At 70.4% G+C, this 109,693-nt stretch carries 112 protein-coding genes, 2 tRNA genes and 1 pseudogene (1 of these 115 cut by a window edge); 55 read left to right on the top strand and 60 right to left on the bottom strand.

What is annotated here, in order from left to right:
* Positions 1 to 279, bottom strand: the start of a protein-coding gene (locus G537_RS0120385) for a beta-keto acid cleavage family enzyme (RefSeq protein WP_026871693.1). It extends 546 nt beyond the left edge of the window; the window shows 279 of its 825 coding nt (coding positions 1-279); its start codon is at positions 277 to 279; the stop codon falls past the left edge of the window.
* Positions 280 to 364: 85 nt separating this feature from the next.
* Between G537_RS0120385 and G537_RS0120380 the strand changes: the two genes are divergently transcribed.
* The 4 genes from G537_RS0120380 to G537_RS0120365 all read left to right on the top strand — a co-directional run bounded on the left by G537_RS0120380 (position 365) and on the right by G537_RS0120365 (position 6,342).
* Entirely contained in the window at positions 365 to 1,252 is an 888-nt protein-coding gene (locus G537_RS0120380; RefSeq protein WP_026871692.1) for a MurR/RpiR family transcriptional regulator, read from the top strand.
* Positions 1,249 to 2,592: an aspartate aminotransferase family protein gene (locus tag G537_RS0120375; protein ID WP_026871691.1), complete on the top strand. Its 1,344-nt coding sequence runs from the start codon at positions 1,249 to 1,251 to the stop codon at positions 2,590 to 2,592. The genes G537_RS0120380 and G537_RS0120375 overlap by 4 nt, the downstream gene beginning before the upstream one ends.
* Positions 2,593 to 2,656: 64 nt before the next feature.
* Positions 2,657 to 3,634, top strand: coding sequence for a TAXI family TRAP transporter solute-binding subunit (locus G537_RS0120370; protein WP_034852383.1), 978 nt, complete (start codon positions 2,657 to 2,659; stop codon positions 3,632 to 3,634).
* A 74-nt stretch (positions 3,635 to 3,708) separates the two neighbouring features.
* A complete protein-coding gene (locus G537_RS0120365; RefSeq protein ID WP_026871689.1) occupies positions 3,709 to 6,342 on the top strand; it encodes a TRAP transporter permease in 2,634 nt (877 codons plus the stop codon).
* Here the strand turns inward: G537_RS0120365 and G537_RS0120360 are convergent.
* The 4 genes from G537_RS0120360 to G537_RS0120345 all read right to left on the bottom strand — a co-directional run bounded on the left by G537_RS0120360 (position 6,306) and on the right by G537_RS0120345 (position 9,619).
* On the bottom strand, positions 6,306 to 6,677 hold the full coding sequence (locus G537_RS0120360; protein ID WP_026871688.1) for a hypothetical protein: 372 nt from the start codon (positions 6,675 to 6,677) through the stop codon (positions 6,306 to 6,308). The two genes, G537_RS0120365 and G537_RS0120360, sit on opposite strands and share 37 nt — an antisense overlap.
* Positions 6,678 to 6,757: 80 nt before the next feature.
* A complete protein-coding gene (locus G537_RS38955) occupies positions 6,758 to 7,453 on the bottom strand; it encodes a polyamine aminopropyltransferase (RefSeq protein WP_051248717.1) in 696 nt (231 codons plus the stop codon).
* A 38-nt stretch (positions 7,454 to 7,491) separates the two neighbouring features.
* Entirely contained in the window at positions 7,492 to 8,736 is a 1,245-nt protein-coding gene (locus G537_RS38950; protein ID WP_034852381.1) for an MFS transporter, read from the bottom strand.
* Position 8,737: 1 nt separating this feature from the next.
* On the bottom strand, positions 8,738 to 9,619 hold the full coding sequence (locus G537_RS0120345) for a quinone oxidoreductase family protein (protein ID WP_245579060.1): 882 nt from the start codon (positions 9,617 to 9,619) through the stop codon (positions 8,738 to 8,740).
* A gap of 163 nt (positions 9,620 to 9,782) precedes the next feature.
* Here G537_RS0120345 and G537_RS0120340 point away from each other — a divergent pair, with 163 nt between their 5' ends.
* Both G537_RS0120340 and prmB read left to right on the top strand, forming a co-directional pair.
* Positions 9,783 to 10,259 carry a MarR family winged helix-turn-helix transcriptional regulator gene (locus G537_RS0120340; RefSeq protein WP_245579059.1) on the top strand — a complete coding sequence of 159 codons (477 nt, stop codon included), beginning with the start codon at positions 9,783 to 9,785 and terminating at the stop codon, positions 10,257 to 10,259.
* 58 nt (positions 10,260 to 10,317) lie between these two features.
* The gene (gene prmB, locus G537_RS0120335) at positions 10,318 to 11,307 is read left to right on the top strand and encodes a 50S ribosomal protein L3 N(5)-glutamine methyltransferase (protein ID WP_081688931.1); all 990 of its coding nucleotides are present in this window, start codon (positions 10,318 to 10,320) and stop codon (positions 11,305 to 11,307) included.
* Positions 11,308 to 11,320: 13 nt separating this feature from the next.
* On the opposite strand, the gene G537_RS0120330 is transcribed toward prmB, so the two are convergent.
* Both G537_RS0120330 and G537_RS0120325 read right to left on the bottom strand, forming a co-directional pair.
* Positions 11,321 to 11,827, bottom strand: a complete 507-nt coding sequence (locus G537_RS0120330; protein WP_026871684.1) for an arsenate reductase ArsC — start codon at positions 11,825 to 11,827, stop codon at positions 11,321 to 11,323.
* 32 nt (positions 11,828 to 11,859) lie between these two features.
* On the bottom strand, positions 11,860 to 12,165 hold the full coding sequence (locus tag G537_RS0120325) for a PadR family transcriptional regulator (protein WP_026871683.1): 306 nt from the start codon (positions 12,163 to 12,165) through the stop codon (positions 11,860 to 11,862).
* 211 nt (positions 12,166 to 12,376) lie between these two features.
* Between G537_RS0120325 and G537_RS0120320 the strand changes: the two genes are divergently transcribed.
* A complete protein-coding gene (locus tag G537_RS0120320) occupies positions 12,377 to 12,613 on the top strand; it encodes a hypothetical protein (RefSeq protein ID WP_026871682.1) in 237 nt (78 codons plus the stop codon).
* 272 nt (positions 12,614 to 12,885) lie between these two features.
* Here G537_RS0120320 and G537_RS0120310 read toward each other — a convergent pair.
* From G537_RS0120310 to G537_RS0120300, 3 genes are all read right to left on the bottom strand, one after another.
* Positions 12,886 to 12,970 (bottom strand) — tRNA-Leu (locus G537_RS0120310).
* A 231-nt stretch (positions 12,971 to 13,201) separates the two neighbouring features.
* Complete coding sequence (locus G537_RS0120305) at positions 13,202 to 13,966, bottom strand: competence/damage-inducible protein A (protein WP_026871681.1); 765 nt, start codon at positions 13,964 to 13,966, stop codon at positions 13,202 to 13,204.
* 71 nt (positions 13,967 to 14,037) lie between these two features.
* Positions 14,038 to 14,952 (bottom strand): SDR family oxidoreductase, encoded by a 915-nt coding sequence (locus G537_RS0120300; RefSeq protein ID WP_026871680.1) that lies wholly within the window; start codon positions 14,950 to 14,952, stop codon positions 14,038 to 14,040.
* A 195-nt stretch (positions 14,953 to 15,147) separates the two neighbouring features.
* Here G537_RS0120300 and map point away from each other — a divergent pair, with 195 nt between their 5' ends.
* Together map and radC are read left to right on the top strand one after the other, a co-directional pair.
* The gene (gene map, locus G537_RS0120295; RefSeq protein WP_026871679.1) at positions 15,148 to 15,960 is read left to right on the top strand and encodes a type I methionyl aminopeptidase; all 813 of its coding nucleotides are present in this window, start codon (positions 15,148 to 15,150) and stop codon (positions 15,958 to 15,960) included.
* A gap of 13 nt (positions 15,961 to 15,973) precedes the next feature.
* Positions 15,974 to 16,675, top strand: a complete 702-nt coding sequence (gene radC / locus G537_RS0120290; protein WP_026871678.1) for a RadC family protein — start codon at positions 15,974 to 15,976, stop codon at positions 16,673 to 16,675.
* Positions 16,676 to 16,805: 130 nt separating this feature from the next.
* On the opposite strand, the gene G537_RS0120285 is transcribed toward radC, so the two are convergent.
* From G537_RS0120285 to G537_RS38940, 7 genes are all read right to left on the bottom strand, one after another.
* Positions 16,806 to 17,396 (bottom strand): DUF1989 domain-containing protein, encoded by a 591-nt coding sequence (locus G537_RS0120285; RefSeq protein WP_026871677.1) that lies wholly within the window; start codon positions 17,394 to 17,396, stop codon positions 16,806 to 16,808.
* A 50-nt stretch (positions 17,397 to 17,446) separates the two neighbouring features.
* On the bottom strand, positions 17,447 to 18,472 hold the full coding sequence (locus G537_RS0120280; RefSeq protein WP_026871676.1) for an aldo/keto reductase: 1,026 nt from the start codon (positions 18,470 to 18,472) through the stop codon (positions 17,447 to 17,449).
* A 32-nt stretch (positions 18,473 to 18,504) separates the two neighbouring features.
* Entirely contained in the window at positions 18,505 to 19,335 is an 831-nt protein-coding gene (locus tag G537_RS0120275) for an amidohydrolase family protein (RefSeq protein ID WP_281171497.1), read from the bottom strand.
* An 84-nt stretch (positions 19,336 to 19,419) separates the two neighbouring features.
* On the bottom strand, positions 19,420 to 20,145 hold the full coding sequence (locus G537_RS0120270; protein WP_026871674.1) for an HAD family hydrolase: 726 nt from the start codon (positions 20,143 to 20,145) through the stop codon (positions 19,420 to 19,422).
* Complete coding sequence (locus tag G537_RS38945; RefSeq protein ID WP_034852378.1) at positions 20,145 to 21,680, bottom strand: alkaline phosphatase family protein; 1,536 nt, start codon at positions 21,678 to 21,680, stop codon at positions 20,145 to 20,147. The genes G537_RS0120270 and G537_RS38945 overlap by 1 nt, the downstream gene beginning before the upstream one ends.
* Before the next feature lie 117 nt (positions 21,681 to 21,797).
* Positions 21,798 to 22,229, bottom strand: coding sequence for a peptidoglycan-binding protein LysM (lysM, locus tag G537_RS0120260; protein WP_026871673.1), 432 nt, complete (start codon positions 22,227 to 22,229; stop codon positions 21,798 to 21,800).
* Between the two features lie 83 nt (positions 22,230 to 22,312).
* Entirely contained in the window at positions 22,313 to 24,565 is a 2,253-nt protein-coding gene (locus G537_RS38940) for a heavy metal translocating P-type ATPase (protein ID WP_064742178.1), read from the bottom strand.
* Between the two features lie 80 nt (positions 24,566 to 24,645).
* On the opposite strand from G537_RS38940, the gene G537_RS0120250 reads away from it, so the two are divergent.
* Positions 24,646 to 25,116, top strand: a complete 471-nt coding sequence (locus G537_RS0120250; RefSeq protein WP_026871672.1) for a MerR family transcriptional regulator — start codon at positions 24,646 to 24,648, stop codon at positions 25,114 to 25,116.
* Positions 25,117 to 25,299: 183 nt separating this feature from the next.
* Positions 25,300 to 25,932 carry a LysE family translocator gene (locus G537_RS0120245; RefSeq protein ID WP_026871671.1) on the top strand — a complete coding sequence of 211 codons (633 nt, stop codon included), beginning with the start codon at positions 25,300 to 25,302 and terminating at the stop codon, positions 25,930 to 25,932.
* A 14-nt stretch (positions 25,933 to 25,946) separates the two neighbouring features.
* Here the strand turns inward: G537_RS0120245 and G537_RS0120240 are convergent, their stop codons facing one another.
* A complete protein-coding gene (locus G537_RS0120240; RefSeq protein ID WP_026871670.1) occupies positions 25,947 to 26,987 on the bottom strand; it encodes a zinc-dependent alcohol dehydrogenase family protein in 1,041 nt (346 codons plus the stop codon).
* Between the two features lie 179 nt (positions 26,988 to 27,166).
* The gene (locus tag G537_RS38935) at positions 27,167 to 28,381 is read right to left on the bottom strand and encodes an adenylate/guanylate cyclase domain-containing protein (protein ID WP_155888691.1); all 1,215 of its coding nucleotides are present in this window, start codon (positions 28,379 to 28,381) and stop codon (positions 27,167 to 27,169) included.
* A gap of 215 nt (positions 28,382 to 28,596) precedes the next feature.
* Here G537_RS38935 and G537_RS0120230 point away from each other — a divergent pair, with 215 nt between their 5' ends.
* Positions 28,597 to 30,264 (top strand): acetolactate synthase large subunit, encoded by a 1,668-nt coding sequence (locus tag G537_RS0120230; protein ID WP_026871669.1) that lies wholly within the window; start codon positions 28,597 to 28,599, stop codon positions 30,262 to 30,264.
* 186 nt (positions 30,265 to 30,450) lie between these two features.
* Here the strand turns inward: G537_RS0120230 and G537_RS0120225 are convergent, their stop codons facing one another.
* Positions 30,451 to 31,752 carry a DUF445 domain-containing protein gene (locus G537_RS0120225; protein ID WP_026871668.1) on the bottom strand — a complete coding sequence of 434 codons (1,302 nt, stop codon included), beginning with the start codon at positions 31,750 to 31,752 and terminating at the stop codon, positions 30,451 to 30,453.
* Positions 31,753 to 32,058: 306 nt separating this feature from the next.
* On the opposite strand from G537_RS0120225, the gene G537_RS0120220 reads away from it, so the two are divergent.
* Genes G537_RS0120220 through G537_RS38925 form a run of 4 tightly spaced genes read left to right on the top strand, consistent with a single transcriptional unit; the run spans position 32,059 to position 36,390 of the window.
* Entirely contained in the window at positions 32,059 to 32,361 is a 303-nt protein-coding gene (locus G537_RS0120220) for a DUF5132 domain-containing protein (protein ID WP_026871667.1), read from the top strand.
* A gap of 35 nt (positions 32,362 to 32,396) precedes the next feature.
* The gene (locus G537_RS42215) at positions 32,397 to 32,762 is read left to right on the top strand and encodes a DUF5132 domain-containing protein (protein ID WP_051248711.1); all 366 of its coding nucleotides are present in this window, start codon (positions 32,397 to 32,399) and stop codon (positions 32,760 to 32,762) included.
* Entirely contained in the window at positions 32,755 to 33,282 is a 528-nt protein-coding gene (locus tag G537_RS0120210) for an HMA2 domain-containing protein (RefSeq protein WP_026871666.1), read from the top strand. The genes G537_RS42215 and G537_RS0120210 overlap by 8 nt, the downstream gene beginning before the upstream one ends.
* A gap of 3 nt (positions 33,283 to 33,285) precedes the next feature.
* Positions 33,286 to 36,390 (top strand): cation-translocating P-type ATPase, encoded by a 3,105-nt coding sequence (locus tag G537_RS38925; protein WP_051248709.1) that lies wholly within the window; start codon positions 33,286 to 33,288, stop codon positions 36,388 to 36,390.
* On the opposite strand, the gene G537_RS45615 is transcribed toward G537_RS38925, so the two are convergent.
* The gene (locus G537_RS45615) at positions 36,277 to 36,648 is read right to left on the bottom strand and encodes an HMA2 domain-containing protein (protein WP_425402300.1); all 372 of its coding nucleotides are present in this window, start codon (positions 36,646 to 36,648) and stop codon (positions 36,277 to 36,279) included. The two genes, G537_RS38925 and G537_RS45615, sit on opposite strands and share 114 nt — an antisense overlap.
* Before the next feature lie 168 nt (positions 36,649 to 36,816).
* Between G537_RS45615 and G537_RS0120195 the strand changes: the two genes are divergently transcribed.
* Positions 36,817 to 37,128, top strand: coding sequence for a hypothetical protein (locus G537_RS0120195; RefSeq protein WP_026871665.1), 312 nt, complete (start codon positions 36,817 to 36,819; stop codon positions 37,126 to 37,128).
* Between the two features lie 10 nt (positions 37,129 to 37,138).
* Here the strand turns inward: G537_RS0120195 and G537_RS0120190 are convergent, their stop codons facing one another.
* Both G537_RS0120190 and hisS read right to left on the bottom strand, forming a co-directional pair.
* On the bottom strand, positions 37,139 to 38,119 hold the full coding sequence (locus G537_RS0120190; RefSeq protein ID WP_026871664.1) for a small ribosomal subunit Rsm22 family protein: 981 nt from the start codon (positions 38,117 to 38,119) through the stop codon (positions 37,139 to 37,141).
* A 265-nt stretch (positions 38,120 to 38,384) separates the two neighbouring features.
* Positions 38,385 to 39,728, bottom strand: a complete 1,344-nt coding sequence (gene hisS, locus G537_RS0120185) for a histidine--tRNA ligase (RefSeq protein WP_034852375.1) — start codon at positions 39,726 to 39,728, stop codon at positions 38,385 to 38,387.
* 129 nt (positions 39,729 to 39,857) lie between these two features.
* Between hisS and G537_RS0120180 the strand changes: the two genes are divergently transcribed.
* Positions 39,858 to 40,961 (top strand): peptidoglycan-binding domain-containing protein, encoded by a 1,104-nt coding sequence (locus G537_RS0120180; protein WP_026871662.1) that lies wholly within the window; start codon positions 39,858 to 39,860, stop codon positions 40,959 to 40,961.
* Here the strand turns inward: G537_RS0120180 and G537_RS38920 are convergent, their stop codons facing one another.
* From G537_RS38920 to G537_RS0120165, 3 genes are all read right to left on the bottom strand, one after another.
* On the bottom strand, positions 40,962 to 41,576 hold the full coding sequence (locus G537_RS38920; protein WP_034852374.1) for a 2-hydroxychromene-2-carboxylate isomerase: 615 nt from the start codon (positions 41,574 to 41,576) through the stop codon (positions 40,962 to 40,964).
* A gap of 62 nt (positions 41,577 to 41,638) precedes the next feature.
* Positions 41,639 to 42,541: an NAD(P)/FAD-dependent oxidoreductase gene (locus tag G537_RS0120170; protein WP_026871661.1), complete on the bottom strand. Its 903-nt coding sequence runs from the start codon at positions 42,539 to 42,541 to the stop codon at positions 41,639 to 41,641.
* The gene (locus G537_RS0120165) at positions 42,531 to 42,995 is read right to left on the bottom strand and encodes an Rrf2 family transcriptional regulator (protein WP_026871660.1); all 465 of its coding nucleotides are present in this window, start codon (positions 42,993 to 42,995) and stop codon (positions 42,531 to 42,533) included. Before G537_RS0120165 ends, G537_RS0120170 begins: the two co-directional genes overlap by 11 nt.
* A gap of 108 nt (positions 42,996 to 43,103) precedes the next feature.
* On the opposite strand from G537_RS0120165, the gene G537_RS0120160 reads away from it, so the two are divergent.
* Positions 43,104 to 44,912 (top strand): ABCB family ABC transporter ATP-binding protein/permease, encoded by a 1,809-nt coding sequence (locus G537_RS0120160; RefSeq protein WP_211230440.1) that lies wholly within the window; start codon positions 43,104 to 43,106, stop codon positions 44,910 to 44,912.
* 117 nt (positions 44,913 to 45,029) lie between these two features.
* Here G537_RS0120160 and G537_RS0120155 read toward each other — a convergent pair whose 3' ends face one another.
* Positions 45,030 to 45,926, bottom strand: a complete 897-nt coding sequence (locus G537_RS0120155) for an NAD(P)-dependent oxidoreductase (protein WP_026871658.1) — start codon at positions 45,924 to 45,926, stop codon at positions 45,030 to 45,032.
* Positions 45,927 to 45,959: 33 nt separating this feature from the next.
* A complete protein-coding gene (locus tag G537_RS0120150) occupies positions 45,960 to 47,153 on the bottom strand; it encodes an acetyl-CoA C-acyltransferase (protein ID WP_026871657.1) in 1,194 nt (397 codons plus the stop codon).
* 116 nt (positions 47,154 to 47,269) lie between these two features.
* On the opposite strand from G537_RS0120150, the gene G537_RS0120145 reads away from it, so the two are divergent.
* Positions 47,270 to 48,403, top strand: coding sequence for a cupin domain-containing protein (locus G537_RS0120145; protein ID WP_034852372.1), 1,134 nt, complete (start codon positions 47,270 to 47,272; stop codon positions 48,401 to 48,403).
* A gap of 97 nt (positions 48,404 to 48,500) precedes the next feature.
* Entirely contained in the window at positions 48,501 to 48,896 is a 396-nt protein-coding gene (locus tag G537_RS0120140; RefSeq protein WP_026871655.1) for an OmpA family protein, read from the top strand.
* A gap of 66 nt (positions 48,897 to 48,962) precedes the next feature.
* Here G537_RS0120140 and mscL read toward each other — a convergent pair whose 3' ends face one another.
* Positions 48,963 to 49,373, bottom strand: coding sequence for a large conductance mechanosensitive channel protein MscL (gene mscL, locus G537_RS0120135; protein WP_026871654.1), 411 nt, complete (start codon positions 49,371 to 49,373; stop codon positions 48,963 to 48,965).
* A gap of 260 nt (positions 49,374 to 49,633) precedes the next feature.
* Between mscL and G537_RS42210 the strand changes: the two genes are divergently transcribed.
* On the top strand, positions 49,634 to 50,167 hold the full coding sequence (locus G537_RS42210) for a gamma-glutamylcyclotransferase family protein (protein WP_051248707.1): 534 nt from the start codon (positions 49,634 to 49,636) through the stop codon (positions 50,165 to 50,167).
* A gap of 68 nt (positions 50,168 to 50,235) precedes the next feature.
* Positions 50,236 to 51,105: a metallophosphoesterase family protein gene (locus tag G537_RS38910; RefSeq protein ID WP_051248705.1), complete on the top strand. Its 870-nt coding sequence runs from the start codon at positions 50,236 to 50,238 to the stop codon at positions 51,103 to 51,105.
* Here the strand turns inward: G537_RS38910 and G537_RS38905 are convergent.
* From G537_RS38905 to tsaD, 5 genes are all read right to left on the bottom strand, one after another.
* Positions 51,071 to 51,781 carry a 4'-phosphopantetheinyl transferase family protein gene (locus G537_RS38905; RefSeq protein WP_051248703.1) on the bottom strand — a complete coding sequence of 237 codons (711 nt, stop codon included), beginning with the start codon at positions 51,779 to 51,781 and terminating at the stop codon, positions 51,071 to 51,073. The genes G537_RS38910 and G537_RS38905 overlap by 35 nt on opposite strands.
* Positions 51,778 to 52,194, bottom strand: coding sequence for an EVE domain-containing protein (locus G537_RS0120115; protein ID WP_026871653.1), 417 nt, complete (start codon positions 52,192 to 52,194; stop codon positions 51,778 to 51,780). Before G537_RS0120115 ends, G537_RS38905 begins: the two co-directional genes overlap by 4 nt.
* Positions 52,195 to 52,197: 3 nt before the next feature.
* A complete protein-coding gene (locus G537_RS0120110; RefSeq protein WP_026871652.1) occupies positions 52,198 to 52,482 on the bottom strand; it encodes a YciI family protein in 285 nt (94 codons plus the stop codon).
* Positions 52,483 to 52,545: 63 nt separating this feature from the next.
* Complete coding sequence (locus G537_RS0120105) at positions 52,546 to 53,526, bottom strand: NAD(P)H-dependent glycerol-3-phosphate dehydrogenase (protein WP_026871651.1); 981 nt, start codon at positions 53,524 to 53,526, stop codon at positions 52,546 to 52,548.
* A gap of 7 nt (positions 53,527 to 53,533) precedes the next feature.
* Positions 53,534 to 54,589, bottom strand: coding sequence for a tRNA (adenosine(37)-N6)-threonylcarbamoyltransferase complex transferase subunit TsaD (gene tsaD, locus G537_RS0120100; protein ID WP_026871650.1), 1,056 nt, complete (start codon positions 54,587 to 54,589; stop codon positions 53,534 to 53,536).
* Positions 54,590 to 54,691: 102 nt separating this feature from the next.
* Here tsaD and hemC point away from each other — a divergent pair, with 102 nt between their 5' ends.
* The 7 genes from hemC to G537_RS0120065 all read left to right on the top strand — a co-directional run bounded on the left by hemC (position 54,692) and on the right by G537_RS0120065 (position 61,314).
* Complete coding sequence (gene hemC, locus G537_RS0120095) at positions 54,692 to 55,636, top strand: hydroxymethylbilane synthase (protein WP_026871649.1); 945 nt, start codon at positions 54,692 to 54,694, stop codon at positions 55,634 to 55,636.
* Positions 55,637 to 55,660: 24 nt separating this feature from the next.
* A complete protein-coding gene (locus tag G537_RS42205; protein ID WP_051248701.1) occupies positions 55,661 to 58,093 on the top strand; it encodes a uroporphyrinogen-III synthase in 2,433 nt (810 codons plus the stop codon).
* Positions 58,090 to 59,490 carry a heme biosynthesis protein HemY gene (locus G537_RS38895; protein WP_051248699.1) on the top strand — a complete coding sequence of 467 codons (1,401 nt, stop codon included), beginning with the start codon at positions 58,090 to 58,092 and terminating at the stop codon, positions 59,488 to 59,490. The genes G537_RS42205 and G537_RS38895 overlap by 4 nt, the downstream gene beginning before the upstream one ends.
* Before the next feature lie 41 nt (positions 59,491 to 59,531).
* Positions 59,532 to 59,606, top strand: a tRNA-Thr gene (locus G537_RS0120080).
* A gap of 143 nt (positions 59,607 to 59,749) precedes the next feature.
* A complete protein-coding gene (locus tag G537_RS0120075) occupies positions 59,750 to 60,619 on the top strand; it encodes an SDR family oxidoreductase (RefSeq protein ID WP_026871648.1) in 870 nt (289 codons plus the stop codon).
* A gap of 24 nt (positions 60,620 to 60,643) precedes the next feature.
* Entirely contained in the window at positions 60,644 to 60,940 is a 297-nt protein-coding gene (locus G537_RS0120070; RefSeq protein WP_026871647.1) for a hypothetical protein, read from the top strand.
* A 65-nt stretch (positions 60,941 to 61,005) separates the two neighbouring features.
* Positions 61,006 to 61,314, top strand: coding sequence for a hypothetical protein (locus tag G537_RS0120065; RefSeq protein ID WP_026871646.1), 309 nt, complete (start codon positions 61,006 to 61,008; stop codon positions 61,312 to 61,314).
* A 31-nt stretch (positions 61,315 to 61,345) separates the two neighbouring features.
* Here the strand turns inward: G537_RS0120065 and G537_RS0120060 are convergent, their stop codons facing one another.
* The gene (locus G537_RS0120060) at positions 61,346 to 62,311 is read right to left on the bottom strand and encodes an NADP-dependent oxidoreductase (protein WP_211230439.1); all 966 of its coding nucleotides are present in this window, start codon (positions 62,309 to 62,311) and stop codon (positions 61,346 to 61,348) included.
* Positions 62,312 to 62,435: 124 nt separating this feature from the next.
* Here G537_RS0120060 and G537_RS0120055 point away from each other — a divergent pair, with 124 nt between their 5' ends.
* On the top strand, positions 62,436 to 62,651 hold the full coding sequence (locus G537_RS0120055; RefSeq protein ID WP_026871644.1) for a hypothetical protein: 216 nt from the start codon (positions 62,436 to 62,438) through the stop codon (positions 62,649 to 62,651).
* Here the strand turns inward: G537_RS0120055 and G537_RS0120050 are convergent.
* A complete protein-coding gene (locus tag G537_RS0120050) occupies positions 62,648 to 64,405 on the bottom strand; it encodes a thiamine pyrophosphate-dependent enzyme (RefSeq protein ID WP_026871643.1) in 1,758 nt (585 codons plus the stop codon). The genes G537_RS0120055 and G537_RS0120050 overlap by 4 nt on opposite strands.
* 250 nt (positions 64,406 to 64,655) lie before the next feature.
* Between G537_RS0120050 and G537_RS0120045 the strand changes: the two genes are divergently transcribed.
* From G537_RS0120045 to G537_RS43785, 3 genes are all read left to right on the top strand, one after another.
* On the top strand, positions 64,656 to 67,031 hold the full coding sequence (locus tag G537_RS0120045) for a phosphoketolase family protein (protein ID WP_155888689.1): 2,376 nt from the start codon (positions 64,656 to 64,658) through the stop codon (positions 67,029 to 67,031).
* Positions 67,032 to 67,036: 5 nt separating this feature from the next.
* On the top strand, positions 67,037 to 68,206 hold the full coding sequence (locus G537_RS0120040) for an acetate/propionate family kinase (protein ID WP_026871641.1): 1,170 nt from the start codon (positions 67,037 to 67,039) through the stop codon (positions 68,204 to 68,206).
* A 108-nt stretch (positions 68,207 to 68,314) separates the two neighbouring features.
* On the top strand, positions 68,315 to 68,482 hold the full coding sequence (locus tag G537_RS43785; RefSeq protein ID WP_155888688.1) for a hypothetical protein: 168 nt from the start codon (positions 68,315 to 68,317) through the stop codon (positions 68,480 to 68,482).
* Positions 68,483 to 68,498: 16 nt separating this feature from the next.
* Here G537_RS43785 and G537_RS38890 read toward each other — a convergent pair whose 3' ends face one another.
* Positions 68,499 to 68,942, bottom strand: a complete 444-nt coding sequence (locus G537_RS38890) for a DUF6766 family protein (RefSeq protein ID WP_034852410.1) — start codon at positions 68,940 to 68,942, stop codon at positions 68,499 to 68,501.
* A 212-nt stretch (positions 68,943 to 69,154) separates the two neighbouring features.
* Here G537_RS38890 and G537_RS0120025 point away from each other — a divergent pair, with 212 nt between their 5' ends.
* On the top strand, positions 69,155 to 71,071 hold the full coding sequence (locus tag G537_RS0120025; protein WP_034852370.1) for an ABC transporter substrate-binding protein: 1,917 nt from the start codon (positions 69,155 to 69,157) through the stop codon (positions 71,069 to 71,071).
* A gap of 47 nt (positions 71,072 to 71,118) precedes the next feature.
* On the opposite strand, the gene G537_RS0120020 is transcribed toward G537_RS0120025, so the two are convergent.
* From G537_RS0120020 to G537_RS38875, 11 genes are all read right to left on the bottom strand, one after another.
* Positions 71,119 to 72,081: a dTDP-glucose 4,6-dehydratase gene (locus G537_RS0120020; protein ID WP_034852369.1), complete on the bottom strand. Its 963-nt coding sequence runs from the start codon at positions 72,079 to 72,081 to the stop codon at positions 71,119 to 71,121.
* A complete protein-coding gene (locus G537_RS0120015; protein ID WP_026871638.1) occupies positions 72,078 to 72,905 on the bottom strand; it encodes an NAD-dependent epimerase/dehydratase family protein in 828 nt (275 codons plus the stop codon). The genes G537_RS0120020 and G537_RS0120015 overlap by 4 nt, the downstream gene beginning before the upstream one ends.
* A gap of 50 nt (positions 72,906 to 72,955) precedes the next feature.
* The gene (gene rfbD, locus G537_RS0120010) at positions 72,956 to 73,810 is read right to left on the bottom strand and encodes a dTDP-4-dehydrorhamnose reductase (protein ID WP_026871637.1); all 855 of its coding nucleotides are present in this window, start codon (positions 73,808 to 73,810) and stop codon (positions 72,956 to 72,958) included.
* Entirely contained in the window at positions 73,807 to 74,841 is a 1,035-nt protein-coding gene (gene rfbB / locus G537_RS0120005; RefSeq protein ID WP_026871636.1) for a dTDP-glucose 4,6-dehydratase, read from the bottom strand. Before rfbB ends, rfbD begins: the two co-directional genes overlap by 4 nt.
* Positions 74,838 to 75,422: a dTDP-4-dehydrorhamnose 3,5-epimerase gene (gene rfbC / locus G537_RS0120000; protein WP_034852366.1), complete on the bottom strand. Its 585-nt coding sequence runs from the start codon at positions 75,420 to 75,422 to the stop codon at positions 74,838 to 74,840. Before rfbC ends, rfbB begins: the two co-directional genes overlap by 4 nt.
* A gap of 127 nt (positions 75,423 to 75,549) precedes the next feature.
* Positions 75,550 to 76,596, bottom strand: a complete 1,047-nt coding sequence (locus G537_RS0119995; protein WP_155888687.1) for a hypothetical protein — start codon at positions 76,594 to 76,596, stop codon at positions 75,550 to 75,552.
* A 191-nt stretch (positions 76,597 to 76,787) separates the two neighbouring features.
* Entirely contained in the window at positions 76,788 to 77,681 is an 894-nt protein-coding gene (locus G537_RS42200; protein ID WP_162146130.1) for a class I SAM-dependent methyltransferase, read from the bottom strand.
* Between the two features lie 237 nt (positions 77,682 to 77,918).
* Positions 77,919 to 79,217 carry an O-antigen ligase family protein gene (locus G537_RS0119985; RefSeq protein ID WP_026871633.1) on the bottom strand — a complete coding sequence of 433 codons (1,299 nt, stop codon included), beginning with the start codon at positions 79,215 to 79,217 and terminating at the stop codon, positions 77,919 to 77,921.
* Positions 79,214 to 80,143, bottom strand: coding sequence for a GumC domain-containing protein (locus G537_RS0119980; protein ID WP_081688927.1), 930 nt, complete (start codon positions 80,141 to 80,143; stop codon positions 79,214 to 79,216). Before G537_RS0119980 ends, G537_RS0119985 begins: the two co-directional genes overlap by 4 nt.
* Before the next feature lie 258 nt (positions 80,144 to 80,401).
* The gene (locus G537_RS42195; RefSeq protein ID WP_051248695.1) at positions 80,402 to 81,310 is read right to left on the bottom strand and encodes a glycosyltransferase family 2 protein; all 909 of its coding nucleotides are present in this window, start codon (positions 81,308 to 81,310) and stop codon (positions 80,402 to 80,404) included.
* A 66-nt stretch (positions 81,311 to 81,376) separates the two neighbouring features.
* Positions 81,377 to 82,414, bottom strand: a complete 1,038-nt coding sequence (locus tag G537_RS38875) for a glycosyltransferase family 2 protein (protein WP_081688926.1) — start codon at positions 82,412 to 82,414, stop codon at positions 81,377 to 81,379.
* A gap of 294 nt (positions 82,415 to 82,708) precedes the next feature.
* Between G537_RS38875 and galE the strand changes: the two genes are divergently transcribed.
* The 9 genes from galE to modC all read left to right on the top strand — a co-directional run bounded on the left by galE (position 82,709) and on the right by modC (position 92,220).
* Complete coding sequence (gene galE, locus G537_RS0119965) at positions 82,709 to 83,707, top strand: UDP-glucose 4-epimerase GalE (protein ID WP_034852364.1); 999 nt, start codon at positions 82,709 to 82,711, stop codon at positions 83,705 to 83,707.
* Positions 83,708 to 83,770: 63 nt separating this feature from the next.
* Entirely contained in the window at positions 83,771 to 85,225 is a 1,455-nt protein-coding gene (locus G537_RS0119960; RefSeq protein ID WP_081688925.1) for an oligosaccharide flippase family protein, read from the top strand.
* A gap of 136 nt (positions 85,226 to 85,361) precedes the next feature.
* Positions 85,362 to 86,312: a polysaccharide pyruvyl transferase family protein gene (locus tag G537_RS0119955; RefSeq protein WP_026871629.1), complete on the top strand. Its 951-nt coding sequence runs from the start codon at positions 85,362 to 85,364 to the stop codon at positions 86,310 to 86,312.
* Between the two features lie 8 nt (positions 86,313 to 86,320).
* Entirely contained in the window at positions 86,321 to 87,325 is a 1,005-nt protein-coding gene (locus tag G537_RS38870; RefSeq protein ID WP_051248691.1) for a glycosyltransferase family 2 protein, read from the top strand.
* A 351-nt stretch (positions 87,326 to 87,676) separates the two neighbouring features.
* Positions 87,677 to 88,645: a glycosyltransferase family 2 protein gene (locus G537_RS0119945; RefSeq protein WP_211230438.1), complete on the top strand. Its 969-nt coding sequence runs from the start codon at positions 87,677 to 87,679 to the stop codon at positions 88,643 to 88,645.
* An 88-nt stretch (positions 88,646 to 88,733) separates the two neighbouring features.
* Positions 88,734 to 89,504: an LOG family protein gene (locus G537_RS0119940; RefSeq protein WP_026871627.1), complete on the top strand. Its 771-nt coding sequence runs from the start codon at positions 88,734 to 88,736 to the stop codon at positions 89,502 to 89,504.
* A gap of 109 nt (positions 89,505 to 89,613) precedes the next feature.
* Positions 89,614 to 90,402 carry a molybdate ABC transporter substrate-binding protein gene (gene modA / locus G537_RS0119935; protein ID WP_026871626.1) on the top strand — a complete coding sequence of 263 codons (789 nt, stop codon included), beginning with the start codon at positions 89,614 to 89,616 and terminating at the stop codon, positions 90,400 to 90,402.
* Between the two features lie 4 nt (positions 90,403 to 90,406).
* On the top strand, positions 90,407 to 91,099 hold the full coding sequence (gene modB, locus G537_RS0119930; protein WP_026871625.1) for a molybdate ABC transporter permease subunit: 693 nt from the start codon (positions 90,407 to 90,409) through the stop codon (positions 91,097 to 91,099).
* Positions 91,096 to 92,220 carry a molybdenum ABC transporter ATP-binding protein gene (gene modC / locus G537_RS0119925; RefSeq protein ID WP_026871624.1) on the top strand — a complete coding sequence of 375 codons (1,125 nt, stop codon included), beginning with the start codon at positions 91,096 to 91,098 and terminating at the stop codon, positions 92,218 to 92,220. Before modB ends, modC begins: the two co-directional genes overlap by 4 nt.
* 9 nt (positions 92,221 to 92,229) lie before the next feature.
* Here the strand turns inward: modC and G537_RS0119920 are convergent, their stop codons facing one another.
* Positions 92,230 to 93,753 carry an amidohydrolase family protein gene (locus G537_RS0119920; protein WP_026871623.1) on the bottom strand — a complete coding sequence of 508 codons (1,524 nt, stop codon included), beginning with the start codon at positions 93,751 to 93,753 and terminating at the stop codon, positions 92,230 to 92,232.
* 325 nt (positions 93,754 to 94,078) lie between these two features.
* Between G537_RS0119920 and G537_RS38865 the strand changes: the two genes are divergently transcribed.
* The 7 genes from G537_RS38865 (at position 94,079) to G537_RS38860 (ending at position 99,414) form a co-directional block, all read left to right on the top strand.
* Complete coding sequence (locus G537_RS38865) at positions 94,079 to 94,828, top strand: GntR family transcriptional regulator (RefSeq protein WP_051248690.1); 750 nt, start codon at positions 94,079 to 94,081, stop codon at positions 94,826 to 94,828.
* A gap of 1 nt (position 94,829) precedes the next feature.
* On the top strand, positions 94,830 to 96,053 hold the full coding sequence (locus G537_RS0119910) for an NAD(P)/FAD-dependent oxidoreductase (protein ID WP_026871622.1): 1,224 nt from the start codon (positions 94,830 to 94,832) through the stop codon (positions 96,051 to 96,053).
* Between the two features lie 7 nt (positions 96,054 to 96,060).
* Positions 96,061 to 97,065: a 4-hydroxyproline epimerase gene (locus G537_RS0119905; RefSeq protein WP_026871621.1), complete on the top strand. Its 1,005-nt coding sequence runs from the start codon at positions 96,061 to 96,063 to the stop codon at positions 97,063 to 97,065.
* Positions 97,066 to 97,264: 199 nt separating this feature from the next.
* Complete coding sequence (locus tag G537_RS0119900) at positions 97,265 to 97,633, top strand: DUF423 domain-containing protein (RefSeq protein WP_034852359.1); 369 nt, start codon at positions 97,265 to 97,267, stop codon at positions 97,631 to 97,633.
* 47 nt (positions 97,634 to 97,680) lie between these two features.
* A complete protein-coding gene (locus tag G537_RS0119895) occupies positions 97,681 to 97,911 on the top strand; it encodes a sulfurtransferase TusA family protein (RefSeq protein WP_026871619.1) in 231 nt (76 codons plus the stop codon).
* Between the two features lie 3 nt (positions 97,912 to 97,914).
* Positions 97,915 to 98,844 (top strand): histone deacetylase family protein, encoded by a 930-nt coding sequence (locus G537_RS0119890; RefSeq protein WP_026871618.1) that lies wholly within the window; start codon positions 97,915 to 97,917, stop codon positions 98,842 to 98,844.
* A 129-nt stretch (positions 98,845 to 98,973) separates the two neighbouring features.
* Complete coding sequence (locus G537_RS38860; RefSeq protein ID WP_081688923.1) at positions 98,974 to 99,414, top strand: acyl-CoA thioesterase; 441 nt, start codon at positions 98,974 to 98,976, stop codon at positions 99,412 to 99,414.
* A 9-nt stretch (positions 99,415 to 99,423) separates the two neighbouring features.
* Here the strand turns inward: G537_RS38860 and G537_RS0119880 are convergent, their stop codons facing one another.
* Positions 99,424 to 100,044: a helix-turn-helix domain-containing protein gene (locus G537_RS0119880; protein WP_034852357.1), complete on the bottom strand. Its 621-nt coding sequence runs from the start codon at positions 100,042 to 100,044 to the stop codon at positions 99,424 to 99,426.
* Positions 100,045 to 100,183: 139 nt separating this feature from the next.
* Here G537_RS0119880 and G537_RS0119875 point away from each other — a divergent pair, with 139 nt between their 5' ends.
* Positions 100,184 to 101,158 (top strand): quinone oxidoreductase family protein, encoded by a 975-nt coding sequence (locus G537_RS0119875; protein ID WP_026871616.1) that lies wholly within the window; start codon positions 100,184 to 100,186, stop codon positions 101,156 to 101,158.
* Between the two features lie 6 nt (positions 101,159 to 101,164).
* Here G537_RS0119875 and G537_RS0119870 read toward each other — a convergent pair whose 3' ends face one another.
* From G537_RS0119870 to G537_RS43780, 3 genes are all read right to left on the bottom strand, one after another.
* A complete protein-coding gene (locus tag G537_RS0119870; RefSeq protein ID WP_026871615.1) occupies positions 101,165 to 101,449 on the bottom strand; it encodes a hypothetical protein in 285 nt (94 codons plus the stop codon).
* Positions 101,450 to 101,596: 147 nt separating this feature from the next.
* Positions 101,597 to 101,800, bottom strand: a complete 204-nt coding sequence (gene rpsU / locus G537_RS0119865; RefSeq protein WP_026871614.1) for a 30S ribosomal protein S21 — start codon at positions 101,798 to 101,800, stop codon at positions 101,597 to 101,599.
* Between the two features lie 44 nt (positions 101,801 to 101,844).
* Positions 101,845 to 101,991 carry a hypothetical protein gene (locus G537_RS43780; RefSeq protein ID WP_155888684.1) on the bottom strand — a complete coding sequence of 49 codons (147 nt, stop codon included), beginning with the start codon at positions 101,989 to 101,991 and terminating at the stop codon, positions 101,845 to 101,847.
* Between the two features lie 335 nt (positions 101,992 to 102,326).
* Between G537_RS43780 and G537_RS38855 the strand changes: the two genes are divergently transcribed.
* A complete protein-coding gene (locus G537_RS38855) occupies positions 102,327 to 103,142 on the top strand; it encodes a DUF1194 domain-containing protein (protein ID WP_034852354.1) in 816 nt (271 codons plus the stop codon).
* Positions 103,143 to 103,225: 83 nt separating this feature from the next.
* Here the strand turns inward: G537_RS38855 and G537_RS0119855 are convergent, their stop codons facing one another.
* The 7 genes from G537_RS0119855 to G537_RS38845 all read right to left on the bottom strand — a co-directional run bounded on the left by G537_RS0119855 (position 103,226) and on the right by G537_RS38845 (position 107,843).
* Positions 103,226 to 103,561, bottom strand: a complete 336-nt coding sequence (locus tag G537_RS0119855; protein ID WP_026871613.1) for a RebB family R body protein — start codon at positions 103,559 to 103,561, stop codon at positions 103,226 to 103,228.
* Positions 103,562 to 103,649: 88 nt separating this feature from the next.
* Complete coding sequence (locus G537_RS0119850; RefSeq protein ID WP_155888683.1) at positions 103,650 to 104,243, bottom strand: hypothetical protein; 594 nt, start codon at positions 104,241 to 104,243, stop codon at positions 103,650 to 103,652.
* Positions 104,203 to 104,550 (bottom strand): hypothetical protein, encoded by a 348-nt coding sequence (locus tag G537_RS0119845; RefSeq protein WP_026871611.1) that lies wholly within the window; start codon positions 104,548 to 104,550, stop codon positions 104,203 to 104,205. The genes G537_RS0119850 and G537_RS0119845 overlap by 41 nt, the downstream gene beginning before the upstream one ends.
* Before the next feature lie 47 nt (positions 104,551 to 104,597).
* The gene (locus tag G537_RS0119840) at positions 104,598 to 106,298 is read right to left on the bottom strand and encodes a hypothetical protein (protein WP_026871610.1); all 1,701 of its coding nucleotides are present in this window, start codon (positions 106,296 to 106,298) and stop codon (positions 104,598 to 104,600) included.
* A gap of 55 nt (positions 106,299 to 106,353) precedes the next feature.
* Positions 106,354 to 106,842, bottom strand: coding sequence for a hypothetical protein (locus G537_RS45435; RefSeq protein WP_051248688.1), 489 nt, complete (start codon positions 106,840 to 106,842; stop codon positions 106,354 to 106,356).
* A 16-nt stretch (positions 106,843 to 106,858) separates the two neighbouring features.
* Positions 106,859 to 107,089 (bottom strand): RebB family R body protein, encoded by a 231-nt coding sequence (locus tag G537_RS0119830; protein WP_026871609.1) that lies wholly within the window; start codon positions 107,087 to 107,089, stop codon positions 106,859 to 106,861.
* The gene (locus G537_RS38845) at positions 107,082 to 107,843 is read right to left on the bottom strand and encodes an RNA polymerase sigma factor (protein WP_211230437.1); all 762 of its coding nucleotides are present in this window, start codon (positions 107,841 to 107,843) and stop codon (positions 107,082 to 107,084) included. Before G537_RS38845 ends, G537_RS0119830 begins: the two co-directional genes overlap by 8 nt.
* Before the next feature lie 556 nt (positions 107,844 to 108,399).
* Between G537_RS38845 and G537_RS38840 the strand changes: the two are divergent.
* Together G537_RS38840 and G537_RS45610 are read left to right on the top strand one after the other, a co-directional pair.
* Positions 108,400 to 109,383 (top strand): annotated as a pseudogene (locus G537_RS38840) (MFS transporter); the annotation flags it as partial.
* A 127-nt stretch (positions 109,384 to 109,510) separates the two neighbouring features.
* The coding region (locus tag G537_RS45610; RefSeq protein ID WP_425402299.1) for a helix-turn-helix domain-containing protein at positions 109,511 to 109,693 on the top strand (183 nt) is incomplete at its 3' end.

Genomic DNA, 109,693 nt, shown 5'->3' with positions numbered 1-109,693 from the left:
ATAGCGGCCGAGCGATTCGCTGGTGATCTGCAGCACCAGCGCATCGCCGACCTCGGCGCGGATCGCCGCGATCGCCGCCCGGTAGGCGTCGGCGTCGAGCAGATGCGCCCCGTCCCGGTCGCGGACATGGATGTGGATCATCGCCGCGCCGGCGTCCCGGCACTCCGCCGCATTCCGCGCCAGCTCGGCCGGGGTGATCGGCAGAGCCGGGTGATCCGCCTTGGTCCGCCGGCCGCCATTCGGCGCCGCCGCGATCGCAACCGGCCTGCGTTCCATCATGATCACCCTTCGATCCAATCGGATCACATCCGACAATATTGAAACACTTGTTGCACACCCTGCAATGGCTGCTATCGTTCGATCCATGGATCAGGGCCCCCTCGCCGATCGGATCGTGGAGCGCTTCGACGCCATGCCGGCGCAGCTTCAGGCCGCGGCCCGCTATGTGCTGGACCGGCCGCGCGACGTCGCCCTGCTGTCGATGCGGGAGCAGGCGCGCCAGGCCGGCGTGCCGCCGGCGACGATGACCCGGCTGGCCAAGCGCCTGGGCCTGGACGGCTACGATTCGGTCCGCGCCCTCTATGCCGAGGCGGTGCGCACCGGGGATATCGGCTTCGCCGGCCGCGCCGACGCCCAGCTGGCCAGCCAGACGCTGAAGGGCGACCGGGCATTGGCGGCGGAGATCGCGACGACCGTCGCCGGCCACATCGCCCGCCTGGCCGAGCCGGCGGCGCTGGACCGGCTGACCGCCGCCGCGGCGCGGCTGGCCGCGGCCCGGCGCATCTACTGCCTGGGCCTGCGCGCTGGGCACGCCGTGGCCTGGCACCTGCACTACGTCCTGTCGCTGCTGGGCGAGCGGACCGTGCTGCTGGACGCCGCGGGCGCCACCGGCACCGACCCGATCCGCGCGGCGACGCCGGAGGACGTGCTGCTGGCCGCCAGCGTGTCGCCCTACACCCGGGCCACGGTGGAGACCGCGCGCTGGGCCGCTGCGCGCGGCGTCGCGGTGGTGGCGGTCACCGACAGCGAGGTCTCGCCGCTGGCCCAGGCGGCGGCGGAGACGATCCTGGTCGCCACCGACAGCCCGTCCTTCTTCCACAGCCTGGCGCCGGGCTTCGTCGCCGCCGAGATCCTGGCGGCGCTGGTCGCCGGCCGCGGCACCGACGCCCCCGCCGCGCTGCGCCGCACCGAGGCGCAGCTGGCCGCCTTCGACACCCACCTCCGCCCCCGGATCGCCAAGGCACAGCCATGACCCGCATCCTGCACCGCCAGATCCATGCCGAGTTCCCCACCGCCGTCGGCGGCAAGGGAATCGAGATCGTCGACGCCGAGGGGCGGCGCTACATCGACGCCTCGGGCGGCGCCGCCGTCTCCTGCCTCGGCCACGGCCATCCGGAGGTCATCGCCGCGCTGCACGCCCAGCTGGACCGGCTGGCCTTCGCCCATACCAGCTTCTTCACCAGCGAGGTGGCGGAGCGCCTGGCCGACCGGCTGGTCGAGGACGCCCCCGCCGGGCTGAGCCATGTCTACTTCACCAGCGGCGGGTCGGAGTCGATCGAGACCGCGCTGAAGATGGCGCGGCAGTATTTCGTCGAGACCGGCCAGCCGCAGCGCCGCCACGTCATCGCCCGGCGCCAGAGCTATCACGGCAACACGCTGGGGGCGCTGGCCACCGGCGGCAACGAATGGCGGCGGGCGCCGTTCCGGCCGCTGCTGATCGAGACCCACCACATCGATCCCTGCTTCGCCTACCGTCTGCAGGAGCCGGGCGAGAGCGACGAGGACTACGCCGCCCGCGCCGCCCAGGCGCTGGAGGACAAGATCCTGGAGCTGGGGCCGGAGACCGTGGCCGCCTTCGTCGCCGAGACGGTGGTCGGCGCCACCATGGGCGCGGTGCCGCCGGTCGCCGACTACTTCAAGCGCATCCGCGCGATCTGCGACCGCCACGGCGTGCTGCTGATCCTCGACGAGGTGATGTGCGGCATGGGCCGCACCGGCACGCTGCACGCCTGCACCCAGGAGGGCATCGCCCCCGACCTGATGGCCATCGCCAAGGGGCTGGGCGGCGGCTACCAGCCGATCGGCGCGGTGCTGCTGGCGCGCCGGATCTTCGACGCCTTCGCCCATGGCTCCGGCTTCTTCCAGCACGGCCACACCTATACCGGCCACCCGATGGCCTGCGCCGCCGGCCTGGCGGTGCAGGAGGTGATCCGCGGCGAGAGGCTGATGGACAATGTCGCGGCCATGGGCGCGCGCCTGGCGCGGCGCCTCGGCGAGCGCTTCGGCAACCATCCGCAGGTCGGCGACATCCGCGGGCGCGGGCTGTTCCTGGGCGTCGAGCTGGTCGCCGACCGCGCGACCAAGGCGCCCTTCGACCCGGCGCTGAAACTGCACGCCCGGGTCAAGCGCGAGGCGATGGCGCGGGGGCTGATGGTCTATCCGATGGGCGGCACCGTCGACGGGGTGCAGGGCGACCACGTGCTGCTGGCGCCGCCCTTCATCGTCGACGGCGCGGCGGTCGAGGCGATCGTCGAACGCCTCGGCGACGCCGTGGACGCCGCCATTGCGGGCCTGCCGGCCAAGGCAGCCTGACAGAGACCGGCCACCCCTCCGCCAGAGAGGGAGGCCACCACACGATCAGAAGGGGAGAGAGATCATGAGGCTTCAGGTCACCGCATCGCTGCTCGCGGCCGTCACCGCCGCGGCCCTGGCGCTCGGCGCCGGCCCGGCCGCGGCGCAGCAGCGCTTCGTCACCATCGGCACCGGCGGGGTCACCGGCGTCTACTACGCCGCGGGCGGCGCGATCTGCCGCCTGCTGAACAAGGACCGCAAGACGCACGGCATCCGCTGCTCGGTCGAATCGACCGGCGGCTCGGCCTTCAACGTCAACTCGATCCGGGCCGGCGAGCTCGATTTCGGCATGGCCCAGTCGGACGTGCAGTACAACGCGCTGAACGGCGCCGGTGCGTTCAAGGATTCGGGGGCGTTCCAGGAGCTGCGAGCCGTGTTCTCGGTCCATCCCGAGCCATTCACCGTGCTGGTGCGCAAGGAGGCCGGCGTCACCAGCTTCGCCGACCTCAAGGGCAAGCGCTTCAATGTCGGCAATCCCGGCTCCGGCACCCGCGCCTCGATGGAGGAGCTGCTGGCGGCGATGGGCTGGACCCTGGCCGATTTCTCGCTGGCCTCGGAGCTGAAGGCCGACGAGCACGGCCCGGCCCTGTGCGACGACAAGATCGACGGCTTCTTCTACGGCGTCGGCCATCCCTCGGCGAACATCCAGGACCCGACCACGACCTGCGGCGCCAAGCTGGTGTCGCTGACCGGCCCGGCGGTGGACAAGCTGCTGGCGGACAAGCCCTACTACGCCCGCGCCACCATCCCGGGCGGGCTCTACAACGCCAATCCGGACGCGACCGAGACCTATGGCGTGCTGGCGACGCTGGTGACCTCGGCCGGCACCGACGAGGAGGCGGTCTATCAGCTGGTCCGCGCGGTGTTCGAGAATTTCGACGAGTTCAAGAGCCTGCACCCGGCCTTCGCCCATCTCGACCCGAAGCAGATGATCAAGGCCGGCCTCTCCGCCCCGCTGCACCCGGGGGCGGAGCGCTACTACAAGGAGAAGGGCTGGATGTGATCCGCGGCGGGGCGGCTCCACGCCGCCCCTCGCGTGGAACAACCTGAGCCCATGACAAACAGGGAGAGGCGGTCATGACCGACACGCCGGGGCTGCAGCCCAGCGCGGAGCTGGAGCAGCTCGTCGCCGAAGCCGATACCGGCGGCCGCAAGCCGACCGGCGTCGCGGCCACGCTTCTGGCCGCCGTCGCCATCGCCTGGTCGCTGTTCCAGCTGTGGTACGCCTCGCCCCTGCCCTTCTCCTTCGGCTTCGGCGTGTTCAACGACACCGAGGCGCGGGCGATCCATCTGGGCTTCGCCCTGTTCCTGGCCTTCACCGCCTATCCGGCCTTCGTCCGGTCGCGCCGCGACCGGGTGCCGGCGACCGACTGGATCCTGGCCGTCGCCGGGGCCTTCGCCGGCGCCTATCTGTTCCTGTTCTACCGCGAGCTGGCGCAGCGCCCGGGCCAGCCGACGATGCTGGACCTGGTCACCGCCGGCGCCGGCATCCTGCTGCTGCTGGAGGCGACGCGGCGGGCGCTGGGCCTGCCGATGGTCGGCGTCGCCGCCCTGTTCATCCTGTTCACCTTCGCCGGGCCCTGGATGCCCGAGGTGGTGCAGCACAAGGGCGCGTCGCTGACCAAGTTCCTGCAGCACCAGTGGCTGACCACCGAGGGCATCTTCGGCATCGCGCTGGGTGTCTCGACCAGCTTCGTCTTCCTCTTCGTCCTGTTCGGCACGCTGCTGGACAAGGCGGGGGCGGGCAACTGGATGATGCAGATCTCGATCGCCCTGCTGGGCCATCTGCGCGGCGGCCCGGCCAAGGTCGCGGTCGTGTCCTCGGCGCTGAACGGCGTCGTCTCCGGCTCCTCCGTCTCCAACGTCGTGTCCGGCGGCATCTTCACCATCCCGCTGATGAAGCGGACCGGCCTGTCCGGCGTGAAGGCCGGGGCGATCGAGGCCGCGTCCTCGATCAACGGCCAGATCATGCCGCCGGTGATGGGCGCCGCCGCCTTCCTGATGGTCGAGTATGTCGGCATCCCCTACTCCGAGATCGTCAAGCACGCCCTGCTGCCGGCCGTCGCCTCCTATGTCGCCCTCCTCTACATCGTTCATCTCGAGGCGCTGAAGATCGGCGCCAGGCCGATCCCGCGCGAGCGCACCGCGCTGCGGACCCGGCTGCTGCGCACCGGGCTCGGCCTCAGCGGCAGCATCGTCGCCATCGCCCTGCTCTATTACGGCATCCTCGGCGCCCAGGCCGCCTTCGGCAGCGCCGCGCCCTGGATCCTGGCCCTGGCCGGCCTTGCCCTCTACGGCGCCAGCCTGGCCTATGCCGCGCGCTTCCCGGACCTCGCCATCGACGATCCGAACACGCCGCTGCTGCACCTGCCGCGGGCCTGGGACGTGACCCGCACCGGCCTCGACTTCCTGATCCCTCTGGTGGTGCTGCTGTGGTGCCTGATGGTGGAGCAGATGTCGCCCGGCCTGTCCGCCTTCTGGGCGACCGCCAGCATCATCGGCATTCTCGCCACACGCGGGCCGATCCTGGCCCTGTTCCGGCGGCAGGACGTGCCGCAGGCGCTGCGCCGGTCGATCGCCGAGCTGGTCGACGGGCTGGGCCTCGGCGCCCGCAACATGATCGGCATCGCCGTCGCCACCGCCACGGCGGGGATCGTGGTCGGCACCGTCACCCTGACCGGGCTCGGCCTGATGATGACCGAGCTGGTCGAGGCCGTGTCGGGCGGGAACGTCATGGTCATGCTGGCGCTGATCGCGGTGATCAGCCTGATCCTCGGCATGGGCATCCCGACCACCGCCAACTACATCCTGGTGGCGACGCTGATGGCGCCGGTGGTGGTCGAGCTCGGCGCCCAGGCCGGGGTCGCCATCCCGCTGATCGCGGTGCATCTCTTCGTGTTCTATTTCGGCATCATGGCCGACATCACCCCGCCGGTCGGCCTCGCCGCCTTCGCCGCCGCCGCGATCTCGCGCGAGGACCCGATCAAGACCGGGTTCCAGGGCGCTCTTTACTCGCTGCGCACCGCGGTGCTGCCCTTCGTCTTCGTGTTCAACCCCGGCATGCTGCTGATCGGGGTTCATGGCTGGGCCGACCTCGCGGCCATCGTCACCGTCACCTTCGCCGCGGTGCTGCTGTTCTCCGCCGCGACCATGGGCTATTTCGTGGCCCGGTCGCGGCTGTGGGAGAGCGCGCTGCTGCTGGTCGCCTGCTTCGCCCTGTTCCGGCCGGACTGGTGGCTGGACCGCTTCTACCCATCCACCGTCGAGCAGCCCCCCGCCGCCATCCTGGCCGAGGCCGCGGCGGCGCCGGCCGGCCATCGCCTGACCTTCGTGGTCGAGGGCATCTCGATCGAGGGCGAGGATGTGCGCAAGACCGTCAGCCTGCCGCTCGGCGACCCGCAGCCCGACCCGGCCCAGCGCCTGCGCGCGGCGGGGCTGACCGTCACCGCCATGGGCGACGGCGTCACCATCACCAATGTCGGCTTCGGCTCCTACGCCCGGCGCGTCGGCCTCGAGGCGGGCTACGACGTCACCGCGGTGCTGAAGCCGGCGGACCGGCCGCCGCATCTCTGGGTCTACATTCCCGCGCTGGCGCTGGCCGGCCTCGTCGCCCTGCTGCAATGGGGCCGCACGGGCGGGATGAGCCGGCGCCTGGCGTCAGCCGAACGGCCGCGTCACGAGGCCTTGGCGGCGAAGACCTCGGAGCAGTAGATCGTGTTGCCGCCGGCCAGGACGAAGAACACCACGTCCTGGCTGTTGGTCAGGGCCGTGACGGTGCAGGCGATCGGCAGGACCTGGTCCTCGATCGTCTTGGTGTCGTGCCGCTCCCACACCAGCTTGCGGCCGCCCTCGGGCGTGGACGTCTCGTGATCGGGCGGGCCGAGCTCGGCGATCATCTGCGCCGAGGGGTGGTCCTGGAAGGGCGCGATCCTCTGGCCGAAGCTCTCCCGCGCGGCCGCGGTCACGCTCTCGGCCGTCTGCGGCTCGGCGCAGGCGGCGAGCAGCAGCAGGGCGGCCGAGGCGGACAGGATTCTCGGGAATGGCAACGGGCTTCTCCGGCCAGCGGGTCGCGACAGGGCGTCCAGCCATGTACACGGCGAGGACGGAGTGGTCCAGAGAAGTCGGGCTAGAGCGGCTGCAGGCCGAAGCGGTCCAGCTCGTCCTGAGCGAGGGGCGATGCCGACAGGACGTAGATCACATGGAACGGCTCGGCCCCGCCCGGCCGCAGGACCGGCAGCCGGGCGGGCGAGAAGCCGGCGGAGCGCGCCCTGGCGACATAGTCCGGATCCTCGAAGCCGGACCAGACCAGCAGGATCCCGCCCGGCTTCAGCGCCCGGCGCAGCGCCTGCAGGCCCTCCGCCGCATAGATCGCCGCGTTGCCGGCCGCGGAGAGCGGCCGGGGGCCGTTGTCGACATCGAGGAGGATGGCGTCATAGGCCGCGCCCTCGGCCGCCACGGCGAGGACGTCGCCGTGGCGGATCCGGATGGTGTCCGGCAGCGCACCGAGCAGACGGGGCCCGATGATGCGCCCGAACCAGCGGATCACCGCCGCCGACATCTCCGCCACGGTGACGCGCCCCGCCCTGCCGAGATGCCGGAGCAGGCTGGCCAGGGTGTAGCCGAGGCCGAGGCCGCCAACGAGCACCTCCGGATCGGGCGTCCGGACCAGCCGGGCGGCCAATTCGCCGAGCCGGTCCTCCGACTCGTGGTACTCGCCGTTCATCAGCTCCCAGCCGTCGACCCGGATCATGTAGACGCCGTCGCGCCCGTAGAGGTCGAGCACGCTGTCCCCGAGCGGGGCGCTGTCCAGGTGAACCCACATCGGCCTACCCTCGCAGGCCGGGCCGCCGGCGGCAATCTTCAGCCTCCGGCGGCGATCGCCGCCGCATCGTCCCGGGGACGAAGCCGGCTGCGGGCGATCACGGCCCCGGCCATGGCGGTCGCGACGACGGCGCCGATCCACGCCGCGTAGAGCGCCTGTCCGACGATGACGCCGGCGACGACCGGCGAGACCGTGTCGGTGACGGCGACCAGCGACTGGGTCGCGCCCATGACGACGCCCTGGCGCTGTCGCGGCACATGGACGGAGAGCGCGGCGACGAAGGTCGGCCGCGCCAGCGCCACCCCGGTGCTGACGCAGAGGACGGCGAAGGCGAGCGTCCCGATATCGACCGCCAGCCCCGCCGCGACATAGCCGACCGACAGGATGGCGAAGACCAGGACGATCAGGGTTCTCTCGCCGAATCGGCGGCCGAGCCATTTCAGCAGGAACAGCTGGACCAGGATGTTGATGGCGCCGTCGGCGGTCAGGATCACGCCGAGCTCCCGCGGGCCGAAGGCATGGCCGTTCCAGGTGAAGGTGTCGCCCAGGAAGACGGGGAGTTGGGAGCTGAACATTCCGTAGGCGAAGTAGTGGCACAGCAGCACGGCGACGAGGATTCGGATCGCCGGCGAGGCCAGGAGCGACCGGAACGACGCCCGCTCCCGGACCACCTGCTCGGCATCGCCGCCGGGCCGGCCGGGCGCTTCCCGCAGCCCAAGGCCGGTCACCAGCATGCTGGCCGCCGACAGCACCAGCGCGGCCCAGATCGGCGCCGCCAGGGAGGTGCCGGCGAGCATGCCTGAGAGGCTGGGGCCGATCATGCCGCCGAGGCCGAGGCCCGCGCTGAGGATGCCGATGGCCTGACGCCGGTCGGCCGGGCCGCTGCCATCGGCGGCGCGAGCGGCCGCGGCCGCGAAATTCGCCGCGGTCAGGCCGAGCAGAACCCGCGCCAGCAGAACGAAGACCACGCTGTCGGCCATGGCGAGCAGGGTGAGGCTGACCAGCGCCCCGGCCTGGCTGGCCAGCAGGACCGTCTTCCGCCCGAACCGGTCGGAGAGCTGCCCCAGCCAGGGCGCGGCGAGGAACTGGCTGAGCGCCTCGGCGCCGAGCACGAGGCCGAGGATCAGCGGCGTGGCGCCGAGATCCCGGAGCAAGAAGGGCAGGATCGGCAGGATGGCGCTGCTGCTGGCCGCATCGAGGCAGACGACGGCGAACAGCGACGCCATCAGGCGGCGGTCGAGCCCGCGCGGCGCGGCGTCACCGGCGGTATCGGTCGGGCGCATCTCAGGCGGTCTGCCGGTCGAGGGTGAACACGGTGCGTCGGGTGCTGTCGGCGCGGGACCAGGCCCGCCCGACCTCCGACAGCGGGATGGGATCGGCGGCGACCGCAAAGCCGCCGGGCACGGCCGCCTGCAGTATCGCGCCGACGGCGGCGACGAGGCGGTCGAGCGGAATGCTGCCGATGCCGCTGCCCATCAGCTCGATCGCCGAGGAGCGCAGAACCGCGCCGGGCAGCGTGATGTCGGGCCCGCTGATCGAGCCGATCTGGACGAATCGGATGGGCACGGCCTCCGCCCCGGTCCTGGCGCCGGCGGTCAGCAGGCGCTCCGCGCTGCGCCCCCAGAGATAGTCGAGGACGACATCCACCCCTGCGGCGAACTGGGCTTCGAGGCGATCCTCCAGGGCCGCCTCGTCCCCGCCGAGCGGGATCGTCACGTCGGCGCCGAGGGCCGCGACCGCGCGCAGGGCGTCGGCGTTGCGGCCGGTCGCGATCACTTTCTCCGCCCCGAGATGCCTGGCGATCTGCACGGCGAGGCGCCCCGCCGTTCCGGTGGCGCCGTTGACCAGCACGGTCTCCCCGGGCCGGAGCCGGGCGCGCTCCGCAAGGGCGGCCCAGGACGACATGCCGGGGATGGCGATGGCCGCGGCGGTCACGTCGTCCAGCCCGTCGGGCACCGGCAGGCACTGGGCCGACGGCACCACTGTCCGTTCCGCCATACTGCCGTGCGGCGCCTCCGGCAGGACGAAATAGACTCGGCTGCCGTCGTCGAGTCGCCCCACGCCGTCGATGCCGACGACGAAGGGGAACCGGCCGGAGGCGCTGTAATGCGTGCCGGAGGCCCGGCTCCTGACGACGGGGCTGAGGGCGGCGGCCGTGACCGCCACGCGGCTCTCGCCCGGGAACGGTATCGGCTCCGCAAAATCCCCGTAGACGGGCGTCTGCCCGGGTCCCCGGACGATGGCGGCTTTCATGACCCTTCCCTTTCGACAGCCAACTATGTGCATAATGCACATATATAGGAGACCCGCGATGCCGCCAAGAAGGAATGTGCAAAATACACATATCAGCAAGCAGCTGCGCGCGCTGCACGGGGCGCTGCTCGACATCGTCGCGGTGATGAACCGGCCACAGCGCGACGAAGTGCTGATCCGCGAGGCCGGGATCCCGCTGGACCGGGCGCTGTTCCCGCTGCTGGTCGGGATTGAGCGGTTCGGGCCGATCGGCGTGGTCGAGCTGGCCGACCGGGCGGGGCGCGACCACACCACCGTGAGCCGCCAGGTCGCGAAGCTGGAGAGCCTGGGCCTGGTGGAGCGCCGGGGCAGCGCCGCCGACCGCCGCGTGCGCGAGGCCGTCGTCACCGCGAAAGGCAAGGCGATGACCGACCGGGTCGACGCCGCGCGCGAGCGGATCGGCCGCGCCGTCTTCGAATCATGGGACCCGCGGGAGTTCGACGAGCTGGTGCGGCTGATGCGGAAATTCGCGGACGCCGTGACGGATGAGCCGCCCGTCGATCGGACCGGATGAATAGGTCCTGAAAACATCGCTTGCACCGGAGGGCGATGGCGAGCAGAAGCATGCCGCCATGCCGGACCGCACACCTTCCCGTCCCGCCGAGCCGCCCGTCAGCGCCGACCCCCGGCGGGAGATCCAGGAGCTCGTCACCCTGCGCGACGTGCTGCGCTATGCCGTCAGCGCCTTCGAGGAGGCCGGGCTGCATTTCGGGCACGGCGCGTCCTCGGCGCTCGACGAGGCGGCGTTCCTGATCCTCGAAAGCCTCCGGCTGCCGGTGGACGACTTCAACCCCTTCGCCGACGCCAGGCTGACGGCGCGCGAGAGGACGCTGCTGGGCGAGCGCATCGCGCGGCGGATCGAGGAGCGCATCCCGGCCGCCTACCTGACCGGGCACGGCTATCTGACGGGGGTCCGGTTCCGCGCCGACAGCCGGGCGCTGGTGCCGCGCTCCTACATCGCCGAGCTGCTGGCCTCGCCGTTCTTCGACGGGTCGGATCCGGACACCGGCCTGATCGCCGACCCGGCGGCGGTGACCGCGGTGCTCGACCTCTGCACCGGCGGCGGGTCGCTGGCGATCCTGGCCGCCTATGCCTTCCCGAACGCGGCCGTCGACGCCGTCGACCTGTCCGCCGACGCGCTGGCGCTGGCGGCGGAGAACGTCGCCGATCACGGGCTGCAGGACCGCGTCCGGCTGCTCGAGGGCGACCTGTTCGCCCCGGTGGCCGGCCGCCGCTACGACCTGATCCTGACCAACCCGCCCTATGTCGGGCGCGAGGTCATGGACCGGCTGCCGGCGGAATACCGGCACGAGCCGCGCATGGCGCTGGCCAGCGGCGAGGACGGGTTCGACCTGGTCCACCGCATCCTGGCGGGCGCGGCGGAGCATCTGCATCCGGACGGCGGCCTGCTCTGCGAGATCGGCGAGGACCGCGAGACCCTCGAGGACGAGTATCCGCAGACGCCGTTCCTGTGGCTGCCGACCGAGCACAGCGACGGCGAGGTGTTCTGGTTGCCCGCGGGCAGCCTGCCCAAGCGCGGACGGGCGACGGCGGCGCGCTGACGGGCGAGCCGTGTCAGCCGGCGTCGGGCGGACGGCCGATCTCGTCGACGCGGTGCTGCAGGCTCATCCGGTCGAGCGTGTCGAAGGGCAGGCTCATGAAGATCCGCAGCCTGCGCTCGAGCTCCCGCAGCACCCGGGCGAAGGCCTGCACCCGCTCCCAGTCCTCGCCCGTCGCCAGGACCGGGTCCGGCATGCTCCAATGCGCCGTGATCGGCCGTCCGGGCCATTCCGGCTGCGTCTCGCCGGCGGCGGTGTCGCTGAGGGTGAACACGAAGTCGAGCGGCTGCGCGCCCGGCCCGGCGAATTCGCCGATATGCTTCGGCCGCAGGCCTTCGGCCGGGAGTCCGGCCATCCGCAGCAGCGCGATCGTCTGCGGGTCGAGCGCCGACGCCGGTTCGACGGCCGCGCTGTAGCCGCGGAACCGGCCCTTGCCCTCCTTGTTCAGGAGGGCCTCGGCCACGATGCTCCGCGCCGAATTCCGGCGCGACAGGAACAGCACGCTGAAGGCCTTCTCAGTCATCCCTGCCCCCTTCGACATTGGCGGCCGACCGGTCAGTCGTGCTCGATCAGCTCACCGATCAGCTCGCGAACCTTGCCCCTGGCGATCACCAGCGCGTCCCGGCCCAGCGGCGTCGCCGAGTAGACGCGCCGGATCGACCGGCCGACGCGCTGGTCGCGCGACACCAGATAGCCCTTCTTCTCCATGGCGCGGAGCATCGGATACAGCGTTCCGGGGCTGAGCTTGTAGCCGTGCCGCGCCAGCTCCTCGATCATCCACTGGCCGTACAGCTCGCCCTCGACCGCGTGGTGCAGGACGTGCAGCCGGATCAGGCCGCTCAGCAGGTCTTGGTGCTCCATGCTCTCTGTTCATGCGCGGGCTCGGAGTCACGGAATCGAATTCCGATATCGATATCCGAGCATAGGGCCGATAGGGCGAGAGTCAACGCGCTCCCGGTCGCTTTCATGGCCCTTTGCAGCGACCCTTCCCCAACCGACTCGACTCCCCAGCCGCCCGGAGATATAGAACATTTAGCGAACATTCGATCAACCCGAGAGCACCAGGAGGCCCATGAAGCACCGCAGAGGCCCCTTCGGCGAGGACCTCCGGGCGGCCTTCCGCCCCGACTCCGCCGACCCGCATCTCCTCATCAGCGCCATGAAGGCCCGCCGCGAGGAGGTGATATGGGGCGCACGGGACCAGGGCATGAGCGACGAGGAGATCGACGCCCTTCTGCGGGGCGGGATCGAGGCCGCGGAAAGGCGCATCTTCGGTGATACGGGAAAGGGCCGCCGGCGCCCCAGGTGAGGGACCGTGTTCAGAACAACTGGGATATCGGCCTCCGGCTTTCCGATATCTCGCCCCTTACCGGCATCGTGGCGAAGTGCGGGCGCTGCAATCGACGGCGGGAGCTGGACCGCCGGCGACTTATGCAGCGCTTCGGCAGCGACGCCAGGTTGTTGAAGATCGAGATGGCGTTGAGGTGCGCCGGGTGTGGGAGCGAGGTGGCCTGCAGGATCGAACTGAGGGCGCCGCGGAGGGACTAGAGCCGCGGTCCCATCTGCCAAGGGGAAGACATCTGGTGCGGACGGCGGGACTCGAACCCGCACTCCCGAAGGACGCAGATTTTAAGTCTGCTGTGTCTACCGGTTCCACCACGTCCGCGCGGGGCCTCTATGGCGCGCCCTCGCCCGCCGCGCAAGCCGAATGCGCCTTGCCGGCGGGCGGATCGCGCCCCATTGTCCGGGGCATGACCGACTTCCAGTGGATCCACCTGATCTGGCTGGTCGCCGCCCTGATCCTGGTGGCGCCCGCCGCGCTGCGCCGGGGCTGGGGCGGGCACGGCCTGCTCTATGCCGCCCTCTGGCTCGGCATCGCCCTCCTGATCGGCCTCGCCTACTCGGTCTTCTCCGGCTCCGCGCCGGCGGTGCCGCCGAGCGAGACCACGAGGGAGCGCACCGCCTCGGCGGCGGAGGACAGCCGCTCGGCGTCGGTGCCGCGCAGCACCAGGCTGGTGCCGAACTTCCCGGCCCGGAAATACGGATAGCTGCCGATCGTCAGCTCCGGATAGACCGCGGCGATGGCGCCGAGCCCGGCGGCGATCACCCCCTCGCCCAGATCGCAGGTCACGGTGCGGCTGAGCACCCGGTCGCCGCCGGCCAGGGTCGGGGCGATGCCGTCGAACATCGCCTGCATGATCCGCGGCACCCCGGCCATGACATGGACATTGCCGATGCGGAAGCCGGGGGCGGCGCTGACCGGGTTGTCGATCAGCTCGCCGCCCTCCGGCACGTTCGCCATGCGCAGCCGCGCCTCGTTCAGCTGGCCGGGCTCGTAATGCGCCTCCAGCCGCCGCACCGCCTCCGGATGGCGCAGCAGCGGCACGCCGAAGGCGCGGGCGACGCATTCGGCGGTGATGTCGTCATGGGTCGGACCGATGCCGCCGGTGGTGAAGAGATAGTCGTAGCGGGCCCGCAGCGCGTTGACCGCGGCGACGATCTCCTCCGGGTCGTCCGGCACCACCCGCGCCTCGCGCAGGCGGATGCCGAGATCGGTCAGCCGCTCGGCCAGGAAGGCCATGTTGGCGTCCTTGGTGCGGCCGGAAAGGATCTCGTCGCCGATCACCAGAACGGCGGCGGTCACGATGCGCGTGTCGGTCATGGTCCTGCCCTGGGCGTTGTCCCGGGCGATGCTATCGCCTGGACGGGCCGCGAGACAGGCGGAAAACGCCGCTAGCGATAGCCGGTGGCGTCGGCCGGCTTGCCCGGATCCTGCACCTCGACGACATAGCGCCAAGCGTCGGGCCGCGAACCGTCGAGGTCGGTGAAGCCGTAGACCTGCGCCAGCTGGCCGCTGGACAGCGACTGGCCGTTCCAGCGTGCCCGGTCCGGATCGGCCGCCAGCGCCGCCACGGCCCGGCCGGTGAAGCGCGGCGTCTCGGAGATGATGAAATGCGGCTGGATCTTCGTCGCGTCGCGCCAGGTCTCCTCGGTGACCCGGTAGGCCTCCAGCATCATCTCCGACCGCATCCAGCCCGGCGTCAGCGACACCGAGGTGGCGCCGTGCGGCGCCAGGTCCTTGGCATGGGCCCAGCCCAACCGGTTCACCGACACCTTGGCGAGGTCGTAGAAGGGCGACAGCCGGTAGTGGTCCGCATTGTACTCGGCGGTGCCATCGGTGACTTCCACCAGCAGGCCGCCCGGGCGCTGGATGAGGAGCGGCAGGGCGTAATGCGCAGTAATCAGATGGGTGTGGACGCCGAGGGTCAGCAGCCGCAGCCCCCGCTGCAGGTCGTGCTCCCACACCGGCTTGTTCCACTCGAACAGCGTCTCGCCGCCCCAGACGTCGTTGACCAGGATGTCGAGCCGGCCCTGCTCCGCCCGGATGCGGGCCACCAGCCGCTCCACCTGCTCCGGCACCAGATGGTCGGTCTGCACGGCGATGCCGGTGCCGCCTTCGGCCGAGACCAGCTCCGCCGTCTCCTCGATCGTCTCGGGCCGCTGGTACTCCGAGGGCTGACCGCGGATGCTGCGCCCGGTGACGTAGACCGTGGCGCCGGCCGCCCCCAGCTCCACCGCGATCCCCCGCCCGGCCCCGCGCGTCGCGCCCGCGACCAAGGCGATCTTTCCCGCCAATGGAAGCGCCATCACATCCTCCCGATCCGTCTGCCGAGTTTGTAAATGATCGTTCGGTTATAAACTGGAGTCAAGATGCCCGGCGGCGATGCGGGCCGGTCCTCGGAATCCCGGCCGGCCGACCCCATATCCCCGCGGGTGGCGACGGCCCGGCGCCGGTGCTATAGGCTAGAGGCGATGCGAGACAGGACAGAAAGCGTGACCGAGGTGGAACCCCAGACCCGCGAGGAAGGCCACATCCCCCTGCATGGCGAGGCCGAGTTCGCGGCGATGCGGCGTGCCGGCCGGCTGGCGGCCGAGGCCCTCGACTTCATCGCCCCGCATGTGCGCCCCGGCGTCACCACCGACGAGCTCGACCGCCTGCTGGACGGCTTCATGCGCGACCACGGCGCGGTGCCGGCCACGCTGGGCTATCGCGGTTACCCGAAATCGAGCTGCATCTCGCTGAACCATGTCGTCTGCCACGGCATCCCGGGCGACCGGAAGCTGGAGAACGGCGACATCCTGAACATCGACGTCACCCCGATCCTGGACGGCTGGTACGGCGACAGCAGCCGGATGTACGTCGCCGGCGACAAGGTCGCGGTCAAGGCCCGGCGGCTGATCGAGGTGACCTACGAGGCGATGATGCGCGGCATCGCCGCGGTCAAGCCCGGCGCCACGCTGGGCGACATCGGCCACGCCATCCAGAGCTATGCCGAAGGCCACCGCTTCTCGGTGGTGCGCGACTTCTGCGGCCACGGCGTGGGCCGCGTGTTCCACGCCCCGCCCAGCATCCTGCATTACGGCCGGCGCGGCGAAGGCCTGGCGCTGCGCGAGGGCATGATCTTCACCATCGAGCCGATGATCAATGCCGGCCACTGGGCGGTGAAGATCCTGTCCGACGGCTGGACCGCGGTGACCCGCGACCGCAGCCTGTCGGCCCAGTTCGAGCACACGGTCGGCGTCACCAGGGACGGGGTGGAGATCTTCACCCTCTCCCCCGCCGGCCACACCCAGCCGCCATACCCCGTCGCGTGATCGGGCCGGTGTCGTGACCGCGCCGCCGGACGCGACGGAACCGGTCCCCCAATATGCCGGCCATCGCGACCGGCTGCGGCAGCGTTTCCTGACCGCCGGCGCCTCTGCCCTGGCCGACTACGAGATCCTGGAGCTGCTGCTGTTCGCGGCGATCCCGCGGCGCGACACCAAGCCCCTGGCCAAGCAGCTGATCGCCACCTTCGGCAGCCTGGGCGCGGTGCTGGCCGCGACCCCGGCCCAGCTGGCGCAGCGCGGCGGCCTGAGCGATGCCACCATCGCCCTGCTGAAGGTGGTGCAGGCCGCGGCCGAGCGGATGCTGAAGGAGCAGGTCGTCGACCGGCCGGTGATCGGGTCGTGGCAGGCGCTGCTGGACTATCTCGGCGTCGCCATGAAGTTCGGCGGGGTCGAGCAGGTGCGGCTGCTGTATCTCGACCGCAAGAACGCGCTGCTGGCCGACGACGCCGCGGGCCAGGGCACGGTCGACCAGGCGCCGATCTATCCGCGCGAGGTGGCGCGCCGGGCGCTGGAGCTCGGCGCCAGCGCGTTGATCCTGGTCCACAACCACCCCTCCGGCGACCCGACCCCGTCGCGCGCCGACATCGAGATGACCAAGGCGGTGGCACGGGCGCTGGAGACGGTCGGCGTGACCCTGCACGACCACGTCATCGTCGGCCGCAAGGGCCATTCCAGCTTCCGGAGCCTGGGGCTGATCTGAGGCCGGGCACAACCAAAAATCGTCATCGCGAGCGTAGCGAAGCGATCCAGGCGGCACCACCCTCTGGATTGCTTCGTCGGCTTCGCCTCCTCGCAATGACGGTTTTCTAAAGCCTGCCCCCGGCCCACTGTCAGTCGCCGAGCACCTCGAAGGCGAGCGGGCGCGGCGGGGCGCCGGCGTTGCAGGTCCCGGCCGGGCAGGACGAGATGGCCACGGCGAGATCCATCTCGGCCCGCAGCACGATCGCGTCGCCGGCGCGGGACCGGGGCGGCACGATCAGCAGCGTCCCGTCGGCCGCGACCTCGACATTCATGAAGACGTTGAAGGCCGTCGGCAGGGCACCCGGATCGATCCCCAGGCTCTGCAGCGCGGCCCGCAGGTTGTCGTGGCAGTTCGGGTGATGGTCCTTCACCCCGTACTGGATGCGGTACATCTCGAGGCTGCAGGGCGCATAGAGGAAGTCGTGCCGGCCGACCTGGTCCTCGACGATGGTCAGCATCGGGTTGCTGCGGTCGGACCACAGCACATCCCCGGTCGAGAGGTAGATCCGGCCGCCATAGTCGAAGCTGCGGCCGTTCGACAGCCGCTCGCCGCCGTCGAGCGAATAGGCGAGGAGGTCCCCGGTCTGCCCGCCTTCGGTGTCGATGATCCGCAGCCGCTCTCCGCGCCTGAGGACCAGCCCGGCGCCGCCCGCCGCGGGAACGATCCGCCGCTCAGCCATCCGTGCCTCCCTTGCTCGGTGAAGATGGTGCCGCCGGCCGGCGGCCCAACTCAGCCCGGAACCGGCGCGTCCTCGCGCACCAGGCCTTCGCGCTTCAGCTCGGCCCAGAAATCGGCCGGGATCGGCGTCGCGATCAGGGCGTGGTTGCGCTCCACCTCCTCCGGCTTCACCGCGCCCGGGATCATCGAGGCCACCACCGGATGGGCCAGCGGGAACTGGATCGCCGCCGCCGGCAGGGCCACGCCGTGGCGCCGGCACACCGCCTCGATCCGGCCCACCCGCTCCAGGATTTCCGGCGGCGCCGGCTGATAGTTGTAGCGGGCGCCCGGCACGGCGCCGGTGGCGAGAATGCCGGAATTGTACGGCCCCCCCAGCATGATGCCGATGTTGCGGCGCTGGCACAGCGGCAGGAAGTCGTCGAGCGCGGTCTGCTCCAGGAGGGTGTAGCGCCCGGCCAGGAGGAAGCAGTCGAAATCGCCGCCCTCGGCGAAGCGCATGCAGGCCTCGACCTCGTTGACGCCGACGCCGATCGCCTTGACCACGCCTTCCTCGCGCAGCTTGAACAGCGCCTTGTAGGCGCCGGCCAGCGCCTCCTGCAGCCGCTGCTCATAGGCCTCGCGCGAGCCGTGGGTCCAGATGTCGACGTCGTGGATCAGGAGGATGTCGACCGAGGAGATGCCGAGGCGCAGCAGGCTCTGCTCGAAGGAGTGCATCGCGCCGTCGTAGCTGTAGTCGAACACCGGCTTGAACTCGAGCCCGCCGGCCCAGGTGCCGCGGTCGAACGCCTCGCCCCGCCGCGGCGGCACGAAATAGCGGCCGACCTTGGTCGACAGCACATAGCTGTCGCGCGGCCGCGGCCGCAGCGCCTGGCCGAAGCGGTGCTCGGACAGGCCGTAGCCGTAGAGCGGCGAGGTGTCGACCAGGGTGACGCCGAGGTCGAGCGCCCGCGCCATGGTCTGGATCGCCTGGGCGTCGGGCAGCTTCTGGTAGAGGTCGCCCAGCGGCGCCCCGCCGAAGCCGAGCTGGGTGACGGGAACGCCGCTCTTGCCCAGCGGGCGCGTGGCGATCGGGTCCATGGGCGGGTCCTCTCAGTCTCAGATCATTGGGCTCAGCCGAGCCGGTAGAAGGCGATGGCGGTGTCGCGATAGAGCTGCCGCAGCTCCGCCGCCGACGCGTCGGCAAGGACGGCGTCCAGCGTCCCGACCCAGCGGCGATAGCTGGAAGCCTGCTCGCAGACGGGCCAGTCGCTGCCGAACATGGTGCGGTCGAAACCGAAGCAGTCAATCGTATGACGTATGTAGGGCTCGATCTGCGCCCGGGTCCAGCCCTCGTGATCGGCTTCGGTGACCACGCCCGACAGCTTGCACCAGACATTCGGCAGCGCCGCCAGGGCCCGCATCTGGTCGCGCCAGGGGCGGTCGATCCCGTCCCGGATCCCGGGCTTGCCGATATGGTCCAGGACGAAGCGGATCTCCGGGCAGCGGCGCACCAGCTCGAGCGCGCTGTCGAACTGCGGATGATAGATGCAGAGGTCGAAGGACAGGTCGTATTCCGCCAGCAGCCGCACGCCTTCGACGAAGCCGGGCCGGATGCAGAAATCGACGGCCTCGCCCTGGATCAGCCGGCGGATGCCGCGCAGCTTCGGGGTGGCGGCGTGCAGCGCATCGAGCTCGGTCCGCACCGCCTGGCCGTCCTCGATCGCGGCGGAGGCGACGATGGCGCCGAGCCGGGGATCCTCGAGCGCGCCGACCCAGCGCGCCTCCTCCACCCGCTGTGCGGGGGCGATGTCGACCTCGACGAAGACGTAGCGGTCGACCGCCACCCCCTCGCGCTGCCGGTCGTAGTCCTCCGGCAGGTGGCGCGACTTGAGGCTAGGGACCTGATCCATCCACGGATACGACAACAGGGCCGGGTCATAAATATGGACGTGGCTGTCCACGATCGGAAAACCGGGCACGGGAAGCCTCCACCACGAACGGTCGTTTTTGTTGTCGGACTTTAATCTAAAAGGCAGCCGGTGCCATCAGGCCGTTTGGCAGTCGAACAGCGCCTCCAGCCCGCCGATGTCCGGCAGGCAGAGATCGGCGAGCCCGGCCAGCGTTTGCATGGTGCCGGTGCCGCTGAGCACCCCGACGCACAGCCCCGCCCCCGCGGCGCGCCCCATCACCATGTCGTGCCTGTTGTCGCCGACCATGAGGACGGCGCCGGGCGGCAGGCCGGTGGCGTCGCAGAAGCCATAGACCATCCCGGGATTCGGCTTGTGGCCGTGGCCGCTGTCGTAGCCGGCGACGAAATCGACCAGGTCGAGCAGGCCGAACATCGCGAGCGTGGCGCGGATCGCGACCTCGCCGTCGCTGGAGGCGACGCCCAGCTTCAGCCCGCGATCGCGCAGCCGGCGGAACAGCCCGGCCGGGTCGGCGACGGTCGGCCGGATCACCGCTGCCGTGGTGGCGCTCCGGAAGACGCGGTCGATCTCCGGCACCAGCAGGGCGAGGTCGTAGGGGCTGCCGGCGGCGATCCAGGCGGCCGCGATCTCCGGCGTCGCCCCGGAGGCGAACAGGCTGTCGGCGCGGACGATGCCGCTGTCGGGATCGGCGCCGGCGACCTCGAGCAGGCGCCGCGCCAGCTCCGGGTCCCCGGCCGCGGCGAACAGCGCCGCCTCGCGGTTCAGCGGGATCCAGGTCGAGTTGAAGTCGATCAGCGTCCCGTCCTTGTCGAACAGGATGCCGCGGATGCCGCCCGCTCCCATCACGCCTCCCCCTCGAAATAGCCGTCCTTCAGCGTGATGTGGCTGAGCGTGCGGTCCTCGTGCCGCATGCGCCAAGACAGCAGCTTCTGGGCGTAGGCCAGCATCTCCCCGGCGCAGGCCGGGTCGCGGCTGCGGTCCTCGAATTCGCCGGGGTCGCGCTCCAGGTCGAAGAACAGCGGCGGCAGGGCGGCGCAGTGCACGTATTTCCGGCGGGCATCGCGGATCACCTGGACGCCGCATTCGTCGGGGCGCAGCCGCACCGGCCCGTCGCCGACCGGGCCCCGCGCATCGCCGACATCGAAGAACCAGTGGGCCGCGTCGCGCCAGTCCGCCGGCCGCTCGCCATGGCAGAAGGGCAGCAGCGAGCGTCCGTCGCACTGCCGCGGCGCGGCGAGGCCGAGCCAGTCGAGGATGGTCGGCAGGATGTCGACCGATTCGGTGAAGTCGTCGACCTGCCGGCCGCGGCCACCCTCCGCCGCCGGGCGCGGGTCGCGGATGATCAGCGGGATATGGGCCGACTGGTCGAAATAGCCGATCTTGCCGAACAGGTAATGGTCACCCAGTTGCTCGCCATGATCGGAGGTGAAGACGATCAGCGTGTCGTCCCACTGGCCGCTGCCCTTCAGGAAGTCGAACACCCGGCCGAGATGGTGGTCGACCTCGGACGCCAGGCCGTAATAGGCGGCGCGGACCGCGGCCACGCCGGCGGCATCAAGGTCCGCGGCCGGCCCCTCGGCATGGTTCAGGAACGTGTCGAGCCGGACCGCCCTATGCAGCCCGGCCAGCAGCGGATGCTGCGCCCCTTCGGCGGCGGCGGAGGGGCCGCGCAGCGGTGGGGGCACGGCGGCGGCGTCGTAGGCCAGGTGCCAGGGCGCCGGGGCGGCGAAGGGCGGGTGCGGGCAGATATAGGTCAGGTGCACGAACCAGGGTCGGCCGCGCAGCACCGCCAGATGACGCAGCACCTGGTCGGTCAGGAAGGCAGTCTCGCTGTCCTCGGCCCGGATCCGGGTCGGCCCCAGCCCGCCGGGCGCCGTTTCGGCCGCGGGGTCGGAATCGTAGAGCGGGTCCCGACCCGCCTCCGGCGCCGGCACGTCGTAGCCCTTGGCCACGAGGTCGGCGATCCAGGCCCGGCTGGACTCGGACAGGGCGATCACTGGGGTGAAGCCCGGAGCCACGCTTTCATAGGTGTCGCGCGCCGGGTCGCCCGGCGGCCGGCCGCGCGGGTCCAGCGAGGTGTCGGTGTAGCCGAACAGCAGCGGCTCCCAGCCGCCGCGCCGCACCTCCAGCGCCAAATTGGTGTGGCGCGCATCGAGCGGCGTGCCGTTCCGGATGCTGCGATGGGTGTGGGGATAGAGGCCGGTCAGCAGCGAGGCCCGGGACGGGCCGCAGGGCGAGGCCACGGTGTAATGCCGGCGGAACAGCGTGCCCTCTTCCGCCAGTGCGTCCAGCGCCGGGGTACGGATGCAGGGGTGGCCGACCGCCGACAGCGTGTCGCCGCGCCACTGGTCGGCGGTGATGAACAGGACGTTGGCCAAGCCTCGAACTCTCCCGCGTGCCCCGCCCTGCTGATAGCGCAACGGGCGACGGCGCGACACGGGAAAGCGAAGGCCCTGCGCGCGGCACGCAGGGCCCTTCGATGTCGTCCGGGACGGTTACGGGATGCGCAGCACCTGGCCCGGATAGATCTTGTCCGGGTGCTTCAGCATCGGCTTGTTGGCCTCGAAGATCTTCGGATAGTCGTTGGCGTTGCCGTACATCGCCTTGGCGATCGCCGACAGGGTGTCGCCCTTCTTCACCGTGTACATCCGCGATTCCGGCGCCGGGGTGGCGGCGGCGAGGTTGTTCTCGACCTGGGCGATGCCGGGCGTGTTGCCGACCGCGAGCGCGATCTTCTCCGCCACCTCGGTCGAGGCGACGTTGCCGCCGACCGTCACCTTGTCGCCCTCGACCTTGATGTCGACGCCGGCGGGGTCGAGCCCCTGCGCCTGGATCTGCCTCTTGAGGTCGTCCGGCGTCGCGGCCTGGGCCTCGCCCCCGCCGAACAGCTTCTCACCGGCTTCCTTGATGAAATTGATCAGCCCCATGGCACTCCCCCTGACTGCGTGGTCCGCGGTTGTCGGTCATGAGCTCGACTATGGGGATATGGTCCCACACATCGGGTTCGCGGTCACGCCTCGATTGGCTTGGAGCCGGATCGGCAGGCGCCATGGGCGCAGCAATGGTCGTCTCCCGCCGCGGCGTGATCGTCGCCCTTGCCATGGGCGGCCGCCTGACCCCGCGCCGGCGCCGGCAGGCGCAGCAGCCTGAGCGCGTTGAGCGTCACCAGCACGGTCGCGCCGGTGTCGGCCAGGATCGCCATCCACAGCGAGGTGGCGCCGAACAGCGTGGTGGCGAGGAACAGCGCCTTGAGGCCGAGGGCGACGGCGATGTTCTGGCGGATGTTCGCCAGGGTGGCGCGCGACAGGCCGATCAGCTCGGCCACGCCGGTGACGCGGTTGTGCATCAGCGCGGCATCCGCCGTCTCCAGCGCCACGTCGGTGCCGCCGCCCATGGCGACGCCGACCGAGGCGGCGGCCAGCGCCGGCGCGTCGTTGATGCCGTCGCCGACCATCGCCACCGGCCCCTCGGCCTTCAGCCAGCCGATCGCCGCCAGCTTGTCGTCCGGCAGCAGCTCGGCCTCGACCGCGATGCCGAGCGTGCCGGCGACCGCCTCGGCGGTGCGGCGGTTGTCGCCGGTCAGCATCACCGGGCGCACCCCGGCCCGGCGCAGGGCCGCCACCGCGGCGGCCGCGTCATCACGCGGCTCGTCGCGCAGCCCGATCAGCCCGCGCGGCCCGGATTCGCCCAGCAGCACGACCACGGTCTTGCCCCGCCCCTCCAGCGCCGCGACCCGGTCGGCCAGCGCGGCCGGAAGCGTGCCGCGTTCGGCGGCGTAGCGCGGCGACCCGACCGCCAGCAGGGCGCCGCCGACCCGGCCCAGCACCGCCTTGCCGGGAAGGGCCGAAGCGTCGGCGACGGCCGGCACCGCGACCTCGCGGGCGGCCGCTTCCTCCAGGATGGCGCGGGCCAGCGGATGGCTGGAGCCGCTCTCGACCGCGGCGGCCTCGGCCAGCACCGCGGCCTCCGTGCCCTCCAGCGCCACGATGTCGGTCACCTGCGGCCGGCCCAGGGTCAGCGTGCCGGTCTTGTCGAAGGCCACGGCCTTGACCTTGCCCAACGCCTCCAGCGCCGCGCCGCCCTTCAGCAGCAGGCCGCGCCGGGTGCCGGCGGCGATGCCGGAGGCGATCGCCGCCGGGGTGGACAGCACCAGGGCGCAGGGGCAGGCGATCAGCAGCAGCGACAGGCCGCGATAGGCCCAGACCGACCAGTCGCCGCCGAACAGCAACGGCGGCCCCGCGATCACCAGCGCGGCGACGGCCATGGCGGCCGGGGTGTACCAGGCGCTGAACCGGTCGATGAAGCGCGCCGTCGGCGCCTTGCTGGCCTGCGCCGCCTCGACCATGTGGATGATCCGGGCGATGGTGTTGTCGGCCGCCGTCCGCGACACCTGGACGCGCAAGACGCCGCCGGCATTGATGCTGCCGGCATAGACCGCGTCGCCCGCCGCCTTGGCCACCGGCACGGATTCGCCGGTGATCGGCGCCTCGTCCAGCTCCGACGCGCCGTCGACGATCTCGCCGTCGGCCGGCACCCGGTCGCCGGGGCGGACCAGCACGATGTCGCCGACCGCGAGGTCGTCGACCGGGACGGTCGCCAGGACGCCGTTCGCCTCGCGCTGCGCCGTGCGCGGCACCAGCGCGACCAGCGCCTTGATGCCCTGGCGGGCGCGGCCGGCGGCGACGGTCTCCAGCAGCTCGCCGACGGCGAACAGGAACACCACCACCGCCGCCTCGGACGCCGCGCCGATGGCGATGGCGCCGACCGCGGCGACGGCCATCAGCGTCTCGATGCTGAAGGGCGAGCCCGAGCGGATCAGGGCCAGGGCCCGGCGGGCGACCGGCACCAGCCCGAGCAGCGCCGCGGCGACATAGGCCCATTCGGCCTCGGCCGGCACGATCTGCGCCGCGACGAAGGCGGCGGCCAGCAGGAGGCCGGTGAAGCCGACCAGCTGCGCCTTGCGCTCGCGCCACCACGGCGCGGCCTCGGCCGGGGCCGGCGCCTTGGCCGCCGTGTCGGCGATCGCGGTCGGGGTGAAGCCGAGGGCGCGGATCTTCTGCTCCACCGCGCTGCCGTCGGCCGCGGCGCCCGCCGCGCCGAAGGCCAGCGTGCCGGCGGCGAAATTGACCTCGACGCCGCTGACGCCCTCGATCCGGCCGAGAGCCGTCTCCAGCTTGCCGACGCAGCTCGGGCAGTCCATGCCGTCGACCCGGTACCGCAGGATCCGGCCGCCCTGCCCCTCAGTCGCTGCGATCATCGCCATCGCGACGCACTCCCTTGCCGAAAGAACCGTCGCAGGGGAAGATGGGAGCTACAGCGACTGTAGCTTCAAGAGGAAAAATCATGTCCGCGCGCGGCGACGCGATGCCGATCGGCGAGCTGGCCCGCCGCACCGGCTGCAAGGTCCAGACCATCCGCTACTACGAGCAGATCGGGCTGATGCCGGAGGCGGCGCGGACCCTGGGCAACCAGCGGATCTACGGCCGGGCGCACAGCGACCGTCTGGCCTTCATCCGCCACAGCCGCGAGCTGGGCTTCCCGCTGGACGCCATCCGCCAGCTGCTGACCCTGGCCGACGACCCGAGCCAGCCCTGCGCCACCGCCGACCGCATCGCGCAGGAGCAGTTGGTGGCCGTGCAGAATCGCATCGCCCGGCTGGAGGCGCTGAAGGCGGAGCTGGAGCGGATGGTGGAGCAGTGCCGGCACGGCACCATCGGCCACTGCCGGGTGATCGAGGTGCTGGCCGACCACAGCCACGGCCACTGCCTGCATTCCGACCACGGCACGGGCGAGGATATCGAGACGGCCGCCTGACCAACATCGTCATTGCGAGCGCAGCGAAGCAATCCAGGGCCGTGGAAGCTGCCCCTGGATTGCTTCGTCGGCTTCGCCTCCTCGCAATGACGCAGAGGGATGGGCGTTCTGAGAAAATCCCGCTTGCGGGCGTTGCCCGGACGGCCCGTCATGGCGGACCAACTCGGCCCCAGGGAGGACACCATGGATCTTGCCGTTCCGCTGCTCAGCATCCTCGGCGCCATCGTCGTCGGCGCGGCCAGCCCGGGGCCCAGCTTCGTCTTCGTCACCCGCACCGCCATCGCCCTGTCGCGCCGCGACGGGCTGGCGGCGGCGCTGGGCATGGGCATCGGCGGCGTCATCTATGGCGGGCTCGGCCTGTTCGGCCTGCAGGCGATCCTGGCCCAGGTGGAGTGGCTGTACCTGACGCTGAAGGTGCTGGGCGGCCTCTACCTGCTGTGGCTCGCCCTCGCCCTGTGGCGCACCGCCGACAAGCCGATCGTGGTGCCGAAGACGGCGGAGGGCCGGCCGCGCAGCGTCCGCCGCTCCTTCACCCTGGCGCTCGTCACCCAGCTCAGCAACCCCAAGGCCGCGATCGTCTACGGCAGCATCTTCGCCGCCTTCCTGCCGGCGCAGGTGCCGGCCTGGACATTCGCCGTGCTGCTGCCGGCGATCTTCGCGATCGAGGCCGGCTGGTACACCATCGTCGCCCTGGTCTTCTCCGCCGACCGGCCGCGCGCCGTCTATCTGCGCTGGAAGCGCTGGTTCGACCGCGCCGCCGGCTCGGTCATGGGCGCGCTGGGGCTGCGCCTGATCCTGGGCGCCGGGAGGGCGTAGGCCCCTCCTCCGACTCAGAACCGCGTGACGACGCTGATGCCGGTGCCGTCGAAACGGTCCATCTGGGTCAAGGCCACCGCCGCCTCGTCGAGGCCGATGCGGCTGCCGATCAGCTTCTGCGGGGCCAGCTTGCCCGCCTGGATCATGTCGAGCATCGCCTGGTAGCGGAACGCCTGCATGCCGTGGCTGCCCAGGATCTCCAGCTCATAGGCGATCACCCGGTCCATCGGGACCGGCGGGCGGGCGTGGTCGTCCAGCATCAGCCCGACCTGGATGTGCCGGCCGCGCCGGCGAAGGCAGCGGATCGAATTCATGCAGGTGGCGGGGTGGCCGAGCGCGTCGACCGAGACATGCGCGCCGCCCCCGGTCAGATCGCGGATCTCGTGCACGACATTGGCCGAGCCGGCGGCGTTGACGGCCGCCGTGGCGCCGAGCTGGCGGGCGAGGTCGAGCTTCTGCTCGGTCAGGTCGACCGCCACGACATTGGCCCCGAGGGCGCTGGCGATCATGATCGCCGACAGCCCGACGCCGCCGCAGCCATGCACCGCCACCCACTCCCCACCCCGCACCCGGCCCTGGTCGACAATGGCGCGGAAGGAGGTGGCGAAGCGGCAGCCCAGGCTGGCGGCCGTGGCCGAATCCAACTCATCCGACAGGCCGACGAGATTGGCGTCGGCGAAGTCGAGCGCGACGTATTCGGCGAAGGAGCCCCAGGCGGTGAAGCCGGGCTGGAACTGCCGTTCGCAGACCTGCTGGTTGCCGCTGGCGCATTCCGGGCAATGGCCGCAGCCGGCGACGAAGGGCACCGTGACCCGCTGGCCGGTGCGCCAGCGCCGGACCTGCGGCCCGACCGCGACGATGGTGCCGGCCAGCTCGTGCCCCGGCACATGCGGCAGCACGATGTCGGGGTCGTGGCCCATCCAGCCGTGCCAGTCGCTGCGGCACAGCCCCGTCGCTTCGACCTGGACCACGACGCCCTCCGGCGACGGCGCCGGATCGGGCACGGTCTGCACGGTCGGCGCCTGGCGGAACTGTTCGAAGACGACGGCTTTCATCGCAGGAGGCCTGTGGCTGTTGTCGGCGAGACCTTATCGGAACGATCGAAAGGTCCCAACACCGTCATGGCGAGCGAAGCGTGGCCATCCAGTCTTTCGGCCACCGCGCTCGATGGCGACAGGCTGGATGGCCACGCCCCTTCGGGGCTCGCCATGACGATGAGAGAGGCTGCCTCGAACTATCCGACACCAAAAATCCGGTGCGTGCCCTCGACGTCGCGCAGCACGTGCCGGCCGAGGTCGACCAGCGGGCGGCCGCAGGCGTCGCGGAACGGCTCGGACACCAGCACCCGGCGGCGCAGGGTCTTGGTCAGCTCCTCCAGCCGGCTGGCGCGGTTCACCGCTGGGCCGATCACGGTGAAATCGAGCCGCCGCGCCGCGCCGATATTGCCGTAGGCGATCTCGCCGACATGCAGGCCGATGCCGAAATCGACCGCATCCGGCCCCGTGAGGCCGCGCTCGGCATTGGTGGCGTCGACCTTGGCGCAGAAGGCCTCGGCCGCGGCCAGGGCAGCGGCGCAGGCGGCGCCGCGGTCGGTCTCGGCCGTCACCGGGAAGATCGCCAGCACAGCGTCGCCGATGAACTTCAGGATCTCGCCGCCCTCGGCCTCGATCGCCGCGCCCATGTCGCCGAACCAGCCGTTCAGCAGTTCGACCACCTCGCCGATGGCATTGGTCTCACTGCGCCGGGTGAAGGCGCGCAGATCGGCCAGCCAGATCGCCGCCTCGATCCAGTCGACCTGGCCGCGCTCGATCTGGCCCTCGACGATGCGTTGGCTGGTGCGGGCGCCGACATAGGTGTCGAGCAGGTCGAGCGCGATCCGCTTCCACACCTGGCGCTCGGCATAGGGGCTGAACAGCCGGGCAGCGGTGTCCAGCGCCTTCAGGTCGTCGTCGTCGAAGCCGCCCGGCTGCCGCGTGGCGAAGGACAGGAAGCGGGTGCGGCTGGTGTCGAGGAAGGGCAGCGGCGTGATGAAGTAATCGGTGGCGCCGAGCTCATGCAGCTCCTGCATCAGCGGCATCTCGGCGGCCGCGGGGGCCGGCCGCCGGCGATACGCCCGCTCGGTGTCGTCGACGATCTTGGTCGGGCTGTTGAGATAGCCCGGGCTCTGCAGGATTCCCTGCCGGGCGCGCTCCCCGAACTCGATGGTCTCGTCGCTCCAGACCAGCATGGTGCCGCTGATCTCGGGATGCAGCACCTCGAGCCCGAGATGGATCCGCCAGACCGGGACGATGGTCCGCGACACCTGCTCGCAGAAGCCGGGAAACAGGGCCTTGAGCGGCACCGGCCGGCACGTCGCCTCGGCCAGCCAGAGGCCGAGCGCCTGCAGCCCGGCGCGATGCCGGTCGGCGATGGCTCGGGTGTCCCAGTCGGGCGGCAATCCGTCTTGCATGGCGGGAGAAGACCCCTTCGGCGGGTCGCGGTCAATGCGGCGCGTGCCGCGGCGCCACGGACATCATCGCATCACCATGCCGGTCCCGGCCAGCCCGCCCGGCCATGCCGTGCGTGCGCATGCCGTCCGTCTGCCCTGCAGCGAGGTCATGTCGCCGGCGCGCTTCGAGGCCTATCCTGCCGGGGCATCGCACCGCCCAGCAAGAGAGGACCGACATGGCTGCGCAGCGGACAGGATCCGACCTTCTCGTCGAGGCCCTGGTCAATGAGGGCGTGGACCGCGTCTTCGGCGTGCCCGGCGAGGAGAACCTGGACATCGTCGAATCGCTCCGCCGCTCCGGCATCGAGCTGATCGTCACCCGGCACGAGCAGTCGGCCGCCTTCATGGCCGCGACCTATGGAAGGCTGACCGGCAAGGCCGGCGTCTGCCTGACCACGCTCGGCCCCGGCGCCACCAACCTCGCCACCGGCGCCGCCTATGCCCTCTTGGGCGCCATGCCGATGGTGATGATCACCGGCCAGAAGCCGATCCTGAAGAGCCGCCAGGCGCAGTTCCAGATCGTCGACATCGTCGCCACCATGCGGCCGCTGACCAAGTCGTCGCGCCAGATCGTCAGCACCGCCGCAATCCCGACCCTGGTGCGCAACGCCTTTCGCATCGCCCAGGAGGAGCGGCCAGGCCCGGTGCATCTGGAGCTGCCGGAGGACATCGCCGCCGTCCCGGCGCCCGAAGGGCTGGGTCCGGTGCCGCTGCATCCGCTGGAGCTGCCGGTGGGGAACGACGCGGCCATCGCCACCGCCGCCGAGATGCTGCGCGCGGCCGAACGCCCGCTGGTGATGATCGGCGCCGCCGGCAACCGCCGCCACCTGGTGCCGGCCCTGTCCGACTTCGTGCGCCGGATGAACATCCCCTTCTTCAACACCCAGATGGGCAAGGGCGCCGTCGACGGCAATTCCGGCCTCTATATCGGCACCGCCGCCCTGTCCGAGGGCGACTATCTGCACGACGCGGTGACGAAGGCCGACCTGATCCTGGCGATCGGCCACGACGTGGTGGAGAAGCCGCCCTTCATCATGGAGCAGGCGGGGCAGAAGGTGATCCATGTCGGCTACCAGCCGGCCGACATCGCCGAGGTCTACTTCCCGGACCATGAGGTGGTGGGCGACATCGGCGCCTCGCTGGCACGGATCGCCGGGGTCTTCGGCGGGCCGCACCCGACCGCGGTCGAGGCCTTCGCCGAGCTGCGCCGCAAGATCCTGGAGAAGGTGGCGGCGGACGGGACGAGCGGCAAATTCCCGCTGCTGCCGCAGCGCATCGTCTACGACGTGCGGGCGGTGATGCCGGAGGACGGCGTCGTCGCCCTCGACAACGGCATGTACAAGATCTGGTTCGCCCGCAGCTACCGCACCCATATCGCCAACACCATCCTCCTGGACAATGCTCTGGCGACCATGGGCGCCGGCCTGCCCTCGGCCATGGTGGCGGCGATGCTCTACCCGGACCGCCGGGTGATGGCGGTGTGCGGCGACGGCGGCTTCATGATGAACTCGCAGGAGCTGGAGACGGCGATCCGGCTGAAGCTGAACCTGGTCGTCGTGATCCTGGTCGACAACGCCTACGGCATGATCCGCTGGAAGCAGGAGGCGCAGGGCTTCGCCGACTGGGGCCTGACCTTCGGCAACCCGGATTTCGTGACCTATGCCCGGGCCTACGGCGCGACCGGCTGGAGCATCGAGTCCGCCGCCGATTTCGCGCCGACGCTGGAGAAGGCCTTCGCCCAGGGCGGGGTGCATCTGGTCAGCGTGCCGGTCGACTACGCCGAGAACAGCCGCGTCTTCATCGAGGAGCTGCGCAGCCACGCCTCGGCGGTGGAGGCGGACTGAGAGCCGGCGCGGCGGCCCGGCCGCCGCGTCTTACCGACGAGCCTATGACAGAATCGTCATTGCGAGCGCAGCGAAGCAATCCAGGGCCGCAAGAGCGGAGACATGGATTGCTTCGTCGGCTTCGCCTCCTCGCAATGACGGTTCTTTTGCAGAGGGTATGAAGAAGAGTCCGTTTACGGGCTGCCGTCAGCCGAACAGCTGCGAGACGAGGAAGATCAGGCAGCCGACGCAGGCGCCGACGATGGTGCCGTTCATGCGGATGTACTGCAGGTCGCTGCCGACCACGAGCTCCAGCCGGTCGGTCAAGGTGCGCGTGTCCCAGCTGCGCACCACCTCGGCGATGAAGCCGCCGAGCTTGCGCCGCCAGGAAATGAGCTGGATCGCCAGGCGCCGGACCAGGGCGTCGATCTGCGCCTGCATGGCGTCGTCGGTGGCGAGCGCGCGGCCGATCAGGGCGATGCCGTGCTCGAGCGCGGCGCGCGTCCGCGAGGCCGGGTCGGCCAGGTCCTCCAGCGCCGCCCGGGAGAGCCGGCCCCAGATCGAGCCGAGCCAGGCCTGCACCTCCGGGCTGTCGAGGATCCGGTTCTTCGAGGCGTTGATCTGGTCGCGCCGGGCCGGCGAGTGCAGCAGCTCCTCGATCAGGGCGGCGAGCGCCTCGCGGAACCGCAGCCGCGCCTCGCTGTCCGGCCGGCGCAGGTCGCTCAGCAGGTCGGCGATGGCCGAAACGATGGCGGCGGCGATGCGGCGGTCGATCGTCTTCGGAATCCACCAGCGGCTGCGGGCTTCCACCAGCCGGTCGATCTGGCCGCGGTTCTCCTCCAGCCAGCGGACGCCGATGCCGATCGCCCGCTCGAACAGGATGTCGGCCTCGCCGCTGGTCGCCACCAGCTGGACCACCCGGCCGAGGATCGGCGCGAGGTCGGCGCGCCGGAGCTGCTCGCCCAGCGTGCGGTTGGCGAAATCCTGCAGGTCGTGGTCCTCCAGCGACCGGATCAGCCCCGGCAGGGCGCCGGCGACCAGCCCGGCGATCTCCGGCGCGGTTCCCGGCGCCCCCAGCCAAGCGGCGAAGCGCTGCCCGACCCGGGCGTCGGCGAGCTTCCGCAGCAGGATCTCCTCGGTCAGGAAGTTCCGCTCGATGAAGCGGCCGAGGGTGCGCGCGATCCGGTCCTTGCTGCCGGGGATGATCGCGGTGTGGGGGATCGGCAGGCCCAGCGGATGGCGGAACAGCGCGGTCACCGCGAACCAGTCGGCGATGCCGCCGACGATCCCGGCCTCGGCGCCGGCGCGCAGGAGCTGGGTGGCGAAACCCGGCTGCTCGACCAGATGCGTACCGACGAAGGCCGCCCCCATGGTGGCGAGCAGCCCGGTCGCGAACCGGCGGTTGCGCCGCAGGCGGCGGCGCGCGACCTCCTCCGTCCGGCCGGACGCGAAGGGCGGGGCAACCGACACGACGGCGGAATCCGGCTGCGGCGGCGGGATTGAGGCCATGTCTCGATCCTCCCTCTCCCGGAACGGAACGGTCTTCCTTCTTCCGTCGACCGATCGAAACGAAACGATACGGCGCAGAAATTGAAAGAAAAATGTAACACCCCGGTAGAGTTCTTGCGCATCGGGTGTTAACGTATTTCGAGGGAGACGACCAAGCGACGCGCGGGTCCTCCGATACCTTGAGCCACGATCGGGCCGAGCTGGCGAACCGGTTTTCGCCAGTTCGAGGACTCTTCGCTCTTCCGCCTCCCTGAGCGCCGACCCACGCGCCGCGCGGTCCAGCAACCGTTCCGGGAGGAACGCAAAATGGCCCTGTTCGAAGACGTCCTGAAAGGCGGCACTGGCACCGGTCTGCTGGTCGGCCTCGGCGCCGTCCTGCTCGCCCCGACCGTGCTTCCGACCGTCGGCCGGGTCCTGCGGCCGGTGGCGAAGACGGTGATCAAGACCGGCATGGTCCTCTACAACGAAACGTTGAGCGGGGTCGGCGAAGTAACCGGGGACATCGTCGCCGAGGCGCGGGCCGAACTCGAACAGGAGCAGGCCGCGACCAATGGCGGCGGTAGGACGCAACCCGCCAGCCGCCGCACCAAGGCGGAGCAGACCGCCTGACGCGGGCGACGACCAGCGATCCCGAGGGGGACCCCATGGCCAAGCTACTCAACGGCAACGTGCTGACGGCGCTGGTGGCCGGAATCGTCGGCGCGGCCATCGCCCCGCATGTCCTGCCGCGCCTCTCGAATGCCGCCCGGCCGGCGGCGAAGGGCGCGATCAAGACGGGCCTGGCGCTCTATGAACGCGGCCGCGAGACGCTCGCGGAATGGGGCGAGACGGCGGAGGACCTGGTGGCCGAGGTCCAGGCCGAGCGCGAGGAAGACCTGCAGAAGCAGGGCCCGCGGCCGGTCCCGCCGGCCTCGGCGGAGAAGACGGCTGCCGCAGGGGCTGGCGACGAGCTCCAGGGCAGCGGCGAGACCGCAGGGCCGGCGGACGAGCGGACACGCGCCGATGGCTGACCGACCCGCAGGCCATATCTGCCACCTGACCCCCGGACGTATCCGCATCCGGATTCCGGAGAGGCGCCACGACGCCGCCTATTTCGCCGCGGTGCAGGACCGGCTGTCGCAATGGGCCGGGGTCGAGGCGGTGGCGGTCAACCCGCGGACGGCGAGCGTGCTGGTGCATTACTCGGATGCCGCCGGCCTGTTCCACGCCCACGCCACGGCGAACGACCTGTTCACCCTGGTCGATCCGCCGGTCGGCCGGCCGGCTTCCCCCGCGGCCTGGATCCGAAGCGCCGCGGGCCGGCCGCGAGGACGGCTGGGCCGCGGCTGGAGCGCGGCAAAGACCGAGCTGCGGTCGGCCATCGCCATCGGGCTGCTCGGCGCCGGGGTCTATCAGCTGCTTCGCGGCCGGATCGCCGCCCCGGCGGTCACCCTCCTGTGGTATGCGGGCGACGCCGCCGGGCTCTGGCGCAACGGGCTGGTGCCGCGCCCTCCGCCGTCCACGACCGACACGCAGGAAAAGCGGGCTTGAGCGGTGCAGCCGGACGCCGCCGCAGCCGCCGACCCGGTCGGCGGCCCCGCCCCCTCCGCGGCCGGGATCCGGCCTGTCCATGTCGCCGTGCCGGGCCGGGCCCGCTTCCGCGTCGACGGGCTGCGCCGCAGCGACCGGGTTAAGCAGGCGCTCGAGCGCTGGCTGAACGGCGGCGTCATCCATAGGGCCTCGGCCAGCACAACCACCGGCGCGCTTCTGGTCCTGTTCGACCCGGCGATACCGCTGACTTCGGTCGAGGCGAAGATCCGGACGGCGCTGCACCGCGCGCTGGCCGGGGACATGAAGGACCTGCCCAACGGGGAGGACGAGGACGGCGAGCGCTGGCACGCGCTTTCGGCCGACGACACCTTGGCCCGCCTCGAAGCGACACCCGATGGGCTGTCGCAGGCGGAGGCCAGCCGCCGCCTCGCCCGGCACGGACCCAACGCCATCCCCCGCGCCCATGGCCGCAGCCGACTGGAGATCCTGCTCGGCCAAGTGCAGAGCCTGCCGGTCGCCCTGCTGGCCGCCGGATCGGTCCTCTCGCTCCTCACCGGCGCCGTGCTGGATGCCGCCGTGATCCTGGCCGTGGTCGGCATGAATGCCGGCATCGGCTATCTCACCGAGACCCGGGCCGAACGGACCATCGATACGCTCGCCGACATCGGATCGCGCAGCACGCGCGCGGTCCGGGACGGGGCGGTGCGCAACGTCACGGTCGACGACATCGTCCCCGGCGACGTGCTGGACCTGCGGCCGGGCACGGTCGTCGCCGCGGATGCCCGCCTGATCGCCGCGGACCGGCTGACGGTGAACGAGGCGCCGCTGACCGGCGAAAGCCTGCCCGTGCTCAAGCGACCCGACCCAGTGCCGCCGGAAGCGGCTCTGGCGGATCGCGCCGGCATGGTCTACCGCGGCACCGTCGTCACCGGCGGCGCCGGGCGGGCGGTTGCCATCGCCACCGGACCGCACACGCAGATGGGACGGATCCAGGCGCTGGTCGACGCGGCAGCCGCGCCCGACTCGCCGATGCAGCGCCAGCTCGACCGGCTCGGCCGCCAGCTCGTCTGGGCCTCGCTGGCGCTGTGCGGCGCGGTCTTCGCCGTCGGGCTGCTGCGTGGCCACCGGCTGCTGCCGATGCTGAAATCGGCGGTGTCGCTCGCGGTCGCCGCCGTGCCGGAGGGCCTGCCGACCCTCGCCACGACCACGCTCGCGCTCGGGCTCGAGGATCTGCGCCGCCGCGGCATCCTGGTGCGGCAGCTGGCGACGGTGGAAGGCCTGTCGGCGGTCCAGATCGCCTGCTTCGACAAGACCGGAACCCTGACACAGAACCGGATGTCGGTCGCCCGCATCGCCTGCGGCCCGCGCCGGCGTTATCGGGTCGTCCGCGACCGCACCTTCCTGGCCGAGCACGGCAGGGAACCCCGCATGGTCGATCTCGATGCCGTGCCGGACTTGGCCCGGTTGCTGCAGCTCGGGGCGCTGTGCAGCGAGGCCGACCTGCTGGCCGGGCCGAGGGGGCCGGAGATCGCCGGCTCGGGCACCGAGGCCGCGCTGCTGCGGGCGGCGCTGGCGGCGAATCTCGACGTCGCGGCACTGCGGCGGCAATGGCCGCAGACGGACCTGTCGCAGCGGTCCGAGCACCGGCCCTACATGGTCACCACCCATGTCTCGGCCGGCCGGGTGCTGACCGCGGTGAAGGGCAGCCCCGACGAGGTGCTCGCGCTGTGCCGGCAGCAGTTGCGGAACGGCGTGCCCCGCCCCCTGACCGAACGCGGCCGCCGGCTGATCCGGCGCCGCAACGCCGAGATGGCGTCCGAAGCGCTGCGGGTTCTCGGCCTGGCCTACCGGCTGAACGGCAGCGCGGCGCAGACCGAGGCGGCGATGCGCCCTGACGACGGCCTGGTCTGGGTCGGGCTGGCCGGGCTGGCCGATCCCGTCCGCGACGGCGCCGCCGATGCTATCGCGGCGCTGCGGCAGGCCGGCGTCGCGGTGCTGATGATCACCGGCGACCAGGCCGCGACGGCGAATGCGATCGCCCGCACGCTGGCCCTGGCGCCCCCCGATCCCGCCGCCCCGCGCGACGCCGAAGCGGCGCTGCGGGAGATCCGGGCGACCTCCGCGGCGAGCATCCCCCGCATCTTCGCCCGGGTCACGCCGGGGCAGAAGCTGCGGATCGTCCGGGCGCTGCAGCAGGCGGGGCTGGTCGTCGCCATGACCGGCGACGGCGTCAACGACACGCCGCCGATGAAGGCCGCCGATATCGGCGTCGCCCTCGGCGGCGGCGCCGATGCCGCGCTGCAGACCGCCGATGTCGTGCTGCACGGCGACGAGCTGATCGGCCTGAGCATCGCGATCGAGCGCGGCCGCGCCACCTACGCGAACATCCGGCGGGCGATCCGCTACCTGCTGGCGACCAATCTGAGCGAGATCGCGCTGATGCTGGCGGTGACCGCGGCCGGCATCGGCGGGCCGCTGTCGCCGATGCAACTGCTCTGGCTGAACCTGGTGAGCGACGTGCTGCCGGCGCTGGGGCTGGCGCTGGAGCCGCCGGACCCGGAGCTGATGCACCGCCCGCCCCGGGATCCGGCCGAGCCGATCATCCCGCCCTTCGACATGAGAGGTCTGATGCGGGACGGGGCGCTGATCGCCGGCGGCGGGCTGGCGGCGCAGATCTATGCGACACTGCGCCACGGCGCCTCGCCGCGGGCGCAGGCGGTCACCTTCGCCGCCCTGGTCACCGGCCAGCTGCTCTACGCCCTGACCTGCCGTGCGCCGCGGCCGGAACCCGCGGCCAGGATCCAACCGCCGGGCAATCCCTATCTGCCGCTGGGCCTCGGGCTGTCCTTCGCGGCCCAGGCCGCGGCCCTGTTCCTGCCCGGGCTGCGCCGAGCGTTCGGCGGCCCGATCGACGCGCTGGACCTGGCGGTCGCTTTGGGCACGGGCACGCTGCCGCTGCTGGCGGGCCGGACCGGGGAACGCCGCCCGCCCGGCCTAGATCAATCCCCGAAAGAACGCGGTGGCGGATCGCTCGGCCAGGACCTGCAGGAAGGCACGCCCGAAGCAATCGACCAGGCGTTCCGGGATGGTCCCGAAGGACTCCGATGACGGGGGCCGCGCCGGGGGAGCGGACGACCTCTCGACATATCCGAGCCGGGCCAGCTCCTCCCACAGCGCGGCGGGGGACAGCGCCCGGTGGTCATAGGCGATGATGACGCTGCCGGTCACGGTGTTGGCGCTGACCGAGGTCACGCCTTCGATGGCGGCGACCGTCGTCTCCACGGCGGCGGCGATGCGGGGCTTGCGGCGAAACAGCGGCAGCTGGACCCGCAACCGCCCCGACGAAGAATGAACGTACTCGACCATGGCGACCCGAACTGAAGTTCGGCGTCTTCTAATTCATTCATGTTGCAAACCAATGACGCCTTCGTGTCGGCCGGCCGTGATCCGACGATGTCATGGCGGACCCAGGTCCGAATGCGAGTGTTGTCACTTTTAGAACCGACCGGAGTTGCCCTTCCGAGGAGGCTCGACATGTACATCGCCCGCTTCTCGTACGACGTTCAGCCCGTCAACCGCCAGAGCGCGATCGAATTCATTCATCGCGAGGTCGAGGCCGCCCGGCGCAACCAGCTCAGGGCCCGGCTGCTGGTGCCGCTGACCCGCGGCCAGGGCGGCGCCGCGCTGCAGTTCGAGGTGGAGCTGACCAGCCTGGATCAGTTCGACCGGTTCCGGGAGCACGGGATCGGCAACGACGAAGAGACGGGCCGGTGGATGCACGCCTTCAGCGAGATCCTGACCTCGCCGCCCACGGTCGAGTTGCTGCGCGTGGAGAACAGCCGGTAGGCGGACCGGCCTAGCTGCCGCTGTCTTCCGCCTCCAGCGCATCGCCCCATCGAAGCCGTCGTGCCGTCTTCAGCAGGGCGCCGTCCCGCTTGGTCACCGTGCGCTCGACCAACCCTTCCGGCGCGCACAGCCGCAGGTCGATGCGGGATCCGGCGCCGCGAGGCGGGGCGATGACGCGGCCGGCGATCGGCGCGGCCTGGCGGCGCGAGACCGCGACATAGGAGAACTTCTCGTCCTCCCACGGCACCTCGCCGCCCTTGGCCTGGCGGTGCAGGCGCGAGCGGGCGACGCGCTGCGCGAAATGACACCAGTCCGGCTCGACCAGCGGGCAGGCGCGGTCGTGCGGGCACGGGGCGACGACATGGCCGCCCGATGCGATCAGCCGGTCACGGGCATCGAGAATGCGGCGGTACCCGGCCGGGGTGCCGGGCTCGACGATCAGCAGCACGTCGCCGGTCGCCGCCCACAGCCCGTCGACCAGGGCGCCGCGCCGGTCCGGCGCCAGCTCGTCCAGCACATAGGACAGGATGACGAGGTCGTGCGCCGGCAGCTCCGGCAGGGGTCGGGCCAGATCGGCGGCGCGCCATTCGGCCGGCGGCAACGCCGCCCCTTCGGTCAGCCGAGCGCCCCGGTCGCGAAAGGCGGCGCTGCCCTCCAGCAGGGTGGCGGCGGCGAGGTCCGGCCACGTCCCGGCCGCGGCCCAGAGCGCGGTGCCCGGCCCGGCACCGGCGTCGAGCAGGCTTGCCGGAGCGAAGTCCGGCCGCCGCAGCGTGATTGCTTCCAAACAAGCGCGGATCGCGGCATAGGTGGCCGGCAGCCTTGTGGCCAGATAGGCCTGCACCGCCCGGTCGTCATCGACATGGAAGCGGCCGTCGCGCAGCTCTGCCCTATAGCGCTGCGACAGCCGCGACGCCGCGGCCGACAGCTCGGCCAGGCTGACGCCCTCCAGCGCCCGGTCGACCGCGGCGCGCAGCGCGGCCGGGAGTTCCATGGCTCAGGCCTCCGGCCGCGAACCCCACGAGTCCCCCCTCCCCTCGCGGGAGGGGGATAGGGGGAGGGGGTTCGCACCGCCAGAGCCGGCGCTTTGCGGGGAAACCGGGAATGGTCCGATCCCAGTAGAGCACCGTCCGGAGTCTGGCCTCGACAGCCCCCTCCCCCTTCCCCCCTCCCGCAAGGGGAGGGGGGACAAGATTGAGCATGGCCCTGATGAACGGGGACCGAGGAACGGAAGGGGAGACCTGGCCTCCATCAGCCTCCTACCCCGCCAAAACCCGCCGCACGGCTTCGACCAGATCGCCCTGCGGATGGGTCTGCTGCTCGCCCGAGACCAGGTCCTTCAGCACCGCCGTGCCGGCGGCGATCTCGGTCTCGCCGGCGATCACGGCCAAGCGGAAGCCCTTCTTGTCGGCGTATTTCAGCTGGTCGCCGACCTTCTTCCCTTCGGTGAACAGCTCGGTCGCGATGCCGCCGGCGCGCAGCATCGTCGCCACGCCGAGATAATAGGGCAGCTGCGCCCGGTCCATCACCGTCACCAGCACCGGGGCCGGGGTGGCGGCACCGGGCTTCAGGAGGCCGGCGTCGAACAGGCGCGACAGCAGGCGGGTGACGCCGATCGAGATGCCGACGCCCGGCAGCTTCTGCCGGGTGTAGTTGCTGGCCAGATCCTCGTAGCGGCCGCCGGAGCAGATGCTGCCGACCTCGGGGTTCGCCACCAGCTGGGTCTCGTAGACCGTGCCGGTGTAGTAGTCGAGGCCGCGGACGATGGCGAGGTCGATGCGCCAGCGATGCGCCGGCACCTGGAAGGCGGCGAGGCCGTCGGCCACTTGGCCGAGCTCGTCCAGCCCCTCGCGATAGAGCTCGCCGCCCTCGATCGCGCGCAGGTCGTCGATCGTCACCGGCCGGGTGACCAGGTCGACGATCCGCTCCGCCGCGGCCGCGTCGATGCCGGCCTGGGCGGACAGGTCGGCGATGGTGCGCTCGCGGCTGACCTTCTCGATCGCATCGATCACCTTGAGCGCTGCCCCCACGCCCTCGGCCGACAGCCCCTGGTCGGCCAGATAGCCCTGCAGCAGCTTGCGGTTGTTGATGCGGATGACGAATTCGCCGATGCCGATGCGCGAGAAGATGGCATTGATCACGCAGGGGATCTCGGCATCGGCCAGGAAGCCCAGCGTGCCGTTGCCGATGACGTCGATATCGGCCTGGTAGAATTCCCGGAACCGACCGGCCTGGGGCCGCTCGCCGCGCCACACCTTCTGGATCTGGTAGCGCCGGAACGGGAAGGTCAGCCGCGCCGCGTTCTGCGCCACGTAGCGCGCCGTCGGCACGGTCAGGTCGAAATGCAGCGCCATGTCGGTCGAGGGATCCTCCCCCTCCCCCGCCGCCAGGCGGGACAGGGCGTAGATCTCCTTCTCGACGATGCCCTTGGCGGTCAGGATCTCGCGCCGCTCCACCGCCGCCGTCTCGATCGGGGTGAAGCCGTAGCGCTCATACTCCTCGCGGATGATGCGCAGGATGCGGTCCTCGACCAGCTTCTCCTCCGGCAGCCATTCCGGGAAGCCGCTGATCGGCTGGGGCTTGACGATTCGAGTCTCGGACATCGCGGTCATCTTCCAAGGGGGTGTGGCGGTTTAGCCGATCGCGCCGCCGCCGTCATCCCGCGCGGAATCGGAACCCGACCTGCGCCGCAGGCGTTTCGCACGCGACCGAACGATACGGGAGAGCCTTAGATGCGTTCACCCCTTGCCCTGGCCTGCCTGGCGGCGACCGCCGGCTGGGCGGGCATTGCCGCCGCCGCCACCATCGAGCCCGGCACCTATGTCGCCAGCGGCGGCGCACCGATCCGCCTGCTGGTCGAGCCGGCGCGGGACGGCAACGTCGCCTTCCTGCTGCACCGCTCCAGCCGCGGCGGCGTGTGCCTGATGTCCGGCATGGCGAAGCCGGTGGGCGACACCATCACCTGGACCAGCAACAGTGGCGCCAACCTGGCGATCCACTTCGACGGCCGCGGCGCCACGGTCGAGACGAGCAACGCGCTGCCGCAGAACTGCGACGGCGCGCCCCGCATCGCCGGCGCCTATGTCTTCGACAACGCCGCGATCGAATACGACCGGGCCGAGATCGGCGCGGTGCAGGGCGCCCTGAACGGACAGGGCTACCGGCTGGGCCGCGTCGACGGCGTGGCCGGGCAGCGCACCCTGGCGGCGGTGCGGGATTACCAGCAGAAGAACAACATCCCGTCGCCGAACAACGGGCTGACTCTGGAGACGGTGGCCCATCTGGCCAGCGGCGGCCGGCCCGTCGCCGCCACGCCGAGCGCGCCGACCCCGGTCGCGCCGGCCACGGCGCCGGCCGCGACCGATGCCGGCGCCGCCGCGCCCCAGACCGACACCGCCGCCGCGACGCCGACCGCGCCCGCCCCGGCCAGCCCGCCGCCGCCCCTGCGCTGGCTGGACCCGATCCCCGACCGGCTGATCCCGCTGCTGGAGGCGCGCTACGCGCCGATGGTGTCGCCGGCGGTGATCAACTGGCGCGACGCGCCGTTCCAGGTGGCGGAGATGGAGCTGGACGAGAAGCCCGGGCAGCTGACCCCGGACGTGATCGTGTTCTGGAACGATGCCAAGCACTGCGACGACAACGGCTGCCCCTGGGAGATCCTGGCCGAGGGCTCGCAGTCGCTGACCCCGGTGGCCGACGGCAAGGCGCGCGACTTCGCCCTGGCGCCGAGCTACACCGGCGGCAAGCGCGACCTGCTGGTCGACGGTAACCGGCTGTTCCGCTGGAACGGCAAGGGCTGGGCGCCGGAGTATTACAAGCCGGAGAAGGTGAGGTAGTCAGCCGGCGGCGGCGCGAGGGCTGCCCCCAAGGCGCCATTCCAGCTGGTCCAGCCGGTCGGCGCCCCAGAAGCCCTCGCCGTCCAGCAGGAAGAAGGGCGAGCCGAACACGCCCTTCTGCAGCGCCGCCTCGGTCTCCGCCCGCAGCCGGTCCTTCACCTCCGGCCGTTGGATCGCCGCCGCGGTCTCCGCCTCGTCGAGGCCGAGCCCGGCGGCGATGCGGACCACCGCCTCCGGCGCGGCGATGTCCTCGCCGCGGCCCCAATGCGCGGCGTAGAGGGCGACGGCGAGGTCGTGCGCCAGCGCCGGCCGGGCATCGGCCAGCCACCACACCGCGCGGGACGGCGCCAGCGCCGCGATCGGCCATTGCGCCGGCAGGGTGAACGGCACGCCGAGGAAGGCGGCGAAGCGCGCCGCATCGCGCTCCAGATACGGCCCGCGCACCGGCAGAGTGCGGATCGGCTGGGTGCCGATCTGCTTCATGATCGGCCCCAGCAGCACCGGCTTCCACCGCACCTCGCGGCCGTGGCGCGCGGCCAGCGCGTCGATCTGCGTGGCGCCGAGATAGCCATAGGGGCTGGCGAAGTCGAAATAGAACTCGATCGGCGACGGCATCCTGCTCTCCTCCCGGCCGGGCACAGCCTCGCTTAGCCCGGCCGTGCTGTCGACCGGATATCCTACGCCGCCATCCCCATCAGTGACCGGTGGGCGCACACCCCCGCCATCACGCCCGAGGCCGAGGCCAGGGTGGCGTTGTGCATCGGGTTCGCCGCGTCGCCCGCGGCGAAGACCCCACGGACCGTCGTCTGCTTGAAGTCGTCGACGCGCAGGCAGGGCCCGGTCGGGCCGTCGTCGACGGCGCAGCCGAGCTGCTCCGCCAGCGGGCTGGCCATGCGCGTCTTCGCCGCGGTGAACAGGGCGGCAACCGCCACGATCCGGCCGTCGGCCAGCCGCACGGCCTCGAGTGCCGGCGCGGTGCCCAGCAGCTCCACGATCGGGCTGCGCTCGATCCGCACGCCGCGGGCGGCCAGATGCGCCGCCTGCTCGGCGTCCGGCTCGAACACGCCCTGGGTGAAGTGGGTGGTCGGGCCCCAGTCGGGCAGCATCGCGGCCTGATGGGCCGACAGCGGGTGGTTGGCCAGGACGCCGAGGGGCCGGCCGGCGACCTCGTAGCCATGGCAGTAGGGGCAGTGCAGCACCGTGGCGCCCCATCGCTCCTGCAGCCCCGGCACCGGCGGCAGCTCGTCGGCCACACCGATGGCCAGGATCAGGCAGGACGCCACCTCCTCGCGGCCACTGGCCAGGGCCACGGCGAAACCCCCTTCGGTCCGGCGGGCCGCCACGGCCTCACCCTCGACGAACGCCACCGTCGGATAGGCGCGAAGCTGCCGCGCGGCCTCCTGCTGGATCGCCAGCGGCGGCTTGCCGTCCTGGCCGAGGAAGCCGTGCGCCGCGGCGGCGAAGCGGTTGCGCGGCCGGCCGGCATCGATCACCAGCACCCGGCGGCGGGCGCGGGCCAGCTGCATCGCCGCGGACAGGCCGGCGTAGCTGCCGCCGACCACGATGACGTCATGAACCATGATGCGGATCTCCGTGAGGGTGGTCGCCGCCGGCGTTGAGCCGGCGGGCATCGGCCGCGAGGTCGGCCAGGGTCAGGGTCGCGAGGCGCCGGTCGAGAGCGCGTTCGGCCTCCTGCATCGCCTCGTCCAGCGCGGCGGTCACCGCCCGCAGGATCAGGCAGGTCGGCTGGGGGACCTCGAACGCCGCGAGCGAGACCACCCGCTCGCCGAGGGCGTGCTGGATCTCGGCCAGGGTGACCGCGTCCGGCGGCCGCGCCAGGCGCCAGCCGCCGCCGTGTCCCTTGACCGAGGTGACGATGCCGGCCTCGCGCAGCCCGGCGAAGCCGCGCCGGATCACCACGGGGTTGGTGCCGACGAAGGCCGCCATCTCGGCCGAGGTCATGGCCGCGTCGGGCCGCTCGGCCATGTGCACCAGCACGTGGAGGGCGGCGGAAAGGCGTTCGCTGCGCTTCATGTAACTTTGAAAGTTACATGATTCGATCGCCACGGCAAGCGCGATGGCGACGGGATGCCGGTGCCGGCCGTGTATTAGGATGGGACATTGACGACGCGAGTCCGGCCCATGTCGATGACACCGCCCCGGGGGGACCACAGCGCACGCGGCGACCTGGCCACGCTGGGGCGGGTCATGCCCTATCTGTGGCGCGGCGAAAGCTGGGGCGTGCGGCTGCGCATCCTGGCCTGCGTCGCCCTGGTGTTCCTGTCCTCCTTCGCCGTGGCGCTGGTGCCGCTGCTGTTCTCGCTGGCGATCGACGCCTATGCCGGGAAGGCGAACACCTGGGCGGTCGGGGCGCTGGGCATCATCTCGGCCTACGCCGTCGCGTCCTGGATCGGGCGCATCCTGGGCGAGCTGCAATACGCCGCCTACGGCCCGATCGAGCACCGGCTGGTGCGGCGGCTGAGCCGCACCTTCTTCAGCCATCTGCACGGGCTGTCGCTGCGCTTCCATCTGGGCCGCCGCACCGGCGCGGTCAGCGAGGACCTGGGCCGCGGCCTCTCCGGCATCCGCGAGCTGATCTACGACGTCGCCTTCCGCATCCTGCCGCTGCTGATCGAGATCGCCGCCACCTGCGCCATCCTGCTGGCGCATCTGCCGCCCTTCTACGCCCTGGTCACCGCCGCCACCCTGGCCGCCTTCGCCTGGGCGATGACGCTGGGCGCCGACAGCCTGCGGACCACGATCCGGACCATGAACCGGGAGAGCAGCAGCGCCCATGCGGTCGCCATCGACAGCCTGATCAACTACGAGACGGTGAAGTATTTCGGCGCGGAAGGGGCGATCGGCCGCCGCTACGACGAGCGGCTGGAGGAGGTGGAGCGGCTGGCGGCGCGCGGCCTGGCGCTGCGCAGCCTGAACGGCATCGCCCAGATGACGGTGCTGAGCCTCGGCCTCGCCATCCTGCTGATCCTCGGCGGCCAAGCGGTGCAGGCCGGCACGATGTCGGTCGGCGACCTGGTGCTGCTGAACACCTATTTCGTCCGCCTGGCCCGGCCGCTGGAGCAGCTGAGCCGCCTGTACCGGGTGATCCGCAACTCGCTGGGGTCGGTCGAGCAGATGTTCGCTCTGCTGGACGAGACGCCCGAGGTGACGGATGCGCCCGGCGCGGTGCCGCTGCCACCCGGCCGCGGCGCGCTGGTCTTTGAGCACGTCTCCTTCGCCTACGATCCGCGCCGGCCGATCCTGCGCGACGTCAGCTTCACCCTGCCGGCCGGGCGAACGGTGGCGGTGGTCGGCGCCTCGGGCGCCGGCAAGTCGACCATCGCCCGGCTGCTGTTCCGCTTCTACGATCCGGCCGCCGGCCGGATCCTGATCGACGGCCACGACCTGCGCGACGTCACCCAGGCCTCCCTGCGCGCTGCTATTGCCGTGGTGCCGCAGGACACGGTGCTGCTGAACGAGACGCTGTTCGACAACCTGGTCTTCGGCCGGCCCGACGCGACGCGGGAGGAGGTCGAGGCGGCGGCGCGGATCGCCCAGCTGGACCGCTTCGTCGCCGGGCTGCCGGACGGCTGGGACACGCGGGTCGGCGAGCGCGGGCTGAAGCTGTCGGGCGGCGAGAAGCAGCGCGTCGCCATCGCCCGCGCCGTGCTGAAGCGGCCGCGGCTGTTCATCTTCGATGAGGCGACATCATCGCTGGACAGTGCCACCGAACAGGCGATCCAGGGCCGCCTGGCCGAGGCGTCGCGCGGCACCTCGACCCTGATCATCGCCCACCGGCTGTCGACCGTGGTCGATGCCGACGAGATCCTGGTGCTGGACCACGGCCGCATCGCCGAGCGCGGCAGCCACACGGCGCTGCTGGCCCGGAACGGGCTCTATGCCGCGCTGTGGCGCCGCCAGCACCGGGTGGCCGAGCCGGTTACAGAGTAAGACAGAGCGTCATTGCGAGCGCAGCGAAGCAATCCAGGGGCCAGTGCGAGCCGCCCTGGATTGCTTCGTCGGCTTCGCCTCCTCGCAATGACGGCGAGGGAGGGATGCGTCTGCGCCTCAATCCACCTTCATCCCCGCCGCCTCCGCCGCGTCGAGGGCGATCGCGGTCCAGTCGAGGTCGCCGCGGCCGCGGGCGATCGAGCCGATGAAGCGCTCGCGCAGCACCGCGGCGAAGGGCAGCGGCACGCCCGCCTTCTCCCCGGCCGCCATCGCCAGCCCGACATCCTTGAGCCCGAGCGGCATGCGGAAGCCGGGCGGCGAGAACTGCTTGTCGACGATGAAGCCGCCGTAGTTCCTGTAGATCGGCGCGGCGAAGATCGAGCTGGAATACAGCTCATGCGCCTGGCGGGCGGAGACGCCGTGCTTCTCCAGCAGGGTGAAGGTCTCGGCCATCGCCTCGATCGCCGCCGCGATCATGAAGTTGCCGCCGATCTTGACGACGTTCGCCGCCTCCGGCGCCTCGCCGAAGTCGTGCACCGCCTGGCCCAGCGTCTCCAGCACCGGCCGCACGGCCTCCTTGGCCGCGGCGGGGCCGGAAACGGCGATCCAGAGCTGGCCCGATCCTGCCGCCGGCGGCCGGCCGAAGACCGGCGCCGCGACATAGGCCGACCCGGCCGTCGCATGCGCGGCCGCGAGATCGGCGGCGATCGCCGGGCTGACCGTGCTCATCGACAGATGCACGCCGCCCTGGCCGAGGCCCGAGAGGATGCCGCTGTCGCCGGTGGTCACGCTCTTCAGGGCCGCGTCCTCCGCGACCATCGAGAGGACGATGCCGTCGGCCGCGGCCTCGGCCGGCGTCGCCGCCCGCACCGCGCCCTTGGCCAGCAGCGGCTCTTCCGCCCCCGCGCTGCGGTTCCACACCGCGACCGGCCAGCCCTGGTCGAGCAGGCGCGTCGCCATCGCCGCCCCCATCGAGCCGAGCCCGACCACGCCGATCCGCTTTTTCTCTGTCATCGTCCTGTCCTCTCGTTCCGGCGGGCCCACCGGCTATGCCGCCACCCGCTCGATCGCCACCGCCGTCGCCTCGCCGCCGCCGATGCAGAGCGCCGCGACGCCGCGCTTGAGGCCGTGGGTCTCCAGCGCATTCAACAGGGTGACGATGATCCGCGCTCCCGACGCGCCGACCGGATGGCCGAGCGCGCAGGCGCCGCCATGGACATTGACCTTGTCATGCGGCAGGTCGAGGTCGCGCATCGCCGCCATGGTGACCACGGCGAAGGCCTCGTTGATCTCGAACAGGTCGACATCCTTCGTCGACCAGCCGGTCTTCGCGAACAGCGTCTCGATCGCCCCGATCGGCGCGGTGGTGAACCAGGCCGGCGCCCGCGCGTGGCTGGCGTGGCCGACGATCTGCGCCAGCACCGGCAGGCCGCGCTTCTCCGCCTCCGACCGGCGCAGCAGCACCAGCGCCGCGCCGCCGTCGGAGATCGAGCTGGAGTTGGCCGCCGTCACCGTGCCGTCCGGGCGGAAGGCGGGCTTCAGAGTCGGGATCTTGTCCGGCCGGGCGGTGCGCGGCTGCTCGTCGGTCGCGGCGGTGACGTCGCCGCCGCGGCCCTTCACCGTCACCGCCGCGATCTCGCGGGCGAAGGTGCCGTCCTCCGATGCCTTGCGCGCCCGCTCCAGGCTGGCCAGCGCGAAGCGGTCCTGCTGCTCGCGGGTGAACTGATAGTGCTGCGCCGTGTCCTCGGCATAGGTGCCCATCAGCCGGCCGGGCTCATAGGCGTCCTCGAGCCCGTCGAGGAACATGTGGTCCAGCACCCGGCCGTGGCCCATGCGATAGCCGCCGCGGGCGCGGTCCAGCAGATAGGGCGCGTTGGTCATGCTCTCCAGACCGCCCGCGACGCCGATGCCGATCGAGCCGGCGGCGATCGCGTCATGGATCTGCATCACCGCCTTCATGCCGGAGCCACACATCTTGTTGACCGTGGTGCAGGGCACCGCGTCGGGCAGGCCGGCGCCGCGGGCGGCCTGGCGCGCCGGGGCCTGGCCGAGCCCGGCCGGCAGCACGCAGCCCATCACCACCTCCTCGACCTGATCGGCGGCAAGGCCCGCGCGCTGCAGCGCCGCGCCGATGGCGACGGCGCCGAGCTGCGGCGCGCGCACGTCCTTCAGCTCGCCCTGGAAGCCGCCCATCGGGGTGCGGGCCGCACCCGCGATAACGACGGGATCATTCGCGCTCATGACATCCTCCGGTGTCTCGTTGCGGCGATGCTAGCACGCCGGAGGCGCCGCTGGGCGAGCGCGGATCGACCCGGTAGAGTGCGCGCCGTCGTTTCTCGAGCAACATCGCGGCATCCATGACCGATCCCCTGCTCGGCGGCCTGTCCGCCGCCGACTTCCTGGCCCGCCACTGGCAGAAGGCGCCGCTGCTGATCCGCCAGGCGATCCCGGGCTGGACCAGCCCGATCACCCCGGACGAGCTGGCGGGCCTCGCCTGCGAGGACGGAGTCGAGAGCCGCCTGATCACCCGGCGCCGCGGCAAGTGGTCGGTGCGGCACGGGCCGTTCGACGAGGCCGATTTCGGCAGGCTGCCGGCCAAGGACTGGACCCTCCTTGTCCAGGGCGTCGACCTCTGGGAGCCGGAGGTGGCGGCGCTGCGCGAGCGCTTCCGCTTCGTGCCCGACTGGCGCCTCGACGACGTCATGGTCAGCTACGCCCCGCCGGGCGGCGGCGTCGGCGCCCATGTCGACCAGTACGACGTGTTCCTGCTGCAGGGCCTCGGCCGCCGGCGCTGGCGGATCGGCGGCGCCGCCGAGATCCGGCCCGTCTGGGTGCCGGACCAGCCGTTGAAGCTGCTGGCCGAGTTCGAGCCGGCGGAGGAGTGGGTGCTGGAGCCGGGCGACATGCTGTACCTGCCGCCGGGCTGGGCCCATGACGGCGTCGCCGAGGACGACTGCCTGACCTTCTCGATCGGCTTCCGGGCGCCGAGCGTGGCCGAGCTGGCCGGCCGCTTCGCCGCCGCCGTGGCCGATGCCGAGGACGAGGAGCGGCGCTATTCCGATCCGGACCTGACCCCGCCGGTCCACCCCGCAGAGATCCCGGACGAGGCGATCGAGCGGGTGCGCGCGTATCTCGCCGAAAGGCTGGACGACCGCCGCTTCCTGGCCGGCTGGCTGGGTGGCCTGCTGACCGAGCCGAAGGAGGAGCGCGAGCCGCCGCCGCGCAAGCGCCGCCCGACCGGGGCGCTGCGCCGGGCGATCGGCAGCCGCCTGGCCTTCGTCCGCGACGGCGCCGGTGTCACCCTGTTCGCCGACGGCGAAGCGCATCCGGCCCCGGCCGGGGCAGCCGCCGAGGCGGCGCTGCGGCTGTGCGGCGACGGCCGGCTGTCGGCCGAGCAGGCCAAGGCGGCCTGGGCCGATCCGGCGGCGGCGGCGCTGCTGGATGCGCTGCTGGCCCGCGGCGCGATCGAGGCAGCCGGCAGGACGGGCTGAGACGGCTTTCACAACGAAGCGAAGCGGAACCGCTTCTATCGGGAGGTCAGGTCAGGTAAAGAATCCCGACCAACGACAAACGCGAACAGGTTCGATCATGCCGATTGCAAGCCGTCGTGCGCTCCTGGCCCTGCTTCCCGTCCTCGCCATCGCCGCCTGCGCCCCGAAGCAGGGCGGCGCCTACGCCATCTTCTTCCCCAAGGACAGCGCCGAGCTGACCCCGGACGCCCGGAAGCTGATCGCCTCGGCGGCGGCCGAAGCGAAGAACTGGAACGCGAAATCGATCGCCGTCGACGGCTTCGCCGGCGCCGCCGGGCCGAAGGACGCCAACCAGGAGCTGTCGGCCAAGCGGGCGGAGGCGGTGGTCGTCGCCCTGCAGCAGGACGGCGTCTCGCCGGCCCTGATCCGCCGGGTCGAGGCGCATGGCGAGGCCGGCGCCCTGCCGGCCGTCAGCGTCGGTGACCGGCGGGTCGAGATCCGGATCGCCTATTGACGGTCCCCACCCCTTGCCATTGCCGGGTCAAGCCCGGCAATGACAGGCAAGGGAAGGCTGTACGGGTCAGTTCCGCGCCTTGATGGCGTCGCGGATCTCCTCCAGCAGCACTTCGCTGCGCGGCGGGGCGGCCGGCGCCGCCTCGGGCTTCCGGTAGAAGCGGTTCACCTGCTTCACCAGGATGAACACGGCGAAGGCGACGATCAGGAAGTTGATCACGGCGTTGATGAAGACACCGTAGTTGATCGTCGCGGCGCCGGCCGCCTTCGCCGCGGCCAGGTTCGGATAGCTCGTGCCGGACAGGTTGATGTAGTATTCGGAGAAATCGACCCCCCCGAGCAGCACGCCGATCGGCGGCATGATGATGTCGTTCACCAGCGAGTTCACGATGGTGGTAAAGGCCGCGCCCATGATGATGCCAACGGCCAAGTCGATCACATTGCCCCGGGCAATGAAGGTCTTGAATTCCTGAAACATCCGTTGCCCCCAAAGTCGTTGCTGCGGCCGTGCCGGTCGCGACATAAATCTATATAACTGATTTGCACGAGATCACAGAAAAACTGTCAAACACCCTGATAAAGCAGACAAAACGCCTGATTGGCAGGCCCAGGAATTTCATCTGAATCACCTTGACTTTCGGCGCAGCGGGATCAAATTGCGCCTCCCTCGCGTCACCACAACGACGGGCAGTCGGCGGGAGCCGTCGAAGCCGCCCGGTCCGGGAAGGGAAACGACCGATGCGCCTGTTCTTTTTCGGCACCCTCCAGGATCCCGACCTGTTCGCGCTGGTGATCGGCCGGCCGATGACGGAATTCACGACCCAGCCGGCGTCCCTGCTGGGCCGGCAGCGCCGGAAGGTGAAGGGCGAGAGCTATCCGATCCTGGTGCCGCATCCGGACGGCCGGGTCGACGGCCTGCTGGTCGACGGCTTCACCGAGGCCGAGATGGACCGGATGCAGTTCTTCGAGAGCGACGACTACGCGCTGGAGGCGGTGACCGTGGCCCTGGCCGACGGCAGCCGGATCGAGGCGCGGATCTACGCCTCGACCGGCGCGCTCGAGGATGCCGGCGAGCCCTGGCATCTGGAGGCCTGGCAGGCGACCGAGAAGCCGCGCACGCTGCTGCACCACGAGGCCTATATGTCGCTCTACGGCAAGATGAGCAGCGCCGAGGCCGCGCTGCGCTGGCCCGAGGTCAAGGCCCAGGCCGACCGCCGCTATGCCGAGGCCCGCGCCGAGCGGCATTTCGCCGAGCGCCGCCGGCCCCGCTGACGGACCGTCACGCAGCACCCGGTGCAAGCCGGCTGGCCACGCGGCGCGCGAGCAGCCAAGCTGCCCCCATGCGCCTGCTTGCCATCAGCGACCTGCACCTCGCCTCCGACGCCAGCTTCGAGCGGCTGGAGGCCGTGCCCGGCCATCCCGAGGACTGGCTGATCCTGGCCGGCGACATCGCCGAGTCGGCGGACGGGCTGGCCCGCGCCTTCGCGGTGCTCGGCGGGAAGTTCGCGAAGCTGATCTGGGTGCCGGGGAATCACGAGCTGTGGACCCGCGCCCGCAGCCCCGCCGCCCCGCGCGGGGTCGAGCGCTACGAAGCGATGGTCGCGCTGGCCCGGCGCCACGGCGTGGCCACGCCCGAGGATCCCTATCCGATCTGGACCGGCCCGGGCGGCGAGCACGTCATCGTCCCGCTGTTCCTGCTGTACGACTACAGCTTCCGCCCGCCCGACCTGCCGATCGAGGAGGTGGTGGCCTGGGCGGCGGAGGAAAGCGCCGTCTGCGCCGACGAGCTGCTGCTGTACCCCGACCCCTATCCGACGCGGCAGGACTGGTGCCGGGCCCGGATCGAGGCGACCGCCCGACGTTTGTCGGCGCTGCCGGCCGGGCTGCCGACAGTGCTGGTCAACCACTATCCGCTGCGCCGCGACCTGGTGCGCATCCCGCGCATTCCGCGCTTCAGCCCCTGGTGCGGCACGGTGCTGACCGAGGACTGGCACCGGCGCTTCCGCGCCACCGTCGCCGTCAGCGGCCACCTGCATGTCCGCCACAGCGACTGGCGCGACGCGACCCGGTTCGAGGAGGTGTCGCTGGGCTACCCCTACCAGTGGGAGCAGCACTACGGCATCGCCGCCTATCTGCGCGAGATCCTGCCCGGCCCGCCCGAGCCCACGCCGGCCGTCAGGGCGTCAGGGCGACGTGCCGGACCGCGATGACCGGCTCCCCCTCGGGCCGGCGCAGCGCCAGCCCCAGCAGGTGCCGCGGCGATGGCCGCCACTGCCGGAAATGCCAGGCGGCGCCGTCCACGGCGGGGTCGAGGAAGCGGACCACCGGCCGCTCCGACAGCGCCTCCACGACGAAGCTGTCGAGCGCGATGGTCAGGCCGCCGCCCAGCGCCTTCACATAGGCCTCCTTCACCGTCCAGATGCTCAGGAAGGCCTCGCGGCGGCGGTTCGCCGGCACCGCCCGCACCGCCGCCGCCTCCGCCGCGGCGAAGCGGCGGTCGGCGATGCGCGGCTCGACCACCCGGTCGACCCATTCGAGATCGACGCCGATCAGGGTGCCGGGGGCCGCGGCGCAGGCGACCATGCCCTCGGCGTGCGAGATGTTGATGCCGATCGACCGCCCCGCCTCCGGCCGGCAGACCAGCGGCTTGCCGTGGTCGCCGATCGCGAAGTCCCACTCCCCGGCCGGGATCCCGGTCATGTCCTGCAGCAGCCGGCGCATCAGCGCCCGGGCGGCGGCGAAGCGGCGGCGGTCGCCCGGCATCACGAAGCGCGCGGCCCGCGCCCTCTCGGCCGCAGTCAGCAGCGGCCGGCAGGCCTCGAACACGGCGTCGTCCTCGGCGACCTCAGCCGTCCAGACGTGAGCGTGGGCGGCCGGGCCGCTCACTTCGGATCAACGCCGCCGAGCTTGCAGATGTGCTTCCACTCGGCATCACTGACCGGGCTGACCGACAGCCGCCCCTGGCGGATCAGGGCGAGGCCGGACAGGGCCGGGTCGGTCTTCATCTGCTTCAGCGTGACCGGGGTCTTCAGCGGCCGCGAGGCCTGCACGTCGACCATGCCGAAGCGGCCGCTCTCGTCGCTCGGGTCCGGATAGTATTCACGCACAACCTCGACGATGCCGACGATCTCCAACCCTTCGTTGGAGTGGTAGAAGAACGCCTGGTCGCCGATCTTCATCGCCTTCAGGTTGTTCGAGGCCTGGTAATTCCGCACCCCGTCCCAATGGGTGCGCTTGGCCTTGACCATATGGTCCCAGCTCCATTTGAAGGGCTCGGACTTGACCAGCCAGTGCTTCATGGCTCAGCCCTTCGGATAGACGCGGCGCCAAGGGGTGATGGTGACGCTGGCCGGCAGCCCTGCCTTGCTGAACGGGTCCTCGGCGACGAAGCGTTCCGCCTCCGCCCGGTCCGCCGCCTCGATCAGCAGCAGGCTGCCGATCATGGTCTGACCGTCGGCCGAAAGATGCGGGCCGGCCGCGATGATGCGCGCGGCATTGGCCTCGAGATAGGCGAGATGCGCCGGCCGGTTGGCGAGGCGGATCTCCAGCCCGTCCGGCCGGTCGACGGTGACGATCGAGAACTGCAAGGACGAACCCTCCGATACGCTGGATGCTGGCGACGCTAGCGGAAACGGCCGGGCAGTTCCAGGTCAGGCCTCGCGCCTGGCCGGGCGCAGCAGCAGGCCGGCGATGGCGGTGTCGATCGCGGCGCCGCGGTTCAGCACCGCGTCGACCGCGGCGATCACCGGCGCCTCGACGCCCGCCCGGGCCGCCAGCCGCGCCGCCGCCGCCGCGGTCCACACCCCTTCGGTGACCGAGCGGCGCTCGCCCAGGATCTCCGCCAGCGGCCTGCCCTGCCCCAGCGCGATGCCGAGCGAGGTGTTGCGGCTGGTGGCGCTGCAGGCGGTCAGCAGCAGGTCGCCGAGGCCCGACAGGCCCATCAGCGTCTCCGGCCGCGCACCGAGGCCGGCGCCGAGCCGCATCATCTCGGCGAGGCCGCGGGTGACCAGCGCCGCCCGGGCGTTCTCGCCCAGGCCCCGGCCGGTGACGATGCCGGCGGCGATCGCCAGCACGTTCTTCAGCGCGCCGCCGAGCGCGACGCCGCGCAGATCCTCGCTCCAATAGAGGCGCAGCACCTTGTGTCCGAGGCTGCGGGCCAGCGCCGCGCCGGTCTCGGCATCGGCGCAGGCCAGGGTCAGCGCGGTCGGCAGGCCGCGCGCCACCTCCGCGGCGAAGCTGGGGCCGGACAGCAGCGCCGGCGCCGCCTCCGGCCGAGCCTCGGCGGCGATCTGGTCCATGAACAAACCGGTCGCGGTCTCGATGCCCTTGGCGGTGATCACCAGCGGCCCCTGGCGCGGCTGCAACCGCTCCAGGATCGCGCGCAGATGCTGCGCCGGCACGGCCACGACGCGCAGCCCCTCCGCCGCGGCGAGGTCGGCGGTGACCGTGATCCCCGGATGCAGCGCGATGCCCGGCAGATAGGCCGCGTTCTCGCGGCTGTCCTGCATCGCCGCGGCGCGGTCCGGGTCGCGCGCCCACAGCGTGACGGGGTGCCCGGCCGCGGCGAAGCTCTGCGCCAGCGCCGTGCCCCAGGCGCCGGCGCCGATCACGGCGATGCGCCCTCGGCTCATCGGGGACTCACGCCTTCACCCCGGCGCCGATCGCGGCCGCGGCGGTCGGGTCGAGCGGCCAGCGCGGCCGCGGCGCGCAGTCGAGCCCGTCGACCAGACCGAGCCGCAGCCGCTCCAGCCCCGCCCAGGCGATCATGGCGCCGTTGTCGGTGCACAGGCGCAGCGGCGGCGCGACGAAGGGCAGCCCCGCCGCCTCCGACACCTCGGACAGGCGGGCGCGCAGCCGCTGGTTGGCGGCGACGCCCCCGGCCACCACGAAGGCGCCGCCGGCCGGATGCTCCGCCCGGAACCGGGCGATCGCACGCTTGGCCCGATCGGCCAGCGAGGCCGCGACCGAGTCCTGGAAGGCGGCACAGAGATCGGCGACGTCCTGTTCCGCCGGCGGCTGCGGCAGCTCGGCGACCGCACGGCGCACCGCGGTCTTGAGGCCGGAGAAGGAGAAGTCGCAGTCGGGCCGCCCGACCATCGGACGGGGCAGGGCGAAGCGCTTCGGGTCGCCGGTCTTCGCCGCGGCCTCGACCAGCGGCCCGCCGGGGTGGCCGAGGCCGAGCATCTTGGCGACCTTGTCGAAGGCCTCGCCGACCGCGTCGTCGATGGTGGTGCCCCAGCGCCGGTAGCGGCCGACGCCCTCGACGCAGAGCAGCTGGCAATGGCCGCCGGAGACCAGCAGCAGCAGGTAAGGGAACTCCAGCCCGTCGGTCAGCCGGGCCGTCAGGGCATGGCCTTCGAGATGATTGACGCCGAGGAAGGGCAGGCCGCGGGCGGCGGCGATGCCCTTCGCCGTCATCACTCCGACCGCGACGCCGCCGATCAGCCCCGGCCCCGCGGTGGCGGCGATGCCGTCGACCGCGTCGAGGCCGATCCCGGCCTCCGCCAGCGCCCGGCGGACCACGCCGTCGAGATGCGCCAGATGGGCGCGCGCCGCCACCTCGGGCACCACGCCGCCATAGGGGGCGTGCTCCTCGATCTGGCTGAGCACGACATTGGCGAGGATTCGCCGCCGGTCGTCGACCAGCGCCGCCGCCGTCTCGTCGCAGGAGGTCTCGATGCCGAGCACGATCATGATCGGCCCGATATAGGCGGTCCGGCCGTGTGGCGAAAGGACCGTGGCGAAACAGGCCCGCACGGCTTGCCCCCCGGGCCGGGGGCTTCTAGAAGTCGGCGCATGAGCACCGTTCTCCGCATCGGCACGCGCGGCAGCGCGCTCGCCCTCGCCCAGGCCGAGGAGACGCGCCGGCGTCTGATCGCGGCGCATCCGGATCTGGCGGCGCCCGGCGCGGTCGAGATCCAGGTCGTCCGCACCACCGGAGACCGGGTGCAGGACCGGCCGCTGTCGGAGATCGGCGGCAAGGGGCTGTTCACCAAGGAGATCGAGGACGGCCTGCTGGACGGCAGCCTGGACATCGCCGTCCATTCGATGAAGGACATGCCGACGAAGCTGCCGGACGGGCTGATCATCGGCGCCCTGCTGCCGCGCGAGGACCCGCGCGACGCGCTGTTCGCCCGCGACGACGCCCTGACCGGCCCGGCCAGCCTGGCGACGCTGAGGCCCGGCGCCGTCGTCGGCACCTCCGGCCTGCGGCGGCAGGCCCAGCTTCTGGCCCTGCGGCCCGACCTGCGCGTCGTGCCGTTCCGCGGCAATGTCGACACCCGCCTGGCCAAGCTGGACGCCGGCGTGGTCGACGCCACCCTCCTGGCCCTGGCCGGGCTGAAGCGCATCGGCCGGGCCGACCGGGTCTCGGCCGTGCTCGATCCGCAGGAGATGCTGCCGGCCGTGGCCCAGGGTGCCATCGGCATCGAGTGCCGCGAAGGGGACGGACGCGTTCGGGCCCTGCTCGCCCCCATCCACGACCGCGACACCGGCGACCGCGTGGCGGCCGAGCGCGCCCTGCTGGCGGCGCTGGACGGCAGCTGCCGCACCCCGATCGCGGCGCTGGCGGAGCTGGGACCGGGGGACACGCTGACCCTGGTCTCCCGCGTCGCCCTGCCGGACGGCACCGAGATGCGCGAGGACCGGCGCAGCGGCCGGCGCGACGAGGCGGAGCGGCTGGGCCGCGAGGCCGGCGAGGCCCTACGCCGCCGCATCGGCCCGCGCTTCCTGGCCGGATGACGGGGCGGTGATGGAGGCGGCCCGATGACGCGCTGGCTGGTCACCCGGCCGCTGGAGGAGGCCGAGCGCTTCGCCGAGGCGATGCGCGACCGCGGCCTCGACCCCGTGATCGCGCCGGTGCTGGAGATCGAGCCGGTCGCCCCCGGCCCGATCGCGCTCGACGACGTGCAGGCGGTGCTGGCCACCAGCCGCAACGGCATCGACGCCTTCGCCCGGCGGGTAGCGCGGCGCGACCTGCCGGTGCTGGCGGTCGGCGACGCCACTGCCGAGCTGGCGCGGATGCTGGGCTTCCAAGAGGTCGCCAGCGCCGCCGGCGACGGCGCCGACCTGGCCGAGCTGGCCCGCGCCCGGCTGGATCCCGCGGCCGGGGTGCTGCTGCACCCTTCGGGCGAGGACGTGGCGCGCGACCTGTCCGCCCTGCTCTCCCCCGCCGGCTTCACGGTGCGCCGGATCGTGCTGTACCGCGCCCGGCCGGCGGCCGAGCTGCCCCCCGCGGCGGTGGAGGCCCTGGCCGATCCGCGGCTGGCGGGGGTGGTGTTTTTCTCTCCCCGCACGGCGAAGGTCTTTGCTACCCTCGCCGCCCGGGTCGACCTGACCCATCGCCTCGCCGGGCTGACGGCGGTCTGCCTGAGCCCGGCCGTCGCCCAGGCGCTGGATCCGTCGCCGTGGCGGGCGGTGCGAATCGCGGACAGGCCGGATTCGCCGTCGCTACTGGCGCGGCTTTCCGAATTTCCCGCTGAGCAAGAGACGAGGACGGCGAACGGTATGGACCCGACCCCCGACAAGCCAGGCGAAGCAGCGCCCTCGGGCCCTGAGTCCCAGCAGCCGGACGACGCGTCGGCCACCCCCCAGGCTCAGCCGGGTTCCTCCGAGGAGAAGGCCGGCGAGCCCGCCGCCCCGCCGGCCGAGGATAGCCTCGGGCTTCCGGGCGAAGGCGGCGAGGCGCTGACCCCGACCGAGCGCGTGATCGAGGCCTTCGGCGGCATCCGCCCGATGGCGGCGAAGCTGACCGTGCCGGTGACCACGGTGCAGGGCTGGAAGCGGCGCAACGCCATCCCCGAGCAGCGCCACGCCGACATCCTGGCGGCGGCCAAGACCCACGGCATCACGCTGGACCCGGCCGAGCTGGCGCGGACCCGCCCGGCCACGCCCGAGGAGGGCGCCGTGGAATCGGCCGAGCTGTCCGAGCCCGAGACCCCGCCCGGCCCGCCGCGCGTCGGCCCCCCGCCCCTGCCGCCGCCGCCCCCGGCCGAGCCGCCGGGCAACGTCGCGCGCTCGGCCTGGACCGCCGCTGGCGTCGCCATCGTCTTCGCCGCCGTGTCCGCGACTGCGCCGATCTGGTCGCCGAAGCTGTTCGGCCCGACGGCGCCGCCACCCGCCCCGCAAGGCTCGCCGACGCTGAGCGACCGGGTCGCCTTCATCGAGAAGCGGCTGGCCGACTTCCCGTCCGGCATCTCCGAGGCGATCGACGGACTCGGCAAGCGCGTCGAGGCGCTGGAGAAGCCGCCGGGCGGCCCGCTCGACCCCGCGGCGATCGAGAAGGGCCGCGCCGACCTGGCCGCCCGGGTCGACGCGCTGCAGCAGAAGCTGGACCAGCTGGCCGGCACGGCGCCGCAGGGCCAGCCGGAGGCCCAGCCGCAACAATCCCAACAGCAGCCGGCCCCTGCCCCGGCCGCGCCCGCCCCGGAGGCCGTGGCGGCGCTGGAGGCCCGGGTCGCGGCGCTGGAATCGGCCCAGGCCGCGGTGAAGACGCTGAGCGACACCGTCGCCACCCTGTCCTCCGGCACCCAGGCCAGCGGCTCGACCCTGGCGGCGCTGCAGCAGCAGGTCGATGCGGTCAAGACGACGGTCGAACGGCTGCGCAGCAGCGACACCGGCGCCCAGGCGCTGAGCCTGGCCGCCGGCCAGCTGCGCAGCGCGCTGGACACCGGCGCGCCGCTGGACGAGACCCTGGCCCTGCTGCGCGGCCTGGCGCAGGCCGACCCGGCCCTGGCCGGCGCCGTGACGGCGCTGGAGCCGGCGGCGAAGGGGGTGCCGAGCCGCGCCGCCCTGGCCACCGGCTTCGCCCAGGCGGCGGAGGCGGCGCGCAAGGCCGATCAGCCGCAGAGCGGCGACTGGGTCGACCGCAGCCTGGCGGTGGTGCAGGACCTGGTCACGGTCCGCCCGGCCCCGGGCGAGGTCGAAGGCAACGACACCAACGCGGTGCTGGCCCGGGCCGAGGGCCGGCTGCAGCGCGGCGACCTGGCCGGCGCGGTCGACGCGGTCAAGGCGCTGGCCGGCCCCGCCGCCTCGGCCATGGCGGCATGGCGCGGCCAGGCCGAAGCCCGGCTCGCGGCGGAATCAGCGCTGCAGAGCCTGTCCGCGCTGGCGGTGCAGCGCCTGGCGGCGGCGAGCGACGCCGCGGCCGGCGACGTCGAAGCCAAGCCCGCCGACACCCAGCCCCCGAAGGCGCCATGAAGCGTCTGCTGCTCTACGCCCTCAAGCTCGCCATCCTGATCGCGGTCGCGGTCTGGCTGGCCGACCGGCCGGGCCATGTCGAGATCCAGTGGCAGGGCCGGGTGATCGAGACCTCGGTCGCCGTGCTGGTGGCGGCCGCGGCGGCGCTGATGCTGCTGGCGGCCTATCTGTACCGCTTCTGGCGCTCGCTGCGCCGGGCTCCGGGCCGCTTCGTCGAGAACCGCCGCTTCGCCCGGCGCGAGAAGGGTTATCGCGCCCTGACCCGCGGCATGGTCGCGGTCGCCGCCGGCGACGCCGAGGCGGCGCGGCGCTTCGCCCGCAAGGCCGACGTGCTGCTGGACGAGCCGCCGCTGACCTTGCTGCTGTCGGCCCAGGCGGCGCAGTTGGCCGGCGACGACACCGCCGCCACCCGCTATTTCGAGGCGATGCTGCAGCGGCCGGACATGGAGTTCCTGGGCCTGCGCGGCCTGTTGAACCAGTCGCTGCGCAACAAGGAGTCCATGCAGGCGCTGGAGATGGCGCAGCGCGCCCGGTCGCTGCGGCCGGACGCAGCCTGGACCCACCGCGCCTGCTTCGACCTGGAGGTGGCGCAGCAGCGCTGGGCCGACGCCCAGCTCAGCCTCGCCCATTCGGTGCGGGTCAAGGCGATCTCGGCCGAGGACGGGCGCCGCTACAAGACCCGGATCCTGGTCGAGCGCAGCCGCGAGGCCGAGGCCGCGGGCAACCTGTCCCAGGCGCTGGACTTCGCCCACAAGGCGGTGGGACTGGAGCCGGACTTCGTGCCGGCGGCGCTGCAGGAAAGCCGCCTGCTGCAGCTGACCGGCCGCGACAGCCAGGCCACGCGCCTGTTGGAGAAGAGCTGGGGCCGCGTGCCGCATCCGGAGATCGCCCGCGCCTATGCCGCCTTGGGCCCGGCCGACGAGGGCACGCTGCTCAAGGTCAAGCGGCTGGAGAAGCTGGTGCGGCTGCGGCCGGATTCGGCGACCGGCCTCCTGATGCTGGCCGAGGCCGAGCTGTCGGCCCAGCTCTGGGGCAGCGCCCGCACCCATCTGCTGAAGGCCGAGCAGGTGGCGCCGTCGCGCCGCGTCTACCGCCTCCTGGCCGATCTGGAGACGGCGGAGCGCAACGACCCGATCGCGGCGCGCAGCTGGCTGGCCAAGGCGCAGACGGCGGCCCCGGACGAGGTCTGGGAGTGCGATTCTTGCGGCGCCCAGGCCGAGCGCTGGACGGCGCTGTGCGACCATTGCCACGGCTTCGACACGCTGGCCTGGCGCATCCCCGGCCCGGCCCGCGGCCTGGCCCCGGTGCCGGTCGAGATCGACGCCCTGCTGCCCGCGCCGGTGCCACCGGCCGGGACGAGTGCCGGCGCGGTGGTTCCCGCCGCCACCGCCGGTTGACGCTGCGGCGCGCGCCCTGTATAGGGTGCGCGCCCTGCGGCGCCGAAGTAGCTCAGGGGTAGAGCAACTGATTCGTAATCAGTAGGTCCGGGGTTCAAATCCCCGCTTCGGCACCATTCAATTCTCCGACCATCGAGCAGAAGCCGGCCCGGCGCCTCAGAAGCCGTTCGGGGTCCGGTACGCTGTGCCTATCCCGGAACGCCACGCTTTCCGCCGCCATTGACCAGGGAGAAGCACCCCGGCCGAGACGGAGAGCGCCATGACCGACCCGAAGACCGCCGGCCCGACCCCGCCGCAGCCGAAGCAGCAGCAACGGCCGCCGGGCGAGACCGCGGCCATGACCCCTCGCCCCGATCACGGCGAGGAGAGCTATCGCGGCAGCGGCAAGCTGGAGGGACGGGTCGCCCTGATCACCGGCGCGGATTCCGGCATCGGGCGCGCGGTCGCCATCGCCTTCGCCCGCGAAGGCGCCGATGTGCTGATCTCCTATCTCGACGAGCATGACGACGCCCATGAGACAGCGGAGTGGGTGATCAAGGCGGGCCGCCGCGCCGTCACCGTCGCCGGCGACGTCGGCGACGAGAACCACTGCCGGATGCTGGTGGAACGGACGCTTCGGGATCTCGGCCGGATCGACATCCTGGTCAACAACGCCGCCTACCAGATGACCCATGAGACGATCGAGGAGATCACCGCCGAGGAGTGGGACCACACCTTCCGCACCAACATCCACAGCCAGTTCTATCTGTCGAAGGCGGCGGTGCCGCACATGAAGCCGGGCAGCGCCATCGTCAACACCTCCTCGATCAATTCGAAATCGCCGTCGCCCACCCTGCTGCCCTATGCGACGACCAAGGGCGCGATCGCCAACTTCACCGCCGGCCTCGCGCAGCTGCTGGCCGAGAAGGGAATCCGCGTGAACTGCGTGGCGCCGGGGCCGGTGTGGACGCCGCTGATCCCGTCGACCATGCCGCCGGAGAGGGTCGAGAGCTTCGGCTCGAACACCCCGCTCGGCCGCGCCGCGCAGCCGGCAGAGCTGGCCCCCGCCTATGTCCTGCTGGCGTCGCCGGAGGCGAGCTACATCACCGGCGCCGTGCTGGCGGTGACCGGCGGGCGGCCGATGCTGTAGGCACCAACACCGAGGAGGCCGATCATGCAGAGCTGGCGTGTCGACAATCCCGCAGGCGACCCCGTCGAGATCCAGGGCGAGGATTTGGTCAGCGCCCTGTCCCGGCACCGCGAGGCCCTGCTGGCCGTCGCCTTCCCGAACGGGATCGAGACGGTCGACCGGGCCTGGATGCGCTGGAACGAAGAGCTGTTCGACGGCGAGGGCGGCGTCGAGATCACCGTGACCGGCCGCAGCGGTGGCGGCGAGCGGCAGGGGCTGCTGGCGGTCCACGCCGCGCCCGGCGAGATCGCGCCGGACACCGGCCGCTCCGTGTTCTTCTGACCGGCCGGAACCGGCCCGCGCCCCTCGCCATTGCCCTGGAGTGATCCGAGAGAACGGAGGTTCCCATGGCCACCCAGCACCAGAGCGGCAGGACCGAAGCGCAGGAGACGCGCGACCACGACACCATCCGCCGCTGGGCGGAGCAGCGCGGCGCCGTCCCGACCACCGTCCGCGGCACGGAGCGCGGCGGCGAAGAGGCGGGAATCCTGCGCTTCGACTTCGTCGGCGACGGCCAGAAGCGGGAGGAGTCGCTGGAGGAGATCTCCTGGGAGGAGTTCTTCGACAAGTTCGACGAAGCCAACCTGACCTTCCTGTACCAGGACCGCACCGCCGACGGCCACGTCAGCCGCTTCTTCAAATTCGTCCGCCACTGAGATCGGCGATGACGGGGGCCTGATCGGACGGTCAGGCCCCGGCCGCCGGCGCGCCATCAGTCGCGACTTCCAGCACCAGCTTGCCGCGCAGGCGGTGCCGCTCCAGCCGCTCATGCGCGGCCGAGGCTTCCTTCAGCGGCAGCACCGCCCCGACCACCGGCCTTACCTGGCGGTCCTCGATCAGCCGGCGGATTTCGTCGAGCTGCCGGCCGTTGGGCTGCACCATGTAGCCGGCCCCGCGCGCCCGGTGCGCCCGCGCCTTCTCCTCCGGCGGCCGCCCCAGGGTCGAGACCAGGATGCCGCCGGGCTTGAGTACGGCCCAGGACCGGTCCTGGGTCTCGCCGGCGACGAGGTCGAACACCATATCGACCGGCTCGACCCGATCCTCGAACCGGTCGGCCTTGTAGTCGACCGCCTGGTCGGCGCCGAGCTCATGCGCGAAGGCCAGGTCGTCGCCGGAGACGGTGGTGGCGACGAAGGCGCCGCGGGCCTTGGCGAACTGGACGGCGAAATGGCCGACACCGCCCGCCCCGCCATGGATCAGCACCCGCTGCCCCGGCTGCAGGCCGCCATGGTCGAACAGCCCCTGCCAGGCGGTGAGCGCGGCCAGCGGCACCGCCGCGGCCTCGGCATCGCTCAGCCCCTCGGGCTTCGGCGCCACCTCCTCGGACTTCACCACCGCGTAATCGGCATAGCCGCCGCGGTCCGGGCCCAGCATGGCGTAGACCGGGTCGCCGACCGCCGGCAGGTCGCCGCGGCCGCCGCCGCTCTCCACCACCTCGCCGGCGATGTCGCGGCCCAGCACGACCGGCAGCCGGTCCCGCCCGACCGGCGGGTACTGGCCCGAGCGGACCTTGTAGTCGACCGGGTTCACGCCGGCCGCATGCACGCGGACCAGGACCTCGCCGGCCATTGGATGCGGCGTCGCGATCTCCTCGACCGCCAGCACCTCCGGGCCGCCGAACTCATGGATTCGGACGGATCTCATCGTCGCCATCGCTGGCTCCCTCACCGGTTGCTGCCTGGGCAACGGCGCGGCCGCCGCCGCCGTTCCGGGCGGAACCCCGGCGCAGCGGCGGCCATTTCCTGTCCATCCATAGGCTTGCCGATGGAGGCGAGACATGATGTCGGATGCGGAGACGCCGCGCCGCGCGCCGCCGGACGCCGCGGACCAGCCCGTGCGAGACGAGCCCGAGGGCCGCCGGGCGATCGAAAGCGCGCTCGACGTCAGCCTGGCGCGCGGGCCGGAGCAGGAGGGCCGCCAACGCTCGACGCTGGCAATCCTCGCCGGCCTGCTGGTTCTGCTCCTGATCCTGCTGGTCGCGATCTTCGCCTAGACCAGCTCCCTCACGGTGTCGGAGGCCACGGTCATCGCGATCTTTCGCCGCGCCGGCGTGCCGCGCGCCAGCGCCTCCGCCAGATGCGCCGCCTGCCTCAGCGTCGCCTTGGCCGGCATCGGCGGCTCATGCGGGTCGACCACCGCCTCGACCAGCGCCGGGCCGGGCGCCGCCATCGCCTGGCGCAGCACCTCGCCGCAGCGGGCCGGGTCGTCCACCGTGTAGCCCGGGATGCCGAAGCCCCGCGCCACGGCGGCGAAATCGACCGGCTCCAGCTCGCAGGCATATTCCGGGTTCCCCAGGAACACCATCTGCTCCCACTTGATCTGGCCGAGAGCGTTGTTCTTGATCACCACGATCTTGATATCGAGCCCGTATTTCACGCAGGTCGCCAGCTCGCCGATCAGCATGGTCAGGCCGCCGTCGCCGATGAAGCACACCACCTGCCGGCCCGGATGGGCCACCGCCGCCGCGATGGCATAGGGCAGGCCGCAGGCCATCGAGGCCAGGGTGCCGGAGCAGGAGAACATCATCCCGTCCCGGATCGTCAGGTGCCGCGCCGCCCAGGTGGTGACGGTGCCGGAATCGGTGGCGATGATCGCGTCGTGGCGCAGCAGCTTGTCCAGCTCATGCGCCACCACCTGCGGCTTCATCGGCTTGTCCTGCCGTGTGCCGCGCTCGACCATCAGCGCGTTCCACTCCTGCATCCCGGCCTGCGCCTTGGCGAGGAAGGAGCGGTCCTCGCGGTGCTGCAGCCGGGGCAGCAGCGCCTCCAGCACCTTGCGCGTATCGCCGACCAGCCCGGCCTCGACCGGGTAGCGCAGGCCGATGCGCTGGGGGTTCAGGTCGATCTGCACCGCCCGCGCCTGCCCCGGCCGCGGGTAGTATTCGATATAGGGGAAGGCGCTGCCGGCGATCAGCAGCGTGTCGCATTCCTCCAGCGCCTCCTGCGACGGCCGGGTGCCGAGCAGGCCGATGCCGCCGGTCGAATAGGGGCTGTCGTCCGGCAGCGCGCCCTTGCCCAGCAGCGGCTTGATCACCGGGGCGCCGAGGCGCTCGGCCACCGCCTCCAGCGCCTCCCGCGCGCCGAGCGCGCCGCGGCCGGCCAGGATCGCCATCCTCTTCCCGGCGTTCAGGATCGCGGCCGCCCGCGCCAGCTGGTCCTCGCTCGGCATCTGGGCCGAAACGGCCATCACGTCGGAGACATGGCCGGGCACGTTGCGCTCCGACCGCGTCCGCGCCTCGACCGGCTGCGACTGGATGTCGGCCGGGATGGTGACATGCGACACGGCGCGATAGGCCAGCGCCGTCCGGCACGCCAGCTCGACCGCGTTCTCGACATGGGCCGGCCCCATGATCCGGACGTTGTAGGCGGCGACGTCGGCGAACAGCCGGTCCATGTCCACGTCCTGCTGGGTGAAGGTGTCCATCAGGTCGTGGAACTGCAGCCCGGTGATCGCCAGCACCGGCTGCCCGTCCAGCTTGGCGTCGTAGAGGCCGTTCAGCAGATGGATGCCGCCGGGGCCGGAGGTGGCGAGGCAGACGCCCAGCCGGCCGGTCCATTTGGCATAGGCGCAGGCGGCGAAGGCGGCCGCTTCCTCGTGCCGCACCTGGATGAAGCGGATCCGGTCCTGCCGGGTGCGGAGCGCCTCCATCACGCCGTTGATGCCGTCGCCGGGGATGCCGAAGACGGTGTCCACCCCCCAATCGACCAGGGTTTCGACCAGGACGTCGCCGGCAGTCGGGCGGGCCATCGCGCTTCTCCGTGGCTGGCATTGATGTCAGGATGTCAACCCGGCAACAGCGCCCGCCGACGGGCCGTTCCGGCCCGGCCGCGGCCGCCCGCGCGGAAAATTGGTCGCATCGCGGGGACCGGAATCACGGCTGCCTCTATTGCTGCGATGACGGCGGCACGACCCGCGCGGGAGCGCCTTGCGCTGCCTCAAACGCGGCCGCCCAGGACGGCGCCACGCTGGTCAGGTCAATCGCAGAGGGGTGGGCGAGATGATGGAACATCAGGCCGAAGACCAGGGGCTGGAACTGCTCGACGCCTATTGGCGCGCGGCGAACTACCTGTCGGTCGGGCAGATCTATCTGCTCGACAACCCGCTTCTGGAACAGCCTCTCGCGATCGAGCACGTCAAGCCCAGGCTGCTGGGCCATTGGGGCACGACGCCGGGGCTGAACTTCATCTACGCCCATCTCAACCGGGTGATCGCCCGCGAAGATCTCGACATGATCTTCATCTGTGGCCCCGGCCATGGCGGGCCGGCGGTGGTCGCGAACACCTGGCTCGAAGGCACCTATTCCGAGATCTATCCGGAGGTCGGGCAGGACCGGGAGGGCATGCGCCGGCTGTTCCGCCAGTTCTCCTTCCCCGGCGGCATCCCGAGCCACGCGGCGCCGGAGACGCCGGGGTCGATCCATGAGGGCGGCGAGCTGGGCTACGCCCTGGCCCATGCCTATGGCGCGGCGCTCGACAACCCGGAGCTGATCGTCGCCTGCGTGGTCGGCGACGGCGAGGCCGAGACCGGGCCGCTGGCCGCCTCCTGGCATTCCAACAAGTTCCTGAACCCGCGGGTCGACGGCGCCGTGCTGCCGATCCTGCATCTGAACGGCTACAAGATCGCCAACCCGACCCTCCTCGGCCGGATGACGGATGAGGAGCTGCTGCGCCTGTTCCAGGGCTTCGGCTACGAGCCCTATTTCGTCGAGGGGTCGGATCCGATGCCGACGCACCAGGCGATGGCGGCCACGCTCGACACCGTCGTCGACCGGATCCGCGAGATCCGCGAGGGCACGCAGGCCGACGGCACGGCGCGGCCGCCTTGGCCGATGATCATCCTGCGCACGCCCAAGGGCTGGACCGGCCCGAAGGAGGTCGACGGCCTGAAGACCGAAGGCTTCTGGCGGTCGCATCAGGTGCCGCTCGACGGCCTGGCCAAGAACCCGGCGCATCTCGCCCAGCTCGAGGCCTGGATGCGCAGCTATCGGCCGGAGAAGCTGTTCGACGGGACCGGCCGGCTGGTGCCGGAGCTGCAGGCGCTGGCGCCGCAGGGCGACCGGCGCATGGGGGCCAACCCGCATGCCAATGGCGGGCGGCTGCGCCGGGAGCTGGAGCTTCCCGACTATCGCGGCTTCGCCCTCGACGTGCCGCACCCCGGCGGCAGCCGCGGCGAGGCGACCCGCGCCATGGGCAAGCTGCTGCGCGACGTCATCCGGCTGAATCCGGACAACTTCCGCCTGATGGGCCCGGACGAGACCGTCTCCAACCGCCTCGACGCCGTGTTCGAGGCGACCGAGCGGGTGTGGATGCAGCCGATCCTGCCCGAGGACGTGCACCTTTCCCCCGAGGGCCGGGTGATGGAGGTGCTGAGCGAGCATCTGTGCCAGGGCTGGCTCGAAGGCTATCTCCTGACCGGCCGGCACGGCCTGTTCTCCTGCTACGAGGCCTTCATCCACATCGTCGATTCGATGGTCAACCAGCACGCGAAATGGCTGAAGGTGTCGCGCGACCTGCCCTGGCGGCAGCCGATCTCGTCGCTGAACTACCTGCTGACCTCGCATGTCTGGCGGCAGGACCACAACGGCTTCAGCCACCAGGACCCGGGCTTCATCGACCACGTCGTCAACAAGAAGGCCGACATCGTCCGGGTCTATCTGCCGCCCGACGCCAACACGCTGCTGATGGTGACCGACCACTGCCTCAGAACGTACAACCGCATCAACGTCATCGTCGCCGGCAAGCAGCCTTCGCCCCAGTGGCTGGACATCGACCAGGCCGCCGCCCATTGCGCCGCCGGCATCGGCCGCTGGGGCTGGGCCAGCAACGAGGGCGACGGCGACCCCGACGTGGTGCTGGCCTGCGCCGGCGACGTGCCGACGCTGGAGGCCGCCGCCGCCGTGTCGCTGCTGCGCGAGCATCTGCCACGGCTGCGCATCCGGCTGGTCAATGTCGTCGACCTGATGGCGCTGCAGCCGAAGGAACACCACCCGCACGGGCTGCCGGAGGAGGAGTTCGACGCCCTGTTCACCCGGGACAGGCCGGTGATCTTCGCCTTCCACGGCTATCCGCAGCTGATCCACCGCCTGACCTATAAGCGGACCAACCACGACAATATCCACGTCCACGGCTATCGCGAGGAAGGCACCACCACCACGCCCTTCGACATGGTGGTGCTGAACGCGCTGGACCGCTTCCACCTGGCGATCGCCGCAATCGACCGGCTGCAGCTCGGCGCCGAGGGCGACCGGGCGCGGCAACGGTTCCAGGACCGGCTGGCGGAGCATCACGATTACGTCCGGCAGCACGGCCGCGACATGCCCGACATCGCCGACTGGAGCTGGCCCGGCCGCGGCACCGCGGCGCCGTTCGACTGAGCGCCATGCCGACCGGAATCCTCGCCCTCAACGCGGGCTCCTCCTCGATCAAGCTCGGCCTGTTCGAGGCCCGGGACGGCCGGGCGGCGCGTCGCGCCAAGGCCGTGCTCGACCTGAAGGCACAGCCGCTGGCGCTGCGCCTCGAGGCGGAGGGCGCATCCGGGACGGCCGAGATCGGCGTCGCGGATGCGAAGGACCTCGGGGCCGTGCTCGGCGGCTGCCTGCGCGTGCTGGAGGACCGGCTCGGCCTCGCCGGCCTCGCCCTGGCCGGCCATCGGGTGGTGCATGGCGGCGAGGGCTTCACCGGGCCGGTCCGCGTCACCGAGGAGGTGTTCGCCGGGCTGGAGGCGCTGGTACCGCTGGCGCCGCTGCACCAGCCGCCGGCGCTGCGGCTGATCGAGGCGGTGGGCGCGCTGCGGCCCGACATCGTCCAGACCGCCTCCTCCGACACCGCCTTCCATGCCGGGCAGGCCGATCTGGTGCGCCGCTTCGCCCTGCCCCGGGCGATGCACGACCAGGGGATCAAGCGCTACGGCTTCCATGGCCTGTCCTACCAGTTCATCGCGAGCGCGCTGCGTCGCGCCTATCCACAGCTCGCGGCCGGGCGGGTCGTGGTAGCCCATCTCGGCAGCGGCGCCAGCCTTTGCGCCCTGCGGGACGGCGCCAGCGTCGAGACGACGATGGGCTTCTCGGCGCTCGACGGGGTGCCGATGGCGACGCGGCCCGGCGCGCTCGACGCCGGGGTGCTGCTGCATCTGCTCGGCCCGGGCGGCATGCGGGTCGAGGAGGTGTCGGACCTGCTCTATCGCCGCTCCGGCCTGCTCGGCCTGTCCGGGACCAGCGGCGACACGCGGGAGCTGCTGGCCAGCGACGACCCGGCGGCGCGCGAGGCGGTCGAGATCTTCACGTTCCGCATCGCCCAGGCGGCGGCGGCGCTCGCCGTCACGCTCGGCGGGCTCGACGCCATCGTCTTCACCGCCGGCATCGGCGAGCACCAGCCGGAGATCCGCGCCCGGATCTGCCGCCATCTCGGCTGGCTCGGCGTGCGGATCGCCGAGGAGGCCGGTCCGGGCCGGATCGACGCCCCCGGCAGCGCTGTCGCCGTGCTGGTCATCCCGACCGACGAGGAGCAGGTCGTGGCCGACGAGGCGCTGCGGGTCCTGTCCGAAGGCTGATCCCGCGGCGCTCCCGGCCGGTCCCAGGGAACCGATCCGTGGTCGGGAGCGTCGATCTGAGAGGGGCGGCCGTCGGGCCACCCTCCCGGATCACGGTGGAAGGTCACCATGGATATCGGCGGATGGCTGTGGCTCGTGGTCGACGTGCTGCTGGTGGTGGTCCTGGCCGCGGGCCTGATCTACGGCACCATGCAATGGCGCTACCGCCGCCGCAGCCGCGAGGTCGAGCGGGCATCGCAGGAGGCGGTCCGCAGGAACTATCGCGAAGGCGGTTGAGCAACGGGCCTGCCCGTCACCGCCCCGCACCACCCCGGTGCGACCGGGCGACCGACGCGGCCAGCCGGCTCCAGCGCGGATCGGTGTGCCGGCCCGTATATTCGCGATCGATCTCGTCGATGATGGCATCGGCCCGCTCCGGCTCCACCGAGGCTAGGATTGCGTCGAGCTTGGCCTCCATCCGGTCGTCGCCCTCCTTCGACTGCGGCGAGCCGACATAGAGGAGGAAGGCGAGGCCGCCGATCTGCCAGAGCAGCTGCAGGAACTCCGACTGCCAGTTCTCCAGCGTGTCGCGGGACATCTCGACCACATAGGCCCCGATCTCCGGCGCAGTCCCGTGCTGCCGCTGTTCGTCGACATAGGCGAACCACCCGAACAGCCAGTGCCCGACAAGGGAGATGACGAAGAAGCCGAGCGTCACCCATCCATAGCCGTATCGCTTCCAGATCGAATTCGACATGTCGGTGCCTCCGTCGAAGGTCTGCGGCCGCAAGCGGACTCATCTGGAATGACTTTCCGAAGGGCCGTTCCGTTCCGGTGGAGCGACGGAAAGAGGCCGGATGGGCACGACACCGCCCTGCCCCAATTGTCGGGCTTCACAATCCGCCCCCGACCGGCCGATACTGCCGGCCTTCGAGGGAACGATCAAAAAACCCACAACAGGGTAGGCAGATGACCTGGATTTTCCGATTGGCCGCGGCCGCTGCGGCTGCCGTCGCGCTTGCCGCTGCCGTCCCGGCCGGCGCCGCTTCGCTGACGCTGGTCGAGACGCCGCTGTACGAGCAGGACGTGGCGGCCGGCAAGCTGCCGCCGGTAACCCAGCGGGTGCCCGAGGCCCCGGTCGTGGTCGACATGGCGGCGGAGGGCAAGCAGCCGGGCCGCCAGGGCGGCGAGATCAGCTGGATGGCCGGCCGGGCCCGCGACATCCGGATCATGAACACCTACAGCTATGCCCGGCTGGTCGGCTACGGCCCGGACTTCAAGCTGCATCCGGACATCCTGCAGTCGGTCGAGGTCGAGGGCGAGAAGGTCTTCACCCTGCATCTGCGGCCCGGCCACAAATGGTCCGACGGCCAGCCCTTCACCAGTGACGACTTCCGCTATTTCTGGGAGGACGTGTCGCTGGACAAGGAGCTGATGCCCTACGGCCCGGATTCACGCCTGCTGGTCGACGGCGAGCTGCCGAAGGTCGAGTTCCCGGACCCGTTCACGGTCCGCTATTCCTGGTCCAAGCCGAACCCGGAGTTCCTGCCGGCGATCGCCGGCGCCAGCCCGCTCTACATCTTCGCGCCGGCGCACTATCTGAAGCAGTTCCACAAGAAATATGCCGATGCGGCGGCGCTGGAGGCCAAGGTCAAGGAAGCCGGCGCCCGCAACTGGGTCGCCCTGTACACCCAGCGCAGCAAGCTGATCGACGCGGCCAACCCGGAGCTGCCGCAGCTCGAGCCCTGGATCAACACCACCAAGAGCCCGGCGGAACGCTTCGTCTTCGTCCGCAACCCCTATTATCACCGAGTCGACAGCCAGGGCCGGCAACTGCCCTATCTCGACCGCGTCGTCGTCAACGTGGTCGAGGGCTCGCTGATCCCGGCCAAGGCCGGCACCGGGGACTCCGACCTTCAGGCCCGCGGCCTGCGCTTCGACAACATCAGCTTCCTCAAGGCGGGAGAGCAGGCCGGCGGCTACAAGGTGCGGCTGTGGCCGACCGCCCTCGGCTCGGAGGTCGCGCTCTACCCGAACCTGAACTGCAACGACAAGGACTGGCGGACTCTCAACCGCGACGTCCGCTTCCGCCGCGCCCTGTCGCTCGGCATCGACCGCGACGAGATCAACCAGACCGTGTTCTTCGGCCAGGCCCGGCCGGGCCAGAACACGGTTCTGCCGGAATCCCCCTATTACGACGAAACGCTGGCGACCGAATGGGCCACGTTCGACCCGGAGAAGGCCAACGCCTTGCTGGACGAGATCGGCCTGTCGAAGCGCGACGGCGACGGCATTCGGCTGATGCCGAACGGCAAGCGGCTGGAGATCGTGGTCGAGAGCGCCGGCGAGCGCACCCTCGAGACCGACATCCTGCAGTTGATCCGCGAGAGCTGGGCCAAGATCGGCGTGGCGCTGCACACCGCCCAGTCGCAGCGCGACGTGTTCCTGCAGCGGATCTTCGCCGGCGACGTGGTGATGTCGGTGTGGATGGGCTGGGACAACGGCCTGATCACGCCGACGACCGTGCCGTCGCAGCTGGCGCCGGTCGACCAGAACTGGCTGCAATACCCGAAATGGGGCCAGTACGTGCAGACCAAGGGCGGCGCCGGCGAGAAGCCGGACCTCGAATTCGGCGAGAAGCTGATGGCCCTCTACGACGAATGGCGCGGCACCACCGACCAGGGCCGGCGCGACGCCATCACCCGTGAAATGCTCAGGATCCAGGCCGACCAGGTGACCTCGATCGGCACCGTCCAGGGCGTGCTGCAGCCGATCGTGGTCAAGGCCCGGCTGCACAACGTGCCGGAGAAGGGCATCTTCTCCTGGGATCCCGGGGCGCATTTCGGCATCTACCGCCCCGATACCTTCTGGGTCGATCCGTCCTGATCGCCCCGAGCGCCCGGCCTCGCGGCCGGGCGCGTTCCGTCAGGCGGTCAGACCTCGTCCCACTCGTAACGCTTGGCGTTGTCGCGATACCACTGGGCGATGGCCGGGATCTCCTCGGCCAAGCGGCGCCGCGGCGCCCAGCCCAGGCTGCGCAGCTTCTGGGAGGAGATCGAGTAGCGCCGGTCGTTGAACGGCCGGTCCTCGACGAACTCGACCACCTCCTGCATCCGGACGCCGAAGGCGTCGCAGATCATCTGCGTGACCTGCAGGTTGGTGTACTCCTCGTCCGAGCCGATGTTGTAGACCTGCCCGATCTCGCCGAGCTCGTTGATCAGGGCGATCGCCTCGGCCATGTCCTGTGCCGCCAGATAGTGGCGGACATTGCTGCCGTTGCCGTGGATCGGCAGCTTCTCGCCGCGCACCAGGCGCAGGCAGAAGCGGGCGATGATCTTCTCCGGATACTGGCGGGCGCCGAAGATGTTGTTCCCGCGGATCATCAGGATCGGCATCTTGTAGCAGTGGATCAGGCTGCGGACCATCATCTCCGCCGCCGCCTTCGACGCCGAATAGGGGTTGGTCGGGTTGAGGATCGTATCCTCGTCGACCTCGCCCTCCAGCACCTCGCCATAGACCTCGTCGGTGGAGACGTGGATGATCCGCGGCACCTGGTTCATCCGGCATGCCTCGAGCAGCGTGTGGGTGCCGAAGACGTTGGTGTGGACGAAGCGGGTCGCGTTCATGAACGACCGGTCGACATGGCTCTCGGCCGCCGCATGGATCACCAGATCGGCCCCCGCCGTCGCCTGACGGCAGAACTCGGGATCGCAGATGTCACCCACCAGCAGCTGGCGCCGGCGGTCGTGCAGATGGTGCACGATGTTCTCGATATCCGCCGAATAGGTCATCTTGTCGAAGAAGACGAAGCGAGCCTCCGGATACCGCGCCACGAACAGGTCGGCGAGATGCGAGCCGAGGAAACCGGCGGCACCGGTGATCACGATCTTGTTCAAGCCCCAAGTCTCCTTCCAATGGCCAGGCAGGCCGCACGGATGTCCTCGCGATCGGCGACAGGGCCGAACCGCGCGACGAAGCGATCCACGTTTATCGTGAATTCATCGCGAATGGACGGATCGATGATGCTGAGGCTGCCGCGGCCGTAGCCTTCGAGGATCCACATCGCCAGCCAGCCGATCTCGAGCGCCACGCCGGAGCCGAGATTGAACAGGCCGCCGGGCCGCGCCCGCACCACCTCGGCCAACGCCGCCACGAAGGCGTCGACCGGCAGGAAGTCCTTCAGCGTGAAGGGGCTCAGGTCGTAGCGGATCACCCCTTCCCCGCGCAGCGACCGCAGCAGCATCCCGAGGAAGGTGCGGCGGCCCGGCACATCCTCGAAGCCGAAGATGTTGGACAGGCGCAGGATGGTGAGATTCGGCCCGAACCGGTCCCGCAGCAGCTCCTCGGTCACCAGCTTGTTGCGGCCATAGGCGTCCTGCGGCGCCGGCGTCCGGGTCTCGACCAGAGGCTCGTCGCCGGCCGGGCCGTAGACCTTGCGGGTGCTGATCATCACCACATGCGCGTCCGCCGGCATGCGGCCGTCGCGCTGGGCCCGGCCGATCGCCTCGGCCAGGGTGCGGTCGCAGTCGAGCGCCGGGTCATAGGCCTCGCGCATATAGCGCGGATCGAGGGCGAAGTTGACGACGCAGCCGATGCCCTCGAAGGTCTCCGGCCGCGCCACATCGGCCCAGGCGGCGTGGCGGATGCCGGCGGCGCCGTGAGCCTCAACAAAGCTGCGGGCGAGAAAACTCGATCGCCCGATCACCAGAACATCCGCCACCCATCCCCCCAACGCGATGCGGCCCCGGGCCGGCACGCCCTTCTGCGCCGCTATTGCGACCGCACCATGGCGGGCAGCGCGAGCCGCCAATCGGGCTGTGCCAGACCGAACACCCGGCCGATCTTGCCGCAATCCAGCACCGAATTCGACGGTCGCCGTGCCGGGGTCGGGTAGTCCGAGGTCGCGATCGGGTGCAGCACCGGGGCCGCCCCTGCCCTTTCGGCGAAGATCGCCGCGGCGAAGTCGTACCAGGTGGTGGCGGGGGCGCCGGCGAAGTGGAAGGTGCCCCAGTCGGTGAAGCCAGGCGCCAGGACGCGGTCGCGGATCGCCAGGATCGCCGCGGCGATGTCGGCGGCCGGGGTCGGGCCGCCGCGCTGATCGGCGACGATGCGCAGCTCCGGCCGTTCGGCGCCGAGCCGCAGCATGGTGCGCACGAAGTTATGGCCGTGCGCGGCGAAGACCCAGGCGGTTCGCAGGATGACGTGGCGCGGCAGCGCCGTCCGGACCGCCGCCTCGCCCGCCGCCTTACTCTCGCCATAGACCGACAGTGGCGCGATCGGGTCGTCCTCGCGCCACGGCCGGTCGCCGTCGCCGCGGAAGACGTAGTCGGTCGAGATGTGCAGCAGGACCGCGCCGGCCTCGGCGCAGGCCCGCGCCATCAGGCCGGGCGCGGTCGCGTTCACGGCGAAGGCCCTGTCGCGGTCGGATTCGGCCTTGTCGACCGCAGTGTAGGCGGCGCAGTTGGCGACGAACTCCGCCCCCCGGACGGCATCGGCGACCGCGGCGGCGTCGGTGATGTCGACCTCCGACCGGGCGAAGGCCCGCACGGCGAGGCCCCGGGCCTGCGCCAGCTCGGTCAGATCGCGCCCGACCTGGCCGCCGGCGCCGAAGACGACGAGCGTCATGCCGCGCGGCCGAGGCCGAGGCGGCTGCGCTCGCCCGCCCGGGCGCACCAGTCGCGGTTGGCGATGTACCAAGCGACGGTCTCCCGCAGCCCCTGCTCCAGGCTGTGCTTCGGGCGCCAGCCCAGCTCGGTCTCGGCCTTGGTCGGGTCGATGGCGTAGCGGGCGTCGTGGCCCGGCCGGTCGGTGACGAAGGTGATCAGGCTCTCATAGGGCTGCGCCGCCGGCTGCAGCTCGTCCAGGATACTGCAGATCTGGCGGACCAGGTCGATGTTGCTCCGTTCCGACCGGCTGCCGATCAGATAGGTGTCGCCCGGGCGTCCCCTGGCGATGATCGCGCGCAGCCCGGCGGCGTGGTCGTCGACATGGATCCAGTCGCGGACGTTCTCGCCCTTGCCGTAGATCGGCAAAGGCTTGCCTTCGAGCGCGTTCAGGGTGACGACCGGGATCAGCTTCTCCGGATACTGGTACGGCCCGTAATTGTTCGAGCAGTTCGATACCATCACCGGCAGGCCGTAGGTGCGGTGCCAGGCCCGGGCGAGGTGGTCGGAGCCGGCCTTGCTGGAGGAATAGGGCGAGTTCGGCTGGTAGGGGCTGGTCTCGGAGAACAGGCCGGTCGCGTCCAGCTCGCCATAGACCTCGTCGGTCGAGACGTGCAGGAAGCGGAAGCCGTTGCCGTGCGGCAGGCCGCGCCAGTAACCCAGCGCCGCGGTCAGCAGGCTGGCGGTGCCCATCACATTGGTGCGGACGAAGGCCAGCGGATCGTCGATCGACCGGTCGACATGGCTTTCGGCCGCCAGATGATAGACGATGTCCGGGCGGTGCTCGGCGAACAGGGCCTGCATCGCGTCGACGTCGCAGATGTCGGCCTGGACGAAACGGTGCCGGCCTGTGGCGTCCAGCCCGGCCAGGTTGTCCAGGTTGCCGGCATAGGTCAGCTTGTCGATGGTGACGACGGTCTCGCCGTCGGCGACCAGCTGGCGGACGAGGGCCGAGCCGATGAAGCCGGCGCCGCCGGTCACGAAGATGGTCATGCTGCACCGTACCGGAAATGGGCGGGGGCGTCGGCGAGGCGCGGCCAGCTGCGGTCGCGGTCGTTGACGATCATCTCGGCGGGCGGGATCGGCCAGTCGATGCCGAGCGCCGGGTCGTCCCAGCGGATGCCTCCCTCGGCCTGCGGTGCGTAGCCGGAGGTGACCTTGTAGACGACCTCGGTGTCCGGCTCGAGCGTGACATAGCCATGGGCGAAGCCGACCGGGACCCAGAGTCGGCTCGGCTCGGCCGCTGTCAGCGTCACCCCGACCGCACGGCCGAAGGTCGGGGAGCCGTGGCGGATGTCGACCGCGACGTCGAAGATCGAGCCGCGGATCACGCCGATCAGCTTGCCCTGGGCGTGCGGGGCGGTCTGATAGTGCAGGCCGCGCATGGTGCCGACGGCGACGCTGCCGGCCTGATTGTCCTGGACGAAGTCGACCGGCAGCCCCGCGTCCCGAAACTTCTCCGAGTTCCAGGTTTCAAAGAAATAGCCGCGGGCGTCCTCGAATCTGCGCAGTCTGACGAACTTCACGTCCGGTATCTCAGTTGACGACAGATCAACCAACTCACAATCCCCCATCACCGGACGTCCAAAGGCGCGCCACCCTATCGCCCCATCCCCCACCTGTCGACTCCCCAGAGCCTGAGGACGCGGCAGCCCTTCCTGAACCGATCGCCCTGTCTCTTCGCGGCCGCTCCGACGAGCGCTATCTTTCGCGAAAATGTGTGTAGAGGAAGTCTATACCCTCCTTCACCTGCTCCTTCGAACCAATGACCACGTATTCTGTGAATGAATATTCTCTAGACGATAGATCTTTCCTGACAGCCGTGACATTCCACTTGACGACGGAGCTGGCCCGTCCGTCGGAGTTGTAAAAGAAGTTGTAGAAATTTTCCCGGGCGCGGGCAGCGTCGGTGGTGGAGATGACATCCGGCGAGTAGATGCCCATCGCATACTTGCCGTCCGACGAGGACAGAATCAGGGGGAGGCGTTGGGTATATCCTTTCGGCGCGTCCGGCAAGCGGCACATCTCCGGCCAGGAGCAGGCCCCCTTGCCGAGGGGTGCGTACCTGAAGAATTCGGAGACCGTGCTGGTGGGCATGTAAGCCGTCAACGGCTCGAAGACGGCATCGGTAAAGGGAAAGGAATCGGGAATCCGGAACGTCACTTTATAAACGATGATATTGGGATGCCCTTCAAACCCTATCGTGACATCCTTCGAGAACGTGTGGTCTGAAGCCTTTGAAAGCTCCTGCTTGCCGCCGACGCTTTGAAGCAATTGGAGAACGGATGAGTCGGTACGGGTGGCGGCAACCCTGTCACCCTTGTCGCGCAGACAGTTTCTCCAATAGGCCGGGCGGTTGGTGCTCGTCAGCCGGTTTCCCTGAGCGGAGAACTCGATCAGCTGACTGCTCGACTTCCCGCGCTTGTCATATGTCGAGCCGGCCTCGGTGGGATTGTAGCACTCGCCCAGCTTGTTGAAGCTCGAGGCCGACTGCATCAAGCGGCCATGATCCGAGCTGTTGATGAACTCCTTGCCGTTCCACGTGAGCGATTCGATCGCGCCACCCATCCGCGTCGACGTCCTGATCTCCAGGGGCGAGCCAAAGACGTCGGCCTGTATCGTGCCATCTCCGCAGACGGAGGCCTCGAAGCCGTCTGCGCACTGCCGAAGAGTTTGAGCCGAAGCACTTCCGCTCAAAGCCCATATCAGAGCCGAACAGCATGCCAGTGACAGCTTACCCCAGGCCATATACTCCTCCTTGTCTCCGAGAGCCGCCCCCCAAGAGGGCTGAGTGGCGGAGGGCCTTGCGATCGAAGAAACTGTCGAGGCCACGTTGGAGCCCCGACGAGCGCCCATCACCCGTCCGGATCATAGCCGGCCGGGGCTGCGATGTCAGAGCAGCAGGATGACGCGGAGCACTCGGCCTTTCGAGACGGCCCCTAAGCCACACCTCCGGACGAGGCAGGCGGGTGTGCCGGGTCTGCAGCCTGCGCCACGACAATATCCTGCCAGTTGAGACCGAACAGAGCCGGATCGACCTCAGCACCGGCCCACCGACCGCGAAGGACGGATTCGACGCCGGCCAAACCTGCATCGGCGTAAGCGCCGCGCAGCCAAGCCTCGTCCAGCGCAATCATGTCCTCGGGCATGTTCGGATTGGTGGTCCAGTAGCGGTCACCCGGATACATGATGCGATTGATCGTCCCGTTCTTCAGACCGGCCTTCGTGTCGTCGTTCATCAGGAAATAGGACGCGACCAGCCGGCCTCCGGGGCGCAGCACGCGGCCGATCTCGGCAAGATAGTGCGCCACGTCGTCCGGATACATGTGGGTGAAGACCGACCACAATGAGACGACGTCGAAGGAATTGTCCGGGAAAGGGAGAACGAGCTTCGACGCGGGAATGGCGCCGGAGTGGTTGTAGAACTTATTGAAGACATCGATATGGATGAAACTGAAGCGGAAGTTGCGCGGTGTAATGTTGCGGCTGCACCAGCGGACCTGATCCGGATCGATGTCGAGGCCGACGTAACGCGCCCTGTCGTCGAGATAGGACAGCAACGGGATCGTCCGCCGTCCGATACCGCTGCCGATGTCCAGCATGATGGAGCTTCTGTCGAGCCGCAGCACGTCGCGGTAGAAGCGAACGACCTCTTCTCCGGCTTGCGACCAGATCTTCCGCCCCCTCGGCCCGTCTCGCATCAGTCGCAGCGGCGGCATCAGTTCATTTTGATCACTGCGATCGAACAGATCACGGACTGCCCACGGAACGTCCCTGATGATGGAAAAAATCGGCGCCGGGACGGTGTTTTTGATCGTTTGCTTGAAGTTCATCGACCAGCCCTCTTGGGTAAGGGGTCTGCGAATACTCCCCATGAAACGGATCAAACAGGATGCTTCCGACTCCATAACTGCCGGTTCAGACGGGTCCGGTCAAGCTGCGAGGACGACCGAGCTCCTCGCCGTCCATTCGCCGGCACCCATTCTCCGGCACCCGGCGCAGACAGCGCAGGATGGGCGACCGGCCGCCGGGGCGCCAGGCCGCAGCCACCGCTTACCCCAGCCGCTCCGTCACGCCCCCGCTTGTCGCTCCAGCCGCGGCGACAGCAGCCCGACGCACACGAACATGACGAATACGATCGCCGCAGCCCGCCCGATCAAAGACGGGTTGGTAAACCCTGCTAAAATCCAGAATGCATACATTACACAGATCATCGAATACACGAAAATATTCCTCGTCCTAATCGTAGACACAAATGATGCGAGGAAAATTAGAATCGGAATTACGCCAATGATGCCTAGCTGCATCATCGTCGCCAATATTTGAAGCTCATAGCTGTATGGAGAACTCTTCGATCTAATAAGATAGGGAACATAAGTCGCCAGCCCCTTTCCAAAAAAGGGCTGAGCGTCTATCGAATCCAGCAAAGCCTTCATCTGAGTATCGCGAAGCTCATCCGACGCGTCGACCGCATAAGACGAGAATCTGTTCTCGATCGCGGTGCGGACCTCCTCGGTCGTCAGTGCGAATCCGGAAACCCCCAGCAGCAGCACGGTGAAGACCAGCAGATGCTTTCTTCCCATGACCAGGGTCGCAAAGAGAGTCGCGCAGAACGCAACCCCCCAGAGGTAGCGCGAATACGCGATCAGCATGGCCGACAGCAGCACGAAGATGTAGAATGCCTTCGCCTTGCCGGAGATCGAGATCCCCAGCCGTCTCGACGTCACGAGACAGAAAATAACTATCGGCATTCCAAAGTCCGGAGGCAGATTTATTCGAATCAATCCAAAAAACAGACTTGTACTAATAAAGGCCGCCCCCAAACTATTTCTAATAATGGATCTCAGCTCATCTTGCTGAAGCAGCTGCATAACAATAAAGATATTGATAGCAATCTTGCCGACGCTATATATGACAAAAGCGTATATGGCGCATTTCAGAATGGCTTCCGGAGAAATCAACCCGTTTATAATTGAATAATACAAAATCCAGACAATGAAGAGAGTCGAAAGAAAAGTGAGCAGGAATTTTATCTGGATAGACGTCGAATAGCTCGCATCAGAATAGGAGATGAACGCCGCAACGATGGCGTAGCCGACGATCAGCAAAATCAGCCCCAGGGCACCGAAGGTCGGATCCACGGCAAAGCGCCGGGCGATCGCGTCCTTCACAACGAAGGCGAGAAGCACCAGCAGGAGCAGCACCTGCAGGGCCAGAATCGCGATCGAGCTGCCGATCCCGAGGATGACGGCCACGAACAGCAGCATCACGGCGATCTTGAACGCCGCAAGGTCGGCCGGCCCGAGCGCAGGCCCCTCGCCGATGGATCGGCCCGCATCGCTCCCCATCGCCGAGCTGGTCCGGGTCATGCCTTCGGGCGGATCCAGCGCCCGAAGAATATCAGCGACACAGCCAGGATCGGGCCGAGCACGAAACCGAGAAGGAACGCCATCACCACCGGCGGCTTGGTCGGCAGGCTGGTCACGCTGACGCCGCCCCAGGTGCGGATGGCATAGCTGTTGCTGTCGCTCAGCAGAGTCTTGCTGAGCACGACGTTCACGAGATAGGCGCGGAGCGCGTTGATCACCTCGAGATTGCTGGTCTCGGCGATCTTTTTGGTCACGAAGTCGAGCTGGGACAGATAAAGCCCCTCGTTCACCTCCTTGAGATACGCATCGCCTTCCGTCGTGACGATGTCCAGGACCCTGGCCGCGAGATCCCGGTTGGCGTTGTCAAAGGAGATCTTCACAAACCCGCTGTCGTTGTCCTCCTCCAGCAGCAGGTTGTTGGACAGGTAATTGGCCACGTCGACCTCATCGGGCGGGGCCCATGGCTGGTAGCCGAAGAGCTCCCTCAGAGCGATCGAGAGCGTGTTCGTGAGGCCGCGAGGCGCAGTCCATTGGCTGCCATCCCAACGATCCCTGAAAATCAGCTTCTCAAAGCCGTGCTTCTCCATCAGCTGCTTCGCGAAGCTGGGGGTCGTGATGATGTACAGATACTTCTCGGTCGCGTTGCTGCTTCGGCCCACGGACGTCGGTATGGAAAGCGCGGACAGCGCGGAAGACAGAGCCGAACTTTGATTGCTGTCCGGCCCCGCGGATCCGATGACGACCGAGGCTGTATAGCGTGGGATCGCTGTCGCCAGATAAAAGCCGACCAGAACCCAGACTAACAGGACGACAGCAGCGGCCGCGATGACTTCCCGCTTCGAAATGGAGACTCTTCTGGCCCCGGGGGGTGTCGTCACCTCGGGATCAGGAACGCTGAGGCCGGGGAATTCACGTGCAACCGTCATGGATTCTCCATAGCAGATCCTGGCTGGCTTCGTCGCCACGCCGACTTCAGGAAGCCGAGGTGCATCGGATCACGCCGTCCTGATCCGCGCTCCGGTGCCGTACCAGGCAGCCTCGCTCTCGTATCCCGATCCCCCGGGGGCTCCGGGACCTTCCCAACCATTCCATGTTGTCGAAAGCGCCCACGTCTCTACAACGCCACGGCTGCGACAATCAACTCCCCTGCCGTCCGCAACCCGTGCCGAGTCGCCCGACGGCCGTCAGCGCAAGCCGCTGTCCCTCCGGATGATGGCGGGCTCGGTGAAGGTCTTGAACAGCCCGCTCGGCAGGTAGGACAGCGCGATCCCGACGCGCGGCTTGAGGCCGCCGCCGAGCCCGCGGGCGGCCCGGAACGCCGCCGCCGCCTCCCGCGTGCGCCCGACGGCGAGAAGCCTCGTGCCCAGGGTGAAGCACTGCGCCGCCTGCGCCTCCCTCGGCGCGTCGAGCCTGCGACAGAGGTCGATGATGCGCTGCCGGGCCTCGAGGCTGGCCCCGTATCGGGTGGAGATGCTGTTCGGGGTGGCGCAGACGACGACGCGCGGCGTGGGATCGTGTCGGATCTCGCCACGCTGCGCCAGGCGGATGCACAGCTCCCAGTCCTGGAAGCGGGGCATCGCCGGGTCGAAGCCGCCGATGGCCTCGATCTCCGAGCGCCGCGCCAGCAGCGTCTGGGTGCTGATCAGATTGCGCCGGAACAGCGTCCGCGCGATCTCGGCCGGCGGAATCTCGGTGCCGGCCGGCAGGACCGCCGCGCGCGGCCCGGAGAGATAGATGAAGCTGCAGAATGTGGCGACTGTCCCGGCATCGCCCTGCTGCAGCAGCGCCACCTGGCTGGCGAGCTTGGTCGGAAGCCAGAAATCGTCGCTGTCCTGGAAGGCGACCAGGGGCGCCGTCGCCCGCTCGAGGCCGAGATTGCGGGCGCGCGCCCCGCCGCCATTCGTCGGCGCCCCGATCACGGTCAGGCGGCTGTCCTCGATGCGGGACAGCCTGGCCACCGTGTCATCGGTCGACGCGTCGTCGACGACCAGGACCTCGAAGTCCTGGAAGGTCTGCTGCAGCACGCTCCGCACGGCCGCCTCGATCGTCTCCGCGCGGTTGTAGGTGGGAATGATGACGGAGACCTGGGGCATCCTTCGTCCTCGAAATGCGCGTCCGGCGCCCTGCCAGGATCCGCACCGCCGGCGGCGTGCGGAAGGTCATGTCACCAGGATCTGGCCCAGCGACTTCTGCCATTTGGCCTTGACCAGCCCGTTCCGGATCAGGAACAGCTTTCTCGCCAATTTCGGCATCGATTTGACGGCGGCATATTGCGAGAAGAGCCCGCGCGTCGCATCGTCCATCCGGTCACCGTAGCGGCCGAGGAACGCGCCCGCCTGGTCGATCGTCTTCTGCACCGACGCGGCGGCCTGTTGGCCCGACAGCACATCGATCATCTGTCGCCATATGGCCTCGACGCCCCAGGTCTTCGCGCCGATGGCGTTGGCGCCGTGCTGCCGGTACAGGATCGTCTGCTCCGGCAGATGGGCGATCGTCCCGAAGCACGCCGCGGCGACGGCGATCCACCAGTCATGCATGATCGCCTGCGGCGGGATGTCGCCGACGAGCCGCAGCAGCGCCCGATTGATCATCGCGGTGCAGCCGGTGACGTTGTTCTCCACGATGAGCCTGCGGACCGATGTCTGCCCCGGATCAATGCCCTGCGCCCGCCACATCGATTCGGCCAGCGGCGCCAGGTCGTGATCGACGACCTTGAGGTCGGTGTGCACCAGGATCGGCAGATCCGGCCCGCGCGCGGCCTCGACAGACCGCATCAGCCCCAGAGTCCGCTCGATCTTCGTCGGCAGCCAGACGTCGTCCTGGTCGCAGAACATCACGTAGTCGGATCCGGCCTTGACCATCAGACGGGAGAAGTTGACGCAGGCCCCGTGCGACGCCTCGGCGGCGAAGTCGTGATATTCGAGGCGCCCGAACCGCGGACGATGGAGCTCGACGACCTCGCGCGTCCGGTCCTTGGAACCGTCGTCCCCGATGATGACGTTCACGCGCCCGTGACTCTGCTGCAGCAGGGAGTCCAGGAGCTCAGGCAGGAACCGCTCGCCGTTGTATGTGGCGACCAGCACGTCGACCTCGGGACAGGCGGCATCTTTCGACCGATCTTCGATCATCTGCGTTTCTAGAGGATCCCCGCTCCATCCGGCCTCGCGACCCGGCCGGCCCTCGCCGCGAGGCGGCATGCCCACGGCGCGCCCATGCTCGTATCACGGCCGCGAAAGCTTGGCCACGCCCGCGGGGGCGGCGCAGCCAGGACAGCCCTGGTCGGCCGGTGATCCGCCGAAGGTGCGGATCGACGCATCAACCGCGCCCTCTGCCCGACCCGATTGATGTCGTCGTTTTCAGGAGGGGAAGAATGGGAAGCTTTGCGGTCGGTAAGAGGATGTGGCAGACACTGCCATCTTCTCGACCAACCGGCGTGAAATACCGGCCAGGCAGGCATGTCCCAGAAGGATGTCGAAGCAGGATTTCCGATCATGGACAGCGACAATCGCACCGTGCTGGTCACAGGCGGTGCCGGCTATATCGGCAGTCATGCCTGCAAGGCCTTGGCAGCTTCCGGTTTTGTTCCGGTCACCGTGGACAACCTGTCACGAGGACATCGCGACTTCGTCCAGTGGGGACCGCTGGAGGAGGCGGATATCGGCGACGGACCGGCGCTGGACCGCGTCATGGCCCGCCACAAGCCCGTCGCCATCCTGCATTTCGCCGCCCTGACCTATGTCGGGGAATCGGTCACCGAGCCCGCCCTGTATTATCGGAACAACGTCTCGGGGTCGCTCAGCCTGCTCGAGGCCGCACGGGGTCACGGCATCGGCACCGTCGTGTTCTCCAGCACCTGTGCCACCTACGGCCCGCCGGAGCGCGTTCCGATCGCCGAGGACACGCCGCAGCACCCGATCCACCCCTATGGCGCATCGAAGCTGATGATCGAGCGCATGCTGGCCGACTTCGCCGCCGCCTATGGGTTGCGCTGGGCCGCGCTGCGCTACTTCAACGCCTGCGGCGCCGATCCCGACGGCCAGATCGGCGAGGCACACGATCCCGAGACCCATCTGATCCCGCTCGTGCTGATGGCGGCGGCCGGCCACCGCCCGCATGTCGAGATCCTCGGCGACGACTACCCCACGCCGGACGGGACCTGCGTCCGCGACTACATCCATGTCGCCGACCTGGCCGACGCCCATGTCCGCGCCCTGCGCTACCTGCTCGCCGGCGGTTCGTCTCGGGCGTTCAATCTCGGGACCGGCACCGGCCACACGGTCCGCGAGGTGATCGCCGCGGTCGAGCGGGTGACCGGGCGCCCGGTTCCGGTCCGGCTCTCGCCGCCCCGCCCCGGCGACTCGCCGACCCTCGTCGCCGATCCCGGCCTGGCCGCGTCGGTCCTGGGCTTCCAGCCCCGCTTCGACCTGGAGGAGTCGATCCGGACCGCGTGGAACTGGTACCTCAAGCAGTCCGAGGGCACCGGGAACTGACCGCCGATCGGCGGACGGACCATTCCGGCCGCTCAGCCCTGTCCGACGCGATTTAGGCACGCCATGTCCAAACGATTGGAGACCCGCGTGGTGCGGGCGGCCCCCTGGGCCGCGGCAGAGGCCGTGTCCAACGCCGTCACCGGCTTCGCGTCGGTCCTCGTCGCCGGCTGGTTCCTGGCCCCCGCCGACATCGGCCGCGCCGGGATCGCGATCAGCATCGTCACCCTGCTCGGCCTCATCTCCGGTTTCGGGATCCAGGAATCCCTGGTGCGGCACCGCTCGGTGCACACGAGCGTGACCGACACGGCCTTCACCGGCCTGGTCGGAATCGCCGTTGCCGCAGTCGCCGTCTGCTGCTTAGCAGCCATTCCGGTGGGCTGGCTGTACAGCGATCCGCAGGTGCCGTCCCTGCTCATGGCCATGAGCCTGCTGCTGCTGCTGAATGCCGCCATCGCGGTTCCGGTCGCCATCCTGACCCGCAAGATGCGGGCGAACGTCCTGACCCGGCGCATGATGCTCGCCCGGGTCGCACAGGTCCTGGGGATCGCCGTGCTCGGCCATGCCGGCTTCGGCGCCTGGGCGATGATCGGCGGCATGCTGCTGTCCAACGCCCTCTCGGTCGCCGTCCTCTGGGCGGCGATGCCGAGGCGCCCCCGCTTCCGCTTCAACGCGCACGAGTTCCGGTCGCTCTCCTCCTTCGGCGGCTCGATCAGCCTCGAGATGCTGCTGTGGCAGGGCACGTCCCGCGCCTTCGCCCTCATGGTCGGCTATTTTCATGGCCCCGCCGCGCTCGGCTACTTTCAATTCGCCCAGCGCCTGGTGGAAGAGGCGGGAAACCTGATCCAGGGCAACATCGTGCGCTTCGGCCTGTCGTTCTTTTCCGATCTCGAACGATCGTCCCGCGACCCGAGCCGGGTCTTCCTGGCGGCGACCGGCCTGATCACCGCGGTGGGCGGCCCGATGTTCATCGGCCTGCTGCTGGTCGCGCCGGACCTGGTGCCGCTGGCCTTCGGCGCCAAATGGACGCCGGCGGCACCGCTGGTCCAGATCTTCGCCGCGACCTGGTTCTTCCTGCTGTCGCGGGCGCTCGCCGGCCCCCTGCTGCGGGCCAAGGGACGCCAGAACGCGCTGGTGCTGTACGCCTTCGCCGCCTGCGTGATCACGCTGGGGAGCGGTCTGATCACGGCGCAGATGTCGCTCGTCGCCGTCACCCTCGGCTGGGCGTCGCGGAACCTGGTGTCGCTGCCCTGGAGCTACACCCTGGTCGCCCGCTATGGCGGCATCACGGTCACGCAGCAGCTGCGGGCCGTGGTTCGGCCGCTGCTGCCGATGGTGCTGATGGCCGTCTCGGTGGTCGCCACGCAGATCCTGCTGGAGGGGTCGGACGCAAAGCTGCGCCTGGCGGCGAGCATCGCCGTCGGCCTGATCGTCGCGGCGGTCTCGATGCGGCTGTTCAATTGGGATCTCATCGCCCCGCTGCGGACGATCCTCAACCGCGCCCGGGGGGGACGCGCCTAGAGCCCGCACTTGCCCCCGCCGAGGATCTGTCGCATGGGCTGTCTCGGCCACGAGATTGCCACGTCTCTGGGCTCCATTCTATACAGAGGCCCCGAGGCCGTCGTCTCAGCAGGAAAAGTTCCAGAGCATGCATGGAATGGATTATCTGAAGGACCGTCTGTCGGTCATCGATAAGTATATCGAGCCGGGCAGCAAGGTCATTTACATCGATTACCCCATGCATCTCAATGTGGGCGACATCCTGATCCTGAAAGGCACCGAAGCCTTCTTCAAGGATAGGAAATATGACGTGGTCGGCCGCTATTCGACGTTCGGATTTCCTGAGGACGCCGACCGTTTCCCCCAGATCTCGAAGGACACCACCATCGTCCTGCACGGCGGGGGGAATTTCGGCGACATCTACCAGTCGCATCAGGTGCTGCGCCGGAAGGTGGTGGAGCACTACCCGGACAACCGGATCGTTGTCTTTCCGCAAACCTTGTTCTTCAGCGACGAGACGGAGCTGCGGCGGACGGCGGAGGTGTTCTCCCGCCACCGCGATCTGCACTTCTTCGCGCGCGACCAGAGGACCTACGATGTCTTCCGGCGGGAGTTCTCCAACACCGTCGAGATGTGCCCGGACATGGCGCACTTCCTTTGGCGCAGCTTTCCGGTGAAGACGTACGGTGCGGCGGCCGCCAAGCTGAAGACGCTCTGGATGATCCGCCGCGACGTCGAGCAGTCGGACCTGCCGGAGCAGTTCCGCGGCACGGTCGAGCGTGCCGTCGACTGGGAGGATCTGTGCACGGGGCCGGACCGGTTCCTCACCCGCCTGATCCTCAAGGCGGACCGGATCAACGCCAGGGTCGGACGGAAGCGGTTTCCGACCGACATCGCCTGGTACCGGTTCACGGACGCGCTGGTGGCCCGCCTGAACCGCCAGATCCTGCAGCACGACCGGATCGTCACCTCCCGCATGCACGGCCACATCCTGGGATGCCTGCTCGGCATGAAGACGACGCTGCTCGACAACTCCTACGGCAAGAACTCGACCTACTATCGGGCCTGGACGAACCGGGTCGAGAATTGCGACCTGGTCGAGGCCTGAGGCGGGACATGGCGATGTCGAACCAGCCGCCCCGACTGTCCGTGGTCATCCCGGCCTACAATGTCGAAAAATATGTGCAGGTGGCGGTCGATTCCGTCGTCAACCAGTCTTCGCCGGCCGATGAGATCATCATCGTCGACGACGGCTCGACCGACCGCACCGGACAGATCGTCGAGGAGCTGTACGGCCGCCTCGACAACGTCCGCATCATCCACACCGAGAACCAGGGACTCGGCGCCGCCCGGAACGTCGGCACGGCGGCAGCGACCGGGGACTTCATCTACTATTTCGATTCGGACGACATCCTCGCGGACGGGCTGTTCGCCGATTTCCGCGAGACCGTGAAGACCCATCCGGACCTCGATCTGTTCTGCTTCTCTGGACGCTCGTTCCTGGACGACGAGAACCAGGGCAGCAGCCATACGCTCATCGACTACCGGCAGCGCACGGAGGGGCTGTTCCCGACCGGCGAGGATCTGCTGAACTTCCAGGTGGGTCGGAACAACTACCTCCCGACCTCCTGGCTTTACATCCATCGGCGCGCCGTATCGGACCGGAACAACCTCGAATTCCTGTCGATCTTCCATGAGGACGAGGAGCACACGCCGCGGCTGTTCGTGAAATGCGGCCGCACCTTTGTGCGCGACAGGGAGTACTTCCTGAGACGGGTCCGCGCCAATTCGATCATGACCCGCCGAAAGTCGGAGCGGCACATCTATGGCTATTTCTGTGCCGCCAGGACGCTGGAGACGATGATCCAGACCCCGGGTCTCAAGCCGGAGACCTATGGCAGCCTGCGCCGGCTCGTCATCCGGGTGCTGACCAACGCGATGATCGCGATCCGCAGCAGCGGCCTGACCCTGAACGACCCGGCGCTGCGCCTGTTCCCGGCGACCGTTCGCCGCTATGCGATGGCCAGCACCAGGCTGTTCCTGCTGACCTTCTGCTATCCGGCCTTCATGGCAGCGAAGGCGGCCAAGGGCGCCCTTCGATCGGCAGGGGCGATCCGTTGACCCGCTGCCGCGGCTGAGCAGCACCTGTCCGGTTGCGGGCGCGTACCCCGCGGTTCGCGCCAAACCACTGCCCACGCTCGGCACGCCACTTTCGTTGGATCATTGTTGCGTCTCGCGTGTTGGTTCGTTACGCGCGGCCCGTGCCGCACCGATCAGGGGGGCGGACACGACAGACGAGTTCGACCGGCAGCGGCGACACGCAGCGGCGACACGCAGCGGCCGCCCAGGGCCGTGGCATTGCGTTCCATGCGAGCCGCCGCGAAAGTTTTCGAACCGCCTCCAGAAATGAGTACGACTGGCCCGCGGTGGAAATTGCCGTAATGTTGCATTGCACAATCCTCGGAGACGGGCATGATGCCCTTTGATGCAGATCGGGTTTCGCTCGGGGTCAAATCGCAGATCTCCGAGGATCGCGTCGCCCTGGTCATTCCGACCCTGAACGCGGCAAAGCATCTCGACGTCCTGCTGCCGGCCCTGCAGGCCCAGTCCTTCCAGCCCGGAACCCTGCTGGTCATCGATTCGAGCTCGACCGACGACACGGCGGACCGCTTCCGGGCGGCCGGCGCCGAGGTGGTGGTCATCCCGCGGTCGCAATTCGACCATGGCGGCACCCGGCAACGGGCGGTCAACCGGCTGTCGCCGCAGATCGAGGTCGTCGTGTTCCTGACCCAGGACGCGGTACCGGCCGACGGCGAGACCATCGCCCGCATCGTCGCCGCCTTTGCCGACCCCGAGGTCGGCGTCGCCTATGGCCGGCAGCTGCCGCATCACGGCGCCGGGGCGATCGAGGCCCATGCCCGGCTGTTCAACTACCCGCCCGACAGCACCGTGCTGCGCCCGCAGGATGCGGTGAGCGCCGGGATCAAGGCGACCTTCTGCTCCAACTCCTTCGCCGCCTATCGCCGGCAGGCGCTGGAGATGGTCGGCGGCTTCCCCTCCGGCACCATCTTCGGCGAGGACGCCGCGGTGACCGGGCGGATGCTGCTGTCGGGCTGGGCCAAGGCCTATGTCGCCGAGGCCCGGGTGCGCCATTCGCACAGCTACAGCATCGGCGAGGAGTTCCGCCGCTATTTCGATGTGGGCGTGATGCATGCCCGTGCGCCCTGGCTGCTGGAGCGCTTCGGCAAGGCCGAAGGCGAGGGCGGGCGCTTCGTGCGGTCCGAGCTGCGGCACCTGGCCCGGCATCAGCCCCTGGCGATTCCGTCGGCCATCCTGCGCAGCGCGATCAAGCTGGCCGCCTATCACTGCGGCCGCCGCGAAGCGCGGATTCCGCGCCAACTGAAGCGCCGGATCAGCCTGAACCGGCGCTACTGGGCCTGACCCGGGGACGGTACGGCCGCGGTTCGTTGGAGCCCGTGTGACGGCGGGGCCTCTTCCCGCCCGTCCCGCGATCTGCTTTAGAGGGGCGATGAGCAAGCCCGCCCCCACCCATCGTCCGAACGCGGCGCAGATGGCGTCGCCCTCCTATCGCCTGCCCGAGCTCGACCAGGACTTCCTGCTCGGCGATTCCATGCGCGGCGTCCGGCTGATGCTGGAATACGCCAAGGCCGAGGAGTCGCTGCGGGCCTGGGGCGTGCGCTCCACCATCGTCGTCTTCGGCAGCGCCCGCGTGCGGGAGGACGGGGCCGGCCGCCACGCCGAATGGTACGCCCAGGCCCGCGAATTCGGCCGCATCGCGTCGGAACGCGGCGGGGCCGTATCCGACAAGGGGGGCTTGCGCGACAACGTCATCGCCACCGGCGGCGGCCCCGGCATCATGGAGGCGGCCAACCGCGGCGCGGCCGAGGCCGGCGCCCCCACCATCGGCTACAACATCACCCTGCCGCACGAGCAGGAGCCGAACCCCTACTCCACCCCGGCCCTGACCTTTCGCTTCCACTATTTCGCGATGCGCAAGATGCATCTGGCGATGCGGGCCAATGCGCTGGTCGTGTTCCCCGGCGGCTTCGGCACCTTCGACGAGCTGTTCGAGCTGCTGACCCTGCGTCAGACCGGCAAGTCCTCGGCCCTGCCGATCGTGCTGTTCGACGAGGCCTATTGGCGCGCCGTGATCGGCTTCGACGCGCTGGTCGAGCACGGCATGATCGAGGCCAGGGACCTCGACCTGTTCCGTTTCGCCGACAGCGCCGAGGGGCTCTGGTCGGTTCTGGCCGAGCAGGGGCTGAAGCGGCGGTCGTGACCGCCGCCCCCGAGGCATTTTTCGAAATGTTTGCCCGTATACAACGGTGCGGTAAGATCCCGCCTGACAGGCCGGCCTGCCCGGCTGGAAACGGAACGGGGAACAGACGATGCGGATCACACGACGCACCTGGCTCGGCGCGTTCCTGGCCGGGGCGCTGGGGGCGGCCACGGCCTTCGTGCCTGTCGCGGCCAAGGCGCAGGACGTCACCGTCTTCGCCGCCGCCAGCCTGAAGGACGCGCTGGACGCCGTGAACGCCCAGTGGCAGGCCGACGCCAAGCACAAGGCCGTCATCTCCTACGCCGCCAGCTCCGCCCTGGCGAAGCAGATCGAATCGGGCGCGCCGGCCGATATCTTCATCTCGGCCGATCTCGACTGGATGGACTATCTGGCCGAGCGCAAGCTGATCCGGCCGGAGACGCGGTCGACCCTGCTGGGCAACCGCCTGGTGCTGGTGGCGCCGAAGGATTCGGCGGTGCAACTGACCATCGGCCCGGATTTCGGGCTGGCCGAGACGCTGGGCGGCGGCCGCCTGGCCATGGCCGACGTCAAGGCGGTGCCGGCCGGCAAATACGGCCAGGCGGCGCTGCAGAAGCTCGGGGTCTGGTCCTCGGTCCAGGGCAAGGTGGCGCAGGCCGAGAACGTTCGCGCCACCCTGGCGCTGGTGTCGCGCGGCGAGGCGCCGCTCGGCATCGTCTACCAGACCGACGCGGCGGCCGATCCGGGGGTCCGGATCGTCGGCACCTTCCCGGCCGACAGCCACCCGCCGATCCTGTACCCGGTCGCGGTTCTGGCCGGCAGCGAGAAGCCGGAGGCGCAGGCCTTCGTCGACTACCTGAGGTCGCCCGCCGCAAAACCGCTGTTCGAGAAGCAGGGCTTCACCGTGCTGGCGCAGTAGCCCCGTGTTCGACTTCACCCCCGACGAGCTGACCGCGATCCTCCTGAGCCTGAAGGTCTCGCTCTGGGCCATGGCGGTCAGCCTGCCGCTCGGCGTGCTGGTGGCGCTGGCGCTGGCGCGCGGCCGGTTCTGGGGCCGGTCGGTGCTGAACGGGGTGGTCCACCTGCCGCTGGTGCTGCCGCCGGTCGTCACCGGCTACATCCTGCTGCTGCTGTTCGGGCGGATGGGGCCGATCGGCTCCGTTCTCGCCCAGATCGGCATCGTCTTCTCCTTCCGCTGGACCGGCGCCGCCCTCGCCGCCGGGGTGATGGGCTTTCCGCTGATGGTCCGCGCCATCCGCCTGTCGATCGAAGCGGTGGACCGCCGGCTCGAGGCCGCGGCCGGCACGCTGGGCGCCTCTCCCCTCTGGGTGTTCCTGACCGTCACCCTGCCGCTGATCCTGCCCGGGGTGATCGCCGGCGCCATCCTGTCCTTCGCCAAGGCGATGGGCGAGTTCGGCGCCACCATCACCTTCGTCTCCAACATCCCCGGCGAGACCCAGACCCTGCCCTCGGCGATCTACACCTTCACCCAGGTGCCGGGCGGCGATCTCGGCGCGCTGCGCCTGACGCTGGTCTCGGTCGCCATCTCCATGGCCGCCCTGCTCGCCTCCGAGATGATGGCACGGCGCGCCGGCGTGCGGGTGCACGCGACGTGAGTCTCGAGATCGAGATCCGCCATCGCCAGGGCGACTTAACGCTGGACATCAGCTTCCGGAGCGAGGGAAGGCTGACCGCGCTGTTCGGCCGCTCCGGCGCCGGCAAGACCTCGGTGGTCAACGTCATCGCCGGGCTGGTGCGGCCGCGGCACGGCCGAGTGGTCGTGGACGGCCGCACCCTGGTCGACACCGGACTCGGCGTGGTCCTGCCGATGCATCGCCGCCGCATCGGCTACGTCTTCCAGGAAGGGCGGCTGTTCCCGCATCTGACGGTGCGGCAGAACCTGCTCTACGGACGCTGGTTCACGCCGAAGGCCGAGCGCAGCGCCGAATTCGGCCGTGTCGTCGATCTACTCGGCATCGGCCCCCTGCTGCACCGCCGGCCGGCGCTGCTGTCGGGCGGCGAGAAGCAGCGCGTGGCGATCGGCCGGGCGCTGCTGGCCAGCCCGCGCCTCTTGCTGATGGACGAGCCTCTCGCCTCGCTGGACGAGGCGCGCAAGGCCGAGATCCTGCCCTATATCGAGCGGCTGCGCGACGAGGCCCGGATCCCGATCGTCTATGTCAGCCACGCCATCGGCGAGGTGGCGCGGCTGGCCGACACCCTGGTGCTGCTGGCCGAAGGCCGGGTCGCCGCGGCCGGGCCGGTGGCCGAGGTGATGGGCCGGGCCGACCTGTTCCCGCGGGCCGAGGCCGGCGCGGTGCTGGAGGCCACGGTCGAGGACCACGACGACCGCTACCAGCTGACCCGGCTGCGAGTCGCCGCCGGCTTCCTGACCGTGCCGCGGGTCGAGCTGCCGCCGGGCGCCAAGGCCCGTATCCGCATCCGCGCCCGCGACGTGATGCTGGCGACCCGCCCGCCCGACCATCTGAGCGCGCTGAACGTGCTGCCGGCCACGGTGGCGGAGATCGTGCCGGGCGACGGCGCGACCGCCGACATCCGGCTGGACTGCGCCGGCGACCGCCTGCTGGCGCGGCTGACCCGGCGCTCGATCGAGGCCCTGGAACTGGCGCCGGGCCGGCCGGTGCATGCGGTGATCAAGAGCGTCGCCTTCGACCGCCACACCGTCGGCGGCGCCCTGCGCGGCCCGCACGGCGCCGATGCCGAGCTGGAAGGCGGCTGAGCCGCCCGGTCAGGCGAAGGCCGACCAGTCGACCGCGCCGGACACGTAGCCGTAGCGCAGATTCGAGCGCGCCGGCCCGTTCCTCTCGTATTCCTCCTTCATCAGGGCGAAGCGGTCGCGGTCGGGGCCGATGTCGCTGCGCCGGCCGATATTGAAGTCATAGAGCCTGGCGTTGGTCCCGCCGAAGATCGCGGTCTTGACCGGGCCGTCGGCGGCGCCGAGCGGCTTGAACCCGTACTGCCTCTGCATGTCCTCGGGGATCTCCAGCCGGCGCAGCGCCTCGATCTGCCATTGCGGCGACCCGGTCCACACCGCGTCGGTGCCCCAGACGACGTGGTCATAGCCCATGCCGCGGCCCAGGATGCCCATCAGCGCCGCCGCCAGCCGCGGCTCGGCCACGACGCTCTGCGCGAAGAGCTGGCCGACATCGGCGTAGACATTGGTGACGCCGAACTTTTCCGGAATCTCGGCGAGATCGCTGACCCATGACACACGCCCGGTCTCCTCGAACTCGCGCCAGCCGTCCTCGGCCCGGCCGCCCGCGGCATGGCGGTAGCCGGCGTGATAGATGACGAAATTCAGCTGCGGCCAGTCCTTCGCCGCGCGGCCGACGTCGCGCACATCCGCATAGGCCAGGAGATGCGGGTAGCGCTCGGCCGTCGCCCGCGGGAACAGGCCCTTGTGCACGCAGACATTCTTGATGCCGTATTTCACGCACAGATCGTAGGCCTTGTAGGTGACGGCCTCGTCATCCATGAACCAGGGATGCCGGGCCTGGTCCTTGTTGGTGTTGTCGCCGACGGTATAGCCCTTGATCGATTCCGGCCGGCGCTGCAGCGACCCTTCGAGATGGTCCAGCCAGCCGTCCCAGCCGGGCGTGAAGATCGCATGCGCGAACATGCGGCGGGCACCGGCCTCCCGGTTCACCCTGTCGCGCGCGTCGATCATCATCTCGTTCGTCAGGAACCAGTCGCGCGGGATCTCCGACGGCGAGCTCGAGATCAGCGCGATCTTCGTGTCGCTGTCGAGATAGATTTCCTTGAAGTAGTTGTTGAACTTGAGGTCCTCGAGCGTCTGCGGCTTGCCGACGAGAGCCGGGTTCCAGCCCGCCTTGCCCACCGCCTCGCGCGATCGGACGAAATTCTCCAGCCTCGTGTCGTCGCGCAGGAAATGCGTGTGCATGTCCATGATGAACTGGTCCTTCAGCGCGGCCGCGCGCTCCTGCGCCATGTCGGGCGTGGCCGCCTCGGCGCGGCTCGCGTCGAAGACCGCGCCGAAGGTTTCGTTCAGCGCCACGAAGCCGGCCGCCATCCCGGCCGCGGTCTGGAAGAAGGCCCGGCGCGACAGCCCCTGGCGGCCGCCGAGCTCGTCGGCCATGGCCAGGAGGCGCGTCTCGACCTCCTTCTGCCGCTCGCTCTGCGGCGGCGGCGTGTATTCGTCGCTGGAGACGATCTGCGTCGGGATCGGCGTCCGGTGCGGCAGCAGCTCGGACGGCACCAGCTCGGCAATCTCCTCTTCGGTCAGAAAGCCCATGATCTCCTCCGGTCTCGGAACGGGTATCGGGACAGCGGATCACGGTCGTTTGATCCTACACGGCCGAACGGCCGTTTCCGTCGGTCCGGTCATCGAGCCATTGACAATCGACGTATCCAAATGAATATATCGACTAGGCAATCGGGCTCTCCCCGACGCGCCTCCCAGGCTGCGCCCGGTCCCGTCCCAAGCCCGGCGCGCGGCCCAGCCTTCGGGGGCGGCGGTCCTTCCGCCGCCCTTTTTCTTGGTCGCGCAGCTTTGTCGACAAACTGCATTCCGTCAGCCTATCATCGAGATTGGATCGAGAGGCAGGGAAGGACACGCCTTGGCGCTCACGGCGAAGGGACGGGAGAACGGCGAGGCGCGGCCGCGCGGCGGCGGGGTCGCCAAGGTCTATGAGGCGCTGAAGCACGACATCCTCGACCTGGTTCTGGCCCCCGGCTCGGCGCTGGACGAGAGCCGCCTGGCCGAGCGCTTCGGCCTGTCGCGCACCCCGATCCGCGAGGCGCTGGTGCGGCTGGCCGCCGACGGGCTGGTCGCGACCCTGCCGAACCGCAACACCATCGTCGCGCCGATCGACTTCTCCGCCCTGCCCGCCCATTTCGACGCGCTGACCCTGATGCACCGGGTCACCACCCGGCTGGCCGCGCTGCGCCGCACCGCCAAGGACCTGGACGAGATCCGCATCCACCAGGCCGCCTTCGGCCGCGCCGTGGCGGCGGCCGACGCGATCGGCATGTCCGATGCCAACCGCGACTTCCACCTGGCGATCGCGCGGGCCGGCCGCAACCGCTACTACACCGAGCTGTTCGGCCGGCTGCTCGACGAGGGCCGGCGGCTGAACCGGATCTACTACGCCAGCTTCGACGACCATCTGCCGGCCGAGTTCGTGGCCGAGCACGAGGCGATCATCCAGGCCATCATCGACCGCGACGCCGACCGGGCCGACAGCCTGGCCCGCGCCCATGCCGGCCAGGTGGTGCGGCAGATCCAGGGCTTCCTGGCCAGCGGCGTGGGCGGCGACGTCGTCCTCGGCCCTGCGGCCGAGCCGGCCCAGCCCTCGCTGCCGGCCTGAGATGGCCGGCATCGCCATCATCGGCGGAGGGGTGATCGGCTGCGCCACGGCCGCCTGGCTGGCGGCGGACGGGCACGAGGTCACGGCCTATGAGCGCCGGCCGGAGGACCGCTACGCCTCCGCCGGCAATGCCGGCATGCTGGCCTTTCCGGAGATCACGCCGCTGGCCCGGCCGGGCGTGCTGACATCGGTGCCGCGCTGGCTGATGGACCCGCTGGGTCCCCTCGCCCTGCGCTGGCGCGACCTGCCGGCGCTGACGCCCTGGCTGCTGCGCTTCCTGGCGGCGGCCAGGGCGGAGCAGGTGGAGCGGTCGACCGCCGCCCTGGGCGGGCTGATGCGCTCGGCCCTCGACGATCACCAGGAGCTCGCCCGCCGCGCCGGCCTATCCGGCCATCTGCGCCAGACCGGGGCGATCGACCTCTACGACACCGAGGCCAGCTTCCGCGCCGCCCTGCCGGAATGGGAGCTGCGCCGGCGCCTGGGCGGCCACAACTTCGAGCCGCTGACGCCGGACCAAGCCCGCGCCCTCGTCCCGGACCTCGCCGGCGGCTTCGCCCGCGCCGTGCTGTGCCGGGCCTACTGGATGGTCGACAGCCCGCTCGGCGTGCTGCAGGGCCTGCGCCGCGGCCTGGGCGACCGGCTGGTCGCCGGCACCGTGGCCGCGGTCGAGCCAGGCGCCGACGGCGTCTCCGTCCGGCTGGCCGACGGTACCGCCCGGACCTTCGACAAGGTGGTGGTGGCGGCCGGCGTCTGGTCGCGCGAGATCGTCCGCGGCCTCGGCCTGAAGGTGACGCTGGAGACCGAGCGCGGCTACAACACCACGATCCCGGAGGCGCCGGTGCGCCTGCCGATGCCGGTGGTCTTCGCCGATCACGGCTTCGTCGCCTCGCCCCTCTCCGACGGCCTCAGGATCGGCGGGGCGGTGGAGCTGGCGGCGGTGGATGCGCCGGCGAACCTGGCCCGCGCCCGGGCACTGCGGCGCAAGGCCCGGCGCTACCTGCCGGCGATCCAGGAGACCGGCGGCACGGAATGGATGGGCCGCCGCCCCTCCACCCCCGACAGCCTGCCGGTGATCGGGCCGCATCCGCACGACCGGCGCATCGTCTTCGCCTTCGGCCACGGCCATCTCGGCCTGACCCTGTCGGCCACCACCGCCCGCCTCGCCGCCGGCCTGCTGTCGGGCACCCCGGCCCCCGCCCCCTTCGGCATCGAACGGTTCCAGTGAGAGTGCCATGAGCAAGAGCAGCTTCTTCTGCATCGACGCCCACACCTGCGGCAACCCGGTCCGCGTCGTCGCCGGCGGCGCCCCGCCGCTGCAGGGCGCCTCCATGAGCGAGAAGCGCCAGGCCTTCATCGCCGAATACGACTGGATCCGCACCGGGCTGATGTTCGAGCCGCGCGGCCACGACGTGATGTCGGGGTCGATCCTCTACGCCCCGACCCGCGACGACGCCGACGCCGCCATCCTGTTCATCGAGACCTCCGGCTGCCTGCCGATGTGCGGCCACGGCACCATCGGCACGGTGACGGTGATGGTCGAGGAGGGGCTGGTGCGGCCGAAGCAGCCGGGCCGGCTGCGGCTGGAGGTGCCGGCCGGCATCGTCGACGCGGAGTACGAGCAGGATGCGGCCGGCCACGTCACCTCGGTGCGCATCCGCAACGTCCCCTCCTTCCTCTACAAGGAGAAGCTCGACTTCGAGGTGCCGGGCTTCGGGCCGCTGGTGGCCGACATCGCCTATGGCGGCAACTTCTACGCCATCATCGAGCCGCAGCCGGGCTATGCCGACCTGGAGGACCTTTCGGCCGGCGAGATCCAGCGCCTGTCGCCGATCGTCCGCCGGGTGGTGAACGAGCGCTTCGACATGGTCCATCCGGAGGACCCGACCATCCGCGGCCTGCGCCATGTGCAATGGACCGGCCGGCCGAAGCACCCCGAGGCGCATGCCCGCAACGCCGTGTTCTACGGCGAGAAGGCGATCGACCGGTCGCCCTGCGGCACCGGCACCTCGGCCCGCATGGCCCAGCTGGCGGGGCGCGGCCAGCTGAAGGCCGGCGACGCCTTCGTGCATGAGAGCATCATCGGCAGCCTGTTCCACGGTCGGGTCGAGGGCACGGCCAAGGTCGGCCCGTATGACGCGATCATCCCCTCGATCGCCGGCCAGGCCTGGATCACCGGCTACAACACCATCTTCCTGGACGACCGCGACCCCTTCGTCCGCGGCTTTACGGTCATGTGACGGCGGCGCCCGCCCCGCTACTGTGTCCCCCGGACGATTCGCGGGGCTTCTTCGGAGTGCTCATCTCACAACGTCATTGCGAGGAGGCAAAGCCGACGAAGCAATCCAGGGGCGGCTCGCATCGGCCCTGGATTGCTTCGCTGCGCTCGCAATGACGGTGTTGGGTTTCCGAGAAGCCTTCCATCTGCGGGAGAACGGGATGATCGACCGGGTGCTTCTGATCGGGGCCGGGCTGCACGGCGCGATCGCGGTGGTGATGGGGGCCTTCGCCGCGCACGGCATGGCCAATGCGGCGCCGGAGCGGCTGGGCTGGGTGCAGACCGGGGCGCATTACCAGCTGGTCCATGCCGCCGCCCTGCTGGCGCTCGCGCTGCTGGGCCTGTCCGGGCCGCTGCGCTGGGCCGGCTGGGCCTTCCTGGCCGGGGCCGCGATCTTCTCCGGCACCCTCTACCTGATGGCCTTCGGCACGCCGCGCTGGTTCGGCGCCATCACCCCGATCGGCGGCGTGCTGCTGATCCTGGGCTGGGTTCTGGCGGCGTGGGCTGCATTCCGCGCAGCGGAAAGCTGATGCGGGAAGCGTTGGCCGCGGGCGCGGGCCGGGTTAGGCTCCGAACCATGGCCGACCTCGATCTCGACGCGCGCGACCTGATCTGCCCGATGCCGGTGCTGAAGGCGCGCAAGGCGCTGCAGGGGCTGGCGCCGGGCCAGGTGCTGGACGTCCTCGCCACCGACGCCGCGGCACGCAAGGATTTCCCCGCCTTCTGCGACGCCACCGGCCATGTCCTGGTCGCGGTGACCGAGGAAGGCGACGGCGTCACCCGCTACAGCATCCGCAAGGCAGGATAGGGCATGGACACGCTGCTCTTCACCCATCCGGCCTGCATCGGCCACGACACCGGCCCGGGCCATCCCGAGCGGCCGGACCGGCTGCGGGCGGTGCTGGCGGCGCTGGAGGACGAAAGCTTCGCCCTGCTGCAGCGGCGCAAGGCGCCGGAGGCGACGCTGGAGCAGATCGCCCGCGCCCATCCCGACGGCTTCGTCCGCCGCCTGCTCGCCGCCGTCCCCTCGGAAGGGCTGCGGCCGGTCGATGCCGACACGGTGCTGTCGCCCGGGTCCGGCGCCGCCGCGCTGCGGGCCGCCGGCGCCGGCTGCGCCGCGGTCGACGCGGTGCTGGCGGGCGAGGCGCGCAACGCCTTCTGCGCTGTGCGGCCGCCGGGGCACCATGCCGAGACGGCGCGGGCCATGGGCTTCTGCCTGTTCAACAACGTCGCCATCGCGGCCATGCACGCCCGGCTGGCGCACGGGCTGGGCCGGATCGCGGTGGTCGATTTCGACGTCCATCACGGCAACGGCACCCAGGACATCTTCTGGTCCGAGCCGGACCTGCTCTACGCCTCGACCCACCAGTCGCCGCTCTATCCCGGCACGGGGGCCGAGGACGAGACCGGCGTCGCCGGCAATATCGTCAACGCACCGCTGCCGCCGATGTCGGGCGGCGTCGAGTTCCGCCGGGCGATGGAGCGGATCGTGCTGCCCGCGGTCGACGGCTTCGCGCCGGAGCTGCTGCTGATCTCCGCCGGCTTCGACGCCCATGCCCGCGACCCGCTCGCGCATCTCGAGCTGAGCGAGTCGGATTTCGCCTGGGCGACGACGGAACTGATGCGCCTCGCCGACCGGCATTGCGGCGGCCGCGTCGTCTCGACGCTCGAAGGCGGCTACGACCTGCGCGGCCTCGCCCTCTCCGCCGCCGCCCATGTCCATGCGCTGATGACCGGCTGAGACCGGCCGACATATTGCAACGCAACATTCACAACCCATTTAGGAACACGCAATTGACTCAGGCTATGCTGCATCGCAGCATGACCCGAGCGACCGGAAGGAAACGCCGCATCACCGTCGAGGTCTATGATGTGGCCCTACACCACGCCCGAAGCCGACTATCTGACCGTTCCGCCTGAGAAGGCCGCCCCGCCGGCTGAGGCCGGGCCGCGCGGCGAGCTCGCCGCCCGCACCCTGGCGATGCCGGCGCATGCCAACCCGTCCGGCGACATCTTCGGCGGCTGGATCATGTCGCTGATGGACGAGGCCGGGGCGATGACGGCGATGAGGCTCGCCCAGGGCCGGGTGGTCACCGTCGCCGCCACCAACATGGCGTTCATCCATCCGGTGAAGGTCGGCGACGTCGTCTGTTGCTACACCGATGTCGCCCGGATCGGCCGCAGCTCGATCACCCTGACCATCGAGGTCTGGGTGCTGCGCTCCGGCATCGGCGACCGGATGAAGGTGACCTCCGCCGAATTCACCTTCGTCGCCCTGGACGACGCCGGCAAGCCGCGCCCGATCCGCTGAGACGGCGGCCTATCGCGCCGGCGCCGTGATCCACAGCGCCCGCGCCTCCGCGTCGCCCGCGGCGATCAGGGCATGCCCCATGCGGGCGTCGAAAGTGACGGCGTCCCCGGGGCCGAGCTCGACCGGGCCATACTGCTCGGTGAACAGCGTCACCCGGCCGGCGAGCACATAGAGAAAATCGTCGCTGTCGTGGCGCTCCCAGTCCTCGAACGCGTCCAGCGACCGGGCGCGGACGGTGACCTCGGCGGCGAGGAAGGGCGCGTTCCGCAATTCGCCGGTGAACAGGCGCAAGCCGTAATTCGGCATCTCGGTGGCCGCCCCCTCGCCCGCGCGCACCACGATCCGGCGCCCGCGCAGGGGAGAGGCGGCCGGGCCGAACAGCGCGGCCAGCTCGATGCCGAAGCCGCGCGCCAGCTTCTGCATCGCCTGGAAGGTCGGCGACATCTCGCCCCGCTCGATCTTCGACAGAGCCGAGCGGGACAGGCCGGTCCGGCCGGCCGCCTCCTCCAGCGTCCAGCCGCGCTCGGCACGCAGCCGGCGGACGGTCTCCGCCAGATCGATCGGGGGTGGGGAGCCGGCGGGCGCAGCGCCTTCCGGGGTCTTCGCCCGCAGCACATCCAGCAAGGGCATGGTCGTTCCCGTCGTTGCAGCCTCCCGCTTGTCGGGCGGCCGCGCCCGCCCGTCAAGCCGACTTTCCACTATGATGGAACTTTCCACTATAGTAGATGAAGCGGTGGCCGGCTCGCGGCCGTTGCTGAGGGACGAATTCATGGAAGCGCTGGTGTTCGACCGCTTCGGCGGCCCCGAGGTCCTGGACTACCGGAGGCTGCCAGATCCGCCGGTGCCGCCGGGCCATGTGCTGCTGGCGATGCGGGCGGCGGGGCTGAACTTCGCGGACCTGCACCGCCGCCGGGGCCATTATCGCTTGGCCGGCACGGCCCCGCATATCGCCGGCTACGAAGGCGCGGGCGACGTGGTCGCGCTGGGCGACGGGGTCGACGGCATCCGCATCGGCGACCGCATCGGCTTCGCCGACGTGCCCTTCGCCAACGCCACGCGCGTCGCCGTGCCGGTCGAGCGCGCGATCCCGCTGCCGGACGATATCGGCCATCGCGAAGCCGCCTCTATCCTGCTGCAGGGCCTGACGGCGCAGTATCTGGTGCAGGACAGCGCCCCGGTGCGCAGCGGCGCCAGGGTTTTGATCCATGCGGCCGCGGGCGGGGTCGGGCAGCTGCTGGTGCAGATGGCGAAGCGGCGCGGGGCCACGGTCTTCGCCCTGACCTCCACGCCGGCCAAGGCCGCCATCGCCACGGCCATCGGGGCGGATCACAGCCTGACCTATGCCGAGGACTGGGTGGCGGCGGTGCGGGCGCTGAGCGATGGCGGGGTCGACATCGCCTATGATTCCGTCGGCACGACGCTGGCGGACAGCCTGGCCGCCGCCCGGCCGCGCGGCACGGTGGTGGCCTACGGCATGGCCGGAGGCGACCCTCCGGCAATCGATCCACGCCAGTTGATGGAACAGTCGAAAGCGGTGGTCGGGGGCGACCTGTGGGACCATCTCGACAGCCGCGGCAGCCGGCTGGCCCGCGCCGGCGCGCTGTTCGCCGCGCTGCGCGCCGGCGAGATCGCCCTGCCCGAGATCGAGGTCTTCCCGCTGTCGCGCGGCGCCGACGCGCATCGCCGGCTCGAAAGCCGCGGCGTCACCGGCAAGATCGTGCTGGTCCCGGACGAGGCGGGCTGAGGCGGGTCAGTCCAGCGCCGCCGCGATCTCCGCCCATTCCTGCTCCAGGCTGACCGAGGGCATCGGTCGGCCGGCCTGCCGGTACCAGTAGCCGGCATTGCCGAGGTCGCCTTCCTTGCGGTGCAGATAGGCGTGGGCCCAGGCGGCGTCGGCGCCGTCCTCGGAATCGACGCAGCCATGGGCGCGGTCCCAGTCGCCCTTGGCGTCCCACCACAGGGCGGCGAGCGGCGGCGACAGGGCCGCGGGCGGGCGGTCCTCGGCCAGAGAGCGTCTGAGGGCGGAGACATCCATGGGTCGGCCTCCCGGATCGGTATCGCCCCATCCTTCGCCACGAGCCGGCCGGAGGCAATGCCCGGAATCAAAAACGAGGGGCGAAGGCCCCTCGTCTCATCCGGCGAACCGATGACGGGTACGGGGCCGTGCGGCCCCGGAACCGGATCAGTAGCCCTGGTGCAGCATCCGCTTGCGCAGCGCCTTGCGCTGGCGGCGGACGGCTTCGGCTTCCTCGCGGATGCGGCGCTCAGACGGCTTCTCGTAAGCCCGACGCTGCTTCATCTCGCGAAAGATGCCCTCGCGCTGCATCCGCTTCTTGAGGACGCGCAGCGCCTGGTCGATGTTGTTGTCGCGGACGAGCACCTGCATCGGGCAAAGGCCTTTCACTATGGGGTTGGGCGGGGTTACGCCTTTCAGCCGAGAATGTCGAGAACGATTCGACGAATCTCGGCGCGGGACAGCTCTGCCCTGCGCGGCGGCTGCCGCAGGGACGCGGCGGCCGATGCCGGCGTCGGACGACGCGGCAGGCGGGGCAAGGTCTTGATCTGTACGGTTTTCATGTCTGTTCTTTACGGTTCGGGCCCTTGGGGCCTCATTGCACTCAATATCGCTCAAGCCGCGACATGCGGGCCATCGGCCTGCCCATCGCTGCGCAAAGCACGATCGACAGGCGAAGCGCCTGCCCTATCGCTCGGATCATGGTTGGGAGGGGGATCCGGGCCGGTTCATCGAAGCGGCGCGGATCGTGTCGAAACCGATCTCGAAGCTCCATATGGGGGAACGGCGCCCAGTTTGCAAGCCGCCGGATGAAAAACCGGCCGGGGCGGAGATGACACCGGGCCGGATCGTTCCCACATCGAAACCAATGTCGTCGGCTGCGCAAGGGGGGCTTGGAATGCGCCTCGGCATCGTCGGACTCGGCCTGATCGTCACCGCCTTCCTGCCGGCGGCGCCCGCGGCGGCGCAGGACCTGCCGGTCGATCTCGAGCTGGTGCTCGCGGTCGACGTCTCCCGCTCGATGGACGACGATGAGCAGGCGCTGCAGCGCGACGGCTACGTCGCCGCCCTCGGCCACCCCGAGGTGATCGACGCCATCGCCTCCGGCGTCAACGGCCGCATCGCCATCACCTATGTCGAATGGGCCGGCGCCAATTCCCAGGCCGTGATCCTGCCCTGGCGGCTGATCGACGGCGCCACGGCGGCCCGCACCGCAGCGGCCGACCTGGCCGAGGCCTCCGGCACGGTGATGCGGCGCGGCACCTCGATCTCCGGCGCCCTCCTGTTCACCGCCGGGCTGTTCGACGACAACGGCTTCGACGGCCTCCGCCGCACCATCGACATCTCCGGCGACGGGCCGAACAATGCCGGCTGGCCGGTGACCGGCCCCCGCGACATGGCGCTGGCGAAGGGCATCACCATCAACGGCCTGCCGATCATCCTCAAGCGCGGCGGCTTCGGCGGCCTGCCCGAGCCCGAGATGCTGGACGCCTATTACCGCGATTGCGTCATCGGCGGCCCCGGCGCCTTCACCGTGCCGGTCCGCAGCCCGCAGCAATTCGCCGAGGCGATCCGGCGCAAGCTGGTGCTGGAGATCGCCGGCGCCGTGCCGGCTGTGACGCCGGCCGCCTTCATCCCGGTCCAGGCCGGCGGCACCGATTGCCTGATCGGCGAGAAGACCCGGCCGCGCTGGCTCGACCAGGATCAGCGATAGGGCATGAAAAAGCTCCCTCCCGATCGCTCGGGAGGGAGCCGATGACGCCGGCCGGTGGGGACGGCCGGCGTCGCGGCGCCGTGTCAGCGGCCGCCGGCGCCCTGCAGCGCCTGCAGCACGGTCAGCAGCGAGGTCAGGTTGTCGGCGACGCCGGCCTGCCCCACCTTCTCGGCGCCGCCGGCGCCGGCCAGGGTGTCGACGCTGTAGATCTGCATGACGCCCTGGTTCACGGCCGCCTGGGCCAGCGTGTTGCCCTGCTGCTGCTGTGAGACCGCGTTCTCGAACAGGATGCCGGTCGAATGCGCCATGGTCTGGAACAGGGTGCCCATCGCCATGGCGGGGGCTTCACCCACGACCTTGACGTTGGACTGGGTGACGGCGTCGGTGACCATGGGGTTGACGGTGACGGGATCGGGCATGTCCGTACTCCTCCGGTTGATCTCGCGAAGGCGACGCCCTCGCGCATGAGAAAGGACGCCGGAGCCGGGCGGTTGTGAACCCGATCCCCTATCGCATCGGCCGGCCGCGCGGCTCGGCCGCCGGCTGCGGCGCCGCGGCGCCGCTCACGATCGACGCCAGCTGGGTCTGCAGCGGCGCCAGCCTCTCGTCGACACGCCGGTCGACCTCCTGCTCGATCACCCGGCGCAAGGCGTCGCCGATCTTCTGCGGCAGAAACTGCACCTTGGGCTGCGGGACGGAGGACGCGGCCGACGGCTGAGGCGCCGCCTGGACCTGCGACAGCGCCCGGCCGCCCGACCGGGCGATCGCCTCCAGCGTGCCCGGATCGCTGAACAGCGCGACCAGCGCGTCCTGCTCCTCCGCCAGGGACTGGGTCAGGCGGCGTGCCGTGGCGGTGATGGCATCGATCACCTGCCGGGTGGCGGCCAGATCCTCCTGGGTCTGCGCCGCCACCGCCTTCTGGCGCTCGGTGGTGGCGGCGGCGCGGGCCAGCAGGCCCGGCAGGAAACGGCGAAGCCCGCCGTAATCCGCCTGCGCCGAGTCGACCTCGGCGCCGGACCGGATCAGGCGGGCCAATATCCCTTCGGCTCCGGGGCCGGCGTCAGTGCCGGTGGCCGCGGAACCGTCCTTTGCATCGGTCATCGCATCTCTCCTCGCCACGGATCTGCTCGTCGTTCACGGGCAGCGGCCGGCCGCATTGCTCGCAGCACGGGACCGCCGGTCCGCACTCGTCGGCGTCGCCGGTTTCCATGCCCTGCCTGGCCGCGGCCACGGCAGCGGCGTGGCGCAGCGCCGCCTGCGCCCGGGTCAGATGATGCACCAGAGGCGGGTACCACCCGGTCCCGACCCGCGGCCGCCCGGCATCGGTCAGCGCCGAAGCCCAGTGCCGCAGATGGTTGGCCAGCACCACGTCCAGCTCCTCGCGGATGTAGTCGACGTCGCGATCCATCGGATGTCCCTCGCAGATTTCGCGGGCGGCAGCGCACGCCGCGGCGGTCAGCCCTGGCCCAGCGTGCCCAGCAGCACCGCCGCCCGCTGCAGCAGCCGGATCTGCTCGGTGGTGAGCTGGCCCGAGCGGGCGGGCGCGGGCGTGGCATCGCCCGCCGTCGCTGGGGGACCGCTATCCGTGTCGGCTCTGGCCAGCGTGTCGGCCGATCCACTCTCCGTTGCCGTCTGCGACAGCGCGACCCCGGCCAGCTTGGTCGTCATCCCGATCGGCAGGCTGGTGGCCGGCGCTTGTTCCGGACCGGCCAGGCTGTAGTCGACATTGCTATCCACGGCAAAGCCCAGCATGCCGTCGCCGGCCAAACCCAGGAAGCTGCTGTTGCGAATGCGTTCCTTGGTCGCGGCGGTCGCGTAATCCTCTTTGGCATTGCCGATCGCCACGGGGCCGAAGATCGCACGCCCTTCCGGCGAGACATAGCCGGTCGTCGCCAGCTGTTTCAGCCACACGAGCTTCGACCGCCCATCCTGCGTCACGATCTCGTCGGAGACATCGCGCGGATAAAAGACGTTCGAGTCCATGTCGTAGTAGTAGAGAACCTCCATCCGGTCGAGGTACTGCCCCCCGAAGGACGAGCGAAGGAGCGTCGTTCCATCCGGCAGGATCTGAAGGGTCCGGCCGCCAGTGGAGAGGCTCGCAATCCTGTCGATCGTCGCGCCGTCCGGCTCTGCCCGGCACATGTAGCAGGGCTGGAACGAGCTGAAGAAGGCCAGGGCTTCGGCCCCCTTGTCAGCGGTCAGGAATTGCGCCTTGATCTGGACGATCGTCTCGGCAGCCAGCCGCGACAACCGGGCGATATAGCGCACCACGGCGCTGTCCTCGACCCAGTCGTCGTCCCGGCAGACGACGTTCATGAACGAGACCACCCGGGTCTCGGCATGGGCGATCCGGCTGCGCTTCTTCTCGTTGGGGACGAGAAGCAGAAAACGGAACCGGCCGTCCCCATCCATCTCGGCCAGCGCCGCCGCGATGTTGTATCCGCGGCGGCCCTGCGTGTCGTCCCAGATGTTGGACAGGTACGCCAGCATCTGCCGCATGGCGCTGTCCGGGGTCGGCTGCCACGGCGGTTGGGTTTTCAGGCACCGCGCGAAGACATCCGCCACGAAGATCTGGTCGATCTTTTCGCAGAAGGCCCGGTCGGCCTGGATCGTATGGACAAAGTCTTCTTGCAGGAAGGTGTAGTTCCGCGGCGACGGCTCTGACTTGTTCCTCTTGATTCGGAAGACCCCGGCTTCCCCGACCGCCTTACCGTTCGACCGGAGGTCCAGGAAGACGTGACAGTTCAGATCGTCGGACTCGGGATGCCTGACGAGGAGCTGGATGCCAGCGTCCGGCTTCTGCTCGAAGATCATCTTGTCGTTGTCGATATAGAGGAACGGCAAGGCTTCGTAGGCGATCGAATCCCAGCCGGGCACGGCGACATCGAGGATGATGTGCCCGTTCTCCTTCGCGGCGGCGGCCAAGTAGCTCAGCGCCGCCGGCAACAGATAGACGCCGCTCGTGTCATCCGACTGTGCCGTCCACGCGTCCGCCGTGCGATTGATGACCTCGTCCGGCGTCGTCAGGCTGTACAGATAGAAATCCTTGGCGGCGGTCAGGTCGCCGCGGTAGCGGGAATAGCTCAGCTCCGGGATCGCCAGCACATAGGTGCGGCCGGGTGCCAGCTGGCTCACATACTGCTGAAACGTTGTCATTGCGGATCTCCTTCCCGCTGCGCTCCGGAGAATTCCGGCGCGGTCCCGGTGCCGGTCAGGACAGGTCGCCGATGAAGGTCCGGGCGCCGGTGCCGGCGGTGCTGCTGACCGTGCCGAAGACCTCGACCGCCTTGGCGACCATGGCCTGCGCCTTTTCCAGGACCGGCGCCTCGGTCTCCGCCGCCTCGGGGTTCTCGGCCATCCGCTTGGCCACCACCGCCTGAACCGCGAGCGCGATCTGCATGACCGCGTTCATGTAGCTGGTGGCGTCCTGCACCGCGAGGCCGGCCGCCTCGGTCACCATCACCTCCGGCGGCCCCTGCACCAGCTGCGGCAGGGCCGCGGCGGTCTGCTGGTTGGCGAAGCCGACCGCCTGGACGACCTGCTGGTTCAGCGCGTTGGTCGAGACCGGCGGCGGGGGCGGCGGTGGTGGGGGAGATCCCGGCGGGGGAGCGGCGGCCTCGGCCGGCGCCTGGGGTGCCCCGGTGCCGGCAGCCTCCGGCTGCGCGGGCGGCTGTGAACGGAACGGGTTTCCGAGCGGCATGGTCCGTCCTCCCCGCTCACGGCTTCGCCGCCACGTCCATGATCAGCTGGCAGGCTTTGGACACGATCGCCGTGGTGATCTGGTTCATCGCCTGCTGGCTCTGCACCGCGTTCTGGACCGACAGGCCGGACGCGTGGCTGACCACCTGGTACAGGGCGGCGATGGCCTGGGCCGGCGCCTCCGCCACCACCTTGACGTTGGTCTGGGTGACCGCATCGGTGATCTGGGGATTGACGGTGTCAGCCATGGTCGTGCCCTGCCGTTTGCGCCGTGGAGCCGTTGGTGCCCCTAGAGACGTCCGGCCTCAGTCGGTGTGAAGGCTTTTTCCGGCCGTCCCGCCGATGCGCCTCGGACACCGCGTCGCGCAGCCGCTCGCGCAGGAACTGCACGCGCTTGCGCGCCAGGGGCTGGGAGATGTTCAGGAACTCGGCGATGTCCTTGTAGGAACGCTCCTCGCAGAAGCGCATCCGGAACAGCATTCGGTAGGACGGCGACAGGGTCTCGACCGCGTCGAGCACGGCCTTCAGCGTCTCCTGCAGCGGCAGGATCTGCTCCGGATCGGTCCCGTCATCGGCGGGCGGCTCGAAGTGATCGGCGTAGACATCGATATGGAAATCGTGAATCTGCCGTTCGTTTCTGCGGCGCCGGCAATAGCTGATGAATTCGTTGTGCAGGGCGTAAAGGAAGAAGGCCCTGGGCTCGCGGATGACGGTCTGATGCCGGCGGACATGGTTGACCGTCTTGATGATCGTCGAGGACAGGATTTCCTCGGCGTCCTCGATATTGCCGTTGGTGAGACGGATCGCCCGCCGGCGGAGAAGTGTGGTGTTGCTGATCCAGCTGTCCCAGATATCCGGCGCAGGCGCGCCCGTGCCGGTCGGCGACGCGGCGTCACGGTCGATCATGTGTCCTCCCCGAAGCACCCAGCCGCCAGCGGCTGGGAACTCGAGCGGATCGACGCGGAAACCGGCGCTCTGTGAAAAGTCACCGAAGATTCGCAATATAAATTCCAGTGATTGGTTATATTTTAGAAAAATTTTTAGTCCAAACTCCGAATGCCTCTGCCAATTACATGAGATTATCTGAAAAGAATGGAATCGAATTAAGAATCTCCCGTACAGATCGAACGAGGAACTTCACCCCCTTTCGCAAGGACATCGTCCTCCCGAGAAAGAAACACCTGCTGGAAGCGAGATGCCGCACCTTGGCCTGTGGAGGTTCTGCGCATCGAGGTCGCACACGCAGCATATCGTTCCTATTTCTGGTCTGGATTCCTCGCCAACGGCACCGATGCAATTCTGGACCGGCGGCGTTGAATCCAGGAGTCGAGCTCGACCGGGACAACGGAGCACCGAATCCTTTGCCGGTGGCGGCGGCGTCCGGCTGGAACCGGTTGGCTCGGTCGACCGGAAGCGGGCGGGCACGGCGTCAGGCGCTCGGATCGGCCTCCACATTTTCCAAGTCCTGGATTGACTTATCGATCGCTCCCGCCAATAAACGAAGCAAGAACTTGGAATACCCTGCGGCCGGACCGGCCGGGGATCGAGGAGACGCGACATGTCGAGACCGGAGCCGGGCTGGGGCGCGCTGTTCTCCGGCGCCAATGCGATCCGCTCGCTGGCGCTGGCCGGCGGCACGGCGCTGCACGCCGTCAGCGTCTACATCGCCATCACCATCCTGCCCTCCGTCGTCCGGGACATCGGCGGCCTGGACTACTACGCCTGGAACACCACGCTCTTCGTCGCCGCCTCGATCCTGGGGGCGGCGCTGTCGCCCCGGCTGCTGGCGGCCTTGGGGCCGCGGGGCTCCTATGTCGCCGCCGCCCTGGCCTTCGCGGCGGGCGCGGTGGCCTGCGGCCTGGCCCCGACCATGCCCGTGCTGCTGCTCGGCCGTCTTGTCCAGGGGCTGGGCGGCGGTTTCATGCTGGCCCTGTCCTACGCCATGATCCGTCTGGTGCTGGACGAGGCGCTGTGGTCGCGCGGCATGGGGCTGGTCTCGGCCATGTGGGGCGTGGCGACCCTGCTGGGCCCGGCGGTCGGCGGCGTCTTCGCCGAGCTGGGGGTCTGGCGCGCCGCCTTCTGGTGCGCCGCCCCGCTGGCGGTGCTGTTCGCCCTGCTGGCCGCGTCGGTCCTGCCGCGACGCGGCGACGCCGGCGACCGCTCCGCCCTGCCGCTGGTCCAGCTGGTCCTGCTCACCGCCGCCGTCCTCGTCGTCTCGGCCGGCAGCGTCTCGCCGGACATCCGCCTGGGGACCGCGGGTCTGGCTGCCGCGGCCGTCATGATGGCCGCGCTGGTCGCGGTCGAGCGCCGTGCCCGGACCCGCCTGCTGCCGCGGGGCATCTTTCAGGCGTCGTCGCCGCTCAGCAGCTTGTTCGCGGTGATGGCCCTGCTCACGGTCACGGTGACCGGCAGCGAGATCTTCATCCCGCTGTTCCTGCAGGCCCTGCACCAGCAGACGCCGCTGGTCTCCGGCTATCTCGCGGCGCTGATGTCGGCCGGCTGGTCGATCGGCTCGATCACCAGCTCCGGCGCCCGAGACAGGGCCGCCGGCCGCGCCATTCTCGCGAGCCCGGTGCTAGAGCACTTTCCGATCTTCAGGAATCGTGGGGGATTCCCGAAGGCTGGGAATTCTGATTCAAGATGCAGGCTGGTGAGGGAGGCCAGCTTGCATGACGCGACCTCTTTCGATGGACATCCGGGACCGGCTGGTTCGGGCGGTGGACGGCGGCATGACGCGGCGCTCTGCGGCCAAGCGCTTCGGGGTTGCCGCCTCGACGGCGATCAAGTGGGTTGAGCAGTGGCAGCGTACCGGCGCGGTGGCGCCGCGACCGCGGGGCGGTGATCATCGCTCG

Source organism: Inquilinus limosus DSM 16000, from assembly GCF_000423185.1.
Taxonomy (GTDB): domain Bacteria; phylum Pseudomonadota; class Alphaproteobacteria; order DSM-16000; family Inquilinaceae; genus Inquilinus; species Inquilinus limosus.
The sequence above is the reverse complement of the archived record's forward strand: the minus strand, read 5'-3'. Positions and strand labels throughout refer to the sequence as shown.

Bases quoted from the DNA above. Each gene is read 5' to 3' on its own strand.
- G537_RS0120380 (WP_026871692.1), top strand. From the start codon at position 365: ATGGATCAGGGCCCCCTCGCCGATCGGATCGTGGAGCGCTTCGACGCC.
- G537_RS0120375 (WP_026871691.1), top strand. From the start codon at position 1,249: ATGACCCGCATCCTGCACCGCCAGATCCATGCCGAGTTCCCCACCGCC.
- G537_RS0120370 (WP_034852383.1), top strand. From the start codon at position 2,657: ATGAGGCTTCAGGTCACCGCATCGCTGCTCGCGGCCGTCACCGCCGCG.
- G537_RS0120365 (WP_026871689.1), top strand. From the start codon at position 3,709: ATGACCGACACGCCGGGGCTGCAGCCCAGCGCGGAGCTGGAGCAGCTC.
- G537_RS38955 (WP_051248717.1), bottom strand. From the start codon at position 7,453: ATGTGGGTTCACCTGGACAGCGCCCCGCTCGGGGACAGCGTGCTCGAC.
- G537_RS38950 (WP_034852381.1), bottom strand. From the start codon at position 8,736: ATGCGCCCGACCGATACCGCCGGTGACGCCGCGCCGCGCGGGCTCGAC.
- prmB (WP_081688931.1), top strand. From the start codon at position 10,318: ATGCCGGACCGCACACCTTCCCGTCCCGCCGAGCCGCCCGTCAGCGCC.
- G537_RS0120330 (WP_026871684.1), bottom strand. From the start codon at position 11,827: ATGACTGAGAAGGCCTTCAGCGTGCTGTTCCTGTCGCGCCGGAATTCG.
- G537_RS0120325 (WP_026871683.1), bottom strand. From the start codon at position 12,165: ATGGAGCACCAAGACCTGCTGAGCGGCCTGATCCGGCTGCACGTCCTG.
- G537_RS0120320 (WP_026871682.1), top strand. From the start codon at position 12,377: ATGAAGCACCGCAGAGGCCCCTTCGGCGAGGACCTCCGGGCGGCCTTC.
- G537_RS0120305 (WP_026871681.1), bottom strand. From the start codon at position 13,966: ATGACCGACACGCGCATCGTGACCGCCGCCGTTCTGGTGATCGGCGAC.
- G537_RS0120300 (WP_026871680.1), bottom strand. From the start codon at position 14,952: ATGGCGCTTCCATTGGCGGGAAAGATCGCCTTGGTCGCGGGCGCGACG.
- G537_RS0120285 (WP_026871677.1), bottom strand. From the start codon at position 17,396: ATGGCTGAGCGGCGGATCGTTCCCGCGGCGGGCGGCGCCGGGCTGGTC.
- G537_RS0120280 (WP_026871676.1), bottom strand. From the start codon at position 18,472: ATGGACCCGATCGCCACGCGCCCGCTGGGCAAGAGCGGCGTTCCCGTC.
- G537_RS0120270 (WP_026871674.1), bottom strand. From the start codon at position 20,145: ATGGGAGCGGGCGGCATCCGCGGCATCCTGTTCGACAAGGACGGGACG.
- lysM (WP_026871673.1), bottom strand. From the start codon at position 22,229: ATGGGGCTGATCAATTTCATCAAGGAAGCCGGTGAGAAGCTGTTCGGC.
- G537_RS38940 (WP_064742178.1), bottom strand. From the start codon at position 24,565: ATGGCGATGATCGCAGCGACTGAGGGGCAGGGCGGCCGGATCCTGCGG.
- G537_RS0120250 (WP_026871672.1), top strand. From the start codon at position 24,646: ATGTCCGCGCGCGGCGACGCGATGCCGATCGGCGAGCTGGCCCGCCGC.
- G537_RS0120245 (WP_026871671.1), top strand. From the start codon at position 25,300: ATGGATCTTGCCGTTCCGCTGCTCAGCATCCTCGGCGCCATCGTCGTC.
- G537_RS0120240 (WP_026871670.1), bottom strand. From the start codon at position 26,987: ATGAAAGCCGTCGTCTTCGAACAGTTCCGCCAGGCGCCGACCGTGCAG.
- G537_RS38935 (WP_155888691.1), bottom strand. From the start codon at position 28,381: ATGCAAGACGGATTGCCGCCCGACTGGGACACCCGAGCCATCGCCGAC.
- G537_RS0120230 (WP_026871669.1), top strand. From the start codon at position 28,597: ATGGCTGCGCAGCGGACAGGATCCGACCTTCTCGTCGAGGCCCTGGTC.
- G537_RS0120225 (WP_026871668.1), bottom strand. From the start codon at position 31,752: ATGGCCTCAATCCCGCCGCCGCAGCCGGATTCCGCCGTCGTGTCGGTT.
- G537_RS0120220 (WP_026871667.1), top strand. From the start codon at position 32,059: ATGGCCCTGTTCGAAGACGTCCTGAAAGGCGGCACTGGCACCGGTCTG.
- G537_RS42215 (WP_051248711.1), top strand. From the start codon at position 32,397: ATGGCCAAGCTACTCAACGGCAACGTGCTGACGGCGCTGGTGGCCGGA.
- G537_RS0120210 (WP_026871666.1), top strand. From the start codon at position 32,755: ATGGCTGACCGACCCGCAGGCCATATCTGCCACCTGACCCCCGGACGT.
- G537_RS45615 (WP_425402300.1), bottom strand. From the start codon at position 36,648: ATGGTCGAGTACGTTCATTCTTCGTCGGGGCGGTTGCGGGTCCAGCTG.
- G537_RS0120195 (WP_026871665.1), top strand. From the start codon at position 36,817: ATGTACATCGCCCGCTTCTCGTACGACGTTCAGCCCGTCAACCGCCAG.
- G537_RS0120190 (WP_026871664.1), bottom strand. From the start codon at position 38,119: ATGGAACTCCCGGCCGCGCTGCGCGCCGCGGTCGACCGGGCGCTGGAG.
- hisS (WP_034852375.1), bottom strand. From the start codon at position 39,728: ATGTCCGAGACTCGAATCGTCAAGCCCCAGCCGATCAGCGGCTTCCCG.
- G537_RS0120180 (WP_026871662.1), top strand. From the start codon at position 39,858: ATGCGTTCACCCCTTGCCCTGGCCTGCCTGGCGGCGACCGCCGGCTGG.
- G537_RS38920 (WP_034852374.1), bottom strand. From the start codon at position 41,576: ATGCCGTCGCCGATCGAGTTCTATTTCGACTTCGCCAGCCCCTATGGC.
- G537_RS0120170 (WP_026871661.1), bottom strand. From the start codon at position 42,541: ATGGTTCATGACGTCATCGTGGTCGGCGGCAGCTACGCCGGCCTGTCC.
- G537_RS0120165 (WP_026871660.1), bottom strand. From the start codon at position 42,995: ATGAAGCGCAGCGAACGCCTTTCCGCCGCCCTCCACGTGCTGGTGCAC.
- G537_RS0120160 (WP_211230440.1), top strand. From the start codon at position 43,104: ATGTCGATGACACCGCCCCGGGGGGACCACAGCGCACGCGGCGACCTG.
- G537_RS0120155 (WP_026871658.1), bottom strand. From the start codon at position 45,926: ATGACAGAGAAAAAGCGGATCGGCGTGGTCGGGCTCGGCTCGATGGGG.
- G537_RS0120150 (WP_026871657.1), bottom strand. From the start codon at position 47,153: ATGAGCGCGAATGATCCCGTCGTTATCGCGGGTGCGGCCCGCACCCCG.
- G537_RS0120145 (WP_034852372.1), top strand. From the start codon at position 47,270: ATGACCGATCCCCTGCTCGGCGGCCTGTCCGCCGCCGACTTCCTGGCC.
- G537_RS0120140 (WP_026871655.1), top strand. From the start codon at position 48,501: ATGCCGATTGCAAGCCGTCGTGCGCTCCTGGCCCTGCTTCCCGTCCTC.
- mscL (WP_026871654.1), bottom strand. From the start codon at position 49,373: ATGTTTCAGGAATTCAAGACCTTCATTGCCCGGGGCAATGTGATCGAC.
- G537_RS42210 (WP_051248707.1), top strand. From the start codon at position 49,634: ATGCGCCTGTTCTTTTTCGGCACCCTCCAGGATCCCGACCTGTTCGCG.
- G537_RS38910 (WP_051248705.1), top strand. From the start codon at position 50,236: ATGCGCCTGCTTGCCATCAGCGACCTGCACCTCGCCTCCGACGCCAGC.
- G537_RS0120115 (WP_026871653.1), bottom strand. From the start codon at position 52,194: ATGAAGCACTGGCTGGTCAAGTCCGAGCCCTTCAAATGGAGCTGGGAC.
- G537_RS0120105 (WP_026871651.1), bottom strand. From the start codon at position 53,526: ATGAGCCGAGGGCGCATCGCCGTGATCGGCGCCGGCGCCTGGGGCACG.
- tsaD (WP_026871650.1), bottom strand. From the start codon at position 54,589: ATGATCGTGCTCGGCATCGAGACCTCCTGCGACGAGACGGCGGCGGCG.
- hemC (WP_026871649.1), top strand. From the start codon at position 54,692: ATGAGCACCGTTCTCCGCATCGGCACGCGCGGCAGCGCGCTCGCCCTC.
- G537_RS42205 (WP_051248701.1), top strand. From the start codon at position 55,661: ATGACGCGCTGGCTGGTCACCCGGCCGCTGGAGGAGGCCGAGCGCTTC.
- G537_RS38895 (WP_051248699.1), top strand. From the start codon at position 58,090: ATGAAGCGTCTGCTGCTCTACGCCCTCAAGCTCGCCATCCTGATCGCG.
- G537_RS0120075 (WP_026871648.1), top strand. From the start codon at position 59,750: ATGACCGACCCGAAGACCGCCGGCCCGACCCCGCCGCAGCCGAAGCAG.
- G537_RS0120070 (WP_026871647.1), top strand. From the start codon at position 60,644: ATGCAGAGCTGGCGTGTCGACAATCCCGCAGGCGACCCCGTCGAGATC.
- G537_RS0120065 (WP_026871646.1), top strand. From the start codon at position 61,006: ATGGCCACCCAGCACCAGAGCGGCAGGACCGAAGCGCAGGAGACGCGC.
- G537_RS0120060 (WP_211230439.1), bottom strand. From the start codon at position 62,311: ATGGCGACGATGAGATCCGTCCGAATCCATGAGTTCGGCGGCCCGGAG.
- G537_RS0120055 (WP_026871644.1), top strand. From the start codon at position 62,436: ATGATGTCGGATGCGGAGACGCCGCGCCGCGCGCCGCCGGACGCCGCG.
- G537_RS0120050 (WP_026871643.1), bottom strand. From the start codon at position 64,405: ATGGCCCGCCCGACTGCCGGCGACGTCCTGGTCGAAACCCTGGTCGAT.
- G537_RS0120045 (WP_155888689.1), top strand. From the start codon at position 64,656: ATGATGGAACATCAGGCCGAAGACCAGGGGCTGGAACTGCTCGACGCC.
- G537_RS0120040 (WP_026871641.1), top strand. From the start codon at position 67,037: ATGCCGACCGGAATCCTCGCCCTCAACGCGGGCTCCTCCTCGATCAAG.
- G537_RS43785 (WP_155888688.1), top strand. From the start codon at position 68,315: ATGGATATCGGCGGATGGCTGTGGCTCGTGGTCGACGTGCTGCTGGTG.
- G537_RS38890 (WP_034852410.1), bottom strand. From the start codon at position 68,942: ATGTCGAATTCGATCTGGAAGCGATACGGCTATGGATGGGTGACGCTC.
- G537_RS0120025 (WP_034852370.1), top strand. From the start codon at position 69,155: ATGACCTGGATTTTCCGATTGGCCGCGGCCGCTGCGGCTGCCGTCGCG.
- rfbD (WP_026871637.1), bottom strand. From the start codon at position 73,810: ATGACGCTCGTCGTCTTCGGCGCCGGCGGCCAGGTCGGGCGCGATCTG.
- rfbB (WP_026871636.1), bottom strand. From the start codon at position 74,841: ATGACCATCTTCGTGACCGGCGGCGCCGGCTTCATCGGCTCGGCCCTC.
- rfbC (WP_034852366.1), bottom strand. From the start codon at position 75,422: ATGGGGGATTGTGAGTTGGTTGATCTGTCGTCAACTGAGATACCGGAC.
- G537_RS0119995 (WP_155888687.1), bottom strand. From the start codon at position 76,596: ATGGCCTGGGGTAAGCTGTCACTGGCATGCTGTTCGGCTCTGATATGG.
- G537_RS42200 (WP_162146130.1), bottom strand. From the start codon at position 77,681: ATGAACTTCAAGCAAACGATCAAAAACACCGTCCCGGCGCCGATTTTT.
- G537_RS0119985 (WP_026871633.1), bottom strand. From the start codon at position 79,217: ATGACCCGGACCAGCTCGGCGATGGGGAGCGATGCGGGCCGATCCATC.
- G537_RS0119980 (WP_081688927.1), bottom strand. From the start codon at position 80,143: ATGACGGTTGCACGTGAATTCCCCGGCCTCAGCGTTCCTGATCCCGAG.
- G537_RS42195 (WP_051248695.1), bottom strand. From the start codon at position 81,310: ATGCCCCAGGTCTCCGTCATCATTCCCACCTACAACCGCGCGGAGACG.
- G537_RS38875 (WP_081688926.1), bottom strand. From the start codon at position 82,414: ATGCCGCCTCGCGGCGAGGGCCGGCCGGGTCGCGAGGCCGGATGGAGC.
- galE (WP_034852364.1), top strand. From the start codon at position 82,709: ATGGACAGCGACAATCGCACCGTGCTGGTCACAGGCGGTGCCGGCTAT.
- G537_RS0119960 (WP_081688925.1), top strand. From the start codon at position 83,771: ATGTCCAAACGATTGGAGACCCGCGTGGTGCGGGCGGCCCCCTGGGCC.
- G537_RS0119955 (WP_026871629.1), top strand. From the start codon at position 85,362: ATGGATTATCTGAAGGACCGTCTGTCGGTCATCGATAAGTATATCGAG.
- G537_RS38870 (WP_051248691.1), top strand. From the start codon at position 86,321: ATGGCGATGTCGAACCAGCCGCCCCGACTGTCCGTGGTCATCCCGGCC.
- G537_RS0119945 (WP_211230438.1), top strand. From the start codon at position 87,677: ATGATGCCCTTTGATGCAGATCGGGTTTCGCTCGGGGTCAAATCGCAG.
- G537_RS0119940 (WP_026871627.1), top strand. From the start codon at position 88,734: ATGAGCAAGCCCGCCCCCACCCATCGTCCGAACGCGGCGCAGATGGCG.
- modA (WP_026871626.1), top strand. From the start codon at position 89,614: ATGCGGATCACACGACGCACCTGGCTCGGCGCGTTCCTGGCCGGGGCG.
- G537_RS0119920 (WP_026871623.1), bottom strand. From the start codon at position 93,753: ATGGGCTTTCTGACCGAAGAGGAGATTGCCGAGCTGGTGCCGTCCGAG.
- G537_RS0119910 (WP_026871622.1), top strand. From the start codon at position 94,830: ATGGCCGGCATCGCCATCATCGGCGGAGGGGTGATCGGCTGCGCCACG.
- G537_RS0119905 (WP_026871621.1), top strand. From the start codon at position 96,061: ATGAGCAAGAGCAGCTTCTTCTGCATCGACGCCCACACCTGCGGCAAC.
- G537_RS0119900 (WP_034852359.1), top strand. From the start codon at position 97,265: ATGATCGACCGGGTGCTTCTGATCGGGGCCGGGCTGCACGGCGCGATC.
- G537_RS0119895 (WP_026871619.1), top strand. From the start codon at position 97,681: ATGGCCGACCTCGATCTCGACGCGCGCGACCTGATCTGCCCGATGCCG.
- G537_RS0119890 (WP_026871618.1), top strand. From the start codon at position 97,915: ATGGACACGCTGCTCTTCACCCATCCGGCCTGCATCGGCCACGACACC.
- G537_RS38860 (WP_081688923.1), top strand. From the start codon at position 98,974: ATGTGGCCCTACACCACGCCCGAAGCCGACTATCTGACCGTTCCGCCT.
- G537_RS0119880 (WP_034852357.1), bottom strand. From the start codon at position 100,044: ATGCCCTTGCTGGATGTGCTGCGGGCGAAGACCCCGGAAGGCGCTGCG.
- G537_RS0119875 (WP_026871616.1), top strand. From the start codon at position 100,184: ATGGAAGCGCTGGTGTTCGACCGCTTCGGCGGCCCCGAGGTCCTGGAC.
- G537_RS0119870 (WP_026871615.1), bottom strand. From the start codon at position 101,449: ATGGATGTCTCCGCCCTCAGACGCTCTCTGGCCGAGGACCGCCCGCCC.
- rpsU (WP_026871614.1), bottom strand. From the start codon at position 101,800: ATGCAGGTGCTCGTCCGCGACAACAACATCGACCAGGCGCTGCGCGTC.
- G537_RS43780 (WP_155888684.1), bottom strand. From the start codon at position 101,991: ATGAAAACCGTACAGATCAAGACCTTGCCCCGCCTGCCGCGTCGTCCG.
- G537_RS38855 (WP_034852354.1), top strand. From the start codon at position 102,327: ATGCGCCTCGGCATCGTCGGACTCGGCCTGATCGTCACCGCCTTCCTG.
- G537_RS0119855 (WP_026871613.1), bottom strand. From the start codon at position 103,561: ATGCCCGATCCCGTCACCGTCAACCCCATGGTCACCGACGCCGTCACC.
- G537_RS0119850 (WP_155888683.1), bottom strand. From the start codon at position 104,243: ATGACCGATGCAAAGGACGGTTCCGCGGCCACCGGCACTGACGCCGGC.
- G537_RS0119845 (WP_026871611.1), bottom strand. From the start codon at position 104,550: ATGGATCGCGACGTCGACTACATCCGCGAGGAGCTGGACGTGGTGCTG.
- G537_RS0119840 (WP_026871610.1), bottom strand. From the start codon at position 106,298: ATGACAACGTTTCAGCAGTATGTGAGCCAGCTGGCACCCGGCCGCACC.
- G537_RS45435 (WP_051248688.1), bottom strand. From the start codon at position 106,842: ATGCCGCTCGGAAACCCGTTCCGTTCACAGCCGCCCGCGCAGCCGGAG.
- G537_RS0119830 (WP_026871609.1), bottom strand. From the start codon at position 107,089: ATGGCTGACACCGTCAATCCCCAGATCACCGATGCGGTCACCCAGACC.